This is a genomic window from Paenibacillus riograndensis SBR5 (assembly GCF_000981585.1).
In the GTDB taxonomy this organism is placed as follows: domain Bacteria; phylum Bacillota; class Bacilli; order Paenibacillales; family Paenibacillaceae; genus Paenibacillus_AQ; species Paenibacillus_AQ riograndensis.
In genome coordinates this window covers 303,358-418,700 of record NZ_LN831776.1, presented here as the reverse complement: position 1 = coordinate 418,700, position 115,343 = coordinate 303,358, and the positions used below count along the sequence as shown (strand labels likewise).

The following is a 115,343-nucleotide window of genomic DNA, read 5'->3' as shown; positions in this document are numbered from 1 at the left end:
AACCTGAAAATCGGCAGAAATTTTGGTCATCCGTCCTGTAAAACATACAAGCCATGACTCCCGATGCTGCAGGAACCATGGCTTGTATGCTGATATGGTGTATTCATTCATTAAGCTTTAATACAGCGCCCGCCACAAATAAAACGTGGCGTAAGCCTCCCAGCCGCGCCAGGGCTCTGCCAGCTTCAGGAGCTCTGCCGGGGTAGGCTTCCGGTCCATGCCGGTCAGGAATTTGACCGCATTCTGCAGCCCGACATCTCCCACCGGGAAGGCTGTAGTGTCATCAAGACAGCGCATCCTCACATACTGCGAGGTCCATGGACCGATACCGCAGATCTGCAGCAGACGCTGCTCGGCGGCGTCCGGGGACGGCAGCGCCAGCAGCGCTTCGCGGCTTAAGCCGCCGCTGGCTATAAGCGCGGCCACGTCCAGCACTGTCCGCGCTTTGCTGCGGGTCAGCTGCAGGGCGCACAGCTCCTCCAGCTGAACATCCGCGAACACCTCCGGGCCAGGGAATGTATAATAGACATCCCCTTCCCATTCCAGTGATCCGCCGAAGGCAGCGGTCAGCTGCTGCTTCAGCCTGTAGGCAAAAGCCAGATTTACCTGCTGGCCCAGAATGGCCCAGCACAGCGCCTCGAACAGATCGGGAATCCCGACGATCCGCAGCCCCTTATGCTGCTCAGCAAGCGGTGCCAGCAGCGGGTCAGCTTGCGCCAAATGGTAGAATGGCGCCAGATCGCGGTCCAGATCGAACCATTCCCGGATATAGCGGGCCAGCCATTCTGCCGCCCCTGGACCGGGAATGTCCCCGTGCAGCAGTGTTACGTGCATTCTGTTCCCCGGAGGAACTGTCAGCTTGATAAGCAGCGGCTGGTTATCCAGATTGAAATAACGGGTCACTCCCTCCTGATCCGTCCGGTACAGGCATTCAAGCGGCGAGCGGTTCAGGTATTCCAGGCAGACCCCGAAATCGAAAAACTCCGGCAGCGGCAGCTCAAAAAGCAAATCGTTCATGGCCCGCCGCCCCCACATGATTAATGCCTTCCAGTGCAAGCAGCTCCTGCTTCAGCTTGAGCCCTCCCCGGTATCCGGTCAATGTGCCATTCGTGCCAATGACCCGGTGACAAGGCAGAATGACCGGCAGCGGATTCTGTCCGTTGGCTGTCCCTACGGCGCGCATGGCTTGCGGTCTGCCAATTCTCCCGGCAAGCTCCCGGTAGGTAATGACTTCACCGTGCGCAATGGTAGCCAGTCCCTTCCAGACCTCCTGCTGAAATGGAGTGCCCCAGATATCCAGCGGGATATCCTTGAAGCTGACCGCTGCCCCCCCGAAATAGCTCTCCATTTCCCGGGTAATTCCAAGCTGCATGAACACCGTCTGATCCTCCTGATAACGATGCCGTGGAGCATAGGTGTTCAGCCACTTCCCTTCAGGCAGACGCTCTTCTAGCCCGAAAGATATACGGACCAGGCCCTTCTCACTGGCCCACAGGGTCCAGTCCCGGTTCCCCAGGTTCAGGGTATGACGATAAATCGTAATTTCACTCATGATGAATCCCTCCTTTGAATTGGGCACGGTATTCTGTCGGCGGCAGACCGGTCTTCCGCGTGAACCATGCGGTAAAGTGGGATGGCCCGCGAAAGCTTACCGCTTGTCCCACCTCGGCAACCGCAAGCTCCGTATCTGCGAGCAGCGCACATGCTTTCTCTATGCGCAGCTGATCGAGCCGCCCGGCGGGCGACCGCCCGGTGACCCGCTTATAGGTGCGCTGCAGATGGAACGGGCTGACCCTCAGCCATCCGGCAAGCATCTCCAATGTCACCTTCTGCCCGAACTGCGCCTCCATCAGCCGGTCTGCCTCGGCCGCAAGCACTGCGTCCGGGCGCAGCACGCCGCCTTCCTCCGGGCGGCATCTTTTGCAGGGCCTGAACCCGGCGGCTACCGCCTGCTCCAAGGATTCATAAAAAACCACATTGCCCGCCTTCGGCGTTCTCGCCCGGCAGGATGGGCGGCAGACAATATGTGTCGTCAGCACCGCTGTATAATATACGCCATCATAGGTCGGTTCGCGCCGCACAACGGATTCGTAGATCTGTTCGAATAATGCCTGGTCCATCAGTAATCACCTCATACCGCCAGTATATACGATTCAATATGCCTTATGCAGCCCTTTGGAACAGGAGAGCAAGATTACGACAGTGCAAAAAAATTGCATTCCCCTCGGTCACCAGCCGTCCGGGAGGTGCAATCAGTTGCCCGGCAGAACCAGTAATGCGCCAAGAAAAACACAACGGTGATAATATTAATCTAAATATTTCCAATGCATTGCCGAAGCAGCAGCGATTCAAGAAGCAACGGAATATAAAGATTCCTAGTTATACTAAAAAGCCCCTCCTTCACCGCATGACGGTGGTTAGAGGGGCTAAATTCACGTTGTTACACGAATATATTATATTGCAGTTTTCTGAGTTTGAATATCCACGGGACCGCCTTCTACCGGCGGTTTTTTCTTTTTCATATAGTCTGAATAGTATGCTGTAACGACCGGAACCAGGATCGAGGTCACGATGACCGAGGCTGCCACAAGCGCAGTTGCCGATTCGGCAGCTGGCAGGAATTCCGGCTTCATGTTGGCTACCAGCATCGGGTTCGCTACAGCGGCTCCGGCAGTACTGGAGGCGGCAAGTCCGGCAGTTCCGTTGCCCTTGCCAATGAATTTGTCCGCCAGAATCAGCGGCACACCAGTAATAATAATGACAACAACCCCCAGCAGAATACCGAGCAGGCCTGTATCTGCAATTACACCCAGGTCGATCGAACTGCCCAGTGCGAACCCGAAGAAGGGAATGAGTGTCTGTGTAGCTTTGCCGAAATAAGCGCGCAGATCATGGTCCAGGTTACCCAGCAGGAAGCCGATCAGAAAAGGAAGCACAGCGCCTACAAACAGATGCGGTTCGAATACGGCTGCCCCGGTGCTGCCCAGAATCAGCATGGTTACGAGCGGCCCGGATTCCAGTGACATCAGTACAAATGCGCCAGATTCTTCCTTGGTGCCATATTGCTGCATAATGGAGGCATACAGGCCGCCGTTGGTCATATCCATTGCGGAAATGATCGCCAGAACAGATAATCCGGCAAAAAATCCGCTTTGCACACCGCCCTCAGGCAGAAACTGAATGGCAATCAGGGCTACTACCCAGGCTACGGCAATCTTGGTCAATACGAGTGTACCGGATTTACGGATGACCGTTCCGGTTGCTCTAACATCAATCGCAGCGCCCATACAGAAGAACCAGACGGCCAGAATAGGTACAGTACCTGTCATCAGGCCTTTGGTGAAGCCGCCAAAGTAGTCGCCCGCATTTGGAAAAGCCGTGTGGATGATAGCTCCAAGAAATAATGGAACCAGCATCATACCGCCGGGAATCTTATCTAAGGTCTGTTTGATTTTCATGTGATTGATCATACCCTTCTCCACTTAATTTTTGCATAAAAATGAATATTTTGCATGTTATAGGCGCAGCAAATCAGCCCCACGAGCCAGTCTGTCCGCTACAGTATGCCAACCTGCGGGCAGCTCTCTCTGAGAAAAAATTCGCTTGACTGCGCTTTCACGTCACCTGCGGCTGAGTCCGAGCTCCGGAATCATTTTGGCGAAGGTATCATCGCTTTCTTTCAATTGCCGCGAGAAGGCTTTGCCGTCCTTAACCAGCAGTCCAAGTCCATTAACGTTCATATACTCACGGAAGGCCTTGTCTTCGGTTCCCTTGATAAATGCCCCGGCGAGTATATCCGCAATCGCGTCCGGTGTATCCTTGGGTACAGCCAGTCCTCGCCATGTACCCGTGAAATTCACATGTATTCCGGTCAGCTCCTCCAATGTGGGAACACCCGGCAGCGCATCAGAGCGCTCGTCGGCGTTAACCGCCAGTGTCCGCAGCTTTCCTTCATCCACATACTTTTTCACTTCGGCGGGACTCACAGGCACCGCATCCACAAAACCGTCCATTAAAGCGGAGACGGCGGGCCCGGCACCTTCAAAGGGGATATGTGCAAACTTCACACCTGTTTCCCGTTCCAGCGTTATGGCCGCTAAATGCCAAATGCTCCCCGTTCCTGCGTTTCCCATTTTCAATTCACCTGGATGCGCTTTCGCAAAGCCGAGAAATTCATTTACTGTCTGCCACGGCGCGCCTTGCCTTACGGTAATGGCGGAAGGATCAAAATTGGTTTGAGCGATGGGTTTGAATTTCTCATAGGTAATCGGCAGCAAGCCCAGATGCGGAAGGATGGTCAATTCGGCCGGCAAAAAGGTTACCGTGTATCCGTCACCCTTGGCGCCCGCGCCTTCCATCAGCCCGACAGAGCCTCCCCCGCCCGTCCGGTTGACAACGATAACCGGCTGTCCCAGAACCTTCTCTGCCGCTTTGGCTAATGCCCTTGCTGTTGCATCGGTTCCTCCGCCTGCAGCGTACGGCACAATTAATGTGATCGGCTTCCCGGGGAAATCAGCGTTATCCCCCTTGTGGCTGCGATCGTCCGTTATGCGGCTTACAATAAAAAGGAGGATGACTACAGCCAGCAGTGATGCTGTCCAGATTCCTATTCGCATTCCCCGTTTCAAAAGCATCCCTCTTCTCTTTATTAAGAATACCGAGCTGCTGGCCGGAACCTGCAAACCCTGCCGTTAGCTCTTGCGCCCCACCCCCGAATTTCTGAACATCAGCTCCTGTGCTTGATTGCTGTGAAAGTTTTCTCAAGCAGAACTTTATCGTATCCGGGGAGGTCCTACAATCATATTATCTTATTCTGAATCCTCAGAAACGCCGGAACGGCGCGGTTTTGGCCGATCTGCATATCCGCTGGCATATTTGCTGCTCTCCCGGAACTTGCCCGGTGTTGTCGATTTGATTTTACGGAAGGCCCGGATGAAGCTGTTCTCATTCTGGTACCCTACCTGCAGGGCGATGTCGGCAATTTTCAGGCCGCTATCCTGCAAAAGCCCACAGGCTTTATCAATTCTCAGGTTGGTGAGGTAGTCATATACCGTTGATCCAGTCTCTTCCTTGAAGATCGTGCTGACCGAGGATACCCCCATATTGACATGGGCTGCGATATCCTGAAGTCCGATATTCTCCTGCAAGTGGCTCTCCATATACGCAATCAGATTCTGCACAAGCAGATATTCCTTCGACTGCCGGTGCGCTCCCAGCACATCAGCCATATGAATGACAATGCGGCACAGCATATCCTCAATTTCGGCAAGATCCATAGTTGTCACCTGATGCCAGGTGTAATCCGCAAGCTCAGCGGGAAGCGGATAACCTCCGGCTGTAGCAATACTCATAATCTCCTCCAGCAGATCATTGATGGAGCGGAAGACCTTTTGCGGCTGTATGCCCAGTTTACGTATCTCGCCCGTTCCTCTGCGAACCCTCTTCAGGGCTGTTTCGCCATCCGATGACTTCAGCGCGTGCAGCACCTCCTGCCTCCAGGCCTCATCCGCAGCGCCGAAGCTTTCGGTATATTTGCTCTCCGCTTCCGGGTAGGCATGAACCAGGCTGTACCCCTCATACAGGCGGCAGGACAAGGCGTGCATGGATTCATCGTAGGAGCGGGCTGCCTGCGCAACGCCTGAAGCCGTGCTTCCCGCACCGATGGACACAGAGATCTTCAGCACTTCCTGCAGGAGAACAACCAGTCTAACCGCTTCCTCCTTAAGCTCCCTCTCTTCCTGCTCCCGGGGCTGAAGCAGCACGGCCAGACTGTCCCTCTGCGGAGCAGTGGTCACGACTCTCCAGGCGGGCTCGAAATATTCCAGTACAATATTGTTCATCGCATATTTCAGCAGCATCTGATCCTCTTCGACAAAAGACGCTGCCCACTGCGAATAGCGGTCAATGGATATGATCAGCAGCTGGAAGGAACCCTCCCGCCAATCGGAAAAATAATGCTCCCATTTGGTCCGCATTTCCTGCGTGCCCATGCTCCGGCTGATCAGATCATTTACGTATTTGGACCGCAGCTCCGGCAGACTCCAATCCGCGACCAGCGATTTGCTCTGGAAATCACCCACCAGCTTGCCGATCACCGGCTCCAGATCATACAGATTGCCTTGACCGGCTGCAGCCATATCCGGAGTCAACAGCTTGTTGATCCGTTTCAAAGGCCGGAAGGCCGCGAAATTGTAATAATAAATGGCCGAGCACCCTACAGCGATGGAAATCAGTGACAGCATGAGCATCATATTGCGCGCTGTGGTCACATTTTTGAGCAGCTGCTCCATGGGAACCAGTGAAAGCATCCGCCAGCCGGTCACATTGGAGAAGGTCTGGTTGGCCATGTAGGCCTTGCCTTCAATCTTCACGTGGGCAAAAGGGCTTACATCAATCTCCTTCAGCACCTTGTCCATTTCCGCAAGGGGAAACGGGAGGTTCAGTTTCGGATAGATCAATTCGCCTTCCAGATCGTACACAAACTGATAGCTGGACAAATGGCTGTACATTTTGGAGAACAGCATGTCGTAATCCAGATCAATCCATACCGCTCCCGCAACCTCCCCATTCCGGACGATCGGACGGGCTAATGAGAGCAGCTCCGTAGCGCTGAGCCGGGGATCGGTGCCGGTGTACACTCTTCTTTTGATCAGCAGCGGCTTCTCCTTAATCTGCCCAATCCACGGGGTCCAGGCATGCTCCGGCGCTTCCTCCCAGGAGGCCTTGTAGCCATAACCGCTCGAAATCACAGAATGATCTTTGAATTTAATCACGCTGATGGCATGAATATCCGGCTCTGTAACAAGCGTTTTCAGTACATCCTGCAGCCCGGCGGCGAACCCCGCATCTTCAGTGTCTGCATCCATGTATTTCAGGACAGCCTGGTGAAAGGATAAATCCACCGCTTTATTGTCCGACTCCCGGAATGCCCTGTTGGTGACATCCAGATTGATCTGGAGCAGTTCAATATTCGGCGTGTTCAGCTCCGTATCTAGCGCATTCCGGTACTCTCTGTAGGAGAACAGGCCAATCAGTATAATCAGCAGCGACACACTGACGGTCAGCATCAGGATCAGCCGGTTTTGTTTGTTGTTCAGCAAATATTTCAATTTGAAGCGCAGCATTGGTATTGCTTCATCCTTCCGCAGGGTCTCTGGTTCCAGACCATAGAGTAGCATGTTCCGTCCATCCTTCAATATGGAGCATATCATACTCTTTAAGATTTTAAACGTTTAGAGTGAAGAACCTGATCAATGATATAATAGTAGGGTTCAAACAGATCTATAGTACAGGAGATTAACCCAAATGCAGCCGAAAACAATGATAAACGATGCCGAATGGGATAAGCTCATTTCGGATGTGGCTTACTATTTTGATGACCTGACCCTCAAGCGGGGATTTCAATATTATAAACAGAACCGTGTCCGGTCGTTTCGGATGATCTCGTCCCGGAGAGTGATGGCGGTTGTCGAGGGCAGAGAGGATTACGCTGTCAGTATGGAGCTGGACAGCTTGACGGATAGTCACTGCGATTGCCCCGTACAGGGACCCTGCAAGCATATGGCGGCTGTGCTGATGAGTGTTGCCGAGTCGCAGGAACGGTCCGTGAATATGCTGGCCAATGCCAAGGCCGTTATCGACCGGAAGAAGGCAGAGGCGCTGGAGGCTTCCTCTGCTGCCGGTGTTTCCGGCAGCCGCCGGGAACAGGCGAAGAAGCTCGCCGGGCTGATTCCCGGGGCAACGGTAGCCGAGTGGCGTGACTACATGGCGCTGCTCACCGCGCCGCTGGCCCAGACTGTGCGCAATCCGCAATATGCTGAACGGGCGCTGTCCGCCATTGCGCAGGCGAAGGCCGACCTCCCGCCTGCCGCTGAACTGCTGTTCCAGCTTAATGCCCATCTGTTCATCCTGGAGAGTCTGATTACACCCGGCGGCCTGCATAACGCAGGAGCCCTCTCTTCTCCAGGCTATGCGCTGGGATATTACACGGCTATTGCCGTCTCTGAGCTTCAAGAGGCGATTATCCGCTTGATGAAGCGCAGCCTGCCGCTCGCCTCAGAGCCGGAGGCATGGCCGAGGCTCAAGGATACGCTGGCTTATGTGCAGCTTGAGATGCTGACGGAATCGCGCGACCGTCTGCGGGAGCAGCCTTATTTCTCCTTCTGCTACGATCAGCTCTGGCAGCGCTGGATTGCCCCGAACGCCAGCGATCCGGCGCTCTATCTGGAGGAGCTTGAAGCGCTCCGTGACCGTGCTGGCGGGCTGGGCGCTGCTGTTAACCGCTCGGCGCTGCTGCTGGCTGAGAGCCGGATGTACTTCTACCTGAGCGACGACAAAGCCGCCTGGGAACGGCTGGCTGCCGCTTCCGAACGGCCGGGCCTGCATCCGGACGAGCTGCTCGGCTGCCTGGAGCCGCTCGCCGAAGCCGGACACTGGTCCCGTCTTGCGGCCTGGCTTGAAACGACAGGACCTCTGCTGAACAGCCGCTTATATAATCTGCACAGCTATGCCGGATACTGGGAAGAAGTGGTCCGCCGCCTGCCGGAGGCGGAACCCCGAATGTGGAGCACGCTGTCCGCGATGCTTCCGCTCTCAGGCGGCATCTATGAAGACAAGCTGCTGGACCACGGCAAGTGGCGGGACTGGATGGACTATCAGCTGTCCTCCGGCAAGGTGCCTTCCGACTTCCGGGTCAGCGACCTGCAGCCGGTCGAGAAACATGCGCCGGAGCTGCTGCTGCCGTTCTACCATCAGGCAGCGGAACGGTTCGTGCTGGAGAAGAACCGCCACAGTTATAAGGCCGCTGTTAAGCTATTGAAGCGTCTCGCCAAGTTGTACAAGAAGATGAAGCGCGAGGAGCGGTGGGGAGAATTTCTGGACGCCTTCACCACCCGGCACAGCCGGCTTCGCGCATTGCAGGAGGAGCTGCGGAAAGGAAAGCTGATTCCATGAGTATGCATACGCGAACTATTACCGTCCAGCTGGCCTTGAGCCAATATGGCGATGCCCTGATCTACGGCATCAACGAACGGGATGACTATGTCTCCGGCCTGCTGCTGAAGCAGCAGCTGTTCGCCTGGCATGAAGAATCCTTCTATGGCACGGAATTAACTACCCAGAACGCCGACGGCGTGGAGCTGGTCATTCTGCCCGCCGAGCAGGTGATCCCGTTCTTCGCGGATCTGAAGGTGCTCCAACACATTGGATGGAGCTGGGAGGGCAATGCTGCACTCGTGACCGCACTGGCCCCGGTTCTGGCCGCGCTGCTGGATGAGAAGCAGTATGTTCCCAGCTTCTCCGCGTTCCGCGAAGGCCAGCTGCGGTGGGACTGGGACGGCCAGGCGCTTGCGGGCGCTGTCCGCGGCAGCCGCACCGCTGCGGAAGCGCTGCGCGGGCTGCAGGAGCGCAGCACGCTTGCCGAAGGGCTGCAGGCCGCCTTCTCGGCGGCGGTCTTTCAGCGCTATTACAGCACGGAAGCCGAGGCGGGTGACCTGCGGAGCGAATTTCCGCTGCTGTTCAGCCGCAGCGGGCTGGCGGCCGCCGGGATGGACGCGGACAGCTGGCTGATGTCCATCGGCTGGAAGGCGGACTCCGCGCCGTTCCGCCCCGCGCTGCAGCTGCTGGAGCCGGACGGGGACTCGTCCTGGCGGCTGCAGCTGCTGCTGCAGGACAAGCGCGACGAATCCGCGCTTGTGCCGCTGCGGCTCTCGGACGACGGCGAGCCGCATGGGCGCTGGCCCGCGCCGTGGGCGGAGCACGTCCGCGAGCGGGCGGCCGGGTGGCTGTCGCGCCTGCGGGACAGCCTGCCCGGCGGACACATCGGCCGCGGGCGCGATGTGCTTGGGGAATCGCTTAGCGACGAGGTCGCGTGGCGGTTCCTTACGGTCGACAGCCGGCGCCTGCTGGAGGCCGGCTGGCAGGTGCTGCTGCCGGCGTGGTGGGAAGCCGCCAGCCGCAAAAAGCCGCGCCTGCGCGCCAAGATCAGCGCCGGCGAGGGCAGCCGCGGCGGCCGGTCGCTGTTCGGGCTGGATGCGCTGGTCGACTTCGACTGGCGCATCTCCATCGGCGACGCCGACCTCTCCGAGGCGGAGTTCGCCGAGCTGGTCGCGCGCGGCGAGCGGCTCGTGAAGTTCAGGGGCCAGTGGATTCCCCTGGACCCCGCCCTCCTGGCCCAGATTCAGCGGGCCATGGCCGGAATGGACAAGTCGCAGGGCTTGTCCTTCCAGGATGTGCTGCAGCTGCATCTGCTGGGCAGCAGCGAAGATGAAGCCGCTGAAGCTGCAGCGGAGCAGGCTGAAGAGGACGCGGCGCGCTTCCGGCTGGAGGTGGAGCTGAACGCGCATCTGGTCAAGCTGATCGGCCAGCTCGGGCAGCGTGACCGGTGGCCTCAGCCCGCTGTGCCTGCGGGGCTGCACGCTGAGCTGAGAAGCTACCAGCAGGAGGGCTTTGCCTGGCTGGCCTTCCTGCGCCGTTTCGGCCTGGGGGCTGTGCTGGCCGACGACATGGGCCTGGGCAAAACCGTGCAGCTCATTGCCTATCTGCTCCATTTGAAGGAGCTGGAGGAAGCAGCCGAAGCTGACCCCGCTGCCGGCAGGGTGCGGCAGACGGACCCGCCCGGCTGGCCTTCCCTGATCATCTGCCCGACCTCAGTACTCGGCAACTGGCAGAAGGAGCTGCAGCGGTTTGCCCCTTCCCTGAAGGTGATGCTGCATTATGGAAGCAAGCGGCTGGACGCCGGCTACTTCTACGGCGTAGCCTCTCAGGCGGATGTAGTCCTGACCTCGTACGCCACGGCTGCGCTCGACCAGGAGCTGCTCAAGCAATTCACCTGGGCAGCGGTCTGCCTGGATGAAGCACAGAACATCAAAAATGCCGGGACCAAGCAGTCCTCGGCTGTACGCAGCTTCCCGGCGCTGCACCGGATCGCGCTGACGGGAACACCGATCGAGAACAGGCTCTCGGAGCTGTGGTCGATCTATGACTTCATCACCCCGGGATACCTCGGCAGCGCCAAATCCTTTCAGGACCGGTTCGCAAATGCTATAGAGAAGGAACGGGATGCGAAGCGGACGGCGGATCTGCAAAAGATGGTTAAGCCGTTCATGCTGCGCCGCAAGAAAAAAGACCCGGCGATCCAGCTCGATCTTCCGGACAAAAACGAGATGAAAACCTATGTCCACCTCACGGCTGAACAGGCAGCCCTGTATGACCAGAACGTCAACGGCCTTCTGGAACGGATGCAAAAGCTGGAAGGGATTGAACGCAAAGGGGCTATTCTGGCCGCACTGACCAGTCTTAAACAGCTCTGTGACCATCCGCTGCTGCTGAGCAAGGATGCTTTGCCCGAGGCAGAATCGGAGGGCCGGGTCGATACCGCTGCCCTGATTGAGCGGTCAGCAAAATTGGAGCGGCTGCTCGCCATGGTGCGTGAGCTGCGCGAGGAGAATGAGCGCTGCCTGATCTTCACCCAATATGTCGGCATGGGCAGGATGCTGCAGGCCGTGCTGTCCCAGGAGCTGCAGGAACCCGTGCTGTATCTGAACGGCAGCACGCCCAAAAGCGCACGCGACCGCATGATAGAGCAATTCCAGACCCCTGCGCCCCCACCTGGGGAGGTCCCGCCTGCTGGCGGCCGGACGCAGTCTGATCAGCCCAATGTGTTCATTCTCTCATTGAAGGCGGGAGGGGTCGGCCTGAACCTGACCGCTGCCAATCATGTCTTCCACTTCGACCGCTGGTGGAATCCGGCTGTAGAGAATCAGGCGACGGACCGCGCATACCGGATGGGCCAGACTAAGGACGTGCAAGTGCACAAGTTCATCTCCCTGGGGACGCTGGAGGAAAAAATCGACGAAATGCTGGAGAGCAAGCAGCAGCTCAGCGATGATGTGATCTCCAGCTCTGAAAGCTGGATTACCGAGCTGTCCACCGATGCCCTGAAGGATCTGTTCACGCTGCGGAGGGAGTGGGTAGGCTGACCGGCCCTGGGCCGGCGCAGTCAGGCTTCACCATTCCTCGGACATTCTGAAGACCGCTGCCAGATTGTCTGAACCTGCAAGCGAGCTGACGACCAGTGTGATGATTTCATCCGTCAGATTGTATAAAAGCTGCTGACTAGTCAAATTGGCGGCTACATTCTGATAAGCACCGGCTATGCCGGAACCGATGCCTTGGGTGATCACCCTTCCGCCTGTCACGGCCGTGCAGGTGTAATTCACTTGCAGTGCAGTTTCGGTTGCAGAGATCGCCGTAGTAGGCGTAGGGAAGTTGACAAAGGTGCCATTCACGGTTCCACCGCCCACGATTTTGTACCGGATCGGCGTGGAGGCCAGAATTTCCAGGCTGTCCGGCTTGATTTCAGCAGCCACAGCCTCCGGAATTACGACCGCAGTGTTTCTGCGGAAGCTGATAAGCGCAAAGTCGGACGCAGTGACAGCGATATTTTCCCGGAATTCCGAGGTGATCCGGCTGACCTCAAGCTGCTCCAGCGCAACCTGCGACAAGACACCTGCACTATCTACCAGGAAAATCTGGATCTGCGTCTGCTCCTGGGAGTATACGGCATTGAACTGAAAATAAGTCTGGGTAATATTATAGATTCTGGTTACTACCTCCCGGTAATTCACTTCAAATAATTCCTGGGCAAACAGCGTTTCGGGGGTTACATCATTATTCAGGCCTGTTATATACACCACAGCTTTGGACGATCCGTTGTTGACCGTTTTTATGATTACCTGGCTAATGGTGCCCAGCCCCCTGGTGGGTCTGCTTGTTAATGTGTTAGTTGTTAAATAAGGCACAGCTCATCCTCCTTCTAGTAATGTCGTTCTTATATCGTATGCGCCATGATTTAGAAGTTTCTAGATAAAACGGCAGATTGGCGGCATGGCAGCGCATTCGGACGCTCCCTGAAATGGAGCAAGTTGCCAGCTTCCGGCAGATGTGTTAGAATCAACGTAACTTTTGAAGAACGGAGGGTTGCGTGTGATAGACTATATCCGGATTCGCACTTTACGCGGCTAAGCTAATTTTATAGCGCTAAAGCTCTGCCCCGTGCAGAGGACTCAGGATAGGTCTATCTATTTTTGAAGGCAGCCCACAGCTTGAACCAAACGTCCGGCGGACAGATCGTCACGCCGGCATCGCCTTTAGGAATACTTGCAGCTCCATCAGGCAATCACAATGAACCGCCCCGCAGACAGGTGCAGCAGCTTGCTGTTCTGCCGGGCCGCCGTATTTTTTTGCATACATTCATTGTTGCTATGGAAATGCCGAAGAAGGGACTTGGGGAATGTAGATTCCTCCGGTGGCCCTATTCTGTTGTCCTCTATTGATACTGTTAGCACAGGCAGACGGCCTGTGCTTTTTTATGTCCAATTTTACTCGTGGAGGTTGATTAATATATGGAAACTGTACATCAAAAGGCAGTGATTGTCGGTGTTCAGCTGCAGAATGACAAGGATTTCGCTTATTCCATGGAAGAGCTGCGCAATCTGGCGGCGGCCTGTGAGCTTGAGGTGGTCGGTGAGCTGAGCCAGAAATCCAGCCGCATTAACCCGGCGCATTATATCGGTACAGGCAAAATCGGGGAGCTGGAAGCCCTGTTGGAAGCGCTGGAGGCGCCCATTGTTATTTTTAATGATGAGCTCTCCCCTTCCCAGATCCGCAATCTGGAATCGGCGCTGGACCGTCAGGTCATTGACCGGACCGTCCTGATTCTGAATATTTTTGCCGAACGTGCCAAAACGAAGGAGGCCCAGCTCCAGGTGGAGGTGGCACAGCTGCAGTACATGCTCCCCCGGCTGGCCGGAATGCGCGAGTCCCTCGGCAGACAAGGCGGCGGAGCGGGACTGAAAAACCGCGGTGCCGGGGAAACCAAGCTGGAGCTGGACCGGCGCCGAATCGAGGAACGCATCACGGCACTGCAGCTGGAGCTGCAGACTCAAGTAGCCCGGCGGCAGGTCCAGCGCAAGCAGCGGCGCAAAAACGAGGTGCCCGTAGTCTGTCTCGTCGGTTATACCAATACCGGCAAGTCCAGCTTAATGAACACCATAATGGAAACCTACCACCCCGGGTCTCAAAAAGGGGTGTTGGCCAAGGATATGCTGTTCGCCACATTGGAAACCTCAGTGCGCAGCATTGAGCTGCCTGACCGTAAAACCTTTTTGTTGACCGACACGGTCGGTTTTGTCAGCCAGCTGCCCCATCATCTGGTCAAGGCCTTCCGCTCTACGCTCGAAGAGGTTACCGAGGCTGACCTGCTGATTCATGTAGCCGACATTTCCGATCCGCAGGTGGGCCAGCATATCGCTGTTACGGAGGAAACCCTGAAGGCTCTGGGCGCTGACGGAATCCCGGCCATTAAGGCTTATAACAAAGCTGACCTGACAGAGTTGCCTTATCCTGTAGTAAAGGAGAATACTGTCACTCTCTCCGCTAAGCAGAAAAGCGGAATCGCCGAGCTGATTGACCTGGTCCGCCAGCATGTCTTCAATGATTATATCCGGTGCGAAATACTGGTGCCGTTCGACCGCGGCAGCGTAGTTTCCTACTTCAATGACCACGCCGATGTGCAGGAGGTCAGCTATGAAGAACAGGGCACACGCCTGAAGCTGGAATGCCGGGCCGCCGATTATGAGCGGTTCAAAAGCGATTTTGTTGTGATCTCTCAGTAAGTGAGAGCACGCTTGAATTTCCCAGTGCCCCGGCCCAACTTGTCCATCTAACTGAAAGCAGCAAAAGAAGGCAGGGTAACTCCCGGACCTCTTTAGCTGCTTTATTTCTTTTTGCGATGACTGTACCGGCAGCAGTCCTACTCCGCTTGACCAGGGCGCAGACGAAGCGAGAAGGCTTCCGCCTCTTCCCCGCTGGCGCTCACCCGCAGCTTGCCCTCTGCCACCTCTATTTGCGGACCGGAGCTTCCCGGGGGCTTCTCCATATCCAAAGAAAAAACCATTGCCGCCTGCTGAAGGGCATGAAGGTCTATGCGTTTGCGCGGGCCGGAGTACAGAATCAGCTCCACCAGAATCCGGTCCCCCGTCTCATGAACCTCCCAGGTCCAGTCGCGGCCCGCACCTGAGTGTCCCGTAAACGCCGCAAACCATGTCGTGAGCACACAGTGTGCCTCTCCGACCCGAATGGAAGCCCCTTCTGCCGTAGACTTGGCAGCCACTCCCTTGAGCTGGCCTCCGATCTCCAGCCGCAGCCGTAAATCCCCAGCCTCGATTGCGCCGCCCGTAAGATCCAGATTGGGATGGGTATCCCCTCCATCTGTGATGAAGTCAATGCCGAACAGCACCTGCCCCTGTTCCTGCTTCGACTTGAAGCGGGCCGAGCAAAAGTCATAGCCATCGTGCAGGCACCGGAGCTGCATATAAACAGGAAGGCCGTTGTTATCCGCATAGACCAGCAGCGGCCGCCTCTGATTCCACAGATCACTATTTGTAAAAGATCCGATGCTGACCCGGGGCGTCATATAAGTAACGGCCCATTTGCCGGTGCCGTCCGTCTCATCGCCTTCATAAAGCTGCCTGATTTCTTGTGTACGCGGAACGCTGAAGGCCTCCAGACAGGCTGCCGGACACTCGAAGCCGCTTTTGTACCATTCTTCTTCGTACGGCAGCTCTTCCCAACCGAAAAACATCACTGTCCCCCGGGTGGCCACCTGCAAAAAAGCCTTGCTCTGATTATTCAGGAGCGTCTCATAAGAGCGGGAATGCGGGCCGGACCACTGCCCGGTCGCCGGGTGGTAATAGCCCGCCACACTCCTCCAGGTCAGATCAATCAACTCTCTGGTGAGCCCGCGCACCTGGTCATCCATGGTTTCGGAATGCAGCTTGGATAACTCCAGGATGGCGATGTACGTATAGACCGGGCTGTTATATTCCTGAAAAGCGCCGCGCTTCATCGTATAGTCATACAGCTTCTGCAGACGCTTCAACCCATAGTCCGCGAAATCCCCGCGTTCCAGCTGCTCCCCTGCAATTCTGGTGACGAAGGCCCCCAGAATTGCAATATTAGTGTAATCCGGCCCGACGTTCCGCTTGATAATGGCCTCACAGGCATAGCTAACGGAGTCGGCAACGGCCTTGCGCAGGGCCTCCGGGAACCTGTTCCCATGGCGCTTGAGGGCCTGAATCAGGCGGCTGCCGCAGAAGTCCGCCCAGTTCCAGTCGGGCGGCGCCATTTGTGCCAGCGGTTCTTCATAGAACCAGGGCCAGATCCCGAAGGTATCCCGGCTGCGGTCCGTATCCTGAAGAGACACCACCTGGGCGATAATCCCGAAGGCCCGCGGCTCATGCTCGGCAAGCTCTGTATCCAGCAGCCCGAGTGCATACGACAGCGAATCCCGGGTGGAATGGATGAATTCTACACCCCGCAGCGTGGTATGATAACCCGGGCTGCTGAACGGCGACTGAAGCATGCGGAGCTCCGGATTGTAGCGGGACCCGAGTGACTGCATTTTGCGGATCAGCATCCGCTGATGATCTATGGCTTCATGTTTATTTAGCTGTTCGGCCGTTTTCTTCACGATGATCTTCCTTTCCTCAAGGTAAGGGGAATCCAATCCCGCTTTTCATGCCGAACGTGTGCCCGATAACAGATCCGGCGCCTGCGTGAACAGCTGCAGCACCAGCCCCTGTCCATACAGCGTAGGGTAGATTTCGATGGTATTGTAAGCATCTGCTGAAGGCATGACGGGCGTCCCGCCGGATACCCCTTGCACTTCTCCGTTCTCTGCGATGAGCGGAAGAATACCTTGAACGGTCTGCCGGGCACCATCCAGATAAGAGGATTCCAGCAGGCCCTGCTCCACGCCCTTGATGAACCCGCAGGCTATTCCCGCACTGCCTGAAGTCTCCTGAACAAAATCCGGTCTGTTCAAGACCGTATGCCATAACCCATTCCCCGCCTGACAGGATAGCAGACCTGCGGCGAGCAAGCGGTACCGGCTGTACAACTCTTCGGGAATCGCAACCGCCTCTCTAAGCTCCGCTACAATCTGGGGAACGGCCAGGGTAATCCATGCATTGGCGCGCGCCCAATGGACTGCCGACATATGATTGCCCGCCCGGCTGTTCCAGCCGTGGTACAGCAGCCCCGACTCCGGATCCTGCAGCAATTGCAGATGCAGCAGCGTCTGCTGGACTGCAGCATCCGCCAGCCGGGGCTCTCCCGTCAGCCCGCCCAGGCGCGCCAGGAACAAAACCGCCATGTAGACTGTATCCGCCCATACCTGCTCCGGGAAATCCACATTTTCCGTTACGGTATGCTCCAATGCGCCTTCACGTGTGACCGGAGCAGCGTTCAGCATCCAATCGGCGGTGGACATGGCTTTTTGCAGAAACCATGGGTCCCCTGTCTGGCGGTACAGCTCCGGAAAGAGCGCAAAGGGGGCCAATGCATTAATAACTTTTGCCCCTTCGGCCTTGCGTTTATTGCGGTTCACCCACTGCAGCAGATAATCCAGAACTTCCCCCCGCCCGCTGGCTGTGGCGTACTCCATCAACGAAATCACGCCGACCCCCGGCACCCAGTCCCAGTGATCGATGTCCATTCCCCAGTGTCCCTTATGCTCCTCCAAAATCATATATCGAAACAATAGATCCAGCGTCTCCGCAAGCTTCCGCTCAGTGTTCATGATGATGAACCCCCTTTAAGTCCGGAGAACCGTCCAGCGGGTCCGCCTTCACCGGAGACTGCCCCTGAAAGGGCACCTCTCCGAACAGCGCTTTCACCGTAAGCTCCACCGTCTCTTCATGCAGCGAATAGGCATTAATTAGCGCATCCAGAAACGGCATATCCTGCAGCAAATATGGCGTGGCAAAAGAAATTCCAATCGGACGGATGGTCTCCGCATGCTGCATCGCCCAGATCGCCTTGGCCGCCTCGCCCACCGGCCGGGCTGTATTCATCATGCCGTGCAGAGGCAGAAAATAAGGTGCAAACGCAGCATCCCAGCGAATCCCCGACAGCTCCCATTTGCGCAGCGTGCCCAGCGGCTCAAATTCATCGAGGATATCCACCTGTAACCCTCTCGCCCGTAAAAGCTCCACAAAGACATTCATCCGCTCATACTTGCGGCCTTCCGTCACTTTGTTCAGGAGAACCACCAGCACCCGGCGGGTGGTCTGAGGGTCAAGCGGCAGGATACCGCCACGATTGCGGACAAGCGTAATACAGCGCTCTGCAATCGTTCGGCTCAGTTGTCTGGCTTCCAGGTCGAGCTTTGGCGGTAGCCGGTCATTCAGCAGCGGAACCGCTTGCGGGTCCCTGCCCTTTTGATCCACCCGGTGCACCCCAAGCAAGGCTTTCAGCTCCAGCACCCGGCGGACACTGGCATCCAACCGTTCCATAAGGACGGTCCCTTCACTGACTGCCTGCTCCATGACCCCGAAATATTCCACACCCGGCCACAGCAGCACATCCGTGCCGCTGTTGAAGCAGTCCACCATCCGTTTCTCATAACTGCCCCAGGCCAGAAATCCGCCCATATCCAGCGCATCTGACAGCACCACGCCTGCAAAGCCCATACGCTCCCGCAGCAGTCCTGTGGTGATGCGTTCCGACACCGTTGCCGGTACAGGCTTCTCTTCCTGCGTCCCTCCTTCCAGCCAGGGAAGGGCAATATGCCCGGTCATATACGACAGGACACCCTGATCAATCATATGCTGCGACACTTGCCCGTAAGCCGCGAACCACTCTTCCTCAGACAAGCCGTTGATGGTGGTCACAATATGCTGGTCCCGATAGTCTACCCCGTCTCCCGGAAAATGCTTGGCACATGCTGCCAGGCCATGGTCCTGCATTCCCCGCATGACTGCGCCCGCCAGCCTGGCCGCCCGTCTCGCGTCATCCCCCAGGCAGCGCGTAGTAATTACAGGATTCATCCAGTTCAGCAAAAGATCCGTCCCGGGTGCCAGCGCCCAGGTAAAACCCGCCGCCCGCCCTTCCAGTGCTGTGAATTTGCCGTATTCGTAGGCCAGGGCCTCATCGTCAGCAGCAGCCAGCCCAAGGAGCGGCGGGAATGCGGTCAGGCTCTTCACCGCCGACCCCGCACCAAACTCCAGGTCGCCGGAGAACAGCAACGGATATTTGCTGATCCGCTGCAGCTGCTCCGCCCAATCCCGGTACTCCTCCGCCTTGCCCGCCGCCTTCTGAATCACCTCTCCGCCGATAAAAAAGCTCCCTACTGGATACGTTTTCAAATATGCCGCAAGCGCCTCCTCATCGTTACCCTTGAAGGGCAGCCGCCCCGCATGATCCTGCATCGTTTGCCCAATCTTTTCCCGCAGGCTCATGGATGTCAGCGTGCGCTCTACCCAATCCTGCTCTTCCCTTGTCAGCGGCCTATGCATGGTCACAATTCCTCCCGGTAGTTACTATCTACAGTGTAGCGGGAATACAGATCACTCTAAATAAAGACAGCTATAAAATAAGTATAAAATTCTACTGTGCCAGAAGATCTCTCATCCAGCCCGGTTGCTTCAAAGTAGTTTGTTTTTTGTGATTGAGCTTTGGAAAGAACCAATACGGCTGTGCCGTCCTCCACGGGACAGCCGTATTGGTTCTAGCGTTACCTGGAGAACGACTCCCCATGAATCCTACGGCAACTCTTTAAGTGGAAAAAGGGACACTAATTTGCCGGAGTACCCTATCCTCGAGCAGATGAAGTGGAAAAATGGACACTAATTCAGCTCATTTCACCATTGGACCAGAAATGCGGCCCAATTAGATTTACTTTTTCCACTTCAATCTCAGAATTTCTTAATTTTCGGAAAAATAAGTTCCCTTTTTCCAACTAGCACCTGCGAGGAAGCCGGTAAAGACGGATCGCCCTATGCCTTCGCTATCGATCCGCAGCCGTTACGGACAGGAGAGCCGTTATGGATAGAAGATTCGGCTATTCCGCAGGACGGACTGAGATGCCTTTATTTCTCCCTTTCCCCTTTATTCCAGGTTCCATCGAACGTTATAACGGCTCCTGAGTCCGTAACTGCAGAAAAAGTAGGATTTTTGGCAAAATAAGGGCTCCTCTGTCCGCTTCAGTCCGCGGATGAAGCCCTATCCTCCTGCATCGCGTATATTCCTGTGAGGCTTCCAAGATATCCACATTTTTTCACACTGTATTACAGTTAAATAAGGGGGAGTCAGTTCCCCCAAAACATATAATTTCTTATCTTTTTAAAAAGAGCCCTCCAAAGTCTTAGAATCACTTTGAAGGGCTCTTTAATTACACACTGGGGAGGACCCTTCTAGTAATCAACAAGGTAAATATACCATATTAAAGACCATTCTCCGGCCAAGTTTTTTGAATTATATCCAACTTTTTCCATCTGCACCGTTGCTATTATTGCCATAGCACCGATAGTTGAATTAATAATTGAGCGTACGATAAAAAAAGACTCCTCCAGCTTTGAGAAGTCTTTTTGGTATACTCTTTATGCACTTCTACACATTTGATGCACTTAGTTATCTAATGAATCAATCATGCTCGCCGATCTGTTGAAAGAAGCAACTCTTCACCTTCTTCAGTTCAGATTAATACTCAATGTCTCACTTAATTTGTTGTTCTCCTTGTTCATTTCCTCATACCGCCAAATATCGTTCACGAAGAAGCCGATGGTGAAATCGCCGATGGTAGGAACTGCCCATCTTGGCGTGCCTTGGGCACTGCTGTTGGCGGTTAGGGTGATCTCTTCTCCCGGCTGGATCACGGTGTTGTTCGTATCCGTCCAGGAGACCACTCCGCCGTTGACGGAAAAAGCGCCGCCGGTTATTTGCCCAAGCCCCGTAGAGGTGTTCAGCGGCGTTGGACGCACTCCGATGTTTTTTACCTTGGCCCAGAAAATTAAGGAATCACCGAGCTGCGGAATGGTGTGCGAAGATGGGGTGCCGTCGCTATTAACGATATTCCAGCCGATATCTGTAACGGTCAGGTCCGGAAGCGGGGCGGGAAGTATGGGTTCATAGCTCTCGAACTCGAACCCGTGGACCATCACCAGCCCGTCGGTCCCTCTGATCTCAATCCGGTGCAGGCCATACTCCAGACCGGTAAGCTCATAGACAATTTTGTTGTCTCCCTCCAGACCAGCCTGGGGAATAACTATCGTCTCCCTATACTGCCCGTCGACGTAGACATCGGCGCTGCCCATATCACTTTTGATATCCGATCTCCAGCGAACCCCGATGCCCTTGAAATTGAACACAGCGGTGGCGTCAGGCGCATAGGTCACGTGAGATACACCATTGGAGGCTGTCGTGAAGCCGGTATAGTCGATATAAGGATGATCGTGCTCCACGGTATACCAGGCCGAGACAGGAACATAAGCCCCTTCTTCAAGCTTGAAATAATCAAGATTTGCGCCGTTCCCGGCAGAGGTGAAGCTAATCATGTTATACCCCGGCTGAAGCGTAATGCCGTACTGTCTCGCGGTAAAGTTGGAATTCCAGCTTCCGGTGGAAGGCAGGGTCACGGTTGTTTGTTTTACGCCGTTGATCAGGATATTTTTCTTCGATTCCTGATTGGAAGCGTATGCAATAGTTAACGTATAGCTTCCGCCGTTCTCCGAATAGAACCCTTGAACGGTCAAACCTCCGGCATGGGTCTGCTCCACCACTCTTCCCCCTGAAGCGATGCTGTAGTGGCCGATTTTGAGCGGCGCGGCAAAAGCGGCGGCTTCCGCCTCGAATTTGGTCGGATCTCCGGGTACATGCGGCGTGATCGGCATCGGCAGTGTGGTTGCAGATACAGCTGTACTTAAGGGTGAGACGTTGCCGGAATCATCCACTGCCTGAATCCTATAGCTGTATACAGTTTCAGGCGTTACAGTGTAGTCGTTATAAAAGGTAATCCGTCCCGGAATTGTCATTACCGGTTCTGTTCCACCGTCACGGTATACATTGTAAGTTACAACGCTGTCGTTGTCCGTTGCGGCATTCCAGGTTACTTTGACCTGCTCATGGCTCACCGCCACTGCTGCCGGACTGGTTGGAGCGGAGGGTGCCTCTGTCTCCAGCTCATCCAGAATATACTGGACGGTTTCGCCTGCGCCGAGGGTTACTGTAAGCGTAAGATCCGGCGTTGCCGTAAGCTGGACCTTGGAGTGGGCGGCGGCATAGGTATCGCCGGGTCCAAACCGCTCTCCGGTGTATTCGCCGCACTCCGGCATCTTGACCCGGACCTGCATCGTCACCGGTCCGGTTTCAAAGTTCACAAAATTTAACAGAATTTTATCTGCAGAAGCTCCTATAACTGAGGTGCCCAGCGCCGAGGTGTCCACCGCCCGGAAATATGCTTTTTTCCCGTTCAGGTCCAATGGATTCAGAATCTCGTAGCTGAGCGGACGCCCATGGGTGGCGTATGCGGCGGCCAGCCTGCGGAACGTCTTCAGTCTAGTCTCGCCCGGTTCGTTGGTATTGGCTGCTACAGCCGCCGTATCCTCAAAGCGATGGGTATTCCAGTTGATGCCGGAATTGAACAAGCCGAATTCGGTGCCGTCATTGAAGAAGGCCGCATGCTGCATAATATGGTCGACATAGCCGATATCCCCGCGCAGCTCCCGGTCAAAAGCGGAAGCGAACCTGTGGGCATACGTACCATATTTCGTATTGTCGGAATGGTTGTCGTTGCTGCCGGTTTCACTCATCGCCATCTCTTTGCCGAAGCCCTCATCCGCTTCCCCGTACACCTGCAGATTTTCATACAGGCTGCCGCCCGGCAGCGGCTGTACGCCGGTTCCGCCATAGCTGTGTCCGTTCGTCACATCTGAAAGCGCTTCAATCTCTTTGCGCTGGGCAGCATCCCGTTCCCACCCGTCAGGAATTCCGTTATAGGGCCAATAGGCCCAGCCGGGTGCCACAATTTTGAGATAGGGCTGGTTGTTGGTCTGACGTTCCTGATCCATCAGCTCATGGATTGCCAGCACAGATTGCTGGGACCACCTGAACAAGCCGGGCTCGTTGCCTGATTCCGCGTACTGGTACAAATCCCCGAACTTACTGACAAACGCGGAGTAATAGTTCCTCAACGCCGTGCTGATCGTTCCGCCCACCAGATCGGCATTGTTCTTCCAGTTGCCCCCGATGATATTCACCATTGGTTCCAGATTCAGATCACGCAGCGTCTCGAGATAGTTCCGGCCCTGCGGGTCCCAGCCTGCGCTCGTATCCGACCAGAAGGAGGCGCGCATCCAGTTGCCGCTGTAGGCGATGCCCATCCATTTGGTCATTGGCGCCAGATGGCGGATCGCATTTTCGTCATATCTGAAGGTTGCTGCAGCCAGCGTGGTTCCCAAATGCACATACCGTCCATGAATCGGCTCCTCCGCCTGCTCTTCGAGGGACTTCAGCTTGAAATAGTCCCACTCGAACCATAAATATTGGTCACCGTCATATCCGGGAGCCTGCGGGTCCGCATACAAACCGCGGTCAACCATCAGTTTAAGCTCATTTTGGCCTGTATGCAGTTGTTCTTTCGGAATATACAGCCTGTAGGTTTGCTTCCACGTATTCTCCAGGGCAGCTTCCCCGTTATTCAGACCTGTAATTTGAATGAGTCCGCTCATGAGGCCATTTGTGAATACGGCAAGCTGGGGAATCGCTGTGCTTGCGTCAATTACTTTGAAGCTGAATTCCATTCCATGCTCAGGAACTGCCGTTAAATCAAACGTAAGGTTCACCGTTCCATTGACATCGGCCTTCATTCCTTTGGAGACTGTGTTCCAGCTGCCAGCAGGCAGAGGCAGGGTAAGATTGCTGTACACATTATTGTAAACTGTAAATTCGGCTGAGCTATTGTCTGCAGTCCCCACCTGCCATAGCAAGCCGGGAGGGTCATAGGTGGCGGTTGCAACCGTCCCGGGCAGCAGAGCTGCGGAAACCGGACGGGTAACCGGGCCTTCGCTTTTTGCATGCTTTGACGTCATTGAAGTCTCCTGCTTGCCTGCCGCTGTGCCCGGAGGATCAGCGGATACAATACGCCCGCCCGGCATCAGAACCGTCATCAGTACACATAACAGGGTAAGCAGTACAGCTGTTTTTTTAATCATTCGCACATTAACACCCTCTTCTATTAGAATAGAAACAGGGCCCCCAATTGCTAATTCGGCGAATAGGAATACCCGACACCCAGACAAGCGGCCGCAGCAGGCTGAAGTTACGAATCAGGGGGATGGCCGAACTTTACCGGGAATCGGGTCTGCTAATCATTCAACATCTTATTTGGCGGCCAAAAACGCATCCATTTGCGACTGAATTTCGCTTATGACAGCATCCAGTCCAGCGGCCTTCAGCTTGCTGTTCATTTCCTTCAGGATGGGCTCAGGGTCTTTTTCCCCGGAATACAGGGTATTCTTATACTGCTTCGTAATGTTGATCAGCGCGCCGATCTGCGACTGCACCTTGGTCGAGTCAAACACAAAGCCGATCACCGGGGACACCTTGGAGTTTTTGTTCCAGTCGGTATAGAGCTGTACCCGTTTCGGATCTTCGTCCTTGTTCAGATAGTTCAGCAGCACATTCCCGATCATCCACGAGGATACCGAGTTATACCCGCTGTCCGGAATAAATTCAACCGTATTGTCGCCTACCTTTTTATAATGCTTGCCTTCAATGCCGAAGGTTAACAGGTTATACAGGACCGGATCGGTATGGATCAGGTTTATGAACATCATGGCCCGCTCAGGGTTTTTGGAGGTTCTGGAGATGGCGAGCATGGAGCCCTGCAGGCTTTTGGTGCTGACCTGTACCGGCAGAAGGGTTTTGATGACCATCGGCTTCTCGGCGAGACGGGTCCAGTCATTGGTAGAGGTTGGATTCATATTGCCGTAAGTGAACCAGGCTTTGCCGCTTTTTACCGCATCCTTCAGCTCGGTTTTGTCGGTAGCCCCGTTCTTGTTGATATAACCCGCTTTGTACCATTCGCGGATCAGCTTCAGCCGTGCCAGAATTTCCGGGGTGTCATATTCGTTAAAAACCTTCATCGTCTTATAATCGAGCAGTGTCGGAATTTCATTGCTGCCATCGAGGTCCTCGCTGTCCGGGTACACGGTGAACCAGTTCAGGCTGTCGGTATGATTCATGAACAGCGGTGTGATGGCCGGCTCCTTCTCTTTAATCGTCTTCAGCATCGGTTCAATATCCTCGAGCTTCTTGATGCTGTTCACATCGAACCCATACTTGTCGACAATTGCCTTATCAAAAGCAAACCCTACCGACTGGCCCAGCTCCTTCTCGGTTGGAACCGCATACAAATGTCCATTGACGGTAGCCGCCTGCAGGTAAGCCGGGTTAATCTGTGCCTTGGTCTCTTTGGCATAGGTGTCCAGCAGTTCCTCCAGCGGCAGATAAGCGCCTTTGGCGGCGTTGGTCATAAAGTTCCAGGTGTAGACCATGTCGAACACTTCGCCGGACTGGATCATCAGGTTCACTTTGTCTGCCGGTTTATCCCAGCTGAGCTGGTTGATTTTGATTGTGGCGTTAATCTTATCCTTCAGATATTCATTGATCGCCTGCTCGACGGAGGCCACATCCTTATCCGGTCCGCCGGGCAGATACAGCGACAGCTCCACCTGTTCCAGCTCATTCGTCTTTTCGGTGGCCACCGCCTTATCCGAAGCAGCCGGTGCAGCAGTGCTGTCCGCCTGCGTCCCCGTCGGGGCAACCTCATTATTGCTGTTGCTTCCGCCGCACCCGCTTAACGATAGTCCTATCAATAGTACAAACGAAAGCAGTAGACCCGTTCCCTTTTTTCCCGCCATATCTTGTTTTCCTCCCCTAGATGAATCAATATATGCTAAACCGGTGAAATCCGAGGTTAGCCTTTAATAGAACCCAGCGTCAGGCCTTTGATAAAATACCGCTGAAAAAACGGATATGCCAGCACTATCGGACCAATGCCGATCAGCGCCATGGCCATGCGGATCGTTTCGCCCGGCAGTTTGGCCAGCTCAGTAGCCGAGCCCTGAATCAAAGCCCCGTTGCGGCTCAGGTAGTCCGCCTGGGAGATCATTTTGTACATCAGGTATTGCAGGGAATAAAGATCAGTATCCGTGATGAAGATCATGCTGTTGAACCAGTCGTTCCAGTAATGCAGGGTGTTGAACAAGCCAATCGTAGCAAATACCGGCAGCGACAACGGGAATACGATCCGGAAGAAGGTCCGCAGCTCACCGGCACCGTCAATTTTGGAGGCCTCAATCAGCGCAGGCGGCACACTCATCTGGAAATAGGTTTTCATAATCAGCACATTGAACGGGGACAGCAGCATCGGAACGATGAGGGCCCATATTGAGTTTTTGAGATCAAGTACCTGGGTGTAGACCATGTACCAGGGCACCAGCCCGCCGCCGAACAGCATCGTGAAAAAAATCAGAAAGGCAAAGAAGCCTTTGTACTTGAAATCAGCCCGCGAAATCGGATACGCATACAGGGAAGAGATAAATACGCTGAGCAGAGTGCCGGCAACGGTGACGAAGATAGACACGCCGTAGGCTTTTACAATGACAGCATAGTCTTTGAAAATATAAGCATACGCCTCCAGACTAAGCTTCTCCGGGATAAACTGATACCCGTTCAGCACAATCGAATCGTAGTCGGTGATCGAAATCATGAACACCAGCACAATCGGCAGCAGGCAGGTGATCGACAGGATGATAAAAATAATATGGAGTATAATATTCGTCGGCCTGGATATTTCATTGTTGGTCACTGGTTCCATCCTCCTTCTAAATTACTACATCAAAGGTGTTGCTCGTAACTGCGGTGAATGTTTGGACTTCCGGCCGCTGTTATGTTTGAATTTCCTGAATTAAACCGCTCGCTACGGTAGAAATCCAAACATAAAGGCGGGCGCTAACGCTCCTCCAGTTCCAAACTTCACCTCCGTTACTCGCACCTTTTTTAAGTTTTAGAAAACAGCCTGGTCCTTGTCGACCTTGCGCACGATCCAGTTCGAGCCGAGGACAAGGAAGAAGCCGACGATGGATTGGTATAGTCCGGCTGCGGCGGACATGCCCAGATTGCCCATGTTGATCAATGCGTTATAGACGTAGGTGTCAATGACGAGCGTTGTCGGATACAGTGCCCCGGAGTTCAGTGTAGTCTGGTAAAACAGTCCGAAGTCCGAGCGGAAAATGCCGCCGATGGCAAGAATGGTTGTGATGATGATGACCGGACGGATGAGCGGGATCGTAATATGAAGAATCTGCTTCCACTTGCTGGCTCCATCAATTAGCGCCGCCTCATAATACTCGCTGTCAATGCCGATAATTGCCGCGAGATAGATTACGCAGCCATACCCCACCCCTTTCCAGAGGTTGATCAGCGGCAGAATGAACGGCCAATATTTCGGCTCCGAGTACCAGTTCAGCTCATTCAGCCCGAACATCGCCAGGATTCCTTTGTTAATGAAACCGTATTCAACGTTTAGAAAAGCGAATACAAGATAGCTCACCACCACCATCGACAGGAAATACGGGAAGAACATAACGCTCTGATAAAATTTGGCGGCCAGCTTGTTTTTCAGCTCATTCAGGGCAATCGCGATGGACACGGCAATCACCAGATTGAGAATAATAAACACGAAATTGTACAGCACCGTGTTGCGGGTGATGATCCAGGCGTCCGAGGTAGCGAACAGGAATTTGAAATTATCCAGCCCCACCCAAGGGCTTCCGAGGATCCCGTCGACATAGTTAATATTTTTGAAGGCAATGATGATCCCGAACATCGGCAGGTAGTTGTTAATGAGCAGGAAAACTACACCCGGCAGCAGCATCAGCAGCAGCACCTTGTGCTTCAGCAAATGCCGCAGCATGGAGCTTCTTTTCGGATGTAACCGCACTGGCAGATGCAGCCTGGTGTCCAGCGCGTTTCTTTTTTCATGAGTGATCATCGCTTACGCCTCCTGATTTCTTCAGCAGTCTCTCTCTCTTCCATGCTTTAAGTGTAGCCGGAGAACAGCAGATGCTAAATAAGGCCATCTATAATAAAAGTTCGATAATCTACAGAGTTTGGAGACTGCTGCTACCCCAAAAAAGAAGAGGCCCTCACCCTCTGGATGTTGGCCCCTTCTGGTTATAATTTAAATTTGTTTCTCCTTCGATGCATTAAATGAATCTGTGGACTGACCAGACCACGCCGGAAGATGTGCCCCCCAGATCAAGCGGAACCGTTAAACCATCCGCCTCATAGAAGAGGCCGATCACATCACCTGCTGTCAGATCAAACTCACCGGTCAAGGTGACTGTCCCGTTGCCCAAGATCGTTCTAAGGGTCAATACAAGCGCAATGTTGACATTCAGCAGAGGGAATAGTCCGTTTACCAAATCTAGAGTCGTAGGAGAAGTTCTCCGTATCACAAATGCAGGGTTAACTCCCGCACCTAACGCAACCGAAATCGCTGCAGTAGTAGAGTAGTTGATCGTTGCTTCAAAAGAGTACCGGCCCGTAACCGGAACCGTATAGTTCCCCGTTGTTTCGTCAAACGAGGTGCTGTCGTAATACGGCGACGTCACCGTCCAGCCGGCAAGCTGGGTGCTGGCACTGGCCGAAAGGGTAGGCAGAAACGCCGAGAACCCTTCCGCCGCAACATTCGGGCCTGTTGCACCTGTAGCCCCAGTCGCTCCCGTTTCCCCGGTCGCACCTGTTGCACCCGTAACTCCAGTCGCTCCCGTTTCTCCGGTTGCTCCTGTTACACCTGTAGCTCCAGTCGCTCCCGTTTCCCCGGTCGCACCTGTTACACCCGTAACTCCAGTCGCTCCCGTTTCTCCGGTCGCACCTGTTGCACCTGTAACTCCAGTCGCTCCCGTTTCTCCCGTTGCGCCTGTTGTACCCGTGACCCCAGTCGCTCCCGTTTCTCCGGTTGCTCCTGTTGCACCTGTTACCCCAGTTGCTCCCGTTTCCCCGGTTGCACCTGTTGCGCCTGTAGCTCCAGTCGCTCCAGTTTCTCCCGTTGCACCTGTAACCCCAGTCGCTCCCGTTTCCCCGGTTGCACCTGTCACACCCGTAACCCCAGTCGCTCCCGTTTCCCCGGTTGCACCTGTCACACCTGTCACCCCAGTCGCTCCCGTTTCTCCGGTCGCACCTGTCACACCTGTAACTCCAGTTGCTCCCGTTTCCCCGGTCGCACCTGTTGCACCTGTAGCTCCAGTTGCTCCGGTCTCTCCCGTCGCACCTGTTGCACCGGTAACTCCAGTCGCTCCCGTTTCCCCGGTCGCACCTGTTGCACCTGTAACTCCAGTCGCTCCCGTTTCCCCGGTCGCACCTGTTACACCTGTTACACCTGTAACCCCAGTCGCTCCCGTTTCCCCGGTCGCACCTGTTGCACCCGTAGCTCCAGTCGCTCCCGTTTCCCCGGTTGCTCCTGTTGCACCTGTGACCCCAGTCGCTCCCGTTTCCCCGGTCGCACCTGTTACACCGGTAACCCCAGTCGCTCCCGTTTCCCCGGTCGCTCCTGTTACACCTGTAGCTCCAGTCGCTCCCGTTTCTCCGGTCGCACCTGTTGCACCTGTAGCTCCAGTCGCTCCCGTTTCTCCGGTTGCACCTGTCACACCTGTGGCTCCAGTCGCTCCCGTTTCCCCGGTCGCACCTGTTGCACCTGTGGCCCCAGTCGCTCCCGTTTCCCCGGTCGCACCTGTTGCACCTGTGGCCCCAGTCGCTCCCGTTTCCCCGGTCGCACCTGTTGCACCCGTGACTCCAGTCGCTCCCGTTTCTCCGGTTGCTCCGGTTGCACCTGTAGCTCCAGTTGCTCCGGTTTCCCCGGTCGCACCTGTTACACCTGTTACACCTGTTACACCTGTAACCCCAGTCGCTCCCGTTTCCCCGGTCGCACCTGTTGCACCCGTAGCTCCAGTCGCTCCCGTTTCCCCGGTTGCTCCTGTTGCACCTGTGACCCCAGTCGCTCCCGTTTCCCCGGTCGCACCTGTTACACCGGTAACCCCAGTCGCTCCCGTTTCCCCGGTCGCTCCTGTTACACCTGTAGCTCCAGTCGCTCCCGTTTCTCCGGTCGCACCTGTTGCACCTGTAACTCCAGTCGCTCCCGTTTCTCCGGTCGCACCTGTTGCACCTGTGACTCCAGTCGCTCCCGTTTCTCCCGTCGCGCCGGTCACTCCTACTCCAGTCGCCCCCGTTTCTCCCGTTGCGCCTGTTGCTCCTGTTGCCCCGGTCGCGCCGGTTGCTCCTGGGGTTTCTCCCAGCAGTTCAGCGGATACCAGCCGATGGGCTGTCACCAGCTGCCCCGTGCTGCTCTTCCCCCATAATGAAACCTGCACAGGATCATCTGCCGGGCTTGGACTTGCCGTTGTAATAATAAACTCAAATGCATCCAGATCAGCAAAGTAGTTGTTAGTCACCACTTGATTAGGGGCCAAATTCAAGGATTGGCTCACATACAAGTTTCGCAGACCCCCGCTCATGTAGTAACCTTCAATTAATGCCGTAGAAGCTAGTGAATTGCTGCGGTTATCGATTCGGAGCGTCACTGACTGAGTGGGTCTTACACCGCTGACCGCATTATTTTCTATTGGACCCGTTGAAAAAAAGCTCATCTCTCCAGTTCTCCTTTATATTGGATTTCAAATCCCTCACCTCTGGCTGGCATGGCTTCGTTCTTTTTAAGGAATCTAGCACTAGCAGCACACCAAAGCGATTTATATAGTAATATTCCAGCGCATGGCATGATGCGTGGACGGAACGACTGCGAGCTTGCGCACAACTTGTATACCTCTTATGAACTGAAGAGACGGCTACAACAAGACAAAGTGGAAAAAGTACCACTAAACCAAATAATTTGAGCCTCAAACAACCCTTAGTGGGAAAAAGTACCACTAATAAGCCCATTTTCCCTCAACTACGCCAGATTTTCTGGAAATAAGTCTACTAATTCCCACTAAACTCCGCTGCGGAACGATTTCTCTTAAAATAGTTTTACTTTTTCCACCTAATCCTGCCTGCCCGGACGGATTGACAGATTGACGGTTCGACGTTCGACATTAGACGGTTCGACGATGGCAGTTCAGCGCTTTGACGGTTCAACGATTCACTGATTCAGCAGTTCAACAGCTCAGCAGCCGGTTCAACAGTACGACCGCTCGACCGCTCACCGGTTAGACCATTCGACTCCAATGCAAAAAGACCGTTCCTAAGCCGTGCGGCCTTTAGAAACAGTCCTTTCCTTTAACTAATGCAACGGTTGTTACCCCTCGCAGCCGCACCTTGCACGAATGGCAATGGTTCAGCCCTCTCCCCTGTTCTTACTCCTGCCCGGAATTCAAGCGGCTCTCCAGGCTTTCGGCCTTCAGCGGCGCACGGGGATTGAAGTCCGGATAGATGTACTCTTCATGCTTGAACGAATATCCGGTTGCGGCAATGTCCAGCATCTGGTTCAGACGGTCGCTTTCCGCACGGAGTCCTTCGCCTGCACTTACCCCGCCGGAAAGGATCTGCAGATAGAGCTGCATCCGGGGCCGGTCTCCAGAGTCACGCGGCTCCACCGAAACGGTGTTCGGATCGTACTGATCCATAATCTGCGGAGGGAGCGGGTAAATAGATTCCTCTGCGGTAGGATAAAACTCCTTAAAATGGCCCAGACCGGGAACCTGGCCCGGCAGGTCCGTGATGCCGTCTACCACAGGCAGCGCCAAAGCCTGCTGGAACAGAATGTTCAGGAAGGCCTCCGACTGAAGGAACTTCCATACCTTCACTGCCGCTTCCTGATCCGGGGCACTGCTATTCACCGCCAGCGGCGAATGCGGAATCACCATGAGCGCCCCGCTGCCCCGGCTGGCTGAAGATGTCACGGGCGGCAAAGCCACGCCCCAGTCATCCTTTGGCATATATTCCTGCAATTTCACATAATCTTTGCTGGTTGCATACATCATGCCGATGTTGCCGTCGGCAAATTGCCTGAGCGCACTGTCCCGCTTCAGCAGGGTCTCCCCGGGATACAGGCTGCTCTCGGCCTTCATGTCCAGCAGCAGCTGCAGCCAGGGAGCGTACACGCTGAGATTATAACGTCCGGTCCGGTAGTTATACAGATAGACCCCGCTGTACGTATTGGACATCTCCAGCCCCGTCTGCAAGCTGTCCTGGCTATCTCCCGCTGCCAGCGCAAAGCCGTATTTATTCACGCCAACCCCGGCCCGGCTGATCCTGGCAGCAGCCTGCTTCACTTCCGCGAAGGTAACGGGGGGCTGCTCGGGGTCCAGACCGGCACTGCGGAACAGCTGCTTGTTATAGATAAGCCGGACAGTTTCAATACTGGAGGGCATGAAATAAACTCCTCCCTTGAACAGGGAGCTGTGGGCATAATCCCGGGCCCACTCCGGAAATCTGTTCAGATCAGCGGGGCCTAAGTAGGCGTTCAAATTGGTCAGATACCCTTTGTTCACATAAGTAGCCAGCCAGCCATTATCCACGCTGAACACGTCCGGTCCCTGACCTGAAGTCATCAGCATGTTGAGCATGTCATTGTAAGTATCCGCAGACAGGTTGACCATTACAATTTCAATATGATCGGGATTGCTTTCGTTGAATTGCCGGATTGCGTTTTTTACCTCCAGGTTCTCCGTCCAGTCGTTTAGTGCAATCCGGACCTGAATCTTGGGGACAGCCTTAGGCACCGGTTCCGGACTAAACTCCACCAGCAGCGGACGGTCATAGGCCAGGGCATACACAATAAGCCCGCATAAACTCAGGCCAATGATATAGAATAACAGCCGTTTCATCATTCACCTCCTGCGTTGACAGCGCGGCGCGCCCGATTTACTAATAAATAGCCGAGAAAGCCCAACGCCTTTAGGCATTGGATGAATCAGCTTAGGACAAGGCTATCATTAGATAGCTTTATTGTCCTACATTTTTTTGCAATGTTGCAGTACTGAGGTTGAACTGATACAATCGGCGTATGGGACAAGAATATAGAAGAACAACAACAACCGTTTCGCTCATCAATTATCATTTTATTTTTTGCCCGCGATACCGAAGAAAAGTATTGTCCGGGCAAGTAGAAGTGCGATTTAAAGAACTTGTACAGGAGCTTTGCACGCAAAATGATTGGCACATTGCTGTTATAGAAGTGATGCCTGACCATGTTCATCTATTCCTAAATGTGCTGCCAACCGATTCTCCAGCAGACATTATGGGAAAATTGAAAGGAGCAACATCAAGGGATTTGCGTCAAGAGTTTATACATTTAAATCATCTGCCAAGTCTTTGGACACGTTCCTATTTTGTCAGTACAGCAGGGAACGTATCGAGTGAAACGATCAAGCGCTATGTAGAAGAACAAAAGACAAGGGGGTGAAACCGATGTCACAAACCCTAACCATTAAAATCAAACTGCTTCCAACAAGGGAACAGGCTTCTATGGTCAAAAATCAAGCCATCAAGGATGCAAAAAGTGTATTCAAGAAAGCAAAGAAAAGCAAATTCACGATCGTTCCTGTCCTTAAGAAACCGGTCTGCATTTGGAATAATCAAAACTATTCTTTTGATTTCACTCATATTTCAATGCCACTGATGATGAATGGAAAAGTGGCTAAAACCCCTATTCGTGCTTTATTAATTGATAAGGACAATCGAAATCTCGGCTTGCTGAAACACAAATCAGGTACACTTCGCATCACGCAAAAGTCAGAAAAATGGATTGCACAAATTTCCGTCACTGTTCCAACAAGCGAAAAAACAGGAACAAAGATTATGGGTGTGGATTTAGGTTTGAAAGTTCCTGCAGTCGCTGTAACAGACGATGATCAAACTTGCTTTTTTGGTAATGAAAGACAAAATAAATATATCAGACGTAAATTTCAATCCAAACGTAAGAAGCTGGGTCAACGAAAGAAATTGAACGCGATTGTCAAGCTCGATGATAAAGAACAGCGGTATATGAAAGACCAAGACCACAAGATTAGCCGTGCGATCGTGCAATTTGCGGTAGAACATCAGATTTCTGTGATACGCTTAGAACAATTAGCGAACATCAGACAGACGGCAAGGACGAGCCGTAAAAACGAAAAGAGTATACATATGTGGTCATTCTATCGACTGTCTCAATTCATTGAATACAAAGCGAAGTTAGCGGGTGTAAAAGTGGAGTATGTGAATCCTGCCCACACCAGTCGAACGTGTCCAAAGTGTTCAGAAAAGAATAAAGCACAAGATCGAAAATATATATGTTCATGTGGATTTGAAACACATCGGGATCGAGTGGGTGCGATGAATATCCGATATGCACCTGTGATTGATGGTAACAGTCAATCAGCCTAGATAGCTATATGCTCTGATCTAGGACGAGCTAATGAGCTAGCTCTTGACTTAACAGTCTGCACAAAACAGAAATGGCTTGCGTGCGTTAACTAGTTAGGAATCCCACGGCCTTTAGCCGTGCTGGAGGCTCAAAATGTATACCATCTATTGATTGATATTTTCCATTAATCCCTATTAAATGGCAAGCAAATTATCCGCAGAACTGAGGGGGGTTCGGATGAAGAAATTATTTGATACTCTGTCCAAAACCCTCTTCCTGTACAACTTCAGTATTCGCAGCAGGCTTATCCTCTACTTCCTCTTTCTCGTCCTTTTGCCAACCACAATCATCTCCGTAACGGTATATAACAAATCAGCCGATATTATCACCCGCAATGTCCATACATCGATCGAAAACAACCTGAACCTGGTTCAGGACAATCTGGCCCAGCGCTTTGCCGCTGCGGATAATGCCATGATCTCCCTGTATCTCAATACAGAGTTCGCTGACCTGATCTCCTCCAACCGTCCGACGGACAGTACAGGAATCATCAATGAACTGGCCGCGCTGAACAAGATTCTGGAGACCTTCTCCGGCAGCGGAACAGCGGGCGGCAGCTTTGTCCCTATGCTATATATGCTGAACCGCCCGGAATATACACAGTATAATTTCTCCAGACGGGTGTTCAATATCGATCTGATTTCACTGAAGCCGTGGTACCTCGGCATTCCGGCCAGATCCGATTTCACCGTGGTCGGACTCAGTTCCCTGGACTCCAGGTTCACCCTTAAATTCGCGAAGCGCCTGTTCGGCATCCGCCATGCCCAGCTCCCCTATGTCGGGCTGCTGACCATCGATATTCCGGTAACGGAGTTCGATAATCTGCTGGACCATTACAAGCCCACGGCGGGCAGCCGGATTTATATCGCCGACCAGACCGGGACGATTGCAATCAGCCCGGACGCAGCACTCCTTGGACAGAATATCAGCACACAGGACTATTACAGCCAAATGAAGACCGCAGAAGGCGGCGGTACCCTCCATTCCTTCCGCCAGGTGATCCAGGGGGGCAACATGCTGGTCTCCTACATCAAAATACCCGAAACGGGCTGGACGATCCTCTCTTTCTCTCCTGTTAAAGAGCTTAATGGAGAACTGGCTTCATTCCAGCGTGTCATGTATATCGCCATCAGCATCTGTATGCTCATCTCGCTGATGATGGCCCTGCTGCTGTCGGAGAATATCTCGGCCCCCATCCGCAAATTCATCCAGTCGATGTCCCATGCCGAAAGCGGGAACTTCAACATTATTATCCGCTACCGGCGCAAGGATGAATTCTCCTATTTGTTCAACCGCTATAATAAGCTGCTCCAGCAGATCAAAGCACTCATCGACAAACTCTATGTTACGGAGCTGCGCAAAAAAGAAGCCGAGCTCAAAACACTTCAAGCCCAGATCAATCCGCATTTCCTCTATAACACACTGGATTCGATCAACTGGATTGCAATCAATCATGACATTCCCGAGATCAGCAATATGGTTACCTCGCTTTCCGATTTCTTCCGGTACAGCCTGAGCAAAGGCCGGAATATCATCCCGCTGCGCGATGAGCTGCGGCAGGTGGACAGCTACCTGCAAATTCAGCAGTTCCGCTTCCAGGATAAGCTGGAATACGAGCTGGAGGAGACAGACCCCAAGGTGCTGGAGGAATGCCTGGTGGTCAAGCTCAGTCTTCAGCCGCTGGTGGAGAATGCCATTATCCACGGAATACAGAAGCGGCGGGGCAAGGGCAAAATCCGCATCCGCGTGGTGCGGTCCCAGGATATTCTTTGTGTGTCGGTGTTTGACGATGGGGTGGGCGCAGATCCGGAGCGGCTGAACCAGCTGCTGACCGATAAGCAGCCGGGCAATGAGTCTTACGGCATACGCAATGTGCATACCAGAATCCAGCAATTTTTTGGCGAGGCCTATGGCATCCGTTATTATGCCAATGACGAAGAACAGCGCGGCCTTTTGGCCGTGGTCCGGTTTCCGGTCGTGACTACATGGAACGAGGTGATGGAAGATGCTGACGATGATCGTGGCCGATGATGAGCCATTTATCCGCAGGAGTCTGATCCAGGTGTTCAACTGGCAGGAGGAGTTCGGCATCGAGATTATTGGGGAAGCCTCGGACGGACAGGAGGCCTATGAATTATGTATGGAGCTGCAGCCGGACATTCTTTTTACGGATATTATGATGCCCATGCTGGGGGGCCTGGAAGTTGCCGAGAAGCTGAAGGCCGGACAATGCCGGACCCGTATCATTATTATCAGCGGAGCCCAGGATTTCTCCTACGCTCAAAGTGCGCTGAAGGTGAATGCCGAGGGGTATATACTGAAGCCCGTCAAATTGCCCGAATTACGGGAGGTCTTTCAGGAAGTCGTCTCCCGTCTCCGCGGGGAGAAAGACCAGCAGATGAATGTGGAACAGCTGCGAAGGCAAGTACAGACCCATATGCCGCTGATCCGCGAGAAATTTCTTCAGAACTGGGCTGCAGGGCTGTACCGGGATGAAGGGGAGCTGTGGGAGAAGATCGGCTATTTTCAGCTTCCCTTCAGGCCAGGAGATGTCCTGACGGCAGGAGTGCTGCAGTTGGATGATTATCAGAGCGCGGTCGACAAATTTTCGGAGGATGATAAGCAGCTGCTGTATTTTTCCATTCAGAATATCATCAGCGAATGTCTGGAGCACCCGCCCGGCGGAGTCTCTTTTGCCGCCAGTGAAAATGAATTTATGATCATCTTCGGCCCGGATGAGGGTGCTTCTCCCGGCGAAGGCGCCATCGCAGGCTTCTGTGAAAAGATCATCGGCAGCATTCACAAGTATCTGCGGCTGGATGCTTCCATTGGGGTCGGCAGAGCCTGCACCCGCGTAAGTGAACTGGAGGACTCCTATAAAGATGCGCTGGCTGCGCTGGTGCATACCTTTTATACCGGCAGCCGCTCCATTCTTCACATCAGGGATATCCAGCCCGGTACGGAGACCCTGCAGAGCGCCTTTTTTTACAAATTCCATGCCCGGCTGATGAATGAGCTGAAGGCAGGGCATACCGAGCAGGTGATGGAACTTCTGGAGAAGCTGTTTGACCGGCTGACTGCCCCCAAGCTGCAAATTGATTATGTGCAAAGCATCTGTGCCGAGATGATTTTCACCTCTGCAAGAGCCCTCTATGAGCTGGATGAGGATATTGAGCGGGTGCTGCAGGACCGGCTGACGATTATGGATACACTTTACAGGCATAAGAATTTATCCGGGCTGAAGGCTTATGTGCTTTCTCTTTTTTATGATCTCAGTGCCTATATGGCCGGCAAAAACAGCTCCAGGAACAGCAAAACCATCAACAGGATCAGAGCTATTGTCCAGGAAGGCTACGCCCAAGAGCTGTCCATTGCCCGGATCGCCGAGGAGGTTTTTTTGACCCCCAACTACATCAGCCTTATTTTCAAAAAAGAAACCGGCGAAACGCTGACGGACTACATCACCAGAATCCGCATCGACAAGGCCAAGGAGCTGCTCAGCACCACGGATCTTAAGGTCATGGAAATCTCCGGGCTCGTCGGTTATGAGAATCCCCATTATTTCAGTACGGTCTTCAAAAAGTCCGTCGGTGTGCATCCGCTCAAATACCGGTCGGGCAAGTAGCAGACCAGAAGAATGAACCCTTGCACTTCCGGGCAAGTTAAGGCAAAGACAGCAAGGGAGTGAGTCCGCATGGCGAGAAGAAGCAGAAGATATGCAGTGCCAGGAGTAGCGCAGGGAATGCAGACACTTAAGGCCAATGTAATGAAAAATGAAGGCTTCAGGGTTGATCCGGACCGGCCGGATGATGTCAAATATGAAGTGGCCAAGGAGCTTGGCATCCCTTTGCAGCCAGGCAACAACGGGGCGCTGACCACAGAATCAGCAGGCCAGGTCGGCGGTAAAATCGGCGGTTCCATGGTCCGGGAAATGATCCGCCTGGCCCAGGAGCAGCTGACGAATTCGGAGCAGCAGTCCAGATAATCCGGGGGCGGAGCCAACGCTCCGTCTCCTATTTAATGACGTAGGATTTAACCCCGATTCTGGAGAAAATCTTATTCCGTCCATCACCGTTTCTCTTCAGAGTCACGGCAGACCGGCTGGCCAGAGTCTGTATATAAGCAAAATCCGGGTGCAGCGCTTCATCCGTAAGATAGGCTGATGTCCGGCTCCCCGGAACTCTTTCACGGTTAAGCGATGCAATCATGGCGTTTGCACTTTTGATCCCCAGCCCGTGTCCATAATAGCTGTCATTGCCGAGCATTACCGCATTTTCACCCTGCCATTCCGGCTTATCCGGGTCATGGTCAGGGTTTTTGAAGTATACGACGTCTCCGGGCTCCATTTCCGAGGGATCAAACGTAGTGATCATCCGCAGGTTGCTGTCATAGTTCCAGTCCCACAGGAACAGATCGGTGAAATGCCGGTTAAACGCCTCCTCCCCAATCATATCAATCGTTGCCTTGTAGAAAATCATGACCATCGCCATGGCACATTCGAAAGCATACAGCCGCCCATTTACAAAAATATCGTTGATTGCTGCCGAAGGGGTGACGTCGCTCCGCTGCTGGAACCCGCCGTTCGCAGTACGAATCCAATATTTCGGGTTGCAGCGCGAATCTTTAAATGTGGAAAAATCCGTGCCTCCAACATTCATCGCCTTGGCTGTTTCAATGATCCGTTCCCTCATACTCCGTTCGAATCCCGAGTCAGGACTCCCATATCCATAGGCCACTATCCATTTCCCCTTTCTTGTCACAATAGATAGGTTATTGTACGTGTCGGGCCTCCGGTTGGTGCGCAGCAGTTTGGGTACAGTCATTTTCCTTCCTGAAACCAGCCATTCAGCTGGGCGGTCTCCTCTGTCAGAATATCCAGATAGACCGAGGTGCGGTAATCGGTTTCCTTGAGGCTCCGGCCCGTAATCTCAGCGATCCGGTTCAGCCGGTACATCAAAGTGTTGGTGTGGATATGCAGAAAGGCCGCAGCTTCCTTGAGATTGCCATTTAGTGTCAGATACACAGCGATGGTTTTGAGAAAATCGCTTTTATGCTCCCGGTCATGCGCTTTCAGCGGATAGAGCAGCCGGCTTTTGCGCGACCGGCTCCGCTTCTGCTCCATAATGGCCGGAATGTACGCCCAAAAACCGATTTCCTCATACAGCAGCAGGTGGCGGGCATGATAGGGCAGCAGTTTTTTGACCTCCAGGATGGTCAGCGCTTCCCGGTATGCAGCGGCAGCAGAGAGGTATTCCCGGTAGCCGGGACTGCAGCCCGCCGTCAGAACACAGCTCTCGCTTTGGCCAAGCTCTTGAATCAGCTTGTGTACGTACGAAGACAGCAGCTCCGGATCCTCCACCGGGAACGCAAAGGAGAACAGGAGAATCAGCCGGTTATGCTCGGCGGTCAAAAACAGCAGCCGCTGGCTGGCATCCGTTTCCGCCAGCTGGCGGAAACGCTGTATGAAACGTTCGTCGATGGTCTTGTCACTCTCCAGCACCCCGATGTAATAGCTCTCCGGCAAAAGGATCGAGAAGCCTTCAGCCTCCTGGCGGATACGCGGCTCCGTTTCGTAGTGGGAGGTCAGCAGCTTCCAGAAAAAATCCTCATGCGCCTTCTCCTGCCTGGTCTTCCAGCCGCGCTGCTTCAGCAGGTAGCGGCCGGCAATCCCGGCAGCCTTCTCGACCACGCGCTCGGCATGCCCCTCGGCCAGATTGCCTCTGTCCACGACCCAGATATAGCCGAGGATCTCCTGATGATGCCGGATGCACATCGCCAGCCTTGGACCCAGCCCCACTTCCATGACCGCCGGGATGCGGATGGGATGCGCGGTGTTCTCAAGCTGGTGCATCACACCTTTTTTGCGCAGGCCGATGATGACCGCGTTCGGGACCCGTTTGCCGATAATGGTGGAGATGCGCGCAGGATCGCTCTCGAACTGATGGGAGCTGTATCCGATCACGTGATGATTGCTGTCCTCAATCGTCACCTGCGACTGCAGCGACTCGCTGAGGGTATCCGCCAGGGATTCCATACTGTCAAAAAAACGATCAAATGATGGCTCAGAATCTGTCATTGTCCCCACCCCAACCTGAAAAATAGCCGAAATGTTGTACTACTCGTACTATAAGTGATTTCATTATATCCCGCAGCATTGCGGCTGACTATAGGGTGGCTTGTTAGAGGAAGGTTATGATTTCTAATACAAAAAAACAGCCCGGCTGATCGCTCCCGGACTGCTGCAATTATTGTTCCCTCTGTTCTCTCTGCTTCTGTCTGTGGCGGGTTCACTTGCTCTAGATCAGGGTGAAGCCCTGCTCTAATGCTTGCTCTACTGTGTAGTACTCTTCCCCGAGAGCCTCTGCCACGGCCCGGCAGGTGATTCTGCCATTGGCTACGTTGACGCCGCTTTTCAGGCCGGCATTGTCTTCAATCGCCTTGAACACGCCCTTATTGGCAATTTGCAGCGCATAAGGTACCGTAACGTTGGTTAGAGCCATGGTCGAGGTCTTAGCTACAGCGCCCGGCATGTTGGCTACCGAGTAATGCAGTACGCCATATTTTTCGAATACAGGATGGTCATGTGTGGTTACCCGGTCGATGGTTTCCACAATGCCGCCTTGGTCAATCGCTACGTCAACAATAACCGAGCCCGGCTTCATCGTCTTGACCATCTCTTCAGTAACCAGCTTCGGCGCTTTCGCACCGGGGATCAGCACTGCACCTATCAGCAGATCTGCTTCGGCCACAGCCTTGGCAATGTTGTAAGGATTGGAGATCAGCGTGCTAATCTGTGCGCCAAAAATATCATCCAGCTGGCGGAGTCTGTCCGCGCTGAGATCAACAATCGTCACTTCGGCACCCAGCCCGATCGCCATCTTGGCTGCGTTCGTGCCGACTACGCCGCCGCCGATAATGCTGACCTTGCCTCTGCTGACGCCGGGAACACCGGAGAGCAGGATGCCCTGGCCGCCGTAGTTTTTCTGCAGGAACTGGGCACCAAGCTGCACGGACATCCGTCCGGCCACTTCACTCATGGGTGTAAGCAGCGGGAGTGTCCGTCCGTCCACAACCGTTTCATATCCGATGGCAAAGACGCCGTTGTCCTTCAGCGCGGAAGCCAGCGTTGGCTCCGGTGCCAGGTGCAGGTAGGTGAAAAGGATCAGTCCCGGACGGAAGTAGCTATATTCGCTTTCCAGCGGCTCTTTGACCTTCATGACCATCTCAGCGGCAGCCCATACCGCAGAGGCTTCAGTGATCAGCTCAGCACCAGCTGCAGCATACTCTTCATTCAGGAATCCGCTGCCCGTTCCGGCTCCGGCTTCCACCAGCACTTTATGTCCATCGGCTACCAGACTTACGACTCCTGCAGGTGTAATGGCGACGCGGTTTTCATTATTTTTAATTTCCTTGGGTACTCCAATAATCATGGCTCATCGCTCCTGTCTAATGCGTTTGTCCTTATGTAAAGAATGATAACACATGAATTCCTTTTTCATTTTGGGTAAAAAGAAAAATTTTATCTGCCATGATTGTGTTTTAACACAATGGAGGGTGTGAAAACCCTATGCAGCCCCATGTGTAACTGCCCACCCGGCAGGGGGATCTGACCAACCATCATCAAACCCAACAAAAAGACACCGTCTCCGGTGTCCTTTTCAGCGGGATCTTACATAACATGTGTTAAAATCAACTTCTATATTCACAGGTATAATTCCCCATACACTCAAAGATTAATGTTATGTTTCATGACTTAGATTGCTTGGCTAATATACTAAGTACCGTTTCCAGGACAACATTAACCCCCTGCTCGCATTCCTCATATGAGGTCAGTTCTTCCTCACAGTGGCTTTTCCCGTTGGCACTGGGTACAAAGATCATGGCCGATGGCAGAAAACCAGCCACAAACTGGGCGTCATGCCCCGCTCCGCTGGCCATTTTTTTGCTGCTGTAGCCCAGTGCCGAAGCCGCCTGTTCCACCAATGCGCAGACTGCAGGATCGAACCACACCGTGTCCCGGCCCCACAGCCTGGTCTTTGCGACGGTACAGCCCAGCAGCTCTTCAGGCAGGGCATTTATGATCTCTTCCACTGTACGCACGATGTCCATATCCTTATGTCTGGCTTCAACAGTGAAAATCACTTTGTTCGGGATTACCGTATGAATGTTAGGCAGCACGTTCATGCGGCCCATCGTGAAGACCAGCTCCGAATCCAGCACACCCAGCTTGCTGCGCAGCTCCGCGATCAGTTCGGCCGCGGCAAAAAGGGCATCCTTCCGCATATCCATCGGCGTCGTTCCGGCGTGGTCTGATTCGCCCGTCACCTCAAGCTCATAGCAGGCCATGCCCACGACGCAGTCAACCAGGCCGATGGAGAGGTTTTCTTTTTCCAGCACGGGTCCCTGTTCGATATGCAGCTCCAGATAGGCCGTTGCTTCCTTGATCCGGTTCGCAGCATCCCCCGCATACCCGCTCGCTTCCAGCGCTTCCGCAAAGGTCGTCCCTTCCGTGTCCTTCTTCTTCAGCATCTCTGCCCTGTCGAACTTGCCGGACAACACGCCGGAGGCCATCATTGAAGGCTCGAACCGCGCGCCTTCCTCATTCGTGAAGTTCATCACTGTCACCGGCAGCCGGGGCTTGATGCCATGGTCAACCAGGGTGCGCACCACTTCCAGCCCGGCAATGACTCCAAGCACCCCATCGAAGCGGCCGCCCTTTTTGACTGTGTCCAAATGCGAGCCAATCACCACAGGCGGCCCCGCTTCCGTTCCTTCGAGCGTGGCGTACATGGTGCCCATGTCATCGACTTTTATCGACATCCCCAGCTCTTCACAACACGCAGCGAAATAATTCCGCACCTTTACATCCTGCCCGGACAGCGACAGCCGGGTTACCCCATTGTTCTCCGTACGCCCAAAACCGGCAAAGACCTCAATCGTATCCTTCAATCTCTCACCGTTCACGAATATTTGCTTAACCTGCATGGCCTCTCCCTCCATTTCGAACGCTCGCTACCGCTCCTACAGTTCCAAACTTCCCCTCCGTCACTCTCACCCATCCGCCCGCTTTAAGTTCGTTTTATATAGAGCTCACTGCTTTCTATATATGTTATACCAATCCCCGGGATTTTCATTTTACACTCTGTAATAATTATTTTTGGGAATTGTTCACGGTATGTTACAACGGTCCCGCCGAAGTCTGTTAGAATATGAGCTGTCAGCAAGGAAAACGGGCTGGCTATATATTGTGAAAGGGGAGTTATCTTATGAACACGATTTTGCGCAGCGGCTCAGCCCGGGCAGAGATCAGCAGCCTCGGAGCGGAGCTTGTCAGCTTCACCAAAAACGATACTGGCACCGAATATATCTGGAGCGGGGACGCCGCCTATTGGACAGGCCGTTCGCCGGTGCTGTTCCCGATTATTGGCGCTGTCCGAAACGGCGAGATCAAGGTCGACGGACAAACGTATAAGCTTGCCAATCACGGCTTCGCCAGACGCAGCGAATTTACAATAGTCGAAGCAGACGAGTCCCGCGCGGTGTTCCTGCTCACCAGCAGCGGGCATACCCTGTCCAGCTATCCGTTCCAATTCAACCTGTATATTACATACACGCTGAATGAAAGCACCCTTAAGCTGGAATACCGGGTGGAGAACACCGATGGACAGAACATCTTCTTTCAGCTTGGCACACACCCTGCCTTCAACTGCCCGCTGGATGAGAACGGAAGCTTCAGCGATTATGTACTTGAGTTCTCCGAGAACGAAACGCTGGATCGGGAGTTCCTGAATAGTGCCGGACTGCGGATCAGCGGCCGGTCGGAGGCAGTGCTGAGCGGTGAGCGCATTCTTCCGTTAACCCATGAAATGTTCAAGGACGACGCGCTGGTCTTCCAGAATGTGGCCTCCCGGACGATCACGCTGAAAAGCAAGCTCACCGAAAAAAGCGTCGCCGTATCCTTCGAAGGCTTCCCGGATCTCGGCATCTGGCAGAAGCCGAATGCGCCTTTTTTGTGCATCGAACCTTGGCAGGGATTTGCAGACAGCGATGAATTCCAAGGTGAGCTTTCGGAAAAAGAAGGTATTGTCTCCCTGGCGCCGGGGGATAATTTCACCAGCTCCCTGACTATAAAAATTGATTAACGGCCGCACCCGCCACCACACTTTTCCATCCTGTGAATAAGACAAAGAAGGCCGTCAGTCACCTGTCAGGTGCTGCGGCCTTCTTTGTCTTCATATGATCTTATTGGCTAAGCGTTTCTCCACCTTCGTTCCTCACTGTGAACGTGTGGTCGATGGAAGCTTCCTCAATTTCATTATAAGCCCAGTTTGTTGCCGGTTCGTCAGGCCAGCTTGGGGTTGCGGCACCGTATAATGGTCCGCGTCCGAATAGACGATTGACAACCTTTACGGCCTCAGCACGTGTCAGGTTACCGCCTGGACGGTACGTACCATCCTCATATCCGTTAATAATACCCGCCTTGCTTGCAGCTTCAATGTCTTTGGCAGCCCAGTGCCCAGCCGCATCCTTGAATCCGCCGCCGGATGTAGCGGCTGTAGTATCCAGCTTCTTATATCTCGACGCAATGGCGGCCATCTCGCCGCGGCTGATTGGGGCATCCGGCAGGAACCGGCCTTTTTCGTTGCCCTGCATCAAGCCCGCCTCTTTGACAAATTCAATGGCGCCTTTCGCCCAGTGGCTGTCCCTCACGTCCGGATAGGAGGAGACAGCCGGCGCTGCGGATGCATCGTAGCCGAGGTTTCTTGCCAGTATTGCAGCCATTTCCGCACGGGTAATCGAATGGTTTGGCTTGAAAGTACCATCTGAATAGCCGGTAATGAAGGCTTTGTGATGGTTCTGGTTCTGCTGCAGCAGCTGTGCTGCCTCTGTTGCCGCCAAATACTGCTCCCAGCCTTCCATGTTCAGAATGGTGAATGTACTGAATTTGTCTACATTGAATTGCAGGCCAAGTTCGCCCGGCTTGTAATCAACAATTTTCGCCTTCTTCAGCTCTTTATCACCGTCACTATGCTCGATAAAGATCACCAGATTGGACAGGAAGTCTTCTCTCTCCGGGAGAGTGGCCGGCAGCTGCACGTCACGCAAAGGAAGCGTAATTGTAACCGGTCTGCTCTGCATATTGGTTTCAATAGTCATCGGACGGGCCACAACATCAATTTGTTTGTCTGCTGCTATTTCTCTGACAATCCGCTCAATTCTGGCCCGGTCTTCGACCTCTTTGCGCAGCGACTGGTCTTTAATTGGCACAACATGGAAAAATAGGTCTTCTGTGAAAGTATCCAATGATGACTGTGCTATAAGAATTCTTACGTTATCTGTGAAAATCTCCAGGTTCACGTTAGAATCACCAAGTGTCTTAATCGCATCTTTAGGAACATTCACATTAATATCCGCAACCTGATCCTTCTCATCCGGGATCATGATCCGGGCCGTGTTATCCAAGGTTCCGGTGATTTTCCGGACAACCTCATCCACCCGGTCCATTGTGAAGTTGACCACATCATGCAGAATCCCGCCTGAATCCTTAGTGCGTTGAATGACCGTCTCCGCCAATACAGAGCCTAGCCCCAACTGTCCGGATTCCACCTTCACGGTAATTCGCTCGGTCAACGCTGTCGCAGTTGGTGTGACAGGGTCCGGTGTGGCCGGTGCCGGTGTGGCTGGTGTTTCTGTTGGCGTTGCCGTTGGTGTTTCTGTTGGTTTCTCCGTTGGCTTCTCTGTTGGTTCTTCTGTTGGTTTCTCTGTTGGTTTCTCTGTTGGTTTCTCTGTTGGTTTCTCTGTTGGTTTCTCTGTTGGTTTCTCTGTTGGTTTCTCTGTTGGTTGCTCTGTTGGTTGCTCTGTTGGTTTCTCTGTTGGTTTCTCTGTTGGTTGCTCTGTTGGTTGCTCTGTTGGTTTTACCGTCGGTGTCGGTGTAGCCGGTGTAACTGGTGTCGGTGCCGGTGTTTCCGTCGGCTCTGCCGTTGGTATTGGTGATTCTGTTGGTTCCACCGTTGGCGTTGCTGATGGTTCTGTCGACGGTGTTGCCGATGGTTCTGTTGACGGTGTTGCCGTTGGCGTCACGGTCGGTGTTGGTGTTGGTGTAGCCGTTGGTGTTACCGTAGGTGTTGGTGTAGCTGCAGGCTTGGCCTTAATAACCTTAACCGTGTAGATTTTTACCGTCCCGTCCTCCGCAGTGACCAAAATATCAAATACATTATCCCCTTCAACCAGATGGTTCAGAGAGGCTCCGTCTCTGCCAATGATTTGGCTTCCCGCTTTTGTATCAGCCACTACCGGGTTCAGGGCGATAGAATCCACGTCATTTTCTACCTCTACCGTATACTCGGAAACAGCTGGATCAAAGGCGGGGTCCAAAGCTCCGGCTATTACGCTGATATTGTTCAAATCAGCATTGGAAGAGCGTGATTTCCGGGTGATTTCCACCTCATATACACTTTCTGTCTTACCATCCTGAGCTGTAACCTTTAAGTTTACAGTATTTAGCCCTTCTGCTAATTTGACAAGCATCGGGTTATCTACTGTAACACCATTTACAGTTAACCGCGCATTTATGTCTCCTTTTAGCGCATCCAGTTCTACCTGACTCACTTCATAAGGTACGGACAAGGAATACTTGAAGATTTCAGCTGAAAACTCAGGGTTCAGGATCTCCGTTCCTGCCACAGAACTGACGGCCAAATCCGCAAGAGAAGAATCCTTCGGCAGTATGGCACGATTCACAGTAACTGTATAGGTCATTTGGGTGCTCGCATCAGCAGCCGTAACCTGTACTGTAATTTGATTTGTTCCCTCATCCAGGGCCACAGTGTTTCCAGTGACACCAGTAGAGGCTCCATTCTTTTTCAGGACATAGGTTGCCGCCTCATGATTCGTCACTATTGAAAAATCCATGCTGCTTACACTATTGTCCACATTAACCGAATAATCACTGATCCCTGGCTGGAAGCCCGGTGTTAGTTCGCCAGGGGTAATTCTCATCTCTAAAAGCGCAGCATCTGTGCTTGGATTTCGCACGAGATTAATGGTGTATACCTTCATGCTTCCATCTTGGGCCGTGACATTGACTTCAATCACATTTAATCCTGTAGTCAAAGGCACAGCATTCAGATCTTCGATCCAAACTCCATTCACTGATACGGAGGTGCTTGCATTCGCATCGTCAACAACCGCCTTCAGCTTAGCTGCTGAAACCGAATCCTCCACAGTGCCGTTGTAACTGAGGGTACCCATAACCGGTGTAAGGGAGATCGCATTATCCGATAAGTCAGTCATCGTCAGCTCAAGCAAATTCGCATTGGACGAAGCCGCACGGACGATGGTTACCGTGTATTCCTTGGTAGTTACTTTGTCAGCGGCCGTAACAGCTATTGTAACTACATTTTCACCTACAGCCAAAGGAACCGGCACACCGCCTGCGGACTGGACTCCGTTGATTGTATAAGTAGCCTGTTCGTCACTTGTAGTCGCCGTAACAGCCATACTGTCGATATTATTGGCGACATATTCAAAATAGGTCGAAGTTGTACGGTCAAATCCGCCGGACAGCGGCTTGCCAGACAAGGTGATATTGATTAAATCCGCATCGGAAGATGCCTTGCGGACAATCGTCAGTACATAATTCTTCGCAGTTACACCATCTTCCGCTTGGACCAGAACATTGAACTCGTTGACCCCCACCTGCAGATCGACCCATCTTGGCTGAGCGTTAGGTGTCACGTTGCCGTTCAGACTAACTGTTGCATGAACGTCCTCGGGTGTTGGAGTTACCGCAAGCTCAGACACTTGGTTGTCCACAGTAACGGCATACCGGGTCTGGTTCTTGTCATAAGCAGGGTCGAGCTGGCCGTCTGAAAGAACCAGGCTGGACAGGTCCGCATTGGAAGAAGCTTTTCTGATAATATTTACAAGGGTTGTTTTCTCACGTACGCCACTCTGCGAGACAACAACGATCTTGACTGTGTTCATGCCGACATTCAGGTTTTTGGTGTAGGCTGTATCATCGATATGCACATTCCCGTCTACAGACAGGCCTGCCGCAGCATCCAGCAGCTTCGGAGTGATTTCCAGGGACGAAACCTCATTCGGAACCTCAACCGAATACCCGGTATCATCGTTATTAAACACAGGCGACAATGTCCCTGATGAGACAGTCAAGCCCGAAAGATCGGCCACATCCGAAGGTGCGCGCAGAATGAACAGACTGTAAGACTTCTTCGTCACTCCGTCCTGTGCCGTTACCTCAATCAGATACTTGTTATTGCCTGCTGCAAGATTGGTTATGAAGAAAGGAGTGCCGCTAGGGTGATCCACACCATTCACCTTAATGCTTGCACCTTCAGCGGCTGTCGGAGTAAATTCCGCAGCCGTTACAGCGTTGGCCACAGCCATCGTATAATCCGGCTGATTGGTGTCAAAGACTGGCGACAGCCCATCCGGCGAAGCGGTCAGATTAGTCAGGCCGGCATCACCAGACAGCTTCCTTACAACCGTAATAGTATACGTTTTTACCGTCTTGCCGTCTTCTGCAGTAACCACTACGGAAATTACATTTTTTCCATAGGCCAGGCTGACATTCCCTGTAGCTGCGGCGGATTCGGCCGAGCCGATGCCTATTCCGTTTAGTGTTGCTGCCGCAAACATACTGGACTTGATAACATCCACTTTTAAGGAGCTTACATTGTTCTCAACGGTGGCAGTGTAATTGCCTGTATTGCTGCTGTAGCCTGGAGACAGGGCTATGGCTTGTCCAGTGCCTGAATTGGATACGGAAAGCCCATTTGACGCGGCCAGATTGGCATCATTTTCCGGATAGCGGATCACATCCAGCACATATTCCTTGGAGTTGGTTGAATATTTATCGGCTACTTTTATCTTTACCGCCTTATATACACCCACTGGCAGGCCGCTAACCGTAAACGCCGGGTAGGTTCCCGATACGGTTATCCCAGAGCCATTGTCGGCGTAGGCCGTCACATTCACATCAGCGGGATTCACCGCTCCTACATTAATATTGATGCTGTTGTTCGGACTGTTTCCGCTTTTGTTGGGGACATGCACTTTATTATAGACAATCCCTCTGCTAAAGGCAGGGGCCATCACCCCTACAGCAGGCGTAATGAATTTCAGATCATATTTACCGGCCACTACACTCAGCAAAAAGCTGCTGGTGCTCGAAGTCATTCCATCACTTACGGTGACTTTGATGGTGGAGGTGCCTGTCATATTTGCCGCCGGGGTCAGATTAATGCTTCTTTCCGGGCCTTCACCTGAAAATGTGATGCTGGCGTTCGGCAAAAGCGATGTATTCGATGAGGTTGCACTAAGCGTCAGCACGTCGCCGGCATCAACATCCGTCACCTTAAACGGCTTGGATACAGGTGTGTTCACGGGCGTCACCACGTTGGAGTTAAAACCTGTCCCTGACAGCCATTTGCCGCTGATGATATTTCCGTTTCTTTGGCCCGCGGAGGAATCCTTGGCTACAGCCCCATCGTCAGGATTATTGAACTTATAGTTGACCATCAGATTAGTTTCGGTGCCAGTAAGACTTGTGTTCATCTGGCTCTCAATCTCCGCCTGGGTCTTTGCTTTATTCCAGATACGGTAATCTCTCATGCCGCCAACATAATTGGCATCCTGGGACCATGTGCTCTCACCAATATAATTGTAGGGTCTCTGTATGTTGGAATTGGCAGCGCTGCCTTTGGCCATATCTGTGAGATCCATAAAGCCGCTGCCTTTCAAAATCCCGTTCCAATAGATATAAGCTTTTTTCTCCACAGCATTATAAACAGCGGCTACGTGTACCCATTGGTTCAACGGCAGCTGCTCCGTGGTTCTCACCAGATATGATTTAACTCTGGGACCCTTTTGCGGCAAGGCCTCAAGCGCTAGTCTTCCTGTACTCCCCTCAAATGTCAGATGAAGATTAAAATTATCAGGACCATACGAGGTATCAAAAATACGGGCCCAAGTTGGAGCACTGCTTGCATTTACCCATGTTTCGATGGTAAGAGAATTGGAGTAGATGTTCAAATCCGGAATCGTAACATATCCTACGCCATCGAAATCAAGATAGGTACTGCCGCTAAGCTCAGAAATATACGGTGCATCATTAACTGGCGTAACTACAATCTGCGCAGCTTGTACCGATTCACTATAGCTTTCGGCATCTCCGGTATATTCAGCATTTACATTTACATAATTACTGCTTTGCTCCCCTGAAGAAAGCCATCCCCGATACCGGATTTGTGCGGTTCCGTTCCAATCCTTCTTTGGCACAAAACGGATCATCACATCCCTGCCGAAAACAGCAATCTTGCCAGGGTCCGGTGCCACAATGGACAGCCAGAAGTTTCCTCCTGCGCTGTACTGCCATTGTCCGTTGGTATTATCTACTTCGGTAATGCCAATCCCGTTACTGTTAATGACTGAAACCGATTGCCCGGCAGGCTCCAGCGTATCCTCCATTACTGTATCGAATGGGCCGGATGTCTGCGCTTGCGCAACGTATGGTATACCGTAAAAATTACTAACGATCAGGATCAAAATTAATGCCACGATCAAATGTCTTGAACCCTTTTTGGATTTCACAAATTCAGCCCCATTTATTCTAAGATGTCCGTCCTGTTTACCCTTGACTTTTGCGTCCCTCCCTGGATTTGTATGAAAAAATGCCTATATTTACTGTATCGGATTTTTGCGCACTGCAGTTTATGTCGAATTTATAGAATTTTATGTTAATCATCAAAAAAAGCTATTACTAATTACTCAAAGAAAACCTCCGCCTGGTCCCAGAACCATTTAATCATCAAAATCCAGGTCTTTGACCCGCCGAACCGTGGCTGCCAATAAGTAAACTAAAGTAGTATATACAACCTTTCTCTGCCAATAGTAAGCTTAAGTTAGCTTATAATCCCAGGTTATCATACCAAATATAGAATGGGAGAAATGGATAAGGGAGTGGAGTATATGCAAGGATTGTCAGTGGTTATCTGCACGAGGAATCGGGTACAGGACCTGACACGGTGCATTCATTCTATCACCAAACAGGACATAGGCCGGACCTCCCCCATCGAGGTTATCATTATAGATGACGGCGATATACCCAAAGAAATTCTAAGCGAATTCGAAACGTTATTGACCGCATGCGGTTATTCTTTTATTTATCACAGCAAGACGGACCGGGGATTATGGCTGTCCCGGATCAAGGCGGTGGAACTGTCCACGATGGATAAGATCCTCTTCCTTGACGATGACGTTGAAATCCCCGGACATTATCTGTCCACATTGATCCAAACCTACCTCGACTATCCAAACTGCGCAGGGGTTGGCGGTATTGCCATCGGGATGAGCAACAGCTTCCTGGGCACAATCCGCTGTCTGCTGTCCTTCCAGCAATCTCTATCGAGCGGCAAGCTCTCTCTAAGCGGTCAAGCAGGCTCCATGTACAATTGGCATAAGGCGAGGAAGATCTTCAAGACCGAATTCCAGCACGGCTGCAACATGTCGTTCAAGAAGGAGGCCATTAAGGATCTGGGACCCGTGCCTTGGCTCAAAAGCTACAGCGTCGGCGAAGACATTCTGATGTCACGCATCGCCCAAAAATCCGGCCCTCTCTACATCAATCCCGAACTGAAGCTTCTGCATCACGAGTCACCGGCCTCCAGGGACAACCTTGAAGACGTGGCCTATACCCGGGTACTGAACCATGTGTATCTGCTGAAGGACAAGAAATCAGGTCCTATCGGATATCTTGCTCTTGTCTGGACCACACTTTATCTCATCCTCCGGGAACAGCCCAAAAAAAATGTGGCGGCCATCAAAGGCTACAAAAAAGGACTGAAAGAAATCTTCTCCAGACAGACTGCCGGATAACCGATCACTACTTCAGGAAGGGAGTGGCCGCATGAGCCTAAGCATTGTAGTTCCCATGTATAATTTAGAACATTATGTCGAGCCCCTGCTGAATTCACTCCTGAATCAGAGCGAGAAACGGTTCGAGCTGATTCTGGTGGATGACGGCTCCAGGGACCGGACGGCCCAGGTTGCGGAAGAGATGCTCGCGCGCCACCCCATTCTGCAGGCGAAGCTGATCCGGACGGCCAATGGCGGGGTGAGTGCCGCCAGAAATACAGGGCTGGCCGCCGCAAGCGGCGACTATGTGCTGTTTCTGGACGGTGATGATTACGCGGACAGCAGTCTGGTGCAGCGGGTAGCGTCCTCTACTGCCGGTGGAAGGACGGACATTCTCTGCTGGGGCTATAATCTGGTCCGTGAGGATGGATCAACGATCGTGAGCTTCACTTCAGCATCTTCCGATACTACGGGAAGTGAAGCGCTGAAGAATATTTTTGTGCATAAAACCTTGCGGATCTGGACCGGCAGCATTGCCTTCAAGCGCACCTTCCTGCTGGAGAACGGCATCTCTTATACCGAGCGCTGCGTGAACGGAGAGGATCAGGAGTTCATCTACAAAGCGTTGGCCAGGGCCTCCCGGGTCATTTCCATCCCTGATGTGCTGTCCTATTATCTCCAGCGGACCTCATCGATTACGGGAACGTACAATGTGCACAAATTCGATGTCGTCGCCGCCTTCAAACGGGTGGCTGAGTATTTCAGCGCCCATCCCTTCCATGAGGTTCATACGATATCGGATCTTTTGCTCAACCGCGAAATGACCGAGAACTATTTTTACAATCTCAAGACCTGCCTGAACGGCACGAGCGGCATCAGCACCCGCAAGCTGCTTCATGATATCGAACTCGCCTATCCCGGCGTGAATCAGGAAATGCTGGCGATCATGCGGAATTATCAGGGGGATGACCGGCAGCTTGCCTTTCAGATCAAAGCCTTCTTAATTTCTCCGGCCCTGTACGGGAGGCTGATTCATCTGGACCGCAGCTGGCTGCAGTTCAAACAGAAGCTCAAAGCCGTGATCAGCAGAAAGGAAATTAAGATATGAAGAAGAAAATGATGATCTACGCATACACTGAATTTAATCTCGGCGATGATCTGTTTATCAAGGTCCTGTGCGAACGCTACCCCGATACCCGGTTCCTGCTGATTGCCCCGCGGCTGTATAAAGTGGTCTTCAAGGATCTCGGCAATCTAAAGGTCTATGCCTCCGACTCCGTGCTGTTCCGGGGGATCAACTATTTCTTCCGCAAGCTGAAGCTGCATCCGAATTTCATGCAGAAGTTTCTGGTGGATCAGGGAGACGGCACTGTGCATATTGGCGGGTCGATTTTTATGCAGGGGGAGCAATGGGCCGAATACGTGGCGAATAACGAAAACCTGCGCAACAAAAACAAACCGTATTATCTGATGGGCGCCAACTTCGGCCCCTTTACCGATAAGGCTTATTATGAGGAACACCGGCGGATCTTCAAGGAATATACCGACATCTCGTTCAGAGAGCAGTATTCCTATGATTTGTTCAAGGATATGGGCAACGTCCGAATGGCCCCGGACATTATTTTTCAGCTCCAGTATGATCAGGCCGCAGGAAAAGCTCCGAAAGGGCAGTATATCGCCATCTCGGTGATCAAGCCTTCCTCCAAAGCCCTGAGCGGTTTTGACAACCTCTATTATGAAAAAATGAAAGATGTTGCAATCCATTTCATTCAGCAGGGCTATGCCGTGCATTTTCTGTCGTTCTGCCAGCATGAAGGCGACCAGGAAGCGATCGGGCAGATTCTCGGCCTTATTCCGGCAGAGCTGCAGCGTGAGACACAGGTCCACTTTTATAAAACGGATATCGCTGAGATTCTCGATGCATTGGCAGGTGCAAGCTTCATTGTTGCTTCCCGCTTCCATGCGATGATTCTCGGCTGGGTGTTCGGCAAGCCGGTGTTTCCGGTAGCCTACAGCAGCAAAATGATTAACGTCATGCAGGATGCACATTTTCACGGGCAATATACGGATTTCGCGCATCTGAACGAGGTGACCCCCGAGCAGGTGTATGAGAGCATGGCTCTGAACAGCCTGGATGTGACGCTGCAGGCGAACCAGGCGGAGAAGCATTTTGAGCAGCTTGATGCCTACCTGTCACCGGCACCGCTTGTGGAAGGGAGAAGAAGTTATGAAAGCTAAACGCAGCATGCTGAACCTGGGCTTTGGACTTACGAGCCAGGTCATCACCATTATTCTCGGTTTCTTCATCCCCCGGCTGATCATGGTCAATTACGGCTCCGAGGCCAATGGTCTGATCGCGTCCATCGTGCAGATCATCAGCTACTTCGCCCTGCTGGAAGCCGGTGTCGGCGCAGCTTCGCTGCAGGCCCTATATAAGCCGGTTGCCAAAAATGACTACAATCATATCAATTCGATTCTCGCCGCCACCTCCAGCTACTACAAAAAAACCGGGATCTACTATTTCATCTCGGTCGTTCTGCTGGCGGTCATCTACCCGCTGGTGATCCATTCGGAGATCAACAAGCTGAGCATTATGGCGATTATTCTATTCTCGGGTCTGGGCGGGGCGATCAATTATTACTACCAGGGGAAATTCAGGGTTCTGCTGATCGCTGAGGGCAAAAGCTATATTGAAACCTCTATCGTTACGATTGCGAACATTCTGAACAACGTGGTGCGGATCATTCTGCTGCTGCAGGGTGTGGACATTATTGCCGTACAGGCGTCCTTCTTCGTGCTGACAGTCCTGCAGATCGTCGCCTTCCATATCTATGCGAAGCGGAATTACAAATGGATTGATCTCACCCGGAAACCGGACTTTGAAGCCATCGGGCAAAAAAACTCGGTTATGGTGCACGAGATTTCCTATCTGATCTTCCGCAACACCGATGTGCTGATCCTGACGATCTTCACCAACCTGAAGGTGGTCAGCATCTACGTCATGTATAATATGATCTTCACGATTGTCGACAACATTGTCCAGACCGTCAACGGAAGCATCAAGGCGGCACTGGGTCAGAGCTATCATGAGGGCAAAGAGGCTTTTGTCAAATTCTACGATGCGTATGAGGTCTATTTCATGGGCCTGATCTTCTCCATTCTGACGGTGGTGTATATTCTCATTCTGCCGTTCATGCGCCTCTATACAGCCGGGGTCAACGACGTGGACTATATTAACTTCTGGCTGCCGATTCTGTTCGTAGTCATCAAGCTCCTGACCAATGCCCGCACATCGTCCAACAATCTGATCACGATTGCCGGACATTTCCGCAACACCCAGTTCCGTTCGATTATGGAGTCAGCCATCAACCTGGGCGCTTCGATTATCTTCGTCCTGTTCTTCGGGATCTACGGTGTGCTGATGGGAACCATCGCGGCGCTGCTGTACCGTTCCATCGATATTGTGGTTTACGCCAGCCGTGTGCTGCTGGAACGCAGCCCCTGGGTGACCTTCCGCAGATGGCTGATCAATGTCGCCGTGTTCGCGGCTATTGTCTTTATCACCACCAAGCTCGACCTTAGCATCACTTCGTATACCGGCGTCATTCTATGGGGCGTAGTGCTTGGCCTGGTGATTCTGCCCATTTACTACATCGTCGGCTCTCTGATGGAACGCGAGGTTTTCCTCTACGCCTGGGGCTACGCCAAACGCTTCAGAACGAAGCTGAAGCTCAAGCGCAGCAAGGTTACGGCGAGCCAGACGTAGGATGGGTAGTTGTGGGGGGCACATGCCGGGGAACGCCAGGGTGGGATAGCTGGGCGTGGGGACACATGCCGTGGGAACGCCAGACGTAAGATAGCTGGCGTGGGGACTCAAGTCGTCGCGGAGATAGATAGTCGTGAGGCTACTAGTTGCGATAGTAGTTAGTTGTGGGGCCCCCGTCGTGGGGGCGGCTAGTCGTGACCAACTTTTAGCCTGCGTCCCATCCTCCTAATCCCCCGTTAAGTGGAAAAAAGGAACTTAATTTTCCGTTTTCAGCGCTTTTTTGAGATTTAAGTGGAAAAAGTAACGTTAATTCCTGCCATATCGCCAAAACTAGCCTATTTGCGCTGATTTAGGTGTACTTTTTCCACTTCGCATTTACAGCCCCCCTGCTCCGGCGAAATTAAGTGTAGAAAATCCCACTAATCCAATCCATAGGCGGACATAAAACTTAGCTCATGCTTACGAAGTAAGTTTTGTACGACGGAGATACAAGGAAGCTTAACCTTACAAAACTTTGAGGAGGTCTATTTATGGCTCACAGCGAGGAACTGCACCAGGCCGGATACCGCCTGCTGAACCAGCTCAACGAAGATATACAGCATCCGCCCGCCGGGGCGCTGTCCAGCGAAGAGCTTATACGGAGATGCAGGGACCGCATAGGCAGCGAAGCCGGCGCCGGGGTCCGGGAGAACCTTGAAAATCTGGCCGGGGTGATTGAGGCCTACCTGTCGCAGCGGGCATCGGAGGACGCACTGGATTATTACTTGTCCCGGCAATTCAACATTCAGGCCGTGAATATCCTTGAATTGATGAAAGGTCTTGCTGAGCTAAGAGCGGACCGCGGAGAGCAGGAGATTCTTTTTCCTTCCTCTGCCGCCCCTTCTACCCTCCCCAAGGTCAGTGTAATTATCACTACTTATAATAGAAAAGAATTCCTGCACCAGGCCGTTCAGAGCATCCTGCAGCAGGATTACCCCCATAAAGAGATCACGGTGATCGACGACTGCTCCAGCGATGGCACAGCAGAACTCATGAGCCGGAGCTTCGGCGATGATCCGCGGGTGATTTTCATGCAGAACGAGACTAACCAGGGCCCGGGCCATAATCGGCGCAAGGCTCTTGAAGCCCATGGCGACGGAGAATATACGCTTTTCCTGGATGATGATGATTATCTGATTGACCGCAGCTATTTCAGCAAAGCTGTCTATTTTCACCAGCAGCATCCGGAGATCGCTTTTGTGGCCGCGAATGTGTTCCTGGAGTATTCGAAGACGGAACAGCTGAAACCGTCCAGCCTGCGCTTAAGCCGGATTATCCCGAAGGAGGCCTACTTCAAAAATTTTGAACAAAAAGGCTATCCCAAACCAGCTTCTACCCTGACGGCCATCTTCAAAAGAGACACGCTGATGAAAATGGACATCCTGAACATGAACATGGTCAACGACGCCTCCATCTACCTGCGCGCCCTGCTGATCGGGGATGCCGGGTTTATCGACACCTTTGCCGGAGTGTACCGGATTCATGGAAACAATATTACCTTTAACCTCAGCCAGTCCTTCCTGATCGAGAATCTGGAGGAAAAACGGCTGATCCGCAACATGGCCATCGAACGCTACGGCTACAGCAAGACGGAAATGAACGAATGGTTCAACCACAACGTGTATGACACCATTTCGTACTACCTGATGAATTCCGCCAAAAGCCACACCGACTTCAAGTCCATGTACAGCTGGGCCAGCGACCACTGCCCTAAGGCTTACAGCCAATTGAAGCGCCAGTTCCGCACCAAGCTGATGAAAAAGCAGCTCCTGCGTGTATCGTTTGTCCGGGCATTGCTGAACCGGTAGATTAATACCCATATCCATCGGATAAAGTAAAAAGACACCTCAAAATAGGTGTCTTTTGTTTTACCATCACATTGAAATAGTATATACGTCGACTTGGTGTAATTGGAACATTCGTCGATAAAAAGCTGAACATCCCCAAGGAAAGAGCCTTGCGGACCTCAGATTCCTTATGGAAAGTGTATTGAAGCAAGTTATCGAACCTGATAACCAGAAGAATGGTAAATATAGGTCTGCCTTGTGGGACTTAGAGAAGCGATATCCAAAATACAGCCTGCAAATGGTCAAGTCAGAGGATGAATACCATAAATAAAAAAACAGCTCCACTTACGAAGCGGAGAAGGGTTGTCTTCAAAGTGCAGCCAGCTCTACTACGCCTCCTTCAGCAGTCGATCCAGCAGCCCGAACGCCGCTTCCAGCTGCACCTTGGGAATGCCGCTGTACAAATCTCCAATGTTCAATTCGTAAGCACAGGAGAACTCGCCGGTTTCCTTCAGACGCGGGGTAAATCCGACACCGGTCTCTTCGCTGACTGTGATCAGAACCGGTTCGACCTGCTCCCGGGACAGGGCAAAATGCACATGGAACATATTCGACACCGGCACTTCCGGCAGGGTGACAACCTTATGGCAGGCGTTGAACCGCTCCGCAAGCTCCTTAGCGTCCGTATAATATTGCCCCATCTTATCCACCCTTTGGCGGTAATAGTACCTGGAAGGAATGATGTATGGATACAGGCTGATCAGGTCGCCGCCATGCCGCCGTTTCCAAATCTTCGATTCCCCGGTAAAATCGGCGCTTCCCGCAAGAATAGCCCCGGCGATTCCGCCAATGCCTTTATAAAAAGAAATATATACGCTGTCAAACAGGCTACAGACTTCAGCGGCAGTTTTGCCGTAGTACGGCAGCACTTCAAACAAGCGCGCACCGTCCAGATGCAGCATAATGCCCTGCCCGCGGCAATAGGCGGATATTGCTTCAAGCTCCGCATATTCCGGCAGCTGTCCGCCAATCTCGCGCTGCGGCAGCTCCAGCAGGAGGCAGGCGATCCCGGCACCCATGTTTTGTACATCTTCGAGTGTAATCAGACGATCTTTTTCCGCGAGCAGCAGCGGCTGCAGGTGATGCAGTTCTTTTAACCCATCCTGCTCATGAATTTCCAAGTGGCACAGCGGATGGTACGCTACGCGCCTGCTGCCCTTGCGGTCACTCCAGATTCTAAGCGCAATCTGCTGCGCCATCGTGCCGCTGGGAAAAAACACAGCCGCCTCCTTCCCCAGCACCTCCGCCATCTCCGCCTGAAATTCCTCGATCACTTCCCCTGCACCGTACATATCACTGGCCACATGGTCTCCAGCCCCGGCAAAAGCCTCCTTCAGCACCCGGACCTCCCGTTTGCCGTGGCCTCCCAGCTGCACAGGTGCAGCGTTAAAAGCTTCCGATAACGATTTGCCCTCATCCCTTAATGTTTTGCTGATATCCATGCTCTACTTCTCCTCTCTAACCTGCCTGCGTCTAACCAATCTGAGAAAATTATATCATTTTCTGCCGCAAATCCTCTTTTTTTCGAAAGTTCACGTTTTGTCCCTGCTGTTCAGATGAAATTAATGCACCGCTGTGCTACAATATTGAAATTGCAAAGGCAATCGCTTAGGGAGGTTTATTATAACACCATGCTCATTATTGGTATCGCCGGCGGGACCGGCTCCGGCAAAACGACGGTAGCGCGCTCCGTCATTGACCGTTTGGGAACAGATAAAGTGACGTTCATATCTCAGGATAACTATTATAAAGACCATTCGTACCTCAGCTTCGAGGAGCGCGGAGCGATCAATTATGATCACCCGCTTGCTTTTGACAACGGGCTGCTGATCGAGCATTTGGATTGCCTCAAGGCCGGACAGGCTGCCTATGCCCCGGTGTATGATTTCACTATTCATGCCCGCTCTACCGACAAAACCGTTGAACTGCTGCCGAACAACATCGTCATCGTGGAAGGGCTGCATGTCCTCTCCGACGAGCAGCTCCGCGAGCAGCTTAATATTAAGGTTTTTGTCGATACGGACCCGGATGTGCGCATCCTCCGCCGTGTGCTGCGGGATATCGAGGAGCGCGGACGGACCATCCGTTCCATTCATACCCAGTATTTAACTACGGTCAAACCGATGCATGAAGCTTTTATCGAGCCATCCAAAAAATATGCCGACCTGATTATCCCCGAAGGCGGGCAGAATGAAGTGGGCATCCAGCTGCTGTCCGTGCTCACCGAGAAATATCTGTCGGGCGACCATCAGTGGACTGGCAAGTAAGGGTACAAGTTTAGTCAAGGCTGCCGGGAGCTCCCGGCGGCTTTTTTGGTGTGAACCAAGCGCCGTTAACTTTGATATAATTGGGATAAACATTACAGAGGGACAGTGGTTTCATCATGACGCTGATGGACGAACTTGTTCTCGTATATTTGAGTCATTCCTCCGGGCATTTGCATATCAAACGGAATCGGACCCGGAGGGGAAGCTGGTTGATGACTCAATGGATACAAGCCTTCCGGAGCTTTAAAGATGTGCTCTATGAACTTGATCTCTGGGATGAATGGAACGCCTCTTCCCTGCATCTATAAACCCCGCTTGAATAGGAGTGAACGGTACATGAACCTGGCTGATCTGAGCAGAAGCATTAGCAGTGTGATTATGGCAAGAGGAGAGCACTACCTCCGCTCCGGCTATGTGGAGTCCGTACGTGAGTTGAAGCCCGGTCTCTACCGGGCACGATTCGCCGGAACTGAGCTTTACGAAGTGCTGGTGCAGCTTGGAGAACAGGATAAGGTGCTTTCATCCTCATGCAGTTGTCCATATGATATGGATGCAATCTGTAAACACCAAGCCGCGGTGCTGATGTATCTAAGGGACCATTTACAGGAAAACGCCAGCCCCGCCGGATTCGAATCAGCCCCGGCTGCAAGTCTGCAGCAGATGCTGGAAATGAAGGGCAAAAGCGAGCTGGTCTCCCTGCTCTTATCCCTGGCACTGGCTTCGGAACAGACAGAGCAGATAATCCGGATCTACTTATCCGACGCTCAGAACAGTGATGGAATTGGAGACTATCGGGATTTGATCCGCTCTTATATTAACCTGTATGCGGACAAGCATGGGTTTGTGGGCTGGGGAAAAGTGGACAAGGCTCTGCAGGGCGCCGAACTGGTCGCTGCCAAAGCAGTTCAGGTCTTTGAAGAAAATAATCCGCTCCAGGCGGTGCGAATCAACCTGTGCATCCTTGAAGAAATGCTGGAACTTCTTCAAGCCTCCGATGATTCGGACGGCACCGTGAGCGGCATGATTGAGGACAGTCTGGATCGTATCTTTGAGGTTGCACAGCTAGGAGAGCAGCTGCCGCCAGAGACTGCAGAGACGCTGTTTCATCTGGTACTGGACATGACGCAGCATCCGGAAATTGACGGATGGCCGGACTGGCAGCTTGATTTGCTCCGATGTGCTAACGAGCTGGCCGTTTCAGAGGATTTGCAAGCGCTGTGGGATGAACAAGCTGAGCTGTTAGGTCAAAGCTCCGATACAAGCTCCTGGAGCAGTCAGTACTTCGCGTCCGGCGTAGCTGAAATCCGTCTGGAACAGCTAAATAGGCAGGACAGTGGTGAAGAATTGCAGGATTATCTGTACAACAACCTGCAATACTCCTCCTTCCGCGAGCAAGCTATCCGTCTTGCGCTCGACGCCGCCCGGTATGATGAAGCGATTCGCTTAGCTGAAGAAGGGGAAGCGCTGGATAATGCGAACCATTTGCCAGGACCTCTTAAGAAATGGAAGGAACTGCGGTATGAAGCCTATAAGTTGTCGGGAAATGCACTGGCTCAGCGGGATCTCGGCATGGAGCTGCTATGTGATGGAGATTTATCCTACTATCCTGCCGTTAAATCTGCGTATCCGGCTGCGGAGTGGCCGCCAATCTATAACGCGATATTGGACAGACTGGAGCAGCGCTGGTCGTGGAATAATGTATACACGAAGCTCTTGATACAGGAGAAAGAATTCGACCGGCTGCTGAAGTATGTGCATGAGCATCCAAGGGAGATTGAAGAATATTATCCGCATCTTCTGGCCGACCACCTTCAGGAGGTGGTCGCCATTTTCCAGTCTTATATCAAGCAGTCTGCTGCTGAATCTTCTACGCGCAATCACTACCGGCAGGTCTGCGGGACCATCCGGAAGCTCCGCAATGCCGCCGGTTCCGCGACTGCTGAACTGGTCGCGAATTCACTGCTGGCCGAATACCCCAATCGGCCAGCCTTTAAGGACGAGCTGACCAAGCTGCTGGAGAGCTTTTGAGTAAACTTCAATCTGCGCGGAACGCATTGAAGCAGCTATCCGGCGCCCCCGGAGGCCCCAGTGCTGAAACAACGGCTGCACTTTTGCTGTTGTTTCAGCTATTTCCGGCTATGATGCGCCTAACAACGGCATTTTTACTGTTGTTGCAGCCATTTCCGGCCTCGGCGTGCAAAACAACGGTATATCTGCCGTTGTTCCCCTATTCCGCCATCCGTCTGAGTAGATGCCCCTACTTATAATAGGGTTCATGCTTACACTCCAGTTACGGGAGCTTGAACGGGAGGGCATCATTCAGAGAAAAGTTTATATGGAAATTCTGCCCAAAGTGGAATAATCACTAACTGATTTTAGAAGGATGTCAGAACCGATCATACTATCAGTTTGTTCGGAAAGATCATTTTTGAAGTTTCAATAATCAGCCGCCAGGAACCGAAAATACAAACAGCAAGCTACCGACCGTTCGGAGGCTTGCTGTTTGTATTTATATTCGCATCCCGAAGCTCAAAGAGCCGTTTATGTTGCATCTGCGGACAAGCAGGCAATCCGTGTCAAGCGGGATTCATCGACGGTGACCCCCAGCCCGAAACCTACGGGAACGGAGACAGCCCCGTTCAATACCGTAAGCACTCCTGCGGGATCGTCTTCGGGACGGACCCGCTGAAATCCCCACACTTCAAAGTGGCTGGCTCGCGAAGCCGATGCGATTTGCAGCAATGCGGCCGTAGCGAGCCGCCCCTCGTCCATTTGCCCCAACATATACGGGATGCCGAAGGATTCGGCAACTGCCATCATCCGCTGCAGGTTTACGACCGATCCTGCCTTTACGAGCTTTAAATGGACAATATCGGCTGCGCCTTCAGCGGCAATCCGGGCGACATCCGCGCACGTACGGCAGCTCTCGTCGGCTACAACGGCGGCTCGGGTTTGCTGCCGAACCTGCTTCAGACCGGAGAAGTCATCGGCGGGTACGGGCTGTTCCACCCACTCTACGCCGAGTGCTTCAAATTCTCTTAAGCGAAGGACCGCTTGCTTGGGCGTCCATCCCTGATTGGCATCGACACACAAAAGGACTTCTCCGCCAAGCCCGAACGACTCAATAACGGCTCTCGCCCGCCGAACCCGTTCAAGGTCCCCGGCCCGGTCCGGGCCGACTCTCAGCTTAATGGTCCGAAAGCCGTCCTGCAAATACCGGGCGGCCTCCTCCTCGGCTTCATCCGGTGTGCCGAAGGCAATTGTAGCGTCGCTAGGGATGGAATCACGCATCCGTCCCCCCAGAAGTTCGGCTGCAGACACTTTCAACAGCTTGCCCGTGAGATCCAGCAGCGCAATGTCGACTGCGGCGCGGGCCGCGCTGTTTCCGTTAATCAGCCTGTCCAGCCCGGCGTTGATCCTATTTCTGTTCATCACGGGCTTTCCGAGCAATGCAGGGCCAAGTGTGTGGGTAAGAACGGCCGCGACCCGTTCGGGCGTGTCGCCGGTAACATATTCGCAGTTGCCGCGAACTTCGCTCCAGCCGCAGACGCCCGAATCAGCTGTAATGCGCAGATAGATTTCTTTCAGATGTGTGACGGTCCCGGAGGAGGAATGGGTGAATGGCGGAGAGAGCGGAAGGTCATATCTGAACACATCAATTTGTGAAATAAGCATAGCTGACACCTCGTTTTTTTGCTCGACATTATGTAAGAAATTATAACATATCAGATGTGTGGGTCACGAAAAATAGATTTTCGAACCGAAAAATTGGATAGATGACTGATATTTGATCAAATTTCACTGTAATTATAGTCATATATGAGCTCGATTGGCAACAAAATATCGACAAAATCTTTATATTTTCGACTTCATGGAAGATATTTCGGTTTAATGTCAGTTATATTAACAATTTGAGATATTTTTATTGACAGGTCATCGAAACACCCTTTACAATGTGACCTATGTCACAGGTCATCATTGATCGTTGATATTTGATCAAATCTTTGATCTTGAAATTTCACGAAAGGAGATGCTGAATGATTGAGTAGAATTCCAACCTTTGTAACCGCGTCGGAGCATGTGTACTCCATTCTGAAGCAGTGGGTGCTATCCGGCGAATTGGCGCCCGGGGAGCGAATCGACCAAGATGCTGTCGCCTCCCGCCTCGGGGTGAGCAAAATGCCGGTCCGCAGCGCCCTGGACAAGCTGGCGGCCCAGGACCTGGTACTGCTGCATTCACACAGGGGCGTAACGGTTACCCCGTTGTCGGCGCAGCATCTCGAGGATATTTATCTGGTGCGTTGTAATCTGGAAGGATTGGCCGTACAACTTGCGACAGAGCTGCTGAAGCCGGAGGATGTCACCCTTCTTAACAACATGATTCAAAAACAGGAGGACCTGGCCAATCACCGAAACCCCGATACTGAAGCCATCCTGGCCGCCAACCGCGAGTTTCATCTATTCATTTACAGTCTCGCGCAGCGTCCGGTGCTGTTGTCGATCATTGAACGGTTATGGGAGCAGAGCGAGCGCTACCGCCGTATTCTTTTAATCCAGCCCGGAATGGTTGACGGTTCCCTTAACGAGCATCGCCGGCTGGTGGAGCTCATGACCCACAGGCAGGCGGAGGAAGCCAGCCGTTTCCTGGTAGAACACAATAGGAAGACTCAGCAAGTCGTACTAAGTGTAATGCATAACAACGAGAACAGTGAGGAGAGGTAAACGTGATGATGAAAAACACCAAGATGCTTGTTTGTGCGATGTTGGTACTGATGGTTGCGGTGTTGAGCGCGTGCTCCGGGACAAACGGTGCAAACGGAGGACAGGCCTCTTCCCCGGCCGGAAGCAGCAATCCGCAAGAGACGGCATCGGCCGCTGCCCCGTCTTTTTTGGTCGAAAAAGGGGTTCTGACCTATGGCACGGCCGCTACGTTCCCTCCTTTCGAATACATGTTGAACAATGAGTTCACCGGCTTCGATATTGAACTGGGACAAGCGATTGCGAAGGAAATGGGCGTGGAGGCCAAGATCCAGTCGATGAACTTCGACGGTCTGATTCCGGCGCTGCAAGGCAAACGGATCGACATTATCAATTCCGCAATGTATATCAAGCCTGAGCGGGAAGAACAAGTGGATTTCATCCCTTATATGGGACTTGCCGATTCGATCGTCGTGAAGAGCGGCAATCCGCACGGTATTAAAAGCATGGATGATTTGTCCGGTTACACCGTCGCTGTAACACGCGGAGCTGTTGAGGAAATCAACGTGCGCGAGCACAATGTAAAACTGAAGCAGGCCGACAAGCCGGAAATTAAAATCCTGGCACTTCCAACTGCCAATGACGCCGTACTTGCAACCGAGCAGGGCCGTGCCGACGCATTCCTCCACTCTTCTCCGGGAGCCGCCTATCTGCAAGAGGAGAAACCGGGCGTATTCGAAATCGCCGGCTCCTTCGGCGCGGATACGAAGATCGGAATCGCCGTTCGCAAGGGTGACACTGAAACGAAAACGGCGATTGAAGCAGCGCTGAAGAAAGTCGTTGAGAACGGCACCTATAAACAATTGATGGAAAAGTACCATTTGCCGGCTGAGATGAGTTATTTCAAGTAACATACAGCACTCTGAATAACACAGCCGCCGGATTTGCGTTAACGGATTTTATCCCGCCCGAATCCGGCGGAAGCTGTAATAAGGAGGTTAGAAAATGGAATTTGCAGAAGGCGTTTGGGCGTATCTCGGGTCCCGTGCTTTTCTGGATGGAGCCATAAATACGATGAAGCTCACGCTGGTGTCACAGATTGTCGCTGTCCTTCTTGGATTCATCATTGCGCTTGCCAAAATGTCAAGGTGGAAGCTTCTGCAGGGCTTGGCAACCTCCTATATATGGATTTTTCGCGGAATTCCTGTGATGGTTCAGCTAATCTTTGTGTACACGGCGCTGCCCCAGTTCGGAATCAGGCTGACCGGGTTCCAGTCGGCATTCGTCGCACTCGCGCTCAACGAGGCGGCCTATATGGCGGAAATCGTCCGTTCCGGCCTCGCGTCGGTGGGTAAAGGGCAGCATCGCGCCGCCAACGCCCTTGGCATGAACAACTGGCAGCGGATGAGATACGTCGTTCTTCCCCAGGCGTTTCGCGTCATCGTACCGCCGACGGCCAACCAGTTTATCGGCATGCTAAAGACCTCGGCGATGGCCTCGGTTGTAGGCTATACCGATCTGCTGTTGACCGCCCAACAGACTGCGAGCGCCAACTTTGATTACGTGGATACGCTGATCGCGGCCGTTATTTATTATCTTGCCTTTACGGCGCTGTTCACACTTGTGCAATCTTACCTCGAGCGGCGGATGGATATCACCCGTTCACGAAACCGCAAATCCCCCTTGTTCTCGCTGATGAAGCGCGGGAAGTCAATCCTATAACCTGATCATGGAAGGAGGTCAACATTGTGCTGCAAATCGAGCAGGTGTCCAAGCAATACCATGGCGATCCGATCCTAAAAGAGGTCTCTTTCGATATTCATGAGGGAGAACGGGTGGTAATTATCGGGCCTTCCGGTTCCGGCAAGTCAACGCTGCTGCGTTGTGTAGCGGGGCTTGAGCCCATCAACGGCGGACAAATCCTGTACAATGGGCAGGACGTCAACGGTTCACGGCACGCAAAAGCGGAGATCGGCATGGTTTTTCAATCGTTTGATCTGTTTCAGCATTTGAACGCGATCCAGAATATTATGCTGGCTCCGAGAGTGGTGCGGGGCGAAAAAGAGCAGGAAGTCCGGTCGCGCGCGGTTCAGCTGCTGGAACGAGTACGTCTGAGAGACCGGGCGGAGCATTATCCTGAACAGCTTTCCGGAGGGCAGCAGCAGCGCATCGCCATTGCGCGGGCGCTCGCCATGAATCCGAAGCTGATGCTGTTCGACGAGCCTACCTCGGCTCTTGATCCTGAGATGACAGCCGAGGTACTGGACGTCATCTCCGATCTGGCCAGAGACGGAATGACGGTCGTCATCGTCACGCATGAAATGGAATTTGCTCGCCGGGTAGGCGACCGAATCATTTTTATGGACCAGGGGAAGGTTGTCGAGGATCTGCCTTCTTCACAGCTTGGAGAAGCCGGTAAACATCCCCGTCTGAAGCAGTTCCTTAACCAGATCACACAGTACTGATGAAGCAAATAGATAGAATTCATATGCTTAAGGAGTGAAGCGCTTGGAAACCGTTAAACTGGCGCTGGTGCAGTTCGAAAGCGCGCTGATGGATGTTGCCGCGAATGTCCGGAAAGGCCTGAGGTTCGTTGAACAGGCTTCGCGGCAGGGGGCCGGTCTGATCGTGTTCCCGGAGCTGTTCGTCACCGGGTACAATACCGACGTGATCAGCCACCGCTATCATGAGCTGGCCGAGGATATCGACGGCCCGACCGTCTGGGCGTTCCGGGAAGCCGCCCAGACGCACAACATCAACATTGTAATTCCGATGGCCCTTAAACAGAGCGAGGGCGGGACTGCCAATGGCGCCGTTATCATAGACCGGAGCGGAGCCATTGCGGGCACTTACAGCAAGGTTCATCTCTGGGAGGATGAAAGAAAGTATTTTAAACCCGGCGATATTTGTGCTCCGTATGAGCTCGATTTTGGCAAGCTTGGCGTCCTGATTTGTTACGATGCAGGGTTCCCGGAAGCGGCGCGTACCCTTGCTCTGCAAGGGGTGAAGCTGATTGTAACGCCATCGGCGTTTTCACTGGAAGACAAGCACAGGTGGGACATTTATTTTCCGGCAAGGGCACTTGAAAACACTTGCTTTGTGGCCGGCATCAACGGAGTAGGCAGCGAAGGCGGTCTGCGGTTGTTCGGCAACAATAAGCTCGCGAATCCGCGGGGCGATCTGATTCTGAACGGGGATCTGAATGAAGAGGCTATGCAGGTGCTGGAAATCGATCTTAACGAAGCGGCGGAATGTTCGAGGCAGATCCCGTATTTAAGAGATTTAAGAATGGACACTTACGGCTATCAGGCTTGAAATATGAGGCCAGGAAGAGAGGTAGACAATATTGGGCAGCACATCATTGATATTTTCCAGGAACGAATTTCACTCCCGTCTTCATAACGTACAAAGCGAGTTGGGACTCAAGGGGCTGAACGGCATGCTGATTCATACCCCTGAAAATATTTTTTATCTGACCGGCTACCAGAGTCCGGGCTATTATATGTACCAATGCCTGGTCGTTCCGGTTTCCGGCGACCCGGTGCTCGTGCTTCGGAGAGGCGAGCTTTCCAACGTTCAAACCTACAGCTGGCTGCCTGAAAGCCAAGTCAGAACGTATGACGATACAAATGATCCGGTCGCCCTGACCGCAGATACGGTAAGAGAGCTCAGCATCGCTCCCGGCGCACTCGGCCTGGAGACCGGCTCCTGGTTCCTGCCTGTCCGGAGCTATCAGAAGCTTGAGAAGATGCTTGGCGGTTTCAAACTCACGGATGCTCAAGGAACAATTGAGGCTTTCAGAGTCATCAAATCCCCGGCAGAAATTGCTTACATTCGTGAAGCCTGCACGGTGGCCGACCGTTCGATGCAGGCCGGGCTGGACGCAATCCGGGCCGGGGTGAATGAAGATGAGGCTGCCGCGGCGATGTTCTCCGCCATGATTTTGGCCGGGGGCGAGTATCTGGGGATGGAGCCGTTTATTTCCTCCGGCTTCCGTTCAGGCAATATGCATGCCGCATGGGGGCACAAGGTTATTGGTGACGGAGAGACACTTCTGCTGGAAGTGGCCGGCGCCCGCAACCGGTACCACGGCGCGTTGATGCGGGCTGCCTATACCGGTACGCCAACCGATGAGATCAAGCGGGTGACCGGGGTATGCATCGCTTCTTTGAACGCCGCGCTTGAGGTCATCCGGCCGGGCGTTACGGCCGGAGAGGTGGATGAAGCCTGCCGGGGAACTATCGAGAGAGCAGGACTGTACGAGCAGTTCCGCAAAAGAACCGGTTACTCGATTGGCGTCGCTTTTGCTCCGGATTGGGGGGAAGGCCATATTATGAGCCTCCAGCGGGACGATTCGCGCGTGCTGCTGCCGGGCATGGTGTTCCACATCCCGCCGGCCCTCCGCGTTCCTAACCACTACGGCGTCGGATTCAGTGAAACGATTCTGGTAACTGAAACCGGCTGCGAAGTGCTGACCAAGCTGCCGCGGGAGCTGACCCTAGCGAAGGGGGGAAACGCATGAGCGGACAATTCGCAGGAAAAACCGCGCTGGTAGCGGCGGCAAGCAAGGGTCTTGGCCGTGCCGTGGCCTTCGAGCTGGCACGTGGTGGAGCGAAGGTAGCGCTGTTCAGCCGTAATGCCGCGGAGGCTGAAGACACAGCTGCGGAAATCACCGCCGAAACGGGAATGCCCTCACTTGGCCTTCAGGCCGACGTCTGCTCCGCTTCCGACTTGTCCCGCTGCGTTGAAGAAACGTTCTCCGCTTTTGGCGGTCTGCACGTTCTGGTCACCAACGCAGGGGGGCCACCCGCCGGGAACTTCGAGTCACTCAAAGAGGAAGACTGGAAGTATGCCTATGAGCTTACCGTATTGAGTGTGGTCCGTCTCATCCGGGATGCGCTTCCGCATTTGAAGGAACAGGGCGGCGCAATCGTCAATCTGGCTTCATCCTCGGTCAAGCAGCCCATTCCCGGTCTGACCCTCTCCAATGTGATGCGGACCGGCGTGGCCGGACTCAGCAAGACGCTGGCAGAGGAGCTTGCCCCGTACGGCATCCGGGTGAATACGGTAGCTCCGGGCCGGATCGACACGGATCGAGTCCGTTCCCTGGACCGTATTCGGGCGGACAAGGCAGGAGTTGAACCTGAAGCAATAAAGGCGCAGAGCGAGAGGCAGATTCCACTCGGGCGTTACGGGCAACCGGATGAATTTGCCCGCGTGGTGGCGTTCCTGTGCTCGGACGGAGCGAGCTATGTAACGGGACAGACACTGCTGGTAGACGGCGGGATGGTGAAATCGTTATGAGCGAAGGCCTTCGTATGGTGGAGCCGGTGATCCGCTCCGAGCGGGTCATCCAGCTGCTGGCGGATCTGATCGGCTTTCAGAGCGTGAACCCAGGCGGTACGGAAGGAGACGCGGCGGCATATGTCGCCAAAGTCATGCGGAAAGCGGGCTGCGAAGTCGAGCTTCAGGAGATAGAGCCGGGAAGGCCGAATGTGATCGCGCGCCTGAAAGGCGCAGGCGGCGGGCGAACGATTATTCTGAATACACATATGGATGTCGTGCCGGCCGGCGAAGGCTGGAGTTCCGACCCGTTCACCCTGCTTCGCAAGGGTGAACGGGTCTACGGCCGGGGCGTTATGGATGCGAAGGGGCCCCTGGCAGCCATGATGGCCGCTGTCGAAGCGATCGCCGCATCCGGAGCGCACCTTCCGGGAGACATTGTGCTTGCGGCGGTTGTGGATGAAGAGGCGGCAAGCCTTGGAGCCCGCAATCTGCCGGATAATCTGCACGGCGATCTGGCGGTGATCGGCGAGGCAACCGCCGGCAACTTGGCGGTCGCGCACCGCGGCAGCATACGTCCGGTGCTGGCGGCCGAAGGGGTTTCGGCCCATTCTTCAACACCCCACCTCGGCGTCAACGCAGTGTCCCTCATGGTGCGCACGCTGATGGCACTTGAAGACTTTGCCGAGCAGGAGCTGACGAAGCGGCTCCATCCGTTGACGGGGCAGTCGACCCTGTCCGTCACGGTCATCAACGGGGGAATCAAGGAGTCGATGATTCCCGATCGCTGCGAGGCGCTGATTGATCGCCGGCTGATTCCCGGTGAAGCGGAAGAAGATGCTCTGCAGGAGATCAGGCAGATCATCGCCGGTCTGCCTGCGCTGGGCGGCCGGGTCCGCATCGACCGGCTCGTTCCAACAACCGGAGTGGCGTCAGAAACCCGCCCCGATCACCCGATGGTCGAGCTCGCTGCTGCAGCGATTGAACGGGTATACGGACGCAGGCCCGAACTCACAGGTCTTACGGCCAATTGCGACATGACCCACTTCGTCAAACGGGGAATTCCATCGGTGATATACGGACCTGGCGATTTCAGCGTGGCCCACACAATCGGCGAGTGGGTGACGGTGTCCGAACTGGAGAATGCATCACGGGTCTACGCTTCCATTGCGATGGAAGTCGCTGGCTCGTAACAGCTAATAAGAAGAGGTGATGGGCGTTGTTGAACCAACATATTCAGTTGGCGGATTGGGTGGAGCGTGTCCAGCCTTCCCCGACTGCATTGCTGGAGTCCACAGTGGCAAGGTATCAGCGGGAAGGCCGAACCGTGTACCGCTTGGGCCTCGGGCAGCCGGACTTTCCAACACCTGACCGGGCCAAAGCGGCTGCGATTCAGGCGATACAAGACAATTTCACAGGATACACCGACACAGGCGGCATTCTGCCACTGCGCGAAGCGATCTGCCGTGCGCTTCTCCGAGATATGGGACTTAGCTACGACCCCGGGGATATTGTAGTGACCGTTGGGGGCAAGCATGCATTGTTCAACGCGATTTGCACGCTGTGCCGGCCGGGAGACGAGGTGCTGATCCCGATTCCGTATTGGGTGTCTTTTCCCGAGCAGGTTAAATTCGCCGGCGCCAAGCCGGTCTTCGTTCAGACCGTTGCTTCCTCCGGTTATAAAGTGACACCGGAGACGCTCACGCCTTGGGTAAACGAGTCGACCCGTCTGTTAATTCTCAACCAGCCGAACAATCCTTCAGGCGCGGTTTACAGCGCGGCGGAGCTGGCCAAGCTGGCCGAGTTCTGCCGGCAGCGGGATCTTTGGGTCATCAGCGACGAGGTTTATTCGGCGTTTGTGTTCAAACCGGAAGGGTATACGAGCATCGCATCTTTTCCTGGCATGCGGGAGCGGACCGTCGTGATCAACGCGGTGTCCAAGTCGTACGGGATGACCGGCTGGAGAATCGGTTACTCCGCCGCACCGGCGGCTGTCACCGGGGCGATGCTTCGCCTGCAGTCCCATACGACGAGCAACCCGTCATCCATCGCCCAACAGGCGGCACTGGCCGCCATTGATGGCCCCCAGGACGATTTGGAGGACATCCGGGGCGAGTACGCGACACGCCGCAGCGTTCTTGTCGAAGGGGTCCGCCGAATCAAGGGACTGGAGTGCAGCGTGCCGGACGGCGCCTTCTATGTATGGGTGGATGCCTCCGCATGGCGCGGCCAAACCTTGGAGGGACAAACCATATCTACTGCCGACGACCTGGCAGATATCTTACTTAAGAAGGCTGGAGTGGCAGTGATGCCGGGGACCGGGTTTGGCAGCCCGTATCATATCCGCCTGTCTTATGCCGTTTCCCGGGACGAGATGGAGAGCGGAATCGCGGCAATGGAATCGATTCTTGGCAGCAAGTAAACAGCAGAACACCAGATCGCGGTAATTGAGGAGGAAGTCCACGACATGTCCACAACAGATTTGAAGAACAAGCTTAAAGGGATTTACGTGCTGGCCATCACTCCGATGATGGACACACAGGCCTTTGACCCCTCCGCACTGCGGCGGAATATCGATCACTACATTGCTTCGGGCGCCCACGGCATTATCGTCGGCGGCACCTACGCGGAGTATCCGAGTCTGACAAGCGATGAACGGAAGCAATTGTTCACCGCTGCCGCTGCCGCGGTAGCCGGCCGGGTTCCGCTGCTGTGCTGCACGGCGGCCAGCGGCACCGACGAAGCCAGCGAGCTGGCGCATGCGGCCAAGCTGGCCGGCGCCGACGGTGTGATGGTCACGCCTCCGTATGTATCAGAGGTACGGCCGCAGGACATCTTGTACCATTTCCAGCTTCTGAATGAATCAGCCGAACTGCCGATTCTCATCTACAACAGCGCCAGCATCGGCGTTCATCTGTCGCCGGAAGAAATCGCCGGGCTGGCCAAGCTGGACAACGTCGCGGGAGTCAAGCAGGGAGCTACGGATTTGCATTCGCTGGTAAGGACCGTCGCATACGCCGGTAACGATATCTCGGTCATGTGCGGCTCGGACGGCCTCATCCTGGGCGGGCTAGCTTCCGGCTTGCCCGGCTGCACATCCACGAACGCCAACTTCATGACTTCCGAGTTTGTCGCGCTATACAATGAATTTCAGCAAGGCGAAAATGCCCGCGCCCTGGAGCGGTATTACCGCTGGCAGCCAATCCGGGATCTGGCCCGCAAATACGGACAGCCTGCAATGGTCAAAGCCGCACTGGATATTATTGGCCTGCCTTCGGGTCCGGTTCGGGCGCCTTTCCGAACGCTGGGGGAGGATGCCAGAGCGGATATCGCACGAACCCTGCAGCAGACTGGGATCATTTAATAAATCAAGAACAGCGGAATTCGCCGAAAGCCGGTCAGGCATTCGGCGAGTTTTTTGCCATCGGACATCCGCCCCTTATAATGTTATATTACTTTACACCTATACTTGAAATTTCTGCGCCGCCAGCCGCAAATTAAACTATAAAACCCCTCATGCGTCACATTTCTTTACTGGTAGCGCTTTATATTTTGAATTGGGGGTTGATTATTTCCGGGTCATCCTCTATGATAATCTCATCAGGTTGAATATAAAGTTTAAACGATTAAACTTTATAAGCTATTTAACATTTAGTAATCCTTTATCACATCCATATTACAACGTTTATTTATTATAAAAGTTAAAGCGCTTATACTTTATAACATGAAGGGCTGGTGTGTAAGTGATTAAAAGTGAGAGCAGGCGGCAGACGTTCTATATGTATATGTTCATCTCTCCGTGGCTAGTCGGTTTTCTGGTGTTCGCCTTGTACCCTATCCTTTCGTCGCTGTATTACAGCTTCACCGATTATGACATCATCCACCCGCCGAAGTTCATTGGACTCGCCAACTACACGGAGATGTTCCATAACGAACTGTTCTGGAAATCGGTCACGGTTACCCTGAGGTACACCCTCGTCAGTGTGCCGATACAGCTGCTGCTGGGTCTTGGCTTCGCCCTGCTGCTGCATCAGACGATCCCGCTGCGCGGATTTTTCCGCACGGCGATGTATTTTCCGAGCATGGTGTCCGGGGTAGCCATGTCGCTTCTCTGGTACTGGATCTTCAACCCGCAGATCGGCCTCTTCAACTACATGCTCTCCTGGTTCGGCATCCATGGCCCTTCCTGGCTGATGAACCCGGACACAGCGCTGTATGCCTTGATCATCATGTCCTTTTGGACCGCCGGTTCAGGCATGATCCTCTTCCTGGCCGGGCTGCAGGGTGTGCCCGCCAGCCTGATCGAAGCCGCCAACCTTGACGGGGCCGGGCGGTTCAGGATTTTCCTGAATATCACCCTGCCGATGATCTCGCCGGTACTGCTGTTCCAGCTCATTATGGGTCTGATTGATTCGTTTCAGGTGTTCACCCAGGCCTTCGTCATGACGCAAGGCGGTCCGAACTACTCTACCTGGTTCTATGTCTACAATCTTTACACCAGTGCCTTCAAGGAATACCGGGCCGGTTACTCCTCTGCTCTGGCGTGGGTGCTGCTGATCGTCGTCATGATACTCACGGCCATTATTATGAAGCTGTCGAACCGTTATGTGCACTATGAAGGAGGCGGACGCCGATGAGCATTGTCCGAACAGCCAACCACCGCCCTGCCGCTTCCGCACACCGCCGGAGAATCGATCCCGTGAAGGCAGCCAGCTTCATCACACTGCTGATCACCACTTTTCTAATGCTGCTGCCGCTGTTCTTCATGGTCTCCACTTCGCTGAAATCGAAGAAGGAGATGCTGAAGTTTCCGCCGACCTTTCTGCCTGAGAGCTGGGCGTGGAGCAACTACCGGGATATCTTTGATACGCTGCAGTTCGGCACGCTCTACAAGAACAGCCTCATCATCGCCGTGCTGACGGTTATCGGCACCCTGATCTCCTCGGGGCTGGTCGCTTACGGATTCGCCCGGTTCAGAGGCAGAGGCAATCAGTTCCTGTTCGTCCTGGTGCTCAGCACTATGATGCTGCCGTATCCGGCGATTATGATTCCGCAGTTCGTGCTCTTCTCCCACATGAACTGGATTGATACTTTCCTGCCGCTGATCGTGCCCGCGTTCTTCGGCTCGGCGTATAACATTTTCCTGCTGCGGCAGTTCTTCTCCACCCTGCCCGAGGAATTGTTCGATGCCGGGCGGATCGACGGCTGCGGCGAGCTGCGGATGTGGTGGAAGATCGCCCTGCCGCTGTCGGCTCCGGCACTGGCAACCGTTGCGATTTTTGCTTTTATCTACAGCTGGAATGACCTGCTTACGCCCGTGCTCTACTTAAGCTCGTCGGAGAAGTTCACGCTGCCGGTCGGCATGGCTTCCCTTACCTCGTCGCGCTTCCGCATTCCGCCCTGGCATCTCCTGATGGTTGCTTCCGTGCTGGCGATGCTGCCTATCGTTACCTTGTTCGCGCTTGCCCAGAAGCAATTTGTTGAAGGCATTGTACTAACCGGCATCAAGTAATTACCGCCTTAATCCGGCGGTTCAATACGACTTGAAATCATGGAGGGAATAGCTGATGAACAACCGTAACCGCAAAACAACCACCCTGCTGCTTGCAGCCGGTCTTACCGCAATGGCGGCCTTATCCGGCTGCAGCGGAGGCAAATCGGCGGGCAATGTGGCTGAAGGAACTAATGGTGCAGCAAATAACGGCGGCTCCGGGGAACAAGTAACGATCACACACTACACTATCGATTCCGAGGACCGCACGTTTATCGAGAAACTGATTCCCGACTTCGAGAAGGAACATCCGAACATCCAGGTCAAGGTAGAAAAAGCGCCCTACGAGCAGTTTGACAGCAAGCTGCAGACACTGATCGCCGGAGGCAAATCGCCGGATGTCACGAGCCATTATGGATATGGCGGTTTTGCCGAATATTACAACAAAGACATGCTGCTTGATTTGACCGATCTGATTAAGGAAGACGGGTTCAAGCCGGAGGATTACCACATTCCTGACAACCTCATGAAGATCTACACCGTCAAGGACCGCACCTACGGCATTCCGGTCAATATGTATGTCACTTTGATGCTCTATAACAAAGACATGTTCGATGCGGCGAAGCTTTCATATCCGCCAAGCGATTATGAGGACAAAAGCTGGACCTTTGACAAGATGGTTGAAGAAGCTAAGAAAATGACCCTGGTCTCTGATGATATTGCCAAAACCCAGTACGGTGTGGACTTCACCTGGGCCGAGCGCGATATGCGGCCGCTTTATTTTGGAGCTGAGCCTTATTCTGAGGATACCTGGTCGAACGGGGGCGTGCCTTCCGAAACTCATTTTGACTCTCCCAAGGTGATTGCGGCTTATCACAAGCTGTTCGATCTGATATTCAAGGATAAAGTCTCACCGACCTCCGAGTGGAGCAAAAGCGTAGCCGGTCAGAACGGAGATCCCTTTGTCGCAGGTAAAATCGGCATGTCCATCGGGGGATCGTGGAACCTGGCGGGAGCGAATGATTTTCCATTCAAAATCGGCGTAGCCGCCGTTCCTTGGGGAGGCAATGACAAGGTGCGCAGCACATTGTTCGTCGATCCGCTGATGATTCTGAAGGATTCCAAGCATCCGAAGGAAGCTTTTGAATGGATTAAATATCTGGTGACCACCGAAGTCCAGGAGAAGTCGATCGAGCTGAGCGGCGGCAATCCGCCGGTCAATACCGAAGCCGCCGAAGCGTATTATAAGCATTTTGAAGGCATTGATCCGCAGGATGTGAAAAAGGTCTACGAGGGTGCGGTCAAATACGGCTTCGAATCCTACAACCATCTGATCACCAACTACTCGCAGATCAACGACATGTTCATCAACGAGCTGCAGCCGGTCGAGACCGGCCACAAGACACTGGAGGAGGTTATGCCGGTAATCCAGAAAAAAGTGACCGAAATTATTAAGAGATAAATCCCTGCGTTTAGCGGATATCCGGCAAGCCCTGTATACTGAAGGTAAGGTTAGATTCGGAAAATCCGCTGTAAGGAGCGTTTGAGATGAAAGTAAGTATTTTTGATGTAGCTAAAAAATCCGGGTTATCCGTGGTCACGGTATCCCGGGTCATCAACGGTGCAGGTTCAGTCCGCGAGAAAAACCGCCAGAAGGTGCTGGAGGCCATCAAAGAGCTGGATTACCGCCCCAATGCGGCGGCCCGCAGCCTGGCCAGCGGCAAGACCGGCATCATTGGCCTGATCGTTACCACGCTGCAGGACTCCTTTTTCGATGCGGTGGTCAAGGAGCTGAATGAGGTGCTGGCGCTGCATGGCTATTTTCTGGCCATTTCCATTTCTACCGGCATCGGCTCCGACGAGAACCACTACCTGATCCAGGAGGACCGGGTGGACGGCCTGATTCTGCTCTCGCCGATGCAGGAGGATAATTATATTGTTGAGCTGAAGCGGCGCGGCATTCCCTATGTGCTGATCGATAATCAGCAGCCGGAGAATGACAGCTATTCGATTACAATCGATAACGTAAAAGGCGGGTATGCCGCAGCCCGTCACCTGCTGGAGCTGGGGCATACCTCTATCGCCCATCTCTGCGGACAGGAGATGTTCCGCAGTACCCGGGAACGGCGCGCGGGATTTCTGAAGGCGCTTGAGGAACAAGGGCTGGCCCCCTTCGAAGTTGTTCATGGCGATTTCGAAATCGCCCAAGGCTACGATACAGCAAAACGGTGGCTGGCCGAGGGTAAACTGCCTACGGCTGTATTTACCGGCGATGATAATATCGCCCTTGGGGTGATCAATGCCCTGATGGAGGCCGGAGTCCGCATCCCGGAAGAGGTATCCATCGTCGGCTATGACGATCACTACATCGCCTCGCAGCTTCGCCCCCATCTGACGACCCTGCGCCAGCCGGCGGACAAGATAGGGATGGCCGCTGCCGATATGCTGCTGAAGCGCATAGGCGGGACCATGAAGCGCGGTGCCAACGTAAGGATTGATCCGGAGCTGATTGTGCGGGAATCTACCTCGTCCAAATAAACCCGTGGCTCCGCAGGAAGCAACTCAGAGATGTGAACGCTAACCAAACTTAGCGTATGCTTTCGAAGCGGGTTTTGCGAAGTATATCAAGGAATCGTGGACTACAAAACTTTAGGAGTGACGACCATTGGCTTACTACATGGGCATCGATGGCGGAGGGAGCAAAACCTACGCCCTGCTCTGCGACGAGCACGGCAATGTGCTCGGCAAAGGCAGGAGCGGCAATGGCAACCACCAGACGGGAGCCCGCCGGGCCGCCGCCAGCATCAGCGCGGCGGCCTTCGGGGCGCTTGCGGAAGCCGGACTTCAGCTTAGCGATATAAGACACGCTTACCTGGGACTTGCCGGGGCTGACCGCAAGACCGATTACGATATCCTCCATCCGATGATCCGCAGCATCGGATTTATGCATTATACGATCAGCGGCGATCCGATGATCGGCCTGCGGGCAGGCACGAGCCGCCCCTACGGGGTTGCCCTGATCTGCGGCACCGGCACCAACGCTGCCGGGCGCAGCCGCGAGAGCCGGCACTATCAGTGTGGCGGCTTTGATTACATGTACGGCGACTTCGGCGGCGGCGGAGCGCTGAACATCGAGGTATTCCGCACCGTGCTCCGGGCCTGGGACGGGCGCGAGGCGCCCACTCTGCTAACAGAGCCGCTCCTGAAGCTGCTCGGCTATGCACAGGTGGAGGATATGTTCAATGACTTCCTCGATCACGGGAAGTCTGTGCCGCTGGATGCCGCCCGCCTGCTGTTCCCGGCAGCGGCTGAAGGCGACGACGCCGCGCTGGCCATTCTGCACCGCCAGGGCGTGGAGCTGGGCAAAGCCGCTGCTGCCGTCATCCATCGGCTGGGCATGGAAACCGATGTGTTTGATGTGGTTCTGGCCGGAAGCCTGCTCACCCGGGGCGACCGGGGCTGGATCCGCGGCCCGATTGAGCAGGCGGTTCACCATGCGGCCCCGAACGCTTCGGTAGTCACCTTAACCACGGAGCCTGTCGTCGGTGCCGTATGGTCGGCACTGGAGGAAGACGGCCTTATCGTAACTAACGAGATTCATGAGAAAATGCGTGTGTTTCAGGATTTCGAAGCAATTCCCACCACAACCAGACAGGAGTGATTTATCTTGGCAGCTAACCAAGGTCTCAAAATCGCCGTCATCGGCGGCGGCTCTTCCTATACCCCCGAACTTGTCGAAGGCTTCATTCTTCATCACAAGGTGCTTCCCGTCCGCGAGCTATGGCTTGTAGACATTGAGCCGGGCCTGCGCAAGCTGAATATTGTCGGCAGTCTTGCGAAGCGCATGGTAGAAAAATCCGGACTTCCGATCGAGGTCCACCTGACCACGGACCGCCGTAAGGCGATTGAAGGCGCCGATTTCGTCAGCACCCAGATTCGTGTCGGCATGCTGGATGCCCGTGGCCGCGATGAGTCGATCCCGTTGAAATACGGTGTAATCGGTCAGGAAACGACCGGCCCGGGCGGAATGCTGAAGGCGCTGCGCACGATCCCTGTCATCCTGGATATCTGCCGGGATATCGAAGAGCTGGCCCCGAATGCCTGGCTGCTCAATTTCACGAATCCGGCGGGCATGGTTACCGAGGCCGTGCTGCGGTATTCGAACGTCAAAAGTATAGGGCTGTGCAACGCCCCGATCGGACTGATCAAGCAGGTGTCCGCCAAATACAATGCTGCGCCCGACCGGATCTATGCCGAATTCGTCGGCCTGAACCATCTGCATTGGATTACCCGCATTGATGTAGAGGGCGAAGACAAACTGGATGAGATGCTGGCGGATACTGCAGGCTACAGCGCAAAAAATGTTCCGGCCCGGGAATGGAATCCCGAGTTCCTGCAATCCTTACGCGCTCTGCCCTCCTACTACCTGAAATACTTCTATATGACCGATGCCATGCTCGCAGAGCAGTTGGAATCCTTCAAGCAAGGCGGCAACCGCGCCGAGGTCGTCAAACGCGTAGAGGAAGAACTGTTCGAAATCTACGGCAACCCGGAGCTGAACGAGAAGCCGAAGCAGCTGGAACAGCGCGGGGGAGCTTTTTATTCCGAGGCCGCTGTCAATCTGATGCGTTCCCTTCACAATGGCACGAACGATATCCAGACGCTGAATGTCGCGAACCGCGGAATCCTTGATTTTCTGCCGGAGGATGCCAGCATAGAAGTCAACTGTGTGGTGACCAAGACCGGACCGCTGCCGCTGCCGCTGACCAAGATCCCGCCTATGGCCAAAGGCCTGATCCATGCCGTCAAAACCTATGAGCAGCTCGCGATTGACGCCGCCGTGACCGGGGACCGCAGCCTGGCCATCCAGGCGCTGGCGCATCATCCGCTGGTGCCTTCCGTGGAAGTGGCCATCGCCATGCTGGACGAAATGCTGGAAGCCAACAAGGAGTATTTGCCGAGCTTTTTTGCCAAGGAAACCGCCGGGGCACCGGAACAATAAATTTCAGCAAGCAGAAACGGCTTCGCTATATTAACGCGGTTTTAGAATTGAAGAATCGTCATCTTTTGAAAAATATGTTTTAGACTGATCCATTAAAAGAAATAGCGGCGGACCAAGACTTGAAAAATAAAGTCTTAGACTGCCGCTGTTGTCATTCAACTAACGTTCCTCGTAGCTTAATATCGTGGCACATGAATATGGCCAGTCTCAATAGAACATTTCTTGCCAACAACAAGTGCATTCTCGAAATAACCATCAATTTCAACTATCACTTTCACCACCGCCGGTTGCTAACCAGCATCTGAGCTCAAGGGTAACTGACACATAAAATTATGGACAGCCTTCGACTTGTTTAACTAAGGTTTCCCGATAGCCTTACGGTTCCCCGCGCTGTCTGTAACTGCATTTGGCTATTGTGAGATGTATAGGCCAAGCTAGTCTTGTCTCTAGACCTCTATTCTAAACTTGCCGTTTGATTATTTTCCCAGAATGTCGGCGACAAGCGTAGGCTCTGCAGGTTCCCAACCGAGCTTCTCTCGTGTCCAGACATTTGACGTCGGATTGTCCATTAAGACGAATGGCGCAAGCCATCCGAAATGCTCCTCAGCAGCTTCGGGGGAAATGCTGGAGACCGGCAGGTTTAGGCGCTGGCCGATGGCTTCAGCAATATTCCGAAAGGGAATCGCCTCTTCACCAGCGCCATGCAACCGTGAACCAGCAGGAGCAGATTCCAGAGCCAACCGATACAGCTTGGCCGCATCGAGCCGATGCAGGGCAGGCCAGTGGTTCGCTCCGTCGCCTACGTAGGCTGAAACACCTTTTTGACGGGCAAGCTCAGCCAGAAGTGTGGCGAAGCCCTGACTAGTGGCGTCATGTACACATGGAGCGAGCCTCACCACAGATGACCGTACATCACGCGCAGCCAATGCAATTGCCATGTTCTCCGCTATACTTCGCGGTAACCCGGGCGATCCGTCCTGCGCCTGATCATCTTCAGTGGCCGGTCGCCCCAATGACGGAACCATAGTTGTTACCGACGTCATCACAATCGGTTTCCCAGAGCCGGCAAGGACATCTCCTATTACTTCGATGGCCTGAAGATCGTCTGCAATTGCTCCGGCAAAATCCGTGAAACTATTATCAAACGCTAAATGAATGACGCCGTCGGCTTCTGCAGCTCCGCTGCGCAGGCCATTAGGGTCACCCAGACTGCCGCGAAGCGCTTCGGCCCCCATCGCATGGAGCGAGGCAGCAGCCTTATCTGAACGGGCAAGTCCAACAACCTCATGACCGGCATGTATAAGTTCCTTGACAACAGCAGAACCAATAAAACCTGTAGCACCTGTAACAAAAACACGCATATTAAAATCCTCCTAAGCACTTCATAATAGGATCATCCATACGCCAGCGCATGGAATACTCAACCTCAACCCCATTATTACTGAAGTCTCAAAAAGATTGTTGCCTGTTCCACGTAACTTATTGCCTGATTCTCCTGTGATGAACATTAATATTTATTAGCTTCTATTATTGATACATTTCACTTGTGAGTCTGCTATGCAGTTTAGCCATATCCCTTCTTGGCGGATTTCCAAAGTAGCTGCGGTAATCACGGCTGAACTGTGAGGCACTTGCATACCCCACCAACTGGGAAGCTGTAATTGCATCCATTTGCTTGGATAACATGAGGTTCCGGGCTTCCTGCAAACGCAGTTCTTTTTGATATTTCAACGGGCTTATAGAGGTAACAGCCTTAAAATGCTTGTGAAAAACAGAAACACTCATGTGGGAAAGACTTGCCAACTCTGAAACTTTCATGGGCTGATCGAAGTTGCTCCGCAGCCACTCGATTGCCTTAGCGACTTGTCGAACCGATGTGTCGGCAAAACCCATTTCGGCGATGTGAATCCCGATCGGGCTGAGCAGCAGCCGCATTAGAATCTCATCCTTAACAATGGGCGCAAGTAATTCCGCATCACTTGGATGGTGCAGGCATTCTATCAATCTCGTCACAGCATGGATTATACCTGTGTCAGCCTCAGCAGTATAACCTGCACACCGTGTTTGCACAGAGGGCAGCCCCCGTGGATACACTTTTGGAACAAACTCCGCTATTTTTTCCGGATCAAGAGTCAATCCGATGCCGATAAAAGGTTGCTCCGCATTTGCCTGTATCGTTCTCAGCGAAACGGGTAAGGCAACCGGTATCATGAACATACGGGATTTGCCGATTTGAAAAGTTTCCTTCTCAAGCCTGACCGTCTTGACTCCCTGCGCAACAATTAAGACGGAAGGCAAGTAAAAAGCTTTCTCCCAGTCCACACCTGTCCTGGAATAGCGCCTGATATGCAGTCCGGGAATAGGCTGGCTAAAGGTACCGTCACTTTGAACATAATTGTTGATCAAGCCTACCAACCGACTTAATTCTGCGTCATGGAGTGTCGTGGCATTCATTGTTGCGGATTGTTCCAAATAACCGTCTGTCAATTCAAATACCTTCTTTCCGAGAACTGGCCATTTTCCGTTAGCAATGATTATCCATCCTGCACCAAGAATTACATCCTTTTCAAACCTTCGCCCTATAATTATAGCCGCTATATTCTAATGCAGCTATTCCTTAAGGGTAACCATTGCCTCTCCACTTTACTATTATTTATGATACGGTTCACCGTAACACTGTAACACTGTAACGGCGAAATTTTATAACTAGAGACAAAGAGCAAAACATCAGTTTTGCTCTAAAAACAGTTGTTTTCATCCCAGCTATTAGTGGCGGTAAATTTGTGGCCAACTCTTTAGTGAGATGGCCTTTCTTTACGTTTTTGTAAACCCATTCACGCTGAATGCTGCATCACTACTTGTCGTTGCTTGTGATGGCTAATCATGTTTAGAATGACCTGAAGCGCTTTTCCATTCAGCGTAAATTTCATCGATCAGCCCCCCGTACTCGAATTCAGCTTGCTGCGGAAGAACCCTCGTAGGCTCTGTTTTTCGGATGAGGACGAAACCACGATGCTGCAAGGGCCAATAGGGAAGTCCATAGCAATGCGATGATGACCCAGCGGTAGCCGTGAATGATGAAAGTAAAATCAACGTCCGAAATCACAGCGTTTTTTCCGTTAGATCGTTCTGGGGACGTTTCCTTTGGGTCATGAGATCAACCTCCTGCAATAACCTTACGATCTATCTTCAGTAAAGGTTGAGATGATTTCTTGTGTGGTCCGAGTACGCCCAATACGCGGGAAAATATGGCCTTTTACGTAATCATGCTCGGCTTGGGAAAATCCGGTCATCGCATCAATCGCAAAAATCTGCTGATAGCCATGCATAAACGCTTCCCGCGCAGTCGTATCCACACCAAGTCCGGTTGCGATGCCACATAAAACGAGGGTGTCGATTTCCCTGCGGCGCAGCTGCAGATCGAGCTCCGTCCCGTAAAAGGCTCCCCACTGCTTCTTGGTAATGATGTGGTCTGTGGCGGCGACCCGCATTTCTGGGACGATTTCATCCCAACCCTCAGGCAGATTCAGTGCAGGTGCAGGGGTATCCAGCTTCGGTTTAGGAATATCCTTCAGGTCCTTGCTGGATACCCGGACCAGAGCAACCATCGAGCCTTGTTCACGAAAAGCATCGGCCAAGACGGCCGCATTTGATACCACCTGCTCGGCGGAATAAGGGGCGTATTGGTTCCCTAACCACTTTTGCAGATCAATGACAACCAGCGCTGTTTTTTGCGGATCAAATAATTTTTCCATACCGACATTCTCCTCATTATTCTAAATTTGACTGTAAGTCACCAATTGTGAACTTTCGGTCATTTGACTTGATGTTTTATATTTTGTACCATGATTCATAGCAAGTCAAGGAGGGAGAATCTTTTTTATGATTGTGACAAGGGAAGAGGTAGTACAATCAGCGACGAGGCTTTTTAAGGAACGCGGGTTTCTTTCGACGACGATACAGGATATTGCCGATGATTGCGGTATTGCCAAAGGATCGGTCTATAAATACTTTCCTTCCAAAGAGGATCTCTTTAGCGAGGTATTTAATCAATGTCATAACAACTATTTTGATCAAGTCGATGAGCTGACACGTCTTCCCGGACTATCGCCGGAAGAACAGTTTGTTCAGCAGATCGTTTTGCGATTCCGCTACTTTATGGAGTACAAACATATTTTGGTCGAATTTACTGAGCTCCCTATTCAACAGGATCCCAAGTTCCAGCCGCTCAGACACAAGGTTAGGGGGCGGCTCATTCGATGGCATAGAGAGTGCTTGCTGCATGTGTATGGTGAGGAAATCCAACCGTTCCTATGGGATTTGGTTGCCATCTATCGGGCAATTCTGAAGGAATATCTATTTTGGATTGTATATGAGGAGAGGTCGTTATCACTCGAGGAAACGGCGAAGTTCATCTTGGACAAGCTCCATGTGCTCGTTAAGCATATGATGACGTCCGATCTTAAGTCTATGCTGAACCAAACTTCATTCGAGAGGTATTTAAACTGGGGATTAGAGGACCGGCAGGGTGAGAAGGGGCAGATTCTTTCAGAACTGTTTCGGGAGATGGATACGGCTATTAACACGATCCCGGCCGGTGCCGTACATCGTTCGGAAATACGGGAGCTTTACCGTTTTATCCAGACGGAGGTTAGCAAGGAGGCAGCGAATCATCCGTTGATACAGGCCTCGCTGTTCTATTTGGAGAGGGAGAAGGAACTTAAAAGTCTGGTCGTTCAGTTAAGAAATATTATATTCTCGGGTGTTTAGCTCAGCGTTTCAAGCTCCCTTGGGATCGAGGCAAGGCCGCTCATCGGCTTCTATTGCTCCTCCAAATGGGCGGTCGAAGGACTCCACGAAAGTCTGGCGCAAGAGGTCAAGGACTTTGGGATTAAGGTGACGCTGCCCGAACCCGGTGCCTATGCGACTGAGTTTGGCGCTTCAGGTAAGCGAGTACCGGAAATGGACGTCTATGCCGATGTACGGAAGCAGGTGTTCACGCGTCTATCAAACAAAAAAACGCGGCAACCCTCAAGCGACTGCAGAAGCCGTTCTCAAAGTCGTGGACGCAGCGGAACCCCCACTACGATTTGCGCTCGGCTCGGAAGTCTTGCCTATGGCACGCGGCATCTATGCTAACCGTCTAGCTACCTGGGAAGACTGGGAGACTGTCTCGAATGCAGCGCAAGGCCACCCTATGCAATAAGCCGTTGCAATTGGACTGGAGCGGACGTCAGCATCACTTAGCAGAATATATATCAGAAAACCAACCGGCTTTCTATTTGAGCAAGGAACCTCTCCGACTTTTTCCAAGAGGTTCCTTGTTATAACCATAAATTTTGCCCTACTTGTGATACGGCTCACCGCGTTTAATCTTCAACTATCCTGCCCGTTAGCTTAATCAAGCGGCGCCAGTCCATTACTTTATTTTCTTTGGACACATATAATCCTTATATTTTTTTAAAAAAGAGACTGTCCTTATTCGCAGATCATCTGCGAACAGGCCAGTCCCTTTTGGGATTGATCAACGAATCGTATAGCGATAGATCTCGCCTTCGATGTTCACCTCGGCATAGAGCGGTTTGTCGCCGGACTGCACTTCGTCAGGGACCTCAGCAAGGTAGACAAGCGTACCGTTCTTTAGTGGCTCTATGTTGGTAATGTTAGAGTACGTGAAGTCTTCACCGCCGTTATCTTCCAGGGTGGAGAAGGTTACATATTCATACTGGTTGTCATATTTCACCTGGATATCGGCAAAAGAATCCGCCTGCTTACCCTCCCAGCCAAATTCTTCACCTCCGTCTTCAGCTTCTCTGCGTTTTCTCCAGCAGAGCCTGAACTCTCCGAGGAGCATCCTGCCACCGATACCGCGAGCAGAGCAGAAGCCAGCCAAAGACCTCCAGTTTTCACATTCATGAGACACCCCAATTTTTGTATATTTGAACTTTTATATTATAACTTAGACTAGCTCAAATGTTATGTAACCTATCACAATTTTCCCGATAACAAAATTTTTTCTCGAAAAAGTTCCAATTCCAGTAATTATCATCATACAATGACATTTTTGTTGTCGAACAATGATAGATAATATGCTAAAATCAAAAGATAACCACATAGTTTCAAAGAATGTCTCTGCTGCTCTGTCGGAAGCCTGGACGTATTGCCGCATTGCATGATGCCGGACCGGTCACCTCGTACCTTACGTGAATGACATTACATTTGGGAGGCGGTAAGCATGACGTTCTTGGAAAAACTTCTCACCTATCGGGACAAAGAAAACGACCTCTTCTGGGAAGGGACCTTTCTCGATTATCTGGGCCTTGTCAGAGAGAACCCTCAAATCGCCGGAACCGCCCACGAGCTGGTTTACCGGATGATTGAGTCAGCTGGGGTGAACGACCTGGGTGACGGACGGCGGGAGTACAAATTTTTCAGCGGCACCCTGTTTGGCCTGGAAGACGCCATTCAGCTGCTGGTGGAGGAATATTTTCGCCCGGCTGCCCAGCGCCTCGATGTCCGCAAGCGGCTGCTGCTGCTCATGGGCCCGGTCAGCGGCGGCAAGTCAACGCTGGTCACGCTGATGAAGAACGGACTGGAGGCCTTCACCCGCACCCCCGAAGGCGCCCAGTATGCTATCAAAGGCTGCCCGATGCAGGAGGAGCCATTGCACCTGATCCCCCGTGAGCTCCGCGAGGAATTCCGCCGGGAATACGGGGTCCACATCGAAGGCGAGCTCTGCCCGGTCTGCCGGATGCGCCTGGAGCAGGAGCATGGCGGGCGGATCGAGGAGATGCCTGTGGTGCGGGTGCTTTTCTCGGAGAGTGAACGGACAGGCATTGGCACCTTCGCCCCATCCGACCCCAAGTCGCAGGATATCGCCGATCTTACCGGCAGCATCGACTTCTCGACGATCACCCAATACGGCTCCGAATCGGACCCCCGGGCCTACCGGTTCGACGGGGAGCTGAACAAGGCCAACCGCGGCCTCATGGAGTTTCAGGAAATTCTGAAATGCGACGAGAAATTCCTCTGGAATCTGCTGTCGCTGACCCAGGAAGGCAATTTCAAAGCGGGAAGATTTGCACTCATTTCTGCCGACGAGCTCATCATCGCCCACACGAACGAAACCGAATACCGCGCTTTTATCTCCAATAAAAAAAACGAAGCCCTCCACTCCCGCATGATCGTAATGCGTATACCCTATAATCTCCAAGCCCGCCAGGAAGAGCGGATCTACCGCAAGCTGGTGGATGCCTCAGGGCTGAATAATCAGGTGCATCTTGCGCCGAACGCGCTATGGACTGCCTCTGTCTTCACCGTATTGTCCCGTCTCAAGGAACCCAAGAGACCCGAAATCGATCTGATCAAAAAAATGTATCTCTACGACGGTGTCGAAGTCGACGGCGTCAAAGGCGGCGACGTTGAAGAGCTGCGCCGGGAGCACCCAGGCGAAGGCATGTCGGGCGTCGACCCCCGGTATGTCATCAACCGTATTTCCAGCGCACTGATCAGGGGCAATAAATCCTGCATCAACGCCCTGGACGTGCTCCGCTCGCTGAAAGAAGGCCTCGACCAGCACGCCTCGATCTCCAAGGAGGAACGCGAGCGCCTGATGAACCTGATCACACTGGCCCGCAAGGAATATGACCATAAGGCCAAGACCGAGGTGCAGCGCGCTTTTGTTTTCTCTTTTGAGGAGTCGGCCCGTACGATTCTGAACAATTACCTCGATAATGTTGAGGCCTACTGCAGCGGCTATAAAATGAGGGACCCGATCACCTCCGAGGAAGGCGACCCGGATGAGAAGCTGATGCGCTCCATCGAAGAGCAGATCGGCATTACCGAGAATCAGAAACGGGCCTTCCGTGAGGAGATTCTGATCAAGATCTCTACCTTTGCCCGCCGGGGACGGCAGTTCGAATATACGTCCCACGAGCCGCTGAAGGACGCCATTGAGAAGAAACTGTTCGCCGATCTGAAGGATGTCATCAAGATCACGACCTCCTCTATGAATCCGGACGAGAATCAGCTGAAACGTATGAACGAAGTCTCACGCCGCCTGATTGAGCATAACGGCTACTGCGCCACCTGCGCCAATGAGCTGATGAAATATGTTGGCGGCCTGCTGAACCGGTAACACCGGCGCTGGTGCACTTACAGCCACTGCAAGCGGCAATCCCCTTGTAACTGACATACCTGAATCATGCTTCTAAGTGAACTACACACCACCTAAGAGGTGGGTGCTTCTTGGTCAATAGAGCTACTGCTCCAAGTTTACCCAAGCTTAGAGGCTAGTTCCTAGCCCAATCGTTGCCATCTTATATGGCTAATTGTAGTAAGTTTTTAGCTGCGTTTACATCTCTGTCGTGTTGTGCACTACATTCAGGACAAGTCCATTCACGTACCGCAAGGTTCTTCACTTCTGCGTTTTTATAGCCGCAGCAGGAACATCTTTGGCTGCTCGCAAAGTGTTTTGGGGCAATCATCAATTCTCTCCCGTACCATTCTGATTTGTAAGTAAGCATCTCTCTGAACATGCTCCACGATACTTCGGCTATGGCTTTCGCTAATTTGTGATTCTGCATCATGTTCTTTACACGCAGGTCTTCCATCACGATCACTTGGTTTTCGCGTATCATTTGGGTTGACGTTTGGTGCAAGAAGTCTTTACGCTGATTCGCTATTTTTTCATGAAGCTTGGCGACCTTCAAACGTGCTTTATTTCGGTTATGGCTTCCTTTCTTCTTTCTCGATAAGTCCTTTTGCAGTTTGGCTAATCGTTGTTCCGATTGACGAAGATGTTTCGGATTTGCGATCACTTCGCCACACGAAGTAATCGCAAAGTTTCTTAGTCCCAGATCTACGCCAATCTTCTTTTCTGTTTTTGGCAAAGGAGCGATATCTGTTTCTACCCGTACGGAGGCAAAATATTTTCCTGATGGTGTTTTGGATAGGGTGCAGGATTTGATTCGCCCCCAGAATGGACGATGTACCTTGATTCGGATTCTTGTCTTTAGTTTCGGAATTTTAATCGTTCCAGCTTTGGTGGCTATCGTTCCGTTTTGATTGTTCGTTGTGAAGCTATTGTTGTTCGTTTTCTTGCTTTTGAATGTAGGGAAACCCACGTTCTTATCCCGAAAAAAATGCCTATAGGCTTTCTCCAGGTTGAGCTGAACGTTTGCTAAGGCCAGGCTGTCCACTTCTTTCAGCCACGGGTATTCTTTTTTGTACCTGGCAGGTGTATTATGGAGCATTTTCTCCGTTTGTTTATAGTGTTCGATCTTATCCGCAAGCATTTTGTTGTAGATAAAACGGACACATCCGAACACCTTTGCCAGATATTGTTGTTGCTCATGGGTGGGGTAGATCCGATACTTATACGCTTTAAGTACGAACATGCCTCGCAACTCCTTTCCAGGAATTTACGAATCCATCATAGCACAAATGTTCGTATTTATGGAAGATAATTTCCTTTGGATAAGAAAGACCGTTGCCATTTCCCACCATTTTAGAAATGGGGGAATTCTGACAACTGATGGTTAAATTACTTTCTGGCGGAGAGCGTCAGCGACTGGCCGTACTCCTCGCCCTAATTCCTGAACCGAAACTTGTGTTTTTAGATGAACTGACAACAGGACTTGATACAAAGGCGCGTCGTATGCTGTGGAAACAGCTCGTAACAATGAAGGAAAGTGGTTTGGCAATTGTTCTAACATCACATTACATGGATGAGGTTGAAGCGTTATGTGATGAGATATTAATTTTGCGTGAGGGTCAAACCGTCTTTCATGGCACCATTCAGGAAGCATTAGCCGCTAGCGGGAAAACAACCCTTGAAGACGCCTATTTACATTTTGCCGGCGAGGAGGACTGGGGATGAGTACAATGTTTGCGCTCTTAAAGGTAGAAGGTAAGCTGGTATGGAAAGGCATTGATATTTTAATTTTCGGTATATGCTTTCCGGTCATTTTGGCGGCCTTGTTTGGTTACGTGCTTAGTAGAGATGCATCTGCGGGTTCATCTGATTTTGAATTATCTTACGCAGCCGTTATAACGATTGGTGTGCTTGCAACGGGTGTAATGGGTCTGCCCTTAACCATTGCTGATTATCGGCATCGGGGTATTCTGAAACGGTTCCAGGTGACACCGGTATCACCTTTACAGATTTTATTCGCCCAAGGTATAATTCAGCTTTCTTCAGCTCTTGTTTCATTTATGGGGGTTACTCTCGTGATGCCACGGTTCGTTCAATGGATAATGGATATATTACCCTTGTCACATGGGATTCATTTATTAAAGCTAGTAAGTACAGGCAGAGAAACAGAGGGGATGACGGTGCCGTTTTTGATCTTAGGCATTGTTACTGGGATCAGTCTGATTGGGGCATTCAAATTTTTTAAGTGGAAGTAGGGTTGAGGGATGTACCGGACCAAAGAAATTGCAGCAATGGTTGGGGTACATCCCAACACTGTACGGATTTATGAAGAATGGGGATATATCTCAGCTGTTCCGAGAGGTGTGAATGGCTACCGTATGTATTCCGACTTGCATTTATTTCAGCTAAAAATAGCCAGAACCGCTTTTCGTTGTGAAATTGTTCAAGGACTCATCCGGGCAAAAGCCAGAGCCATTGTTGAAGCTAGCGGCAAAGCGGATTTTACTCAAGCACTGGAATATGCACATGCATATTTGTCCCATCTGGAAAAAGAATATAGCCGGGCGCTGGAAGCTATTGAACTTTCGGAACAGTGGGTATGTGGAATAAAAGCTACACCTGCTCAAACGTATACACGCAAAGAGACTGCTCTGGTTCTGGACCTCTCAACTGAAGTTGTCCGGAATTGGGAACGTAATGGATTAATAACAGTCCATAGACTTTCTAATGGGTCCCGGGTATATACAGAAAATGAAATAAAACGGTTGAAAATGATTCGGACTTTAAGAACGGCGCATTATTCGATAAGTGCAATCCTCCGGTTGATGAATCAGGCAGAGCACATGAGGTGGACTAATCTTAATATTAAGGAAGTGCTCAACACACCAGAAGAGCATGAGGATATTATTTCAGTGACAGACCGGTTAGTCTATTCATTGGAACAAGCCATTGAGTCTGCAAAGGAACTTATATCGATGCTAAGGGAGAGGCTGAACTTGGAGATATGACATTGTGATGTAATGTTCTAATTGTTTTTTATCTATCTGAAAATGAGTATACATGCTACAATGCAGAAAATTATGAAAGGGAGGCATCACCATGAGGTATATAAGCAAAAGAGGGCACAAGAGTTAGGGGAACCGCATCATTGGCCCTGTAAACTGCGCGATTTCCCTTGATTTAGAGGGGGACCCCCAGGTGACAAAATCAAATTCAGGCAGTGTTTCGAAATCGATGGTTTGGCTCAGCATCCTTGCTTTTTTCAGCGTGTTCAACGAGACGGTATTTAATGTTTCTTTGCCGGATATCGCCAGACAATTTGACATTAGACCTTCGGCGGCGAATTGGGTAAATACAAGCTTTATGATCTCATTTGCTGTAGGATCGGCTTTGTATGGGAAAATCTCGGATTTGTACGGTACCAAAAAACTGCTGTTATCCGGCCTGTTAACATACTTTACGGGATCTTTGATCGGTATAGTATTTCATAAATGGTTTCTTGTCGTGCTCATTGCACGCTTTATTCAAGGAGCAGGAGCATCGGCAGTTCCGGCGCTGATCATGGTCTTTGTAGCCCGCTATATCGAGCCGAATAATAAAGGAAAAGCGTTTGGGATGATTGGATCAATGGTAGCTTTTAGTGAAGGAATCGGACCTGCAGTTGGAGGGGTCATTGCTGACTATATCCATTGGTCTTACTTATTTATACTACCGATGATGACACTGCTCACACTTCCGTTTTTTCTTCATGTGCTGCCAGATGAACCTTCGAAAAAAGGGAAGTTTGATGTTCTAGGCGCTAGTCTGCTATCCGTCGGAATTGTAATGTTCATGTTATTCACATCCATGTACCAGTGGGGGTATCTGGCTATAAGCGTGCTGTGTTTCTTCGGATTCCTGCAGCGTATTCGGCGTGCGAAGCAGCCCTTTATCGAACCCTCCTTGTTAAGACGGAAAAAGTTTTTGGCTGGGGTGCTTACGGGAGGCGTATTGTTAGGAACGGTGGCTGGTTATATTTCAACGGTTCCTTACATGATGAAAGATGTGTACCTTATGCCGACCAGCCTTATTGGAAGCGCCGTTCTCTTTCCCGGGACCATCAGCGTGTTATTGTTCGGATTCGTTAGTGGCATATTGGTCGATAAGCGGGGATGTTTTTTCACGATGCTAGTAGGATTGTTCATGCTTGTCGTAAGTTTCCTGAGCATTTCATTGTTTGTCGACCGGACGCCATGGCTTATTTCTACAACAATGGTGCTGACATTTGGCGGGCTTTCGTTTATAAAAACTGTCGTGTCCACTAGTGTTGCGGAAGCACTGAGTTCCGATGAATCAGGCTCCGGTATGAGTTTCCTGAACTTTGCCTGCTTCTTAGCTGAAGGGATCGGGGTTAGCTATGCAGGAGGTTTGTTGACGATGTCTTGGCTGAAATTCCCGCTCATCCCGACTGTAACGGACACTGCCGCATTTCTATACAGCAACTTGATGCTGGTCTTTATTACGGCTGTGATCCTTGGTGGAATCATATTCTCATTAGCCTACGGTCGAAATCAGGATTCATCTGTGCTGAAGTCTAAGCGGTAGATTAGTGAATTTGTATCCATATCTAGTATCGGAAAAGCGGCCTGTTATGGCCGCTTTTTTGTGTGCCATATAATCATTAACCCAGAATACCGCAGGATGCAGCCGGATATGAGTAAATGATTGTATCGGAACTGCTTATGTGGTTGCTATGCTGAGGGTGTTTGGAAACGGAAGCAAACTCGAATCAGGAGGGAATAAGATGAAAAACAGAGCGGCCAAGATAACCGGTATTGTTTTATTGTTTTCGCTTGCACTATCTTTAATAGCAGGGGGTTGGGCAAATACAACGGTGTACGCTGCGGGTCTTTCGATAACTGGCAGTGGAGGCTGGAATGAAACCGCATATGTGGAATGGTCACCTGTAAGTAATGTGCAGGGGTATAGTGTATATGTGAAACCTGCAAGTGCATCGGACTCCCAGTATCAACAGCTTAACAATGAATTAATCCGCAGATATCCCTCTTATTGGAGAGCTGATGCTGTAGGGCTTGCAGCCGGAAGTTATGTAATGAAAGTAGAAGCTGTGCTGTCAGGGGGCGGGTCGGCAAGTGCTGTTTCAGGTCCGCTATCCGTAACGTCATATGACCGGGCTGGATTCGCTTTTTCCGCAAGCTCACCATATGGCACAGGTTCAGGCGCTTATAATGAGAACGGAACCTTGAAGAATGGTGCGCAAGTGCTGTATATCACCTCACAGAATGCACAGACCGTTACGCTTCCTGTAAAAATCAACAGCTCAGGTGCTGTGCAAACAGGCGTGGGCCTGGGCGGGATTTTGACACTAAGACAAAAAGGCTATGATACAACTCCTCTCGCCATCCGGATTATTGGAAAAGTTACAGCTGCTGACCTGAGTGGACAGCTTAACAGCAGCGGGTATCTTGAAGTCAAAGGTAAAAATAATTACTCGCAAATGAATATGACGATTGAAGGAATCGGGAACGATGCTTACGCCTATGGTTGGGGAATGCTGCTTAGATATGTTGGTAATGTGGAAGTAAGGAACCTGGGTGTGATGTTATTCCCTGATGATGGCATTTCGATGGATACAGGCAATGTTAATGTATGGGTGCATAATAATGATATTTTCTATGGATCTGCAGGAAGCGATGCGGACCAAGCCAAAGGTGATGGTTCCACCGACCTTAAAAAAGGATCAACGTACATTACAATCTCGTATAACCACTACTGGGATTCCGGAAAAGCTTCTCTGGTCGGTTTGAGCGAGCCGGCAGAGTTTTTTGTCACCTTCCACCATAACTGGTTCGATCATTCGGACTCCCGTCATCCACGTATTCGGGTAGCCTCGGTTCATGTATATAATAACTTTTATGATGGAGTTTCGAAATATGGTGTCGGGGTTACCACAGGAGCTTCAGCTTTTGTGGAGTCCAATGTCTTTAGACATGCAAAATATCCAATGATGATTGCCTTACAAGGTACCGATGCTCTAGGGGAGGGGACGTTCTCAGGCGAAAACGGAGGTATGATTAAAGCCTACAACAATACTGTTGTTGATGCTGCAAGTCTTATTTACGCCAACTCCAATGCCGGAACAGCTCCGGCTAATACGACCTCTTTTGATGCATACTTAGCTTCATCGAGAAATGAATCCGTTCCAAGCTCATACAAAGCTTTAGTGGGCGGAACAGCATATAACAACTTCGATACGAGCGCCGATACGGGGGTTAGTGCATCTGACATCGATAGCGTAAGCACTGTTGAACAGATTGTTACAGCAGAAGCCGGACGTATGAATGGCGGAGACTTCACTTGGGCATTTAATGATTCCGTGGATGACGCATCGTATGCGCTGAATTCCGCACTGATGTCCGCAATCCGAAGCTACACCACTCAGCTTGTATCGGTAGGCGGAAACTTAAGTCCAACGGGACCGACACCGACCCCAATAGCAACTCCAACTCCAACAGCAACCCCGGTGCCAACGGCGACTCCTGTACCAACAACGACTTCAACGGCAACGCCAGTTCCGACAGTGACCCCTGCACCAACGGCAACTCCGGCGCCGACAGCGACACCGACTCCAGTGCCGACAGCGGGTGCAACTGTCCATAACTTCACCACAGCCGGGACGGCAAGCAGCTTCTTCAATATTAAAGGCAACCTCTCAACGACCAAGGGAACTGTGGTATATAACGGTCTCACCCTAACCCAATGCTTGAAAATCGAAAGTACAACCAGCATTCAATTCACCGCCGCAAATGCTTCAATCTTAACCCTTGTGTTCAACTCAGAAGGAACCAAAATCAAGGTAGATGGAACAAGTTATCCCATAACGAATGGCATTGCCACGGTCTCCCTTGCGGCGGGTGCGCATACCATTACAAAGGATAGTACTGCGAATTTGTATTATATGGAGTTGGATTAGAGAGTGTTGGAGTAACCGTGAAGACACCTTAATTGGTGTCTTTTTTTGATTTTAGCGGCTGCTTTGGGCTATATATGATGGTTAAAAAGCTGTTGTACTTATCGCATTTTCGCAAGGTTCAGAATCCTGAAAAATGCTATAATAATAAAGAATGGAGCTGATGCCGATGGATTTACTGGACCCGCGTGTGGATTTTGTATTCAAACGGATATTTGGTAGTGAAAACAATAAGGATGTACTGCTGGCGTTTCTTAACCGTATTTTCACCGAAGCTGGCGAGCCGCCGCTGACCGAGATCATCCTGATGAATCCCTATACGAATAAAGAAGATCCGCTCGACAAACAGTCCATCTTTGATGTTTACGCTAAGACCTCTGAAGGCAAACTGATTGATATTGAGATGCAGCTTTTCAATAAGTACGATATAGAGAAACGAACGCTGTTTTATTGGAGCAAGCGATACGCCAGTCAACTCAGTGAAGGTGACAAATACCCAGAGTTGAAGAAATGCGTGACGATTAACATTCTGAACTATTCATTCCTGAAGAACAATCAGTACCATAATGTGTTTCATCTGAGGGAGGATCGGACAGGGTTGCCCTTGATCGATGACATTGAGGTCCACTTTCTGGAACTGCCAAAGCTGGATGAACGTAGCGTTCCAACCGAAGGCGGGCTGATCAATTGGCTGTTGTTTCTGAAAGGTACCGATACATCATACTGGGAGGTGCTGAAGATGAATGAACCGGGTTTGGAAAAAGCGATGGATACCCTGCAATATTTGAGTCAGGATTCGGATGCCAGACGGTTGTATGAGGCCAGACAGAAGTATTTGCATGATGAAGCTTCCATGATTGAGGGAGCGAAGTCTGCCGGGATAATTGAGGGCAAGCTACAGGTAGCTCGAAATTTGTTGGCGATGGGAATGGATTATGCGGCTGTCGCTAAAGCAACTGGTCTGAGTGAAGATGAAATCAGGTCTATAAAGTTTTAATATTTGTATTTTTTCAGTAATAAAACGTTTCTAAAAGGTGCCGATACATCATACTGGGAGGTGCTGAAGATGAATGAACCGGGTTTAGAGAAGGCAATGAATACTCTGCAATATTTGAGCCAGGATTCAGAGGCCAGAAGGTTGTATGAGGCCAGACAGAAGTACTTGCATGATGAAGCTTCTATGCTGGGAAGATTAACGGAACAGGAGATTAATAATTTGAGAAAGTGAATAAATAGAGAGCATCCAATTCAGCGGGTGCTCTTTTTTTTTCTCCAACTCGCAGATTACGCACAAGCGTACCACATACACTTTGCAAATATGCTACGCTGAATTATATCATTTCAATCCCGAATTTTAAAAAGGAGGCTCCCATGCCCAGCATTCTCGAATCCCTATACCACGGCAGCTTATTCCCTAACGAGGACATTATCTCCAAGGACCCCAATTATCGTCCGATCAACAGGCAAATCACCGAATCCTTAGAAACTTGGAAGCAGAAACTATCCGCAGGGGAGTTTGAGGAGCTGGAGTCTTTATTGGAGCTATATTCTCAAGCTCAGGGGATGGAGATGACAGCTGCGTTTGTGTGTGGGTTCAAGGCTGGCTCCGCGATGATGATAGAAATTCTAGTCGACGGCTAAGGGTAGCAATGCCCAGATTTTTAAGGTTTCCGAAATAGCATTTTTCCCTGTAAATTTCATTTTCCTGTTGACTTAAACCATGGTTTAAGTCGTATGCTAATCCTGTCGACATGAAAGATCAGTTTGGAGGCCTTCAAAATGAAATATGTTTCGATCGGGGAGGCTGCGGCCGCCTATCATATTCCGGAATCCACGTTGAGGTATTATGAAAAGCAAGGCTTGTTGCCGCTGATGGAGCGCGATGCCGCCGGCAGGCGGTTATTCTCGGAAATGCAGATGGCGCTGCTTGAAACGGTGCTTCGCTTGAAGCAGACACACATGCCCATCCACGATATCAGGCAATATATAGCTTGGGTCATTGAAGGGGATAGCACTACGGAGCTCCGGCTTGAGATGATGACGAAACACAAGCAGGCGGTGCTGGATGAAATTGCGTCCATGACAGACGCCTTACAAGGCATTGATGTGAAAATTGACCGGTATCTTACGCGTTTGCAGAAAAAATAGATCTTAGAAAAGAGGAAGACTCATGATGCTGTCAGGAAACACTATACTCATTACTGGCGGGAGTACCGGAATCGGGCTGGCTTTTGCCGAGCGGTTTATACAGGCGGGGAATCAAGTGATTGTCTGTGGACGGCACGAAGATGTGCTTCGGAATGCGCAGGACAAATTCCCCGGCCTGATTACCCGTGTATGTGACTTGAATGTGGAGTCCGAGCGCATAGCCATGTTTGATTGGGTTACCGCAAACTATCCGGAAGTCAATGTGCTAGTGAACAATGCCGGAACTCAGCAACGGTTCAATGTGCTAAAAGTGGACGCCAAGCACAATTGGAGCTACTTCAATCAAGAAATCACAACTAACCTTGACGCGCCTTTCCATCTCTCTCTGCTGTTTGCTCCATTTTTTGCAGAAAAAGAGAAGGCCGCGATTATCAACGTGACCTCCGGTCTCGCTTTTACCCCGTTTGCCATTGCTCCGATCTATTCCGCAACCAAAGCGGCGCTGCACTCCTTTACGATGAGCCTGAGACACCAGCTATCCGAGACATCTGTAGAAGTCATTGAAGTAGCCCCTCCGGCAGTAAATACAGAATTAGGCGGCGCGGGATTGCATACGCACGGGGAGCCTTTGGATGCCTTCGCAGATGGGATCTTTAGAGGCTTGGAAGAGGGAAAACAGGAGATCGGATACGGGACTTCTGTTGACCGCTTACGTATGTCCCGGGATGAAGTGGACGAGTACACGGCAAATATGTACCAGGCTACGAAGGGCATGATCGAGTAAGTGGCCAGAAGGTAAAATAGGGAAAGGCAAGGCCTTCGGAAACCGGGGCCCTGCCTTTTTTTATGAGCAAATGCATACCTCCCAAGATGGACGGACTGCGTTCTTAAGCAAGCCTTTATTTAGTCACAGCGTCTACTTCTTTCTTAAAGGCATCCATGTACTGATTGAAAATGCCCGTATCGAAGTTTGCGGTGGTGTCGTTGGCTTTGGGCGGATTTTTCTGAATTAGCCCGTATAGACGGTCAATTTCTGGGGAAAGCTTGGTCCACACTTTTTTTAGAGAATCGTGCTCTGCACCCAGACCCGCTAGTTACTTAAACCGGCTTCACCTTAACCTCGGCTTGTGGTCTACTCGATTTTGACTCTGCGAAAGTTGAGTATTTAAGTTATAGGGTCGGCATTGAAGTATATCAGCCTTCAAATCTCAACAAATCAAAAAAGCCACCAGACAGAAAGTTACTGCTTTTTAGGTAGCTTATTTGACTTTATCTTAAAAAATACAAACATCTTTTCAATCCACAGATAAAGACCTATCTGACCGATACTTCTTAAGCATATTACAGATACTAAATTTTCACAATAAAATAACATCTTATGATTCGATGTATGTATATTTTAAATATGTAAATTTTGTCACTGTAAAATAAATAGAGTCCAAGTAAGTTAATAATTAGAAATTCCAAATCGATACAAGAAGGAGAAATGGATATGAGCGATCTTTTTAATGAGAATAAAGAGTTTGATATTCATGAGTTAGAATGGTTTTTGCCTAGCCCCCCTAAGCCTATTTTTTCAATAATTGTATCTAATGAGAAGGGATTTTGTTTAAACAGTAAGCTTAATGAGTTTATTCCTAAGCAATTGACAGTAGGCATAAGTCCAGACGGAAAACATATAGGGCTGAAGACGATCGCCGAAAAGGGATATCAGGTCCTGAAAAATGGAAAGATAAAGGATCCTGAATTGCTTCACCTAATTGAAACTCGCGGAATTTCTCTTCCAGCCAGTTATATTGTTAGAAAAGAAGAAGATTTATGGTTAGCCACGTTAGTTCCTTCAAAACCAGTATCACCTACTCCCCGAAAAACTCCTAGGAATCCAAGAAAAAATGGACTTCGTGATATGCTTCCAAAGAAAGATAAAAACTGATGGTAAGAATTACTGAGGCTGATGTCGTTAAACATTATTTTCCACTGGTTATACGAGAATGTAAAAATTCATATAAAGGTTTAGAAGCAGAGGATAGAATCACAGAAGGTGTGTTGGCCCTTATTCATGCCATCCGTACCTATAGAATCGAATATGGATGTTTTGAAGACTATTTTTTATTACAGATAAAAATAATTATGAAGCAAAAAAACAAAGAAGCATGGGCTTCAAAAAGACTAGAATCTATTTTTTCTTTGGATGCTCCGATGACTGACTGCAATGAATCTTCCACATACTTAGAATTAATAAGGTCAATCCCGTACGATGATACTACTATTGATGTGGATCTTTTTATGGAAAGATTGTCGCCAATAGAAAGGCAAATTGTTCTTCTTTTAATTAATGACCAAGATTTATTTGCGATATCAGATGAACTGAGACTATCTCTGGAACTAGTTCAATCTGTAGTAAAACAACTTCAAAGAAAAGCTATGGAATACTTAGATGTGGATATAAAATAACATGTGTTTCTAGTTGCATCGCCCATGTGGCGGGATAGGAGCTCAACTTTAGTGAGATACATTGTCTAGTCTCCACCTACGGCTAGCTGAAGAAGACAACCAGGTTGATCTAACGGGAATCCGGTGATAGGGGGTTCCTAGGATGACATCAGAACTGTCACTACACCCATCTTCGGACAGGGATTCGACTCCCTCGGCTTCGTATGGAGAAACACTAAAAGACACCCCGAAAGGTGTCTTTTTGCATTCCTGGCACCAACACTAATTCTCTTCTTAATTTTGTCCGCTAAATATTGAGTATTCTGTAACGTTTTTGAATCTGCCCAGTCTTATATACGTAAGGTGGTGAACCCTTGGATGAACTAGACGAATTAATAGAAGCCTACGACCACTATTTCCGGGATGTGTATATTTTTGTGCTGTCGTTAAGCCGGAATGAACAGATCGCTGAGGAGATTACGCAGGAGACGTTCTACAAGGCAATAAAGCAAATTGAACAGTTTAGGGGGGACTGCAAAATTAGCGTTCGATCCGCTTCAGGATCAGGAGGGGGCGTCGGGATTCAATCTGGAACAAAAGCTCATCGACCAGGCCGAGGCTCTGAATGTTCACAAGGTTCTGCATGCATTAAATGAGCCTTTTAAAGAGGTATTCATGCTCAGGGTGTTTGGGGAGCTGTCTTTTGATCACATCAGCCAGATTTTTGGCAGAACGGAAAGCTGGGCAAGGGTGACTTATCACCGGGCCAGGCTAAAAATACAGAAACTTTTGATGGAGGATGAACAATGACCCGAATCTCATGCGATGTCGTTCAGGATATCCTGCCTCTGTACCATGATGATATATGCAGCGCGGCTACCAGAGAACTTGTGGAAGAACACCTTGCGGAGTGTGAAGATTGCCGGTCTTATCTGGAACAGATCAAATCAAGCTTCAATTTGTCTGTACAAGCCATGGAGCAGAATCAATTGGAGGTGAACGGGCTGCAAAGGTTCAAAAGAATGTGGAGTCGTGCCCAATCGGCAGCGTTTGTGAAAGGATTAATCGTGACTGCTTCCGTAGCTGGAATATTGTTTTTGGGGTATTGGGGTCTTTTCCGCTGGAATGTCATTCCTGTTGCTTCCGATGATATAAGTATCTCTAATATAAGACTTAGACCCAATGGTGAAATTGCCTTTCGTATTCAGATCAAAGATGGGTACGGCGCCGATCGGGTGATCTTTAATCTTCACGATGATGGAGGCTATTATATTACCCCCGTCCATCCTGTCATCAGATTGAATAAATCTCCAAATTTTAATTTTGTCAGCGGCGAGTTGTTCACCAATCCTGATAACGTAAGGGCCTACGAGAAAAAGAAGCACGGAAAGGATGTGGAGATCACCTCCATCTATTATGGTCCTCCGAATAATCCCATTCTAATTTGGAAAAAAGGCGATAAACTTCCTGTGAGAAAGTGAGGGCGGATTGGATAGAGCAGGATTACAGCAGAAGCTCCCAACGGAAGCTATGATGACCCGGTCCCACATTAATCTCAACCGGGACAGCAATGCAATCTCGATCTTTTAACAGCGCTTGGAACGGGGAATCCCGGGGTATTGGTACGAGTAGCATTCGCCGCGGCAGCGCTATTCCGAAGAGGGTTTTGAATAGGTACAAAGGGGTGTCTCAAAAGCCAAAGGGCTGCTGGGACACCCTTTCTTGTTGTTAGGAAGTTGTGAGCGGGCCAAATGAGCAAGCAGACTAAATGCTGAATAGCTGGTATAACAATTTCAGTCCGTTTGCCCTGCTGAATGGAGAGATCCTTGTAGAAAAAGAAGGAGATTTGTAGAGTTAATGTAGAGGTCCGTCAGCTACTATTAGAACTAAGAGATTATTATACACAAACCAGCGGTATCCGTTTAGCACAATTTGGTGAACGGCTGCATCGGAAGGGAGGAAATCACCGGTATAAGAAGGCAGTACATGAGGATTTGAAGTGTCGGCTGATCATAAAACAGTATATTAGATGAGGAGTACAGAAAAAGATGACAACATCAAAGAAACAGAACAAAAGATGGTCCCGCAGTCTGGCAACCTCTTTGTCATTTGCGCTGGTTGCCGTTAACTTAGCGATTCCCGGACCAGCGGCCCATGCGGCCATTGGAAATGACGGATCAGAGCAGATTTTCACTTCGGAAAAGTACCGGAGTTTTAATAAGGAAAGCGGAGCTGTAAATTTAACTTTCCCGGAACTCTTTATTACCGGGAATACCGGTGAAATGATGACTGGTGCCACTGTTGTCATTAACGGATTTCAGACGGGAGATGTGATCACGTTTGAAACGGCAGGTACGGGAATAACGGTTAACTCCAGCAAGGGAAACGGCGTTTATATATTAACGGGCAATGCAAGCATTGGGGTCTATCAGACGGTATTGGAAAATGCCAAACTTAATTTCACGTCCGCTGGAGAACGCAGCGTAACCTTCGGCCTTGGCCCCGTCCTCGCTTTTGCTAAAAATGGCCATTTTTATGAATATGTAACGGATACCGACATCGAATGGCCGGAAGCCCGGGCGAGTGCCGAGCTGCGGACCTATTATGGACGCCAAGGGTATCTGGCGACGATTACCGACCCGGAGGAAAACGCCTTTATTGCCGAAAAGGCACAGGGGATTGGCTGGATTGGCGGTAAAGATGTGGATCGGGCTGAAGATGCAAACGGAAAAGCCACAACGCGCGTTTCCACTTTGCAGAGCAGCGGAATTGGCTATGGCGATTGGCGTTGGGTGACAGGACCGGAGGGGAAACTGCAGTACGGCGGCCAATTCGGGCTTCCCTTCTACAAGGGGTATATCGCTCAAGGCGGCATTAATGATACCGCTACGGTCACCAATGCAACTTATGGTCTCGGCAGCAACAAGACCATGCACAATAACTGGGACGCGGGAGAACCCAATGACTACACTTACGAGCATGTGATGCATATCTTTGCGAACGGCAAGTGGAACGATTATGCAAGCGACAACAAGGTGGATGCCTATCTCGTTGAATATGGCGGCATGGAAGGCGATGCAGCCACCAGCATCAACACAACCATCACGCTGGTGGACAATACGCCGTTGAAACAGGATATCGGCACAGCACAAGGCTATCTTGACCTTGCTCCGCCGGTCTATACGAAGGAGTCTCTGGCGGTGCTGAAAGCAGCATCGGATGCAGCCACAGCCGTCCTTGAAGACGAGCATGCCTCCCCTGAAGAGATTGCGGCTGCCCGCAAGAGTCTTGCGGATGCGATTGACGGGCTGGTCAAGCAGCCGCCGGTAGCTAACAGCGCCAGCTATACAGAGGGAACAAACAATCAGGTATCGGTTGTTTTTGACAAACCGGTCAAGTTCAATGCAGACGATGCGGATACTACGGACGACTTCAGAGTTACACTGGACGGAAAATTGGTTGATGTTACGCATGCTGTAGTATCGGACAAAGATCCCCGGGTCATCATCCTGACCCTGGCGAGCCCCTTGACTAACGATCCTGTGGTAAGAATCGAATATGATTCCGGACAATCCGCGATAGAGGCACAGGGTCCCGAAGAGACGCCGGTTACGGATTTTACACTTATCGCAAACGGGCCATTCGGTGATTCTTTGCAGATTCAGGAGCCTGCTTCCGGTATAGAGGTCTATGGAGCCGACTTCCCGGTGCCCGTGTCTGGACAGACTGCACTGGATTCTACGGTAACGGCCAGCGTCTATAATGTGGATGCTCATCCCGATGCCTATCTGTTCGACCTGGAGGTGGGTATTACCGTTTCCGATGCCGTATACACATGGGATACTAAAATGCCGGGTCCACTTGCGCCGGGATCGTATCACATTGCAGTGACTTCCAGCAAGACGTTCGGCGATGAAGTGAGAACGGAAACAAAGCTGGTGCCGTTTACCGTTCCGCAGCTCCAGTTGACTCATGTAGCGGTTGATGACAAGAATCCGGCTCAGGCCGTTCTGACATTCAATCAGAATGTCGGCGCTGTGCTTAACGAGGCTGATTTTGCCGGACTCAAGATTGATGGACGGAAAGTGGTGGCTGTAAAATCTATACAAGGCAATAAAGCAGAAGTCGTTCTGGAGGAAGCACTCGGGCCGGACGATGCATTGATCGTAGAGTACGATGATGCAGCCGGAGGTGTTACTGCTGAAGGAAACATCCTGAACGAGCTGCGGCCGATCAATGCCGGCAATCAGACTGGCATAACGAAGGAAAATGATATTATTCCGCTCCGGCTCATTGCTGCTTATCCTGAAGAGGGCAAGCTGAAGCTGGTGTTCAACAAGCCGATCAACGACTTCACCAGTCTGGCCGGATTCACTTACGGCGGAGTGCCGCTTAAGGAGCCTTTTGAGATTCACGGCAATGAACTTATCGTTTCAATCCCGGCTGATCATAAGGGCGGCTTATTGAGCTACGATCCTAAACTCGGCAATGTCACCGAGAAGGGCAATGGGAATAACCCGCTTACGGGACTGCAGCCGGGGATTGACCTTGGCGACGATTCCAAATATATCGCAGACGAAGGCAAGCTGCCTAAGAACGGTCTGGGATTGACTGTCGGGGATAAGGCGGTTCCGCTGACTCCGGGATTCCAACCGGATGTATCGGGTGGATATAAGGCGTCCGTGCCTAACGAAACGGATAGCATCGCCTTGAACCTTGCCCCGACAGGAAATGATAACACGCTGGTTAAAGTAAGCCTGAACGGAGTGGAGGTTCCTGGCGGAGACTGGAGCAAGCTTCCACTGCAGGAAGGACTGAATATCATCCAAGTGGATATTGTCGATGCGAAGCATCCAGGCGTTAAGCTGGGACAATACCAGATTCAGGTGGTCCGCGCAGGCAGGGTTTCACAGGAGCCTTCCAGCGGCGGAGGCTACGTCCCTGCTCCTGACAAAACCAAAACCGAAGTCATTGAAGTGGATGTGGCCATCGGTGGAGCGACTGCGGCTGGCATCACTAAAGTGCCGGTCCAGCGGACGACCCGCAATGATGGAACGATAACAGACCTGGTACGCTTTACCAAGGATAAGGCAGAGGAAGCGGTAAAGAAAGCGAAGGAGACGGGACAAAGCATCGCCCGTGTGGTCATTCCGGATGCGGCAGACAAAGTCGGCGAAGTAAATGTCCAAATTCCGGTGGAGACAGCCAAGTTGCTTAAAGAGAACGGCATCGTGCTTGAAATGTATACAGAAAATGCTATTATCCGCATTCCGAACGCTTCTCTGGACGGAATCGCACAGGACTTCTATTTCCGGCTCGTGCCGGTAAAATCTGCAACGGAGCGGAATGAAATCGAAAAGAGGGCTACACTCGAAGCCGTTGTCCGCGAAGTGGCGGGAAACAACAAAATTGAAGTGGTCGCCAGACCGATGACCATCGAAACGAATTTGTCCAGCCGGGCCGTAACCCTGATCCTGCCGCTTAAAGATGTGAAACTGCCTGCGAATGAAGCGGAGCGCAATGCGTTCCTGGCGCAGCTGGGCATCTTCATCGAGCATACCGACGGCCAGAAAGAAGTCGTAAAAGGAAAGGCCGTCACCTACAAAGAGGGATTGCTTGGGCTGGAATTTTCGGTAACGAAGTTCAGCACCTTTACAATCATCAACTTCAATAATCAGGCTGCCGCTTCACACGGAGCGTACATCGTCGGATTCCCGGACGGCGAATTCAAGCCGGACGAACAAGTAACGCGTGCACAGATGGCGCTTATGATCGCCAGAAATCTGGGGTACGATGCCAATGCGGCTGTTGGCAGTCTTCCTTTCGGGGATGTGGCTGTACGGCATTATGCTGCAAGAGCCATCGCTTTTGTTAACGCACAGGGTATTATGAAGGGCGATCCGAACGGACAGTTCCGGGCGGCTGCGCCGATCACGAGAGCGGAGATGGCAGCCGTTGCCGCCAATTACATGAAACTTGCGGTATCGGCAGACGGCAAGTCCAGCTTCAACGATACGGCCGGGCACTGGGCGCAATCGGTGATCGAAGCCAACCTGACGGCTGGCCTATTCAAGGGATACCCTGACGGCAGCTTCAAACCGAATGCCTATCTGACCCGGGCTGAAGCTGTAGTAATGGTTAATCAGATGTTTGACCGGGGTCCGTTGTATGGAGCGGATGCCACCAAGTTCCCGGATGTTTCCGGCAGCCATTGGGCATACCGGGATATCCAGGAAGCCGTGATTGATCATAAATACCGGATTGACGGTGAACAGAAGGAACAACTGGTCTCAGAATAAACTATGGGGGTTGAAGGAGAGGTTATTTTCCTTCAACCCCCAAATCATTACAATTTGAAGTATAATGAACATACGGTTGTACCGATTTACCCGTTGTGAAGGAGATCCGAATGAAAGCAATCCTGATTGACGATGAAGAATTGGCGTTGAAATATTTGGAGCACCAGCTGCTGATGCTCGGCGATTTTGAAATTGCCGGCAAATATACCGACCCGCTTCAGGGGAAACAAATGGTGGAAGAGACGGATATCGATATCGTATTTCTGGATATCCATATTCCGGAGCTGAACGGGATCGAGCTGGCTGAAATGCTGTTGGAACACAAGCCTAGTCTGCAGGTTGTATTTGTCACGGCATATGATGAATATGCGATTAAAGCGTTTGAGCTCAATGCGCTCGATTATGTGCTGAAACCGGTTCATCCGGACCGCCTCAGTCTTACGGTTCAGAGATTGAATTCCCATCTGAAGGCCGGGATAGCGGCTTCTTCAACAGCGAAACCTAAAAATTGGAAGTTCTTAATGTTCGACGAATTCAGGATATATGAAGGAACGCAGGAACGTGCACCGCTTCAATGGAGAACGGCGAAAGCGCAGGAAATCTTTTTTTATCTTCTTCATCATCGCGGCAAAGTGGTCAGCAAAGCAACTTTAATCGAATTGCTTTGGGCCGATTTTGATCTGAATAGAGCCTACTCGCAGTTATATACCGCTGTTTATCATATCCGAAGAATGCTTGAGCCCTTTAGTAGAGACCGGATTCTTCTTCAAAATACGGCCGACGGCTATCTGCTGAAGCTGGAAGGGATCTATCTGGACGTCGACGAGTTTGACCGCTTTGTTAAGGCCGGCATGGAGCTCTCCAAGGACACGGTGTCTGAATATGAACGCATCCTGAAATTGTTCAAGAGCGAATATCTGGAAGGGTATGACTATGTGTGGGCAGAGCTGGAAAGACAGAGATTCCAGCTGCAGTGGATCCGGCTGAAGCAGAACCTGGTTCATTGGTATGTGAAGAGCGAAGATCTTGAACAGGCCTTCAAGCATATTGAGCATATTTGCTCCCGCTATCCGTTAGAAGAACAGGCGCAATTATTATATTTGAAAATCTGCGACAGGATGGGATTTCATTTTCTGGTGCAAAGGCAGTATGCGCTGCTGGAGACGATTATGGAAGCGGAGCTGTCCGAGAAGCCAAACCAGGAGATTGTGAAATGGTATAAGGATTGGGAAAAGAAACGGCAAAAAGGATGAATCCCCGGATTCATCCTTTTTGGTATGGAATCTGAAAGCTGACACAGGTTCCCTGGTCCAGCGAACTTTGAATATCCAGGCCTGTGCCGAACTGCTGCATCAATCGGCGGTTAATATTGATAAGGCCGATGCCGCTTCGGCTGGAGGACCGGTTCGAATAGGTCAGGAGCTGGCTCAGGTAATCCTTGTCCATTCCGCCTCCGTCATCGATGATTGAAATGTCAACCATTTCGGCTAACCTGCAGACGTTAACCGATACGGTTCCGCCCCGGTTTCGGCTGAGGAGCCCGTGCTTGATGGCATTCTCAACCAGAGGCTGGATCGACAAGGGCGGAATGAGGATATCAATCCCGCTTTCGATATTCCACACCACCGTTAACCGGCTGCCGAAACGTTCCTTTTCAATATAGACATAGGAACGGACGAGAGAAAGCTCATGCTCAAGCGGGACAAGTGGAGACGCGTTCTTGAAATCAAAGCTTAGGCGCAGGTAATTGCTGAATTCATCGAGCAAGGTCTGCATTTTATTGAAATCAATCATGCCCAATGCGGCAATGGAGTTCAAAGTGTTGAACAGAAAGTGAGGCTGGATTTGCGACTGCAGCCATGCACTCTCCATCCGCAGACGGTCGTCGATGGAGGTCTTCAGCTGGGTCAATGCGTGCACCCGGGCCTTTAACTCCCAGGCATCTACAGGCTTTTTGACATAGTCATTGGCCCCTGCCCGGAATCCGGTCAAGATATCCTCCGTCCGGACTCTGGCCGTTAACAGCAGGATCGGCAGTTCCGAAATATTGAACCGCTCGCGGATGAGCTCTGTCAGCTCGTAACCGGACATATGCGGCATCATGACATCCGTAATGACAAGATCGTACCGTTGCCGCTTGGTTTCGGCCAGCGCCAGTTCCGCGCTTGTTACGGCGTCGATCACATACCCTTCCGTTTCCAGCATTTGGGCAAGCACATTCAGATTCACCGCATCGTCATCTACAATCAAAAGCCGGCATGCAGGTGCTCCAGATTCATTGGGGGAAATGCCCCGTTCAACAGGGGGTTCCGCTGCAGCCGCAATCTCATCCAAAGGCACGGATAAGTTCGTAAGGGATGACGGTTGGAAGTCTTCTTCCGCAGGATTGCCGTCCCCTAATGGCAGCGTGAACCGGAAGAGGGTTTTTTCGCCCAAAGACGATTCCGCAGTGATCGTTCCCCCATGAAGCTCCACTAATTGTCTGCAAATACTCAGTCCGAGGCCAAAACCGCCGCTGGCCCGTTTGAAATGGTTGTCCGCCTGCTCATAGGGATGAAAAATCTGGAGCAGCGCTTCTTCGGGAATTCCGATCCCGGTATCCTCCACCTGCACCTCGGCCATAGGCCCCTTTCTTACAGCACGAACGGTGATGAAGCCTTTATCCGTAAATTTCACCGCATTATGCAGTAAATTGAACAGGATTTGGATCACCCGCTGTTCATCGGCCTGAACGGCAGGGAAGGTATCCTCAATGTCTGCCCGCAGCTGGACCGGCTTTCCATCCAGCATGACTTTAATCATGTCCAGCACACCGGAGACGACCGACTGCAGCCGCACTGGCTTAATTTCCAGCGGAATGGTTTGTTCTTTCAGACGGGTGATGTCGATCAAATCGTCCAGCATGAAGCTCATCCGGCTGCTGACTTTTTTAATGATCTCCACACGTTCCTGCTGCTTCGGGTGAACCGGATGGGACTGATCATCCAGGATCACCTGCAGCATCGTTGAGATCCCCTGCAGCGGATTGCGCAGTTCATGCGAGGTATTGACCAGAAACTCATCCTTCCGTTTATCTTCAAGCTGCAGCTTCCCGGCCAGCAGCAACGACTGATCGATCGCATGGAAGAATCGTTTGAACCAGAACGCCGCAAAGGCAAGCAGGGCGAAAATCAGGTCAAACGGATAATGGATGAGTTCATTCTCGGGTGAAAGGTGCATGAATGCCGACCACAGAATATTGATTCCTATGCCGATGCAGGCGAGCAGCAGGAAGATGACATCTTCTTTTTGCTGAATGGCTCTGCGGAGGATGTGGCCGCCCAGAATGACCGAGGTGAGGCCGAGTACAAGCAATAGTTTGGATGTAGCCTGAATATATGATGATGGGGATATCAGGATAAACAGGGCATATAGGGTCCAGCAAAAGGCTATAATGTGCGTTGTCACTTTAGGGACGCGGGAAGGAAACAGGCTGTTGATCAATAGGCACATGAAGGCATTGACACCGATATAAGTGAGATACACAATCTTTATCTCCCAGGCATCGCCCATATGGAACCATTGGAAGAGCAGCCTGTCATCGGAAATCAGTACGCTGAACAGAGTGAATATCATAAAAAAGGCAAAGTAGCTCAACCCTTTGTTGGAGCTCAAGAGACGCAGGATTACGCCGTATAGAGCATTTATGAAAAGAATGACGCAGAGCAGCAGCTGCAGTCCGACCAGTAGGGAATTCCGTTGTTGAATGGCATCGACCGTACCGAAGCGGATCGCTCTCTCGATTCCCCCTTTGCCGGCATCATGGGATACCTCAATGACCAGATCCAGCGTGGGGCTCCCGGCAGGAATGGTTACGGTATAAGGAACATTTTGCGCCTGATGTTTGCCGGGATCGGAGGACGGGTGCCCGGAGGAGGCCAGCAATTGACCGTTTACATACACCGATGAGGCATTGCCTATTCTGGATATTTTCATGGCGAAGGTTTGTTTCGTCTCTTGATCCAGCCTGATTTGCAAGCGGTAAGTTCCATAATGGAACGCTGAGCCATCCTGCGGGAAATATCCGTCCCACAAATCGGGTACGAACACCTTTTCCGCTTGGGCTGCCGGAGCGTTGCCGTTATCGCTGCCTGCACCGGAAACCAGCAGAACAGAGGGGTAAAAGGTCCACTCCCCTTTCAGCTGCAGCGTCTGGTGTCCGGTAAAGCTGAAATTCCGCAGGTCCAAGACGCCGTCTTGGGCGGCCGGAGCTTTTGCATAATCCGTAGTCGTCAGATAGTTCGTCCATACTAAGCGGACAGCGGTGATGAATACTATAAAAACAACGATAGCGATAAACGGCTTTTTTAGGGTTCCCAGCATGTCTTTAAGTCAACCTTCGCCTTCTGGATCTGAAATGAATTGCAGTTGGATCTATTATACTATCCAGCTGACCCAACAACTACAGAAGGCTGTAAAAAAGCATAAAGTCCATTTTGGCAGGTACACAGGCTGTGCCTGCTGAGGATCGCCCGGCAGCCTGATTTCAGCCCTTTACCGCCGAACTGGCCACGCCTTCAATAATGTATTTCTGGCCAATCAGGAAGACGATAATCATCGGGATAATCCCGGCGGTGGCAGCGGCCATCATGCCGTTGTAGTCCACGTTGTTCTCCAGAATGAAGTTTTGCAGACCCAGCGGTACGGTGAACAGGTCATGATCGATTAGAAAGACCAGGGCGTTCTCGTAATCATTCCAGTGCCAGGAGAAGTCGATGATGGCCAGAGTAGCGATGGATGGTTTGGCCATGGGCAGAATAATCCGGGAGAAGATCCGGAAGTGGCCGGCTCCGTCAATAAAGGCGGCCTCCGAAATCTCATAAGGCACAGAGAGGAAAAACTGCCGCATCATGAAGACTCCGAAGATGGTGAAAAACCCCGGCAGAATAAGCGCCCAGTGGGTGTTGTAGATGCCAGCCCAGTCGAACATGATGAATTTGGGCACGAACAGCACCTGAGGCGGCACCATCATCATGGACAGATACACCATGAACATGGTATCCCGCCCTCTGAACTGAATCCGTGCGAAGCCATAGGCGGCGAGTGAGGAGAGTGTGACTGCACCAATGGTACTAAGCACTGAAACTTTAAGGGAATTTAAATAATAGAGCATGAAACTGTTTTCTCCCGTCCATACCTTCACATGATGGCTCCAGTTGAAGTGGACGGGAATCCATTGGATCGGATATTGGAATACTTCAGCAGGGGTCTTGAACGAGGTGCTGATCATCCAGAGGAACGGAACGATCATCACAACGCTCAGGGACAGCATCACAAGCGTGATAAGGCTTTTATTGAACACAGCTTTATTCATGGCCGCTCCTCCTTTAGTAGTGAACCCAGCGTTTTTGACCCAGCCATTGGACGACGGTGAAGATCATGATGATCACAAACAGCGCCCAGGATACGGCGGATGCATAGCCCATTTCGTAGTAACGGAAGGCATTCTGGTAAATAAACAGGGACAATACGGTGGTGCTGTTCCCCGGCCCGCCCTGCGTGATCGCCTGAATAATCCCGAACTGCTTAATCGACATAATGAGTCCCGTAATCAGCAGCAGGAAGGTCGTGGGACTGACCAGGGGCCACAGGATGCTGCGGACGGTCTGCCAGGTGCGGGCCCCGTCGATTTTGGCCGCTTCCAGCAGTTCACCGGATACCTCCTGCAGCGCAGCCAGATAGATGATCATATTGTAGCCGAGCATGAACCAGATCCAGATGATATCAATGGCGTACATGGAAGATTCCATGGTAGACAGCCATCCGGGGGGATTGGCAATGCCAATTGCCCGCAGGATACCGTTGATAGGGCCGTTATTCGGCTGGAACAGCAGCATCCAGACAAAGGCAACGGCCACCCCGCTGGTAATGTAGGGCATGAAATACAGCGCCCGCAGCAGTTTTTTCAAATATACAGAACGGTTGAGAACTACTGCCACAATGAAGGCAAGTCCAATGGATACAGGTACAGATAACAGGAACATCAGGGTGTTCTTGATGGCAATATAGAATACTTCATCGCCCAGCATTCTCTGAATGTTGTCCAGGCCTACAAACTTTGTGTCGGGACTCATAAACTTGTAGTCTGTGAACATCAGATAGAAGGAATAGATGGCAGGTATAATAAAAAATAGAATCACGCCAATCATATTAGGCCCGATAAACAGATAGCCCAGATGCTGCTGCCGTTTCATCCAAGATGTTTTCACATCATTCACTCCTTTTCGCTCGTTTGCTTCTTCATGTCAAGCATAACAAGCGGAATGAAAGCGGTTAAGGAACAAAACCCCCGACTTCATGCTACAGAAGTATACATTTGCGCCAGACGGCAGCACGGCTCATCCGTAGTTTTGTTCTATCCGTTGTTCTATCCGGACACCAAAACAGCGGCCTTCCTGTTAGGGAAAACCGCTGCTGTACAGCCGGGCGAAATCAAGATTCAGATGGTTACGGGTTCGGGTTTGCTCCTGTTGTTCTGCCTGTACTGGCTTGGCGTTTGTGCGGTCAGGCGCTTGAATATTTTGATAAAATAATTATCGTTAACGAAGCCGACCCGGTTGCCAATCTCATATACGGGCAGGTCGGAATGGCACAGATACTGAATCGCCTGATTCACGCGCACTTGGTGCAGGTAATGGATCAGCGTGTGCCCGGTTTTCTTTTTGAACAAGGTGCTGACATAATTTTCGCCCATCATGACATACTGGGACATCGACTTCACGGTAATATCCTCCGGGTAATGGGCGTGGATATACTGCAGGATTTTCTGAATCTCCGGATGGGAGGTGACTTCCTCATGAAGCAGCGGCGGCAGCGCTTTGGCGTTCCGCTCATCGGTTCCGCTCTTCGCCTGCACCGGGTCAGGACTACTGTCACGCTTCTCTCCGTCCTTCAGCAGCTCATTGCTGATTTTGCGCAGTGTCTCCCGCAGTGAATTCACACTCATGGACAGCTTCAAAATGTAATTCGAAGCCCCGTATTCCATCGCCTGCCGGACATATTCGAAATCGCTCATGCAAGTGAGCATTACAAAACGGGAGCTATAGCCTTCTTCCCTGGTTCTTCTAAGCAGCTCGACGCCATCCATTTCAGGCATAATAATATCTGTAATCACCAGGTCCGGTACGTCCCGCCGGATGATATCAAGGGCCTCTGCACCATTTCCTGCCTCTCCGCTAACCGTGAAACCTAGTTCTTCCCAGGCAATGATCTCCCGCACAGACTCCCGTACAAAGACTTCATCTTCAACCAGCAATACTTTCCACATGAATGATTACCTCCCGGTGTATAGGATGTATTAAGCCGGATGTTCCGTGCCATAAGGTGTGGATAACAGAAAAGGAAGGGTGAACCGGACCGTTACGCCTTGATCGGAGGAGAGGATGTCCATAGAGCCTTCCTCCCGGAACAGGAGCCGCAGCCGTTCCTCAATGTTGCTGAGTCCGATGCCCGGACGCCTGCGTTCCGTACGTTTGAGCTTGGATTGCTCGATGCCCACACCGTTATCCTTAATCTCAACAATGAGCGTGCCGGGCCCCTCCCGGTATACTTTAATTTCAATTAAGCCGTTGCCCGGCAGCGGTCCAATCCCGTGAATAATGGCGTTTTCTACAAGCGGCTGCAGGCTGAGCTTGGGGACCAGCGCGTACAGAATATCTTCATCATACTCACAGGTGACCTCGAATTTATGGCGGTACCGGACCTGCTGAATATGGACATAGGCCTGCACCAGCCCGATTTCATCTTTTAGATAGATCAGATCCTTATCGGTATTCAGACTGGCCTCCAGCAGCTTGCCGAGGGAAAGGGTCATATTGGTGATGTCCTCATTCTGCTCCCTGATGGCGATCCATTTGATAGTATTCAGCGTATTCAGCAGAAAGTGGGGATTGGTCTGGGCCAGCAGCATTTGAAAATGGACGGCTTCCTTCTGCCGCTCTTCCGCCTTCAGCTTCTGAATCAGCAGGTTGGTGTCATCCAGCATAGTATTGAAGGTCCGGGTGAGATCCAGAATTTCACCTCTGAATTTGTGCTCCGGCAGCCGGATCTTCAGACTTTTCTGTACAGCAGCCTTCATCTTGTTCTGCAGGTGGGACAGCGGGCGGGTAATCGTTGTAGCAATGACGAAGGTCATCATCAGAAAAATGCCCATCAGCGCAAAAAAAGTGATAAAGTACTGCCGCTTCAGCTCCTCAATCTCCACAAACAGCACGGACTGCGGGATGCGGTTGACGATGTACCAGTCCAGGGATTCCACATAGATATAATTGATCAGAGAATTAGAAGCTTTGTCGATAAAATATTGCTGCTGCGGATGCTCCGCGATTCTGGCCTTGACCTGCTCCGGCAAACTGCTCTTGGGAACCGACTGGGAAATATCCTCCCCCGTGTGCGAGATTATAAAGTATTGCTGCTGAAGATCCGATTGCTTGTGAATGGACTGCAGCCAATAGGAATAGTCAATACTGATCCGGGCCATGCCGTAAGGCTTGTTCTGCGTATTCTCCAGATAAGCGTACAAGGACAGCAGGTAGGCACTGGTCGACACATCCCTCAGCACATAGTTGCTGTCATTGGGAACCCAATGATACGAGCTGGGATTCATCAGTTTCCGGTCAAACCCGGGACTCTCGCGCAAATCCTTGTAAATCAGAGACTCTCTTGGCGGGTAAGAGGTGTATGCGCTTTCATTTAAATCGAGAATCATAAAATAAACCGAAGGA

Annotated in this window: 84 protein-coding genes and 3 pseudogenes (1 of these 87 running past the window's edge); 54 read left to right on the top strand and 33 right to left on the bottom strand. The window is 51.9% G+C overall.

Annotation, left to right across the window (positions count from 1 at the left end):
• Positions 1-117: 117 nt before the first annotated feature.
• From PRIO_RS01885 to PRIO_RS01860, 6 genes are all read right to left on the bottom strand, one after another.
• Positions 118-1,017 carry a DNA-3-methyladenine glycosylase family protein gene (locus tag PRIO_RS01885; RefSeq protein ID WP_020433466.1) on the bottom strand — a complete coding sequence of 300 codons (900 nt, stop codon included), beginning with the start codon at positions 1,015-1,017 and terminating at the stop codon, positions 118-120.
• Entirely contained in the window at positions 998-1,552 is a 555-nt protein-coding gene (locus tag PRIO_RS01880) for a methylated-DNA--[protein]-cysteine S-methyltransferase (protein ID WP_020433465.1), read from the bottom strand. Before PRIO_RS01880 ends, PRIO_RS01885 begins: the two co-directional genes overlap by 20 nt.
• A complete protein-coding gene (locus PRIO_RS01875; protein WP_020433464.1) occupies positions 1,545-2,120 on the bottom strand; it encodes a bifunctional transcriptional activator/DNA repair enzyme AdaA in 576 nt (191 codons plus the stop codon). The genes PRIO_RS01880 and PRIO_RS01875 overlap by 8 nt, the downstream gene beginning before the upstream one ends.
• 333 nt (positions 2,121-2,453) lie before the next feature.
• On the bottom strand, positions 2,454-3,458 hold the full coding sequence (gene kdgT / locus PRIO_RS01870) for a 2-keto-3-deoxygluconate transporter (protein WP_039790965.1): 1,005 nt from the start codon (positions 3,456-3,458) through the stop codon (positions 2,454-2,456).
• Positions 3,459-3,620: 162 nt separating this feature from the next.
• Positions 3,621-4,616 (bottom strand): tripartite tricarboxylate transporter substrate binding protein, encoded by a 996-nt coding sequence (locus PRIO_RS01865; protein ID WP_085981682.1) that lies wholly within the window; start codon positions 4,614-4,616, stop codon positions 3,621-3,623.
• 192 nt (positions 4,617-4,808) lie between these two features.
• Positions 4,809-7,124 carry a helix-turn-helix domain-containing protein gene (locus PRIO_RS01860; RefSeq protein ID WP_039790964.1) on the bottom strand — a complete coding sequence of 772 codons (2,316 nt, stop codon included), beginning with the start codon at positions 7,122-7,124 and terminating at the stop codon, positions 4,809-4,811.
• Between the two features lie 181 nt (positions 7,125-7,305).
• Here PRIO_RS01860 and PRIO_RS01855 point away from each other — a divergent pair, with 181 nt between their 5' ends.
• A complete protein-coding gene (locus PRIO_RS01855; RefSeq protein ID WP_046500978.1) occupies positions 7,306-8,952 on the top strand; it encodes an SWIM zinc finger family protein in 1,647 nt (548 codons plus the stop codon).
• Complete coding sequence (locus tag PRIO_RS01850) at positions 8,949-11,978, top strand: DEAD/DEAH box helicase (protein WP_046500975.1); 3,030 nt, start codon at positions 8,949-8,951, stop codon at positions 11,976-11,978. The genes PRIO_RS01855 and PRIO_RS01850 overlap by 4 nt, the downstream gene beginning before the upstream one ends.
• A 27-nt stretch (positions 11,979-12,005) precedes the next feature.
• Here the strand turns inward: PRIO_RS01850 and PRIO_RS01845 are convergent, their stop codons facing one another.
• On the bottom strand, positions 12,006-12,800 hold the full coding sequence (locus tag PRIO_RS01845; protein ID WP_020427984.1) for a hypothetical protein: 795 nt from the start codon (positions 12,798-12,800) through the stop codon (positions 12,006-12,008).
• Positions 12,801-13,103: 303 nt separating this feature from the next.
• Here PRIO_RS01845 and PRIO_RS01840 point away from each other — a divergent pair, with 303 nt between their 5' ends.
• Both PRIO_RS01840 and hflX read left to right on the top strand, forming a co-directional pair.
• Entirely contained in the window at positions 13,104-13,334 is a 231-nt protein-coding gene (locus PRIO_RS01840) for a hypothetical protein (protein ID WP_046500972.1), read from the top strand.
• Positions 13,335-13,403: 69 nt separating this feature from the next.
• Positions 13,404-14,675, top strand: a complete 1,272-nt coding sequence (gene hflX / locus PRIO_RS01835) for a GTPase HflX (RefSeq protein ID WP_020427985.1) — start codon at positions 13,404-13,406, stop codon at positions 14,673-14,675.
• 137 nt (positions 14,676-14,812) lie between these two features.
• On the opposite strand, the gene PRIO_RS01830 is transcribed toward hflX, so the two are convergent.
• The 9 genes from PRIO_RS01830 to PRIO_RS01790 form a co-directional block, all read right to left on the bottom strand.
• Positions 14,813-16,531: a hypothetical protein gene (locus PRIO_RS01830; protein ID WP_020427986.1), complete on the bottom strand. Its 1,719-nt coding sequence runs from the start codon at positions 16,529-16,531 to the stop codon at positions 14,813-14,815.
• Positions 16,532-16,576: 45 nt separating this feature from the next.
• Positions 16,577-17,641, bottom strand: coding sequence for a glycoside hydrolase family 88/105 protein (locus PRIO_RS01825; protein ID WP_020427987.1), 1,065 nt, complete (start codon positions 17,639-17,641; stop codon positions 16,577-16,579).
• On the bottom strand, positions 17,631-19,358 hold the full coding sequence (locus PRIO_RS01820; protein WP_020427988.1) for a glycoside hydrolase family 3 protein: 1,728 nt from the start codon (positions 19,356-19,358) through the stop codon (positions 17,631-17,633). The genes PRIO_RS01825 and PRIO_RS01820 overlap by 11 nt, the downstream gene beginning before the upstream one ends.
• Before the next feature lie 1,173 nt (positions 19,359-20,531).
• On the bottom strand, positions 20,532-24,050 hold the full coding sequence (locus tag PRIO_RS01815; RefSeq protein WP_046500969.1) for a polysaccharide lyase family protein: 3,519 nt from the start codon (positions 24,048-24,050) through the stop codon (positions 20,532-20,534).
• Positions 24,051-24,218: 168 nt separating this feature from the next.
• A complete protein-coding gene (locus tag PRIO_RS01810; RefSeq protein WP_020427213.1) occupies positions 24,219-25,760 on the bottom strand; it encodes an ABC transporter substrate-binding protein in 1,542 nt (513 codons plus the stop codon).
• A 56-nt stretch (positions 25,761-25,816) separates the two neighbouring features.
• Positions 25,817-26,719 (bottom strand): carbohydrate ABC transporter permease, encoded by a 903-nt coding sequence (locus PRIO_RS01805; RefSeq protein ID WP_039786727.1) that lies wholly within the window; start codon positions 26,717-26,719, stop codon positions 25,817-25,819.
• Between the two features lie 189 nt (positions 26,720-26,908).
• Positions 26,909-27,895, bottom strand: coding sequence for an ABC transporter permease (locus PRIO_RS01800; RefSeq protein WP_020427211.1), 987 nt, complete (start codon positions 27,893-27,895; stop codon positions 26,909-26,911).
• Between the two features lie 214 nt (positions 27,896-28,109).
• On the bottom strand, positions 28,110-30,548 hold the full coding sequence (locus tag PRIO_RS01795) for a beta strand repeat-containing protein (RefSeq protein WP_046500965.1): 2,439 nt from the start codon (positions 30,546-30,548) through the stop codon (positions 28,110-28,112).
• Between the two features lie 705 nt (positions 30,549-31,253).
• On the bottom strand, positions 31,254-32,729 hold the full coding sequence (locus PRIO_RS01790; RefSeq protein WP_081487100.1) for an ABC transporter substrate-binding protein: 1,476 nt from the start codon (positions 32,727-32,729) through the stop codon (positions 31,254-31,256).
• A 176-nt stretch (positions 32,730-32,905) separates the two neighbouring features.
• Here PRIO_RS01790 and tnpA point away from each other — a divergent pair, with 176 nt between their 5' ends.
• From tnpA to PRIO_RS01770, 5 genes are all read left to right on the top strand, one after another.
• Positions 32,906-33,304: an IS200/IS605 family transposase gene (gene tnpA, locus PRIO_RS34580; RefSeq protein WP_020426494.1), complete on the top strand. Its 399-nt coding sequence runs from the start codon at positions 32,906-32,908 to the stop codon at positions 33,302-33,304.
• 5 nt (positions 33,305-33,309) lie between these two features.
• The gene (locus tag PRIO_RS01785; protein WP_020426495.1) at positions 33,310-34,266 is read left to right on the top strand and encodes an RNA-guided endonuclease TnpB family protein; all 957 of its coding nucleotides are present in this window, start codon (positions 33,310-33,312) and stop codon (positions 34,264-34,266) included.
• Between the two features lie 217 nt (positions 34,267-34,483).
• Positions 34,484-36,337 (top strand): cache domain-containing sensor histidine kinase, encoded by a 1,854-nt coding sequence (locus PRIO_RS01780; RefSeq protein ID WP_020426496.1) that lies wholly within the window; start codon positions 34,484-34,486, stop codon positions 36,335-36,337.
• Positions 36,312-37,931: a response regulator gene (locus PRIO_RS01775; RefSeq protein WP_020426497.1), complete on the top strand. Its 1,620-nt coding sequence runs from the start codon at positions 36,312-36,314 to the stop codon at positions 37,929-37,931. Before PRIO_RS01780 ends, PRIO_RS01775 begins: the two co-directional genes overlap by 26 nt.
• A gap of 69 nt (positions 37,932-38,000) precedes the next feature.
• A complete protein-coding gene (locus PRIO_RS01770; RefSeq protein ID WP_039785864.1) occupies positions 38,001-38,291 on the top strand; it encodes an alpha/beta-type small acid-soluble spore protein in 291 nt (96 codons plus the stop codon).
• A 28-nt stretch (positions 38,292-38,319) separates the two neighbouring features.
• Here PRIO_RS01770 and PRIO_RS01765 read toward each other — a convergent pair whose 3' ends face one another.
• The 4 genes from PRIO_RS01765 to PRIO_RS01750 all read right to left on the bottom strand — a co-directional run bounded on the left by PRIO_RS01765 (position 38,320) and on the right by PRIO_RS01750 (position 43,291).
• On the bottom strand, positions 38,320-39,129 hold the full coding sequence (locus PRIO_RS01765) for a protein-glutamine gamma-glutamyltransferase (RefSeq protein ID WP_046500961.1): 810 nt from the start codon (positions 39,127-39,129) through the stop codon (positions 38,320-38,322).
• The gene (locus PRIO_RS01760) at positions 39,126-40,382 is read right to left on the bottom strand and encodes a PucR family transcriptional regulator (RefSeq protein ID WP_020426500.1); all 1,257 of its coding nucleotides are present in this window, start codon (positions 40,380-40,382) and stop codon (positions 39,126-39,128) included. Before PRIO_RS01760 ends, PRIO_RS01765 begins: the two co-directional genes overlap by 4 nt.
• A 220-nt stretch (positions 40,383-40,602) precedes the next feature.
• Positions 40,603-41,736: an alanine dehydrogenase gene (ald, locus tag PRIO_RS01755; RefSeq protein WP_020426501.1), complete on the bottom strand. Its 1,134-nt coding sequence runs from the start codon at positions 41,734-41,736 to the stop codon at positions 40,603-40,605.
• A 316-nt stretch (positions 41,737-42,052) separates the two neighbouring features.
• On the bottom strand, positions 42,053-43,291 hold the full coding sequence (locus PRIO_RS01750) for a Zn-dependent hydrolase (protein WP_020426502.1): 1,239 nt from the start codon (positions 43,289-43,291) through the stop codon (positions 42,053-42,055).
• Between the two features lie 281 nt (positions 43,292-43,572).
• On the opposite strand from PRIO_RS01750, the gene PRIO_RS01745 reads away from it, so the two are divergent.
• Positions 43,573-44,448 carry an aldose 1-epimerase family protein gene (locus PRIO_RS01745; RefSeq protein ID WP_020426503.1) on the top strand — a complete coding sequence of 292 codons (876 nt, stop codon included), beginning with the start codon at positions 43,573-43,575 and terminating at the stop codon, positions 44,446-44,448.
• Between the two features lie 100 nt (positions 44,449-44,548).
• Here the strand turns inward: PRIO_RS01745 and PRIO_RS37165 are convergent, their stop codons facing one another.
• Entirely contained in the window at positions 44,549-50,887 is a 6,339-nt protein-coding gene (locus PRIO_RS37165) for a cadherin-like beta sandwich domain-containing protein (protein ID WP_269451282.1), read from the bottom strand.
• 411 nt (positions 50,888-51,298) lie between these two features.
• Here PRIO_RS37165 and PRIO_RS01735 point away from each other — a divergent pair, with 411 nt between their 5' ends.
• The 5 genes from PRIO_RS01735 (at position 51,299) to PRIO_RS33630 (ending at position 57,796) form a co-directional block, all read left to right on the top strand.
• Positions 51,299-52,204, top strand: a complete 906-nt coding sequence (locus PRIO_RS01735) for a glycosyltransferase family A protein (protein ID WP_039785882.1) — start codon at positions 51,299-51,301, stop codon at positions 52,202-52,204.
• A gap of 31 nt (positions 52,205-52,235) precedes the next feature.
• Positions 52,236-53,291: a glycosyltransferase family 2 protein gene (locus PRIO_RS01730; RefSeq protein ID WP_020426506.1), complete on the top strand. Its 1,056-nt coding sequence runs from the start codon at positions 52,236-52,238 to the stop codon at positions 53,289-53,291.
• Positions 53,288-54,421 (top strand): polysaccharide pyruvyl transferase family protein, encoded by a 1,134-nt coding sequence (locus PRIO_RS01725; protein WP_020426507.1) that lies wholly within the window; start codon positions 53,288-53,290, stop codon positions 54,419-54,421. Before PRIO_RS01730 ends, PRIO_RS01725 begins: the two co-directional genes overlap by 4 nt.
• Positions 54,411-55,949: a lipopolysaccharide biosynthesis protein gene (locus PRIO_RS01720; protein WP_020426508.1), complete on the top strand. Its 1,539-nt coding sequence runs from the start codon at positions 54,411-54,413 to the stop codon at positions 55,947-55,949. The genes PRIO_RS01725 and PRIO_RS01720 overlap by 11 nt, the downstream gene beginning before the upstream one ends.
• Before the next feature lie 530 nt (positions 55,950-56,479).
• Complete coding sequence (locus PRIO_RS33630) at positions 56,480-57,796, top strand: glycosyltransferase family 2 protein (protein WP_020426509.1); 1,317 nt, start codon at positions 56,480-56,482, stop codon at positions 57,794-57,796.
• A gap of 368 nt (positions 57,797-58,164) precedes the next feature.
• On the opposite strand, the gene PRIO_RS01710 is transcribed toward PRIO_RS33630, so the two are convergent.
• Complete coding sequence (locus tag PRIO_RS01710; protein WP_020426510.1) at positions 58,165-59,277, bottom strand: threonine aldolase family protein; 1,113 nt, start codon at positions 59,275-59,277, stop codon at positions 58,165-58,167.
• Between the two features lie 189 nt (positions 59,278-59,466).
• On the opposite strand from PRIO_RS01710, the gene udk reads away from it, so the two are divergent.
• The 3 genes and pseudogenes from udk to PRIO_RS34535 form a co-directional block, all read left to right on the top strand.
• Positions 59,467-60,102 (top strand): uridine kinase, encoded by a 636-nt coding sequence (gene udk / locus PRIO_RS01705; protein ID WP_020426511.1) that lies wholly within the window; start codon positions 59,467-59,469, stop codon positions 60,100-60,102.
• A 336-nt stretch (positions 60,103-60,438) separates the two neighbouring features.
• Entirely contained in the window at positions 60,439-62,130 is a 1,692-nt protein-coding gene (locus PRIO_RS01695) for an SWIM zinc finger family protein (RefSeq protein WP_020426513.1), read from the top strand.
• Between the two features lie 247 nt (positions 62,131-62,377).
• A pseudogene (locus tag PRIO_RS34535) lies at positions 62,378-62,461 on the top strand (winged helix-turn-helix transcriptional regulator); the annotation flags it as partial.
• A gap of 182 nt (positions 62,462-62,643) precedes the next feature.
• Here PRIO_RS34535 and PRIO_RS01690 read toward each other — a convergent pair.
• Positions 62,644-63,777, bottom strand: coding sequence for a mandelate racemase/muconate lactonizing enzyme family protein (locus PRIO_RS01690; protein WP_046500955.1), 1,134 nt, complete (start codon positions 63,775-63,777; stop codon positions 62,644-62,646).
• Positions 63,778-64,143: 366 nt separating this feature from the next.
• Between PRIO_RS01690 and PRIO_RS01685 the strand changes: the two genes are divergently transcribed.
• The 16 genes from PRIO_RS01685 to PRIO_RS01610 all read left to right on the top strand — a co-directional run bounded on the left by PRIO_RS01685 (position 64,144) and on the right by PRIO_RS01610 (position 80,576).
• A complete protein-coding gene (locus tag PRIO_RS01685; RefSeq protein WP_020426516.1) occupies positions 64,144-64,824 on the top strand; it encodes a GntR family transcriptional regulator in 681 nt (226 codons plus the stop codon).
• 5 nt (positions 64,825-64,829) lie between these two features.
• Positions 64,830-65,711 carry an ABC transporter substrate-binding protein gene (locus PRIO_RS01680; protein ID WP_020426517.1) on the top strand — a complete coding sequence of 294 codons (882 nt, stop codon included), beginning with the start codon at positions 64,830-64,832 and terminating at the stop codon, positions 65,709-65,711.
• A gap of 94 nt (positions 65,712-65,805) precedes the next feature.
• Entirely contained in the window at positions 65,806-66,522 is a 717-nt protein-coding gene (locus tag PRIO_RS01675) for an amino acid ABC transporter permease (RefSeq protein WP_020426518.1), read from the top strand.
• Between the two features lie 26 nt (positions 66,523-66,548).
• Positions 66,549-67,265: an amino acid ABC transporter ATP-binding protein gene (locus tag PRIO_RS01670; protein ID WP_020426519.1), complete on the top strand. Its 717-nt coding sequence runs from the start codon at positions 66,549-66,551 to the stop codon at positions 67,263-67,265.
• 43 nt (positions 67,266-67,308) lie between these two features.
• Positions 67,309-68,115, top strand: coding sequence for a nitrilase-related carbon-nitrogen hydrolase (locus tag PRIO_RS01665; protein ID WP_020426520.1), 807 nt, complete (start codon positions 67,309-67,311; stop codon positions 68,113-68,115).
• 46 nt (positions 68,116-68,161) lie between these two features.
• Positions 68,162-69,322, top strand: coding sequence for a M24 family metallopeptidase (locus PRIO_RS01660; RefSeq protein WP_051010601.1), 1,161 nt, complete (start codon positions 68,162-68,164; stop codon positions 69,320-69,322).
• Positions 69,319-70,104, top strand: a complete 786-nt coding sequence (locus tag PRIO_RS01655) for an SDR family oxidoreductase (protein WP_020426522.1) — start codon at positions 69,319-69,321, stop codon at positions 70,102-70,104. The genes PRIO_RS01660 and PRIO_RS01655 overlap by 4 nt, the downstream gene beginning before the upstream one ends.
• The gene (locus PRIO_RS01650) at positions 70,101-71,276 is read left to right on the top strand and encodes a M20 family metallopeptidase (RefSeq protein WP_081487103.1); all 1,176 of its coding nucleotides are present in this window, start codon (positions 70,101-70,103) and stop codon (positions 71,274-71,276) included. The genes PRIO_RS01655 and PRIO_RS01650 overlap by 4 nt, the downstream gene beginning before the upstream one ends.
• A 29-nt stretch (positions 71,277-71,305) precedes the next feature.
• Positions 71,306-72,505, top strand: a complete 1,200-nt coding sequence (locus PRIO_RS01645) for a pyridoxal phosphate-dependent aminotransferase (protein WP_051010602.1) — start codon at positions 71,306-71,308, stop codon at positions 72,503-72,505.
• Between the two features lie 45 nt (positions 72,506-72,550).
• A complete protein-coding gene (locus PRIO_RS01640; protein WP_020426525.1) occupies positions 72,551-73,447 on the top strand; it encodes a dihydrodipicolinate synthase family protein in 897 nt (298 codons plus the stop codon).
• A 415-nt stretch (positions 73,448-73,862) separates the two neighbouring features.
• A complete protein-coding gene (locus PRIO_RS01635) occupies positions 73,863-74,720 on the top strand; it encodes a carbohydrate ABC transporter permease (RefSeq protein WP_020426526.1) in 858 nt (285 codons plus the stop codon).
• Positions 74,717-75,595 carry a carbohydrate ABC transporter permease gene (locus PRIO_RS01630; RefSeq protein WP_039838752.1) on the top strand — a complete coding sequence of 293 codons (879 nt, stop codon included), beginning with the start codon at positions 74,717-74,719 and terminating at the stop codon, positions 75,593-75,595. The genes PRIO_RS01635 and PRIO_RS01630 overlap by 4 nt, the downstream gene beginning before the upstream one ends.
• A 55-nt stretch (positions 75,596-75,650) precedes the next feature.
• Complete coding sequence (locus tag PRIO_RS01625) at positions 75,651-77,036, top strand: ABC transporter substrate-binding protein (RefSeq protein ID WP_020426528.1); 1,386 nt, start codon at positions 75,651-75,653, stop codon at positions 77,034-77,036.
• 86 nt (positions 77,037-77,122) lie between these two features.
• On the top strand, positions 77,123-78,112 hold the full coding sequence (locus tag PRIO_RS01620) for a LacI family DNA-binding transcriptional regulator (RefSeq protein ID WP_020426529.1): 990 nt from the start codon (positions 77,123-77,125) through the stop codon (positions 78,110-78,112).
• A gap of 127 nt (positions 78,113-78,239) precedes the next feature.
• Positions 78,240-79,235 carry an N-acetylglucosamine kinase gene (locus PRIO_RS01615; protein ID WP_020426243.1) on the top strand — a complete coding sequence of 332 codons (996 nt, stop codon included), beginning with the start codon at positions 78,240-78,242 and terminating at the stop codon, positions 79,233-79,235.
• Between the two features lie 6 nt (positions 79,236-79,241).
• Positions 79,242-80,576 carry a 6-phospho-beta-glucosidase gene (locus PRIO_RS01610; RefSeq protein ID WP_020426242.1) on the top strand — a complete coding sequence of 445 codons (1,335 nt, stop codon included), beginning with the start codon at positions 79,242-79,244 and terminating at the stop codon, positions 80,574-80,576.
• Between the two features lie 476 nt (positions 80,577-81,052).
• On the opposite strand, the gene PRIO_RS01605 is transcribed toward PRIO_RS01610, so the two are convergent.
• The 3 genes from PRIO_RS01605 to PRIO_RS01595 form a co-directional block, all read right to left on the bottom strand.
• On the bottom strand, positions 81,053-81,937 hold the full coding sequence (locus PRIO_RS01605) for an SDR family oxidoreductase (RefSeq protein ID WP_020426241.1): 885 nt from the start codon (positions 81,935-81,937) through the stop codon (positions 81,053-81,055).
• Positions 81,938-82,103: 166 nt separating this feature from the next.
• Positions 82,104-83,063 (bottom strand): AraC family transcriptional regulator, encoded by a 960-nt coding sequence (locus PRIO_RS01600; protein WP_020426240.1) that lies wholly within the window; start codon positions 83,061-83,063, stop codon positions 82,104-82,106.
• Positions 83,064-83,752: 689 nt separating this feature from the next.
• On the bottom strand, positions 83,753-84,331 hold the full coding sequence (locus PRIO_RS01595; RefSeq protein ID WP_020426239.1) for an isochorismatase family protein: 579 nt from the start codon (positions 84,329-84,331) through the stop codon (positions 83,753-83,755).
• Between the two features lie 127 nt (positions 84,332-84,458).
• Here PRIO_RS01595 and PRIO_RS01590 point away from each other — a divergent pair, with 127 nt between their 5' ends.
• Together PRIO_RS01590 and PRIO_RS37405 are read left to right on the top strand one after the other, a co-directional pair.
• On the top strand, positions 84,459-85,346 hold the full coding sequence (locus PRIO_RS01590) for a TetR/AcrR family transcriptional regulator (protein ID WP_020426238.1): 888 nt from the start codon (positions 84,459-84,461) through the stop codon (positions 85,344-85,346).
• A 24-nt stretch (positions 85,347-85,370) separates the two neighbouring features.
• Positions 85,371-85,715 (top strand): SDR family NAD(P)-dependent oxidoreductase, encoded by a 345-nt coding sequence (locus PRIO_RS37405; RefSeq protein WP_407944487.1) that lies wholly within the window; start codon positions 85,371-85,373, stop codon positions 85,713-85,715.
• A 385-nt stretch (positions 85,716-86,100) separates the two neighbouring features.
• Here the strand turns inward: PRIO_RS37405 and PRIO_RS01585 are convergent, their stop codons facing one another.
• Entirely contained in the window at positions 86,101-86,430 is a 330-nt protein-coding gene (locus tag PRIO_RS01585) for a hypothetical protein (RefSeq protein ID WP_051010596.1), read from the bottom strand.
• A gap of 381 nt (positions 86,431-86,811) precedes the next feature.
• Here PRIO_RS01585 and PRIO_RS01580 point away from each other — a divergent pair, with 381 nt between their 5' ends.
• Entirely contained in the window at positions 86,812-88,713 is a 1,902-nt protein-coding gene (locus tag PRIO_RS01580) for a PrkA family serine protein kinase (protein WP_020426236.1), read from the top strand.
• 181 nt (positions 88,714-88,894) lie between these two features.
• Here the strand turns inward: PRIO_RS01580 and tnpB are convergent, their stop codons facing one another.
• Entirely contained in the window at positions 88,895-89,974 is a 1,080-nt protein-coding gene (gene tnpB, locus PRIO_RS01575) for an IS200/IS605 family element RNA-guided endonuclease TnpB (protein ID WP_046500941.1), read from the bottom strand.
• 137 nt (positions 89,975-90,111) lie between these two features.
• Between tnpB and PRIO_RS01570 the strand changes: the two genes are divergently transcribed.
• From PRIO_RS01570 to PRIO_RS01500, 17 genes and pseudogenes are all read left to right on the top strand, one after another.
• Complete coding sequence (locus PRIO_RS01570) at positions 90,112-90,456, top strand: ATP-binding cassette domain-containing protein (protein WP_231869804.1); 345 nt, start codon at positions 90,112-90,114, stop codon at positions 90,454-90,456.
• A complete protein-coding gene (locus PRIO_RS01565) occupies positions 90,453-90,986 on the top strand; it encodes an ABC transporter permease (RefSeq protein ID WP_020426122.1) in 534 nt (177 codons plus the stop codon). Before PRIO_RS01570 ends, PRIO_RS01565 begins: the two co-directional genes overlap by 4 nt.
• Before the next feature lie 9 nt (positions 90,987-90,995).
• Positions 90,996-91,739, top strand: a complete 744-nt coding sequence (locus tag PRIO_RS01560) for a MerR family transcriptional regulator (RefSeq protein ID WP_020426123.1) — start codon at positions 90,996-90,998, stop codon at positions 91,737-91,739.
• Between the two features lie 226 nt (positions 91,740-91,965).
• Entirely contained in the window at positions 91,966-93,315 is a 1,350-nt protein-coding gene (locus PRIO_RS01555) for an MFS transporter (protein ID WP_046506295.1), read from the top strand.
• Between the two features lie 199 nt (positions 93,316-93,514).
• Entirely contained in the window at positions 93,515-95,704 is a 2,190-nt protein-coding gene (locus tag PRIO_RS01550; protein ID WP_020426125.1) for a pectate lyase family protein, read from the top strand.
• Positions 95,705-95,855: 151 nt separating this feature from the next.
• Positions 95,856-96,698 carry an Rpn family recombination-promoting nuclease/putative transposase gene (locus PRIO_RS01545; RefSeq protein ID WP_046500937.1) on the top strand — a complete coding sequence of 281 codons (843 nt, stop codon included), beginning with the start codon at positions 95,856-95,858 and terminating at the stop codon, positions 96,696-96,698.
• 27 nt (positions 96,699-96,725) lie between these two features.
• A pseudogene (locus tag PRIO_RS35310) lies at positions 96,726-96,905 on the top strand (PD-(D/E)XK nuclease family transposase); the annotation flags it as partial.
• 167 nt (positions 96,906-97,072) lie between these two features.
• Positions 97,073-97,342, top strand: a complete 270-nt coding sequence (locus tag PRIO_RS01540) for a DUF6809 family protein (protein WP_020426128.1) — start codon at positions 97,073-97,075, stop codon at positions 97,340-97,342.
• A 138-nt stretch (positions 97,343-97,480) separates the two neighbouring features.
• Positions 97,481-97,849, top strand: coding sequence for a MerR family transcriptional regulator (locus tag PRIO_RS01535; protein WP_020426129.1), 369 nt, complete (start codon positions 97,481-97,483; stop codon positions 97,847-97,849).
• 22 nt (positions 97,850-97,871) lie between these two features.
• Positions 97,872-98,633 carry an SDR family oxidoreductase gene (locus PRIO_RS01530; RefSeq protein ID WP_020426130.1) on the top strand — a complete coding sequence of 254 codons (762 nt, stop codon included), beginning with the start codon at positions 97,872-97,874 and terminating at the stop codon, positions 98,631-98,633.
• Positions 98,634-99,341: 708 nt separating this feature from the next.
• The gene (locus tag PRIO_RS01525) at positions 99,342-99,782 is read left to right on the top strand and encodes a hypothetical protein (RefSeq protein ID WP_046500932.1); all 441 of its coding nucleotides are present in this window, start codon (positions 99,342-99,344) and stop codon (positions 99,780-99,782) included.
• The gene (locus tag PRIO_RS01520; protein WP_046500928.1) at positions 99,782-100,303 is read left to right on the top strand and encodes a sigma-70 RNA polymerase sigma factor region 4 domain-containing protein; all 522 of its coding nucleotides are present in this window, start codon (positions 99,782-99,784) and stop codon (positions 100,301-100,303) included. Before PRIO_RS01525 ends, PRIO_RS01520 begins: the two co-directional genes overlap by 1 nt.
• A gap of 404 nt (positions 100,304-100,707) precedes the next feature.
• Positions 100,708-100,752, top strand: a pseudogene (locus PRIO_RS37400) (hypothetical protein); the annotation flags it as partial.
• A 43-nt stretch (positions 100,753-100,795) separates the two neighbouring features.
• Positions 100,796-101,092 (top strand): RNA polymerase sigma factor, encoded by a 297-nt coding sequence (locus PRIO_RS01515; RefSeq protein WP_020427537.1) that lies wholly within the window; start codon positions 100,796-100,798, stop codon positions 101,090-101,092.
• Positions 101,089-101,763 (top strand): zf-HC2 domain-containing protein, encoded by a 675-nt coding sequence (locus PRIO_RS01510; protein ID WP_020427538.1) that lies wholly within the window; start codon positions 101,089-101,091, stop codon positions 101,761-101,763. The genes PRIO_RS01515 and PRIO_RS01510 overlap by 4 nt, the downstream gene beginning before the upstream one ends.
• A gap of 567 nt (positions 101,764-102,330) precedes the next feature.
• Positions 102,331-106,581 carry an S-layer homology domain-containing protein gene (locus PRIO_RS33620; protein ID WP_020427539.1) on the top strand — a complete coding sequence of 1,417 codons (4,251 nt, stop codon included), beginning with the start codon at positions 102,331-102,333 and terminating at the stop codon, positions 106,579-106,581.
• Positions 106,582-106,691: 110 nt separating this feature from the next.
• Positions 106,692-107,834, top strand: a complete 1,143-nt coding sequence (locus PRIO_RS01500; protein ID WP_020427540.1) for a response regulator — start codon at positions 106,692-106,694, stop codon at positions 107,832-107,834.
• A gap of 10 nt (positions 107,835-107,844) precedes the next feature.
• On the opposite strand, the gene PRIO_RS01495 is transcribed toward PRIO_RS01500, so the two are convergent.
• The 5 genes from PRIO_RS01495 to PRIO_RS01475 form a co-directional block, all read right to left on the bottom strand.
• Complete coding sequence (locus PRIO_RS01495) at positions 107,845-110,943, bottom strand: hybrid sensor histidine kinase/response regulator (RefSeq protein WP_020427541.1); 3,099 nt, start codon at positions 110,941-110,943, stop codon at positions 107,845-107,847.
• A 163-nt stretch (positions 110,944-111,106) separates the two neighbouring features.
• Positions 111,107-111,934 carry a carbohydrate ABC transporter permease gene (locus PRIO_RS01490; RefSeq protein WP_020427542.1) on the bottom strand — a complete coding sequence of 276 codons (828 nt, stop codon included), beginning with the start codon at positions 111,932-111,934 and terminating at the stop codon, positions 111,107-111,109.
• 13 nt (positions 111,935-111,947) lie between these two features.
• Complete coding sequence (locus tag PRIO_RS01485) at positions 111,948-112,829, bottom strand: carbohydrate ABC transporter permease (RefSeq protein WP_020427543.1); 882 nt, start codon at positions 112,827-112,829, stop codon at positions 111,948-111,950.
• Positions 112,830-113,059: 230 nt separating this feature from the next.
• Entirely contained in the window at positions 113,060-113,887 is an 828-nt protein-coding gene (locus tag PRIO_RS01480; RefSeq protein ID WP_020427544.1) for a response regulator, read from the bottom strand.
• 30 nt (positions 113,888-113,917) lie between these two features.
• Positions 113,918-115,343: the 3' portion of a sensor histidine kinase gene (locus PRIO_RS01475; RefSeq protein ID WP_144412080.1), read on the bottom strand. Its footprint extends 350 nt past the window's final position; 1,426 of the gene's 1,776 nt are visible here — the last part of the coding sequence; its start codon lies off the right edge, out of view — the gene reads right to left on this strand; the stop codon is at positions 113,918-113,920.

Coding starts and splice junctions, on each gene's coding strand:
- PRIO_RS01795 (WP_046500965.1), bottom strand. CDS start 30,548: ATGAGCTTTTTTTCAACGGGTCCAATAGAAAATAATGCGGTCAGCGGT.
- PRIO_RS01720 (WP_020426508.1), top strand. CDS start 54,411: ATGAAAGCTAAACGCAGCATGCTGAACCTGGGCTTTGGACTTACGAGC.
- PRIO_RS01520 (WP_046500928.1), top strand. CDS start 99,782: ATGGTAAGAATTACTGAGGCTGATGTCGTTAAACATTATTTTCCACTG.
- PRIO_RS01735 (WP_039785882.1), top strand. CDS start 51,299: ATGCAAGGATTGTCAGTGGTTATCTGCACGAGGAATCGGGTACAGGAC.
- PRIO_RS01725 (WP_020426507.1), top strand. CDS start 53,288: ATGAAGAAGAAAATGATGATCTACGCATACACTGAATTTAATCTCGGC.
- PRIO_RS01650 (WP_081487103.1), top strand. CDS start 70,101: ATGAGCGAAGGCCTTCGTATGGTGGAGCCGGTGATCCGCTCCGAGCGG.
- ald (WP_020426501.1), bottom strand. CDS start 41,736: ATGATTATTGGAGTACCCAAGGAAATTAAAAATAATGAAAACCGCGTC.
- PRIO_RS01760 (WP_020426500.1), bottom strand. CDS start 40,382: ATGACAGATTCTGAGCCATCATTTGATCGTTTTTTTGACAGTATGGAA.
- PRIO_RS01765 (WP_046500961.1), bottom strand. CDS start 39,129: ATGACTGTACCCAAACTGCTGCGCACCAACCGGAGGCCCGACACGTAC.
- PRIO_RS01580 (WP_020426236.1), top strand. CDS start 86,812: ATGACGTTCTTGGAAAAACTTCTCACCTATCGGGACAAAGAAAACGAC.
- udk (WP_020426511.1), top strand. CDS start 59,467: ATGCTCATTATTGGTATCGCCGGCGGGACCGGCTCCGGCAAAACGACG.
- PRIO_RS01535 (WP_020426129.1), top strand. CDS start 97,481: ATGAAATATGTTTCGATCGGGGAGGCTGCGGCCGCCTATCATATTCCG.
- PRIO_RS01810 (WP_020427213.1), bottom strand. CDS start 25,760: ATGGCGGGAAAAAAGGGAACGGGTCTACTGCTTTCGTTTGTACTATTG.
- PRIO_RS01585 (WP_051010596.1), bottom strand. CDS start 86,430: ATGCTCCTCGGAGAGTTCAGGCTCTGCTGGAGAAAACGCAGAGAAGCT.
- PRIO_RS01655 (WP_020426522.1), top strand. CDS start 69,319: ATGAGCGGACAATTCGCAGGAAAAACCGCGCTGGTAGCGGCGGCAAGC.
- PRIO_RS01745 (WP_020426503.1), top strand. CDS start 43,573: ATGAACACGATTTTGCGCAGCGGCTCAGCCCGGGCAGAGATCAGCAGC.
- PRIO_RS01770 (WP_039785864.1), top strand. CDS start 38,001: ATGGCGAGAAGAAGCAGAAGATATGCAGTGCCAGGAGTAGCGCAGGGA.
- hflX (WP_020427985.1), top strand. CDS start 13,404: ATGGAAACTGTACATCAAAAGGCAGTGATTGTCGGTGTTCAGCTGCAG.
- PRIO_RS01780 (WP_020426496.1), top strand. CDS start 34,484: ATGAAGAAATTATTTGATACTCTGTCCAAAACCCTCTTCCTGTACAAC.
- PRIO_RS01805 (WP_039786727.1), bottom strand. CDS start 26,719: ATGGAACCAGTGACCAACAATGAAATATCCAGGCCGACGAATATTATA.
- PRIO_RS01855 (WP_046500978.1), top strand. CDS start 7,306: ATGCAGCCGAAAACAATGATAAACGATGCCGAATGGGATAAGCTCATT.
- PRIO_RS01785 (WP_020426495.1), top strand. CDS start 33,310: ATGTCACAAACCCTAACCATTAAAATCAAACTGCTTCCAACAAGGGAA.
- PRIO_RS01570 (WP_231869804.1), top strand. CDS start 90,112: ATGGTTAAATTACTTTCTGGCGGAGAGCGTCAGCGACTGGCCGTACTC.
- PRIO_RS01775 (WP_020426497.1), top strand. CDS start 36,312: ATGCTGACGATGATCGTGGCCGATGATGAGCCATTTATCCGCAGGAGT.
- PRIO_RS01525 (WP_046500932.1), top strand. CDS start 99,342: ATGAGCGATCTTTTTAATGAGAATAAAGAGTTTGATATTCATGAGTTA.
- PRIO_RS01630 (WP_039838752.1), top strand. CDS start 74,717: ATGAGCATTGTCCGAACAGCCAACCACCGCCCTGCCGCTTCCGCACAC.
- PRIO_RS01800 (WP_020427211.1), bottom strand. CDS start 27,895: ATGATCACTCATGAAAAAAGAAACGCGCTGGACACCAGGCTGCATCTG.
- PRIO_RS01490 (WP_020427542.1), bottom strand. CDS start 111,934: ATGAATAAAGCTGTGTTCAATAAAAGCCTTATCACGCTTGTGATGCTG.
- PRIO_RS01750 (WP_020426502.1), bottom strand. CDS start 43,291: ATGCAGGTTAAGCAAATATTCGTGAACGGTGAGAGATTGAAGGATACG.
- PRIO_RS01620 (WP_020426529.1), top strand. CDS start 77,123: ATGAAAGTAAGTATTTTTGATGTAGCTAAAAAATCCGGGTTATCCGTG.
- PRIO_RS33630 (WP_020426509.1), top strand. CDS start 56,480: ATGGCTCACAGCGAGGAACTGCACCAGGCCGGATACCGCCTGCTGAAC.
- PRIO_RS01815 (WP_046500969.1), bottom strand. CDS start 24,050: ATGATTAAAAAAACAGCTGTACTGCTTACCCTGTTATGTGTACTGATG.
- PRIO_RS01545 (WP_046500937.1), top strand. CDS start 95,856: ATGGAGCTGATGCCGATGGATTTACTGGACCCGCGTGTGGATTTTGTA.
- PRIO_RS01850 (WP_046500975.1), top strand. CDS start 8,949: ATGAGTATGCATACGCGAACTATTACCGTCCAGCTGGCCTTGAGCCAA.
- PRIO_RS01820 (WP_020427988.1), bottom strand. CDS start 19,358: ATGCATAGGCCGCTGACAAGGGAAGAGCAGGATTGGGTAGAGCGCACG.
- PRIO_RS01550 (WP_020426125.1), top strand. CDS start 93,515: ATGAAAAACAGAGCGGCCAAGATAACCGGTATTGTTTTATTGTTTTCG.
- PRIO_RS01595 (WP_020426239.1), bottom strand. CDS start 84,331: ATGGAAAAATTATTTGATCCGCAAAAAACAGCGCTGGTTGTCATTGAT.
- PRIO_RS01730 (WP_020426506.1), top strand. CDS start 52,236: ATGAGCCTAAGCATTGTAGTTCCCATGTATAATTTAGAACATTATGTC.
- PRIO_RS01495 (WP_020427541.1), bottom strand. CDS start 110,943: ATGCTGGGAACCCTAAAAAAGCCGTTTATCGCTATCGTTGTTTTTATA.
- PRIO_RS01560 (WP_020426123.1), top strand. CDS start 90,996: ATGTACCGGACCAAAGAAATTGCAGCAATGGTTGGGGTACATCCCAAC.
- PRIO_RS01500 (WP_020427540.1), top strand. CDS start 106,692: ATGAAAGCAATCCTGATTGACGATGAAGAATTGGCGTTGAAATATTTG.
- PRIO_RS01635 (WP_020426526.1), top strand. CDS start 73,863: ATGTATATGTTCATCTCTCCGTGGCTAGTCGGTTTTCTGGTGTTCGCC.
- PRIO_RS01680 (WP_020426517.1), top strand. CDS start 64,830: ATGATGAAAAACACCAAGATGCTTGTTTGTGCGATGTTGGTACTGATG.
- PRIO_RS01540 (WP_020426128.1), top strand. CDS start 97,073: ATGCCCAGCATTCTCGAATCCCTATACCACGGCAGCTTATTCCCTAAC.
- PRIO_RS01875 (WP_020433464.1), bottom strand. CDS start 2,120: ATGGACCAGGCATTATTCGAACAGATCTACGAATCCGTTGTGCGGCGC.
- PRIO_RS01480 (WP_020427544.1), bottom strand. CDS start 113,887: ATGTGGAAAGTATTGCTGGTTGAAGATGAAGTCTTTGTACGGGAGTCT.
- PRIO_RS01880 (WP_020433465.1), bottom strand. CDS start 1,552: ATGAGTGAAATTACGATTTATCGTCATACCCTGAACCTGGGGAACCGG.
- PRIO_RS01865 (WP_085981682.1), bottom strand. CDS start 4,616: ATGCGAATAGGAATCTGGACAGCATCACTGCTGGCTGTAGTCATCCTC.
- PRIO_RS01825 (WP_020427987.1), bottom strand. CDS start 17,641: ATGAACACTGAGCGGAAGCTTGCGGAGACGCTGGATCTATTGTTTCGA.
- PRIO_RS01625 (WP_020426528.1), top strand. CDS start 75,651: ATGAACAACCGTAACCGCAAAACAACCACCCTGCTGCTTGCAGCCGGT.
- PRIO_RS01675 (WP_020426518.1), top strand. CDS start 65,806: ATGGAATTTGCAGAAGGCGTTTGGGCGTATCTCGGGTCCCGTGCTTTT.
- PRIO_RS33620 (WP_020427539.1), top strand. CDS start 102,331: ATGACAACATCAAAGAAACAGAACAAAAGATGGTCCCGCAGTCTGGCA.
- PRIO_RS01710 (WP_020426510.1), bottom strand. CDS start 59,277: ATGGATATCAGCAAAACATTAAGGGATGAGGGCAAATCGTTATCGGAA.
- PRIO_RS01555 (WP_046506295.1), top strand. CDS start 91,966: ATGGTTTGGCTCAGCATCCTTGCTTTTTTCAGCGTGTTCAACGAGACG.
- PRIO_RS01530 (WP_020426130.1), top strand. CDS start 97,872: ATGATGCTGTCAGGAAACACTATACTCATTACTGGCGGGAGTACCGGA.
- kdgT (WP_039790965.1), bottom strand. CDS start 3,458: ATGAAAATCAAACAGACCTTAGATAAGATTCCCGGCGGTATGATGCTG.
- tnpA (WP_020426494.1), top strand. CDS start 32,906: ATGGGACAAGAATATAGAAGAACAACAACAACCGTTTCGCTCATCAAT.
- PRIO_RS01510 (WP_020427538.1), top strand. CDS start 101,089: ATGACCCGAATCTCATGCGATGTCGTTCAGGATATCCTGCCTCTGTAC.
- PRIO_RS01565 (WP_020426122.1), top strand. CDS start 90,453: ATGAGTACAATGTTTGCGCTCTTAAAGGTAGAAGGTAAGCTGGTATGG.
- PRIO_RS01790 (WP_081487100.1), bottom strand. CDS start 32,729: ATGATGAAACGGCTGTTATTCTATATCATTGGCCTGAGTTTATGCGGG.
- PRIO_RS01590 (WP_020426238.1), top strand. CDS start 84,459: ATGATTGTGACAAGGGAAGAGGTAGTACAATCAGCGACGAGGCTTTTT.
- tnpB (WP_046500941.1), bottom strand. CDS start 89,974: ATGTTCGTACTTAAAGCGTATAAGTATCGGATCTACCCCACCCATGAG.
- PRIO_RS01690 (WP_046500955.1), bottom strand. CDS start 63,777: ATGCTTATTTCACAAATTGATGTGTTCAGATATGACCTTCCGCTCTCT.
- PRIO_RS01860 (WP_039790964.1), bottom strand. CDS start 7,124: ATGCTGCGCTTCAAATTGAAATATTTGCTGAACAACAAACAAAACCGG.
- PRIO_RS01695 (WP_020426513.1), top strand. CDS start 60,439: ATGAACCTGGCTGATCTGAGCAGAAGCATTAGCAGTGTGATTATGGCA.
- PRIO_RS01885 (WP_020433466.1), bottom strand. CDS start 1,017: ATGAACGATTTGCTTTTTGAGCTGCCGCTGCCGGAGTTTTTCGATTTC.
- PRIO_RS01640 (WP_020426525.1), top strand. CDS start 72,551: ATGTCCACAACAGATTTGAAGAACAAGCTTAAAGGGATTTACGTGCTG.
- PRIO_RS01605 (WP_020426241.1), bottom strand. CDS start 81,937: ATGCGTGTTTTTGTTACAGGTGCTACAGGTTTTATTGGTTCTGCTGTT.